This is a genomic window from Nitratireductor sp. ZSWI3, assembly GCF_024655565.1.
Taxonomy (GTDB): domain Bacteria; phylum Pseudomonadota; class Alphaproteobacteria; order Rhizobiales; family Rhizobiaceae; genus Nitratireductor.
Genome location: NZ_JANKOF010000002.1, coordinates 1 through 112,662, shown reverse-complemented (window position 1 = coordinate 112,662; position 112,662 = coordinate 1). Strand labels below are relative to the sequence as shown.

At 64.9% G+C, this 112,662-nt stretch carries 106 protein-coding genes (1 of these 106 only partly in view); 36 read left to right on the top strand and 70 right to left on the bottom strand.

Annotation, left to right across the window (positions count from 1 at the left end; translation table 11 throughout):
• Both NUU27_RS01755 and NUU27_RS01750 read left to right on the top strand, forming a co-directional pair.
• Window positions 1–1,978 carry the 3' portion of an FAD-binding oxidoreductase gene (locus NUU27_RS01755; RefSeq protein ID WP_257760324.1) on the top strand. The gene continues 77 nt to the left of window position 1, outside the view, so only the last 1,978 of its 2,055 coding nucleotides appear in the window; its start codon lies beyond the left edge, outside the window; the stop codon is at window positions 1,976–1,978.
• A gap of 37 nt (window positions 1,979–2,015) precedes the next feature.
• Window positions 2,016–2,501, top strand: a complete 486-nt coding sequence (locus tag NUU27_RS01750) for a nuclear transport factor 2 family protein (protein ID WP_257760323.1) — start codon at window positions 2,016–2,018, stop codon at window positions 2,499–2,501.
• A gap of 33 nt (window positions 2,502–2,534) precedes the next feature.
• Here the strand turns inward: NUU27_RS01750 and NUU27_RS01745 are convergent, their stop codons facing one another.
• The 6 genes from NUU27_RS01745 to NUU27_RS01720 all read right to left on the bottom strand — a co-directional run bounded on the left by NUU27_RS01745 (window position 2,535) and on the right by NUU27_RS01720 (window position 8,651).
• Window positions 2,535–4,439, bottom strand: coding sequence for a bifunctional sugar phosphate isomerase/epimerase/4-hydroxyphenylpyruvate dioxygenase family protein (locus tag NUU27_RS01745; protein ID WP_257760322.1), 1,905 nt, complete (start codon window positions 4,437–4,439; stop codon window positions 2,535–2,537).
• On the bottom strand, window positions 4,436–4,882 hold the full coding sequence (locus tag NUU27_RS01740) for a type II 3-dehydroquinate dehydratase (protein ID WP_257760321.1): 447 nt from the start codon (window positions 4,880–4,882) through the stop codon (window positions 4,436–4,438). The genes NUU27_RS01745 and NUU27_RS01740 overlap by 4 nt, the downstream gene beginning before the upstream one ends.
• A 21-nt stretch (window positions 4,883–4,903) precedes the next feature.
• On the bottom strand, window positions 4,904–6,205 hold the full coding sequence (locus NUU27_RS01735; RefSeq protein ID WP_257760320.1) for a TRAP transporter large permease: 1,302 nt from the start codon (window positions 6,203–6,205) through the stop codon (window positions 4,904–4,906).
• Window positions 6,202–6,717, bottom strand: coding sequence for a TRAP transporter small permease (locus NUU27_RS01730; RefSeq protein WP_257760319.1), 516 nt, complete (start codon window positions 6,715–6,717; stop codon window positions 6,202–6,204). Before NUU27_RS01730 ends, NUU27_RS01735 begins: the two co-directional genes overlap by 4 nt.
• A gap of 65 nt (window positions 6,718–6,782) precedes the next feature.
• Entirely contained in the window at window positions 6,783–7,769 is a 987-nt protein-coding gene (locus NUU27_RS01725) for a sialic acid TRAP transporter substrate-binding protein SiaP (protein ID WP_257760318.1), read from the bottom strand.
• 27 nt (window positions 7,770–7,796) lie between these two features.
• Window positions 7,797–8,651: a shikimate dehydrogenase gene (locus NUU27_RS01720; RefSeq protein WP_257760345.1), complete on the bottom strand. Its 855-nt coding sequence runs from the start codon at window positions 8,649–8,651 to the stop codon at window positions 7,797–7,799.
• Window positions 8,652–8,830: 179 nt separating this feature from the next.
• Between NUU27_RS01720 and NUU27_RS01715 the strand changes: the two genes are divergently transcribed.
• The 7 genes from NUU27_RS01715 to NUU27_RS01685 all read left to right on the top strand — a co-directional run bounded on the left by NUU27_RS01715 (window position 8,831) and on the right by NUU27_RS01685 (window position 18,846).
• The gene (locus NUU27_RS01715) at window positions 8,831–9,508 is read left to right on the top strand and encodes a TetR/AcrR family transcriptional regulator (protein WP_257760317.1); all 678 of its coding nucleotides are present in this window, start codon (window positions 8,831–8,833) and stop codon (window positions 9,506–9,508) included.
• A 281-nt stretch (window positions 9,509–9,789) separates the two neighbouring features.
• A complete protein-coding gene (locus NUU27_RS01710) occupies window positions 9,790–11,121 on the top strand; it encodes a TrkH family potassium uptake protein (RefSeq protein WP_257760316.1) in 1,332 nt (443 codons plus the stop codon).
• Complete coding sequence (locus NUU27_RS01705) at window positions 11,114–11,785, top strand: TrkA family potassium uptake protein (RefSeq protein ID WP_257760315.1); 672 nt, start codon at window positions 11,114–11,116, stop codon at window positions 11,783–11,785. Before NUU27_RS01710 ends, NUU27_RS01705 begins: the two co-directional genes overlap by 8 nt.
• 383 nt (window positions 11,786–12,168) lie before the next feature.
• Entirely contained in the window at window positions 12,169–15,519 is a 3,351-nt protein-coding gene (locus NUU27_RS01700) for an autotransporter domain-containing protein (RefSeq protein WP_257760314.1), read from the top strand.
• 14 nt (window positions 15,520–15,533) lie between these two features.
• Window positions 15,534–16,046 (top strand): invasion associated locus B family protein, encoded by a 513-nt coding sequence (locus NUU27_RS01695; protein ID WP_257760313.1) that lies wholly within the window; start codon window positions 15,534–15,536, stop codon window positions 16,044–16,046.
• 143 nt (window positions 16,047–16,189) lie between these two features.
• The gene (locus NUU27_RS01690; RefSeq protein WP_257760312.1) at window positions 16,190–17,917 is read left to right on the top strand and encodes a hybrid sensor histidine kinase/response regulator; all 1,728 of its coding nucleotides are present in this window, start codon (window positions 16,190–16,192) and stop codon (window positions 17,915–17,917) included.
• A gap of 162 nt (window positions 17,918–18,079) precedes the next feature.
• Window positions 18,080–18,846, top strand: a protein-coding gene (locus NUU27_RS01685) for an IS5 family transposase (RefSeq protein ID WP_257760311.1) whose coding sequence is annotated in 2 segments (ribosomal slippage) — window positions 18,080–18,404 and window positions 18,404–18,846 — 768 coding nt in all. Because the reading frame shifts where the segments join, the coding sequence is not laid out codon by codon here.
• On the opposite strand, the gene arsC is transcribed toward NUU27_RS01685, so the two are convergent.
• From arsC to NUU27_RS01650, 7 genes are all read right to left on the bottom strand, one after another.
• Window positions 18,843–19,265, bottom strand: a complete 423-nt coding sequence (gene arsC / locus NUU27_RS01680) for an arsenate reductase (glutaredoxin) (RefSeq protein WP_257760310.1) — start codon at window positions 19,263–19,265, stop codon at window positions 18,843–18,845. The two genes, NUU27_RS01685 and arsC, sit on opposite strands and share 4 nt — an antisense overlap.
• A complete protein-coding gene (gene arsB / locus NUU27_RS01675) occupies window positions 19,262–20,296 on the bottom strand; it encodes an ACR3 family arsenite efflux transporter (RefSeq protein WP_257760344.1) in 1,035 nt (344 codons plus the stop codon). Before arsB ends, arsC begins: the two co-directional genes overlap by 4 nt.
• A 67-nt stretch (window positions 20,297–20,363) precedes the next feature.
• Entirely contained in the window at window positions 20,364–20,873 is a 510-nt protein-coding gene (locus tag NUU27_RS01670; RefSeq protein ID WP_257760309.1) for an arsenate reductase ArsC, read from the bottom strand.
• 9 nt (window positions 20,874–20,882) lie between these two features.
• Window positions 20,883–21,215, bottom strand: a complete 333-nt coding sequence (locus NUU27_RS01665; RefSeq protein WP_257760308.1) for a helix-turn-helix transcriptional regulator — start codon at window positions 21,213–21,215, stop codon at window positions 20,883–20,885.
• Between the two features lie 152 nt (window positions 21,216–21,367).
• Window positions 21,368–23,638, bottom strand: a complete 2,271-nt coding sequence (locus tag NUU27_RS01660) for a xanthine dehydrogenase family protein molybdopterin-binding subunit (protein WP_257760307.1) — start codon at window positions 23,636–23,638, stop codon at window positions 21,368–21,370.
• Window positions 23,628–24,686 (bottom strand): xanthine dehydrogenase family protein subunit M, encoded by a 1,059-nt coding sequence (locus NUU27_RS01655; protein ID WP_257760306.1) that lies wholly within the window; start codon window positions 24,684–24,686, stop codon window positions 23,628–23,630. The genes NUU27_RS01660 and NUU27_RS01655 overlap by 11 nt, the downstream gene beginning before the upstream one ends.
• Window positions 24,683–25,180 (bottom strand): (2Fe-2S)-binding protein, encoded by a 498-nt coding sequence (locus tag NUU27_RS01650; RefSeq protein WP_257760305.1) that lies wholly within the window; start codon window positions 25,178–25,180, stop codon window positions 24,683–24,685. Before NUU27_RS01650 ends, NUU27_RS01655 begins: the two co-directional genes overlap by 4 nt.
• Before the next feature lie 199 nt (window positions 25,181–25,379).
• On the opposite strand from NUU27_RS01650, the gene NUU27_RS01645 reads away from it, so the two are divergent.
• On the top strand, window positions 25,380–25,958 hold the full coding sequence (locus NUU27_RS01645; RefSeq protein WP_257760304.1) for a TetR/AcrR family transcriptional regulator: 579 nt from the start codon (window positions 25,380–25,382) through the stop codon (window positions 25,956–25,958).
• Window positions 25,959–26,167: 209 nt separating this feature from the next.
• Here the strand turns inward: NUU27_RS01645 and NUU27_RS01640 are convergent, their stop codons facing one another.
• The 5 genes from NUU27_RS01640 to NUU27_RS01620 all read right to left on the bottom strand — a co-directional run bounded on the left by NUU27_RS01640 (window position 26,168) and on the right by NUU27_RS01620 (window position 32,775).
• Complete coding sequence (locus NUU27_RS01640) at window positions 26,168–26,641, bottom strand: VOC family protein (protein WP_257760303.1); 474 nt, start codon at window positions 26,639–26,641, stop codon at window positions 26,168–26,170.
• Between the two features lie 140 nt (window positions 26,642–26,781).
• Window positions 26,782–28,125: a lysine N(6)-hydroxylase/L-ornithine N(5)-oxygenase family protein gene (locus NUU27_RS01635; RefSeq protein ID WP_257760302.1), complete on the bottom strand. Its 1,344-nt coding sequence runs from the start codon at window positions 28,123–28,125 to the stop codon at window positions 26,782–26,784.
• Window positions 28,122–29,957 carry an IucA/IucC family siderophore biosynthesis protein gene (locus tag NUU27_RS01630; protein ID WP_257760301.1) on the bottom strand — a complete coding sequence of 612 codons (1,836 nt, stop codon included), beginning with the start codon at window positions 29,955–29,957 and terminating at the stop codon, window positions 28,122–28,124. The genes NUU27_RS01635 and NUU27_RS01630 overlap by 4 nt, the downstream gene beginning before the upstream one ends.
• Window positions 29,957–31,033 (bottom strand): GNAT family N-acetyltransferase, encoded by a 1,077-nt coding sequence (locus NUU27_RS01625; RefSeq protein ID WP_257760300.1) that lies wholly within the window; start codon window positions 31,031–31,033, stop codon window positions 29,957–29,959. Before NUU27_RS01625 ends, NUU27_RS01630 begins: the two co-directional genes overlap by 1 nt.
• The gene (locus NUU27_RS01620; protein WP_257760299.1) at window positions 31,030–32,775 is read right to left on the bottom strand and encodes an IucA/IucC family siderophore biosynthesis protein; all 1,746 of its coding nucleotides are present in this window, start codon (window positions 32,773–32,775) and stop codon (window positions 31,030–31,032) included. The genes NUU27_RS01625 and NUU27_RS01620 overlap by 4 nt, the downstream gene beginning before the upstream one ends.
• 144 nt (window positions 32,776–32,919) lie before the next feature.
• Here NUU27_RS01620 and NUU27_RS01615 point away from each other — a divergent pair, with 144 nt between their 5' ends.
• On the top strand, window positions 32,920–34,086 hold the full coding sequence (locus NUU27_RS01615) for an MFS transporter (protein ID WP_257760298.1): 1,167 nt from the start codon (window positions 32,920–32,922) through the stop codon (window positions 34,084–34,086).
• 11 nt (window positions 34,087–34,097) lie between these two features.
• Here NUU27_RS01615 and NUU27_RS01610 read toward each other — a convergent pair whose 3' ends face one another.
• The 4 genes from NUU27_RS01610 to NUU27_RS01595 form a co-directional block, all read right to left on the bottom strand.
• Window positions 34,098–35,378: an MFS transporter gene (locus NUU27_RS01610; RefSeq protein WP_257760297.1), complete on the bottom strand. Its 1,281-nt coding sequence runs from the start codon at window positions 35,376–35,378 to the stop codon at window positions 34,098–34,100.
• Window positions 35,375–35,755 (bottom strand): hypothetical protein, encoded by a 381-nt coding sequence (locus NUU27_RS01605; protein WP_257760296.1) that lies wholly within the window; start codon window positions 35,753–35,755, stop codon window positions 35,375–35,377. The genes NUU27_RS01610 and NUU27_RS01605 overlap by 4 nt, the downstream gene beginning before the upstream one ends.
• Before the next feature lie 9 nt (window positions 35,756–35,764).
• Complete coding sequence (locus NUU27_RS01600; RefSeq protein ID WP_257760295.1) at window positions 35,765–37,984, bottom strand: TonB-dependent receptor; 2,220 nt, start codon at window positions 37,982–37,984, stop codon at window positions 35,765–35,767.
• A 161-nt stretch (window positions 37,985–38,145) separates the two neighbouring features.
• Complete coding sequence (locus tag NUU27_RS01595) at window positions 38,146–39,078, bottom strand: LysR family transcriptional regulator (RefSeq protein ID WP_257760294.1); 933 nt, start codon at window positions 39,076–39,078, stop codon at window positions 38,146–38,148.
• Window positions 39,079–39,311: 233 nt separating this feature from the next.
• On the opposite strand from NUU27_RS01595, the gene NUU27_RS01590 reads away from it, so the two are divergent.
• From NUU27_RS01590 to NUU27_RS01580, 3 genes are all read left to right on the top strand, one after another.
• A complete protein-coding gene (locus tag NUU27_RS01590) occupies window positions 39,312–40,091 on the top strand; it encodes an alpha/beta hydrolase (protein WP_257760293.1) in 780 nt (259 codons plus the stop codon).
• A gap of 31 nt (window positions 40,092–40,122) precedes the next feature.
• Complete coding sequence (locus NUU27_RS01585; RefSeq protein ID WP_257760292.1) at window positions 40,123–41,337, top strand: efflux RND transporter periplasmic adaptor subunit; 1,215 nt, start codon at window positions 40,123–40,125, stop codon at window positions 41,335–41,337.
• 149 nt (window positions 41,338–41,486) lie between these two features.
• Complete coding sequence (locus NUU27_RS01580; RefSeq protein ID WP_257760291.1) at window positions 41,487–44,735, top strand: efflux RND transporter permease subunit; 3,249 nt, start codon at window positions 41,487–41,489, stop codon at window positions 44,733–44,735.
• Between the two features lie 54 nt (window positions 44,736–44,789).
• Here the strand turns inward: NUU27_RS01580 and NUU27_RS01575 are convergent, their stop codons facing one another.
• The 10 genes from NUU27_RS01575 to NUU27_RS01530 form a co-directional block, all read right to left on the bottom strand.
• Window positions 44,790–45,356 carry a hypothetical protein gene (locus NUU27_RS01575; RefSeq protein WP_257760290.1) on the bottom strand — a complete coding sequence of 189 codons (567 nt, stop codon included), beginning with the start codon at window positions 45,354–45,356 and terminating at the stop codon, window positions 44,790–44,792.
• A complete protein-coding gene (locus tag NUU27_RS01570) occupies window positions 45,356–45,955 on the bottom strand; it encodes a L,D-transpeptidase (protein WP_257760289.1) in 600 nt (199 codons plus the stop codon). The genes NUU27_RS01575 and NUU27_RS01570 overlap by 1 nt, the downstream gene beginning before the upstream one ends.
• A complete protein-coding gene (locus NUU27_RS01565; protein WP_257760288.1) occupies window positions 45,939–47,105 on the bottom strand; it encodes a CpaE family protein in 1,167 nt (388 codons plus the stop codon). The genes NUU27_RS01570 and NUU27_RS01565 overlap by 17 nt, the downstream gene beginning before the upstream one ends.
• A complete protein-coding gene (locus tag NUU27_RS01560) occupies window positions 47,105–47,710 on the bottom strand; it encodes a TadE/TadG family type IV pilus assembly protein (RefSeq protein WP_257760287.1) in 606 nt (201 codons plus the stop codon). Before NUU27_RS01560 ends, NUU27_RS01565 begins: the two co-directional genes overlap by 1 nt.
• The gene (locus tag NUU27_RS01555; RefSeq protein WP_257760286.1) at window positions 47,697–48,209 is read right to left on the bottom strand and encodes a TadE/TadG family type IV pilus assembly protein; all 513 of its coding nucleotides are present in this window, start codon (window positions 48,207–48,209) and stop codon (window positions 47,697–47,699) included. Before NUU27_RS01555 ends, NUU27_RS01560 begins: the two co-directional genes overlap by 14 nt.
• Before the next feature lie 5 nt (window positions 48,210–48,214).
• On the bottom strand, window positions 48,215–49,687 hold the full coding sequence (locus NUU27_RS01550) for a pilus assembly protein TadG-related protein (protein WP_257760285.1): 1,473 nt from the start codon (window positions 49,685–49,687) through the stop codon (window positions 48,215–48,217).
• A gap of 144 nt (window positions 49,688–49,831) precedes the next feature.
• Complete coding sequence (locus NUU27_RS01545) at window positions 49,832–50,125, bottom strand: hypothetical protein (RefSeq protein ID WP_257760284.1); 294 nt, start codon at window positions 50,123–50,125, stop codon at window positions 49,832–49,834.
• Window positions 50,112–51,497, bottom strand: coding sequence for a type II and III secretion system protein family protein (locus NUU27_RS01540; RefSeq protein ID WP_257760283.1), 1,386 nt, complete (start codon window positions 51,495–51,497; stop codon window positions 50,112–50,114). Before NUU27_RS01540 ends, NUU27_RS01545 begins: the two co-directional genes overlap by 14 nt.
• Before the next feature lie 136 nt (window positions 51,498–51,633).
• Window positions 51,634–52,533, bottom strand: coding sequence for a Flp pilus assembly protein CpaB (gene cpaB, locus NUU27_RS01535; protein WP_257760282.1), 900 nt, complete (start codon window positions 52,531–52,533; stop codon window positions 51,634–51,636).
• Between the two features lie 90 nt (window positions 52,534–52,623).
• Window positions 52,624–52,800, bottom strand: coding sequence for a Flp family type IVb pilin (locus NUU27_RS01530; protein WP_257760281.1), 177 nt, complete (start codon window positions 52,798–52,800; stop codon window positions 52,624–52,626).
• Window positions 52,801–52,944: 144 nt separating this feature from the next.
• Between NUU27_RS01530 and NUU27_RS25550 the strand changes: the two genes are divergently transcribed.
• From NUU27_RS25550 to NUU27_RS01505, 6 genes are all read left to right on the top strand, one after another.
• Window positions 52,945–53,073 carry an ion channel gene (locus NUU27_RS25550; RefSeq protein WP_374565280.1) on the top strand — a complete coding sequence of 43 codons (129 nt, stop codon included), beginning with the start codon at window positions 52,945–52,947 and terminating at the stop codon, window positions 53,071–53,073.
• Between the two features lie 332 nt (window positions 53,074–53,405).
• Window positions 53,406–54,800, top strand: a complete 1,395-nt coding sequence (locus tag NUU27_RS01525; protein ID WP_257760280.1) for a CpaF family protein — start codon at window positions 53,406–53,408, stop codon at window positions 54,798–54,800.
• On the top strand, window positions 54,800–55,768 hold the full coding sequence (locus tag NUU27_RS01520; RefSeq protein ID WP_257760279.1) for a type II secretion system F family protein: 969 nt from the start codon (window positions 54,800–54,802) through the stop codon (window positions 55,766–55,768). The genes NUU27_RS01525 and NUU27_RS01520 overlap by 1 nt, the downstream gene beginning before the upstream one ends.
• A 10-nt stretch (window positions 55,769–55,778) precedes the next feature.
• The gene (locus tag NUU27_RS01515; RefSeq protein ID WP_257760278.1) at window positions 55,779–56,735 is read left to right on the top strand and encodes a type II secretion system F family protein; all 957 of its coding nucleotides are present in this window, start codon (window positions 55,779–55,781) and stop codon (window positions 56,733–56,735) included.
• Between the two features lie 236 nt (window positions 56,736–56,971).
• Window positions 56,972–57,523 (top strand): tetratricopeptide repeat protein, encoded by a 552-nt coding sequence (locus tag NUU27_RS01510; RefSeq protein WP_257760277.1) that lies wholly within the window; start codon window positions 56,972–56,974, stop codon window positions 57,521–57,523.
• Between the two features lie 2 nt (window positions 57,524–57,525).
• Window positions 57,526–58,020 (top strand): prepilin peptidase, encoded by a 495-nt coding sequence (locus NUU27_RS01505; protein WP_257760276.1) that lies wholly within the window; start codon window positions 57,526–57,528, stop codon window positions 58,018–58,020.
• An 81-nt stretch (window positions 58,021–58,101) separates the two neighbouring features.
• Here the strand turns inward: NUU27_RS01505 and NUU27_RS01500 are convergent, their stop codons facing one another.
• Window positions 58,102–58,809 (bottom strand): L,D-transpeptidase, encoded by a 708-nt coding sequence (locus NUU27_RS01500; protein WP_257760275.1) that lies wholly within the window; start codon window positions 58,807–58,809, stop codon window positions 58,102–58,104.
• Between the two features lie 201 nt (window positions 58,810–59,010).
• Between NUU27_RS01500 and NUU27_RS01495 the strand changes: the two genes are divergently transcribed.
• From NUU27_RS01495 to NUU27_RS01435, 13 genes are all read left to right on the top strand, one after another.
• Complete coding sequence (locus NUU27_RS01495) at window positions 59,011–59,673, top strand: type III secretion protein (protein ID WP_257760274.1); 663 nt, start codon at window positions 59,011–59,013, stop codon at window positions 59,671–59,673.
• Window positions 59,674–59,683: 10 nt separating this feature from the next.
• Window positions 59,684–59,866, top strand: a complete 183-nt coding sequence (locus tag NUU27_RS01490; RefSeq protein ID WP_257760273.1) for a hypothetical protein — start codon at window positions 59,684–59,686, stop codon at window positions 59,864–59,866.
• 42 nt (window positions 59,867–59,908) lie between these two features.
• Window positions 59,909–60,355 carry a hypothetical protein gene (locus NUU27_RS01485; protein WP_257760272.1) on the top strand — a complete coding sequence of 149 codons (447 nt, stop codon included), beginning with the start codon at window positions 59,909–59,911 and terminating at the stop codon, window positions 60,353–60,355.
• A gap of 33 nt (window positions 60,356–60,388) precedes the next feature.
• Window positions 60,389–61,195, top strand: coding sequence for a type III secretion system inner membrane ring lipoprotein SctJ (sctJ, locus tag NUU27_RS01480; protein WP_257760271.1), 807 nt, complete (start codon window positions 60,389–60,391; stop codon window positions 61,193–61,195).
• Complete coding sequence (locus tag NUU27_RS01475; RefSeq protein WP_257760270.1) at window positions 61,192–61,812, top strand: hypothetical protein; 621 nt, start codon at window positions 61,192–61,194, stop codon at window positions 61,810–61,812. Before sctJ ends, NUU27_RS01475 begins: the two co-directional genes overlap by 4 nt.
• A gap of 6 nt (window positions 61,813–61,818) precedes the next feature.
• Window positions 61,819–62,439, top strand: a complete 621-nt coding sequence (gene sctL / locus NUU27_RS01470) for a type III secretion system stator protein SctL (RefSeq protein ID WP_257760269.1) — start codon at window positions 61,819–61,821, stop codon at window positions 62,437–62,439.
• Window positions 62,436–63,788 carry a FliI/YscN family ATPase gene (locus NUU27_RS01465; RefSeq protein WP_257760268.1) on the top strand — a complete coding sequence of 451 codons (1,353 nt, stop codon included), beginning with the start codon at window positions 62,436–62,438 and terminating at the stop codon, window positions 63,786–63,788. The genes sctL and NUU27_RS01465 overlap by 4 nt, the downstream gene beginning before the upstream one ends.
• The gene (locus tag NUU27_RS01460) at window positions 63,775–64,290 is read left to right on the top strand and encodes a hypothetical protein (RefSeq protein ID WP_257760267.1); all 516 of its coding nucleotides are present in this window, start codon (window positions 63,775–63,777) and stop codon (window positions 64,288–64,290) included. Before NUU27_RS01465 ends, NUU27_RS01460 begins: the two co-directional genes overlap by 14 nt.
• A gap of 80 nt (window positions 64,291–64,370) precedes the next feature.
• The gene (gene sctQ, locus NUU27_RS01455) at window positions 64,371–65,396 is read left to right on the top strand and encodes a type III secretion system cytoplasmic ring protein SctQ (RefSeq protein WP_257760266.1); all 1,026 of its coding nucleotides are present in this window, start codon (window positions 64,371–64,373) and stop codon (window positions 65,394–65,396) included.
• Window positions 65,389–66,042 (top strand): type III secretion system export apparatus subunit SctR, encoded by a 654-nt coding sequence (gene sctR, locus NUU27_RS01450; protein ID WP_257760265.1) that lies wholly within the window; start codon window positions 65,389–65,391, stop codon window positions 66,040–66,042. Before sctQ ends, sctR begins: the two co-directional genes overlap by 8 nt.
• 33 nt (window positions 66,043–66,075) lie before the next feature.
• A complete protein-coding gene (locus NUU27_RS01445; protein WP_257760264.1) occupies window positions 66,076–66,345 on the top strand; it encodes a flagellar biosynthetic protein FliQ in 270 nt (89 codons plus the stop codon).
• 8 nt (window positions 66,346–66,353) lie between these two features.
• Complete coding sequence (gene sctT / locus NUU27_RS01440; RefSeq protein WP_257760263.1) at window positions 66,354–67,169, top strand: type III secretion system export apparatus subunit SctT; 816 nt, start codon at window positions 66,354–66,356, stop codon at window positions 67,167–67,169.
• Window positions 67,170–67,419: 250 nt separating this feature from the next.
• On the top strand, window positions 67,420–68,256 hold the full coding sequence (locus NUU27_RS01435; protein ID WP_257760262.1) for a D-glutamate cyclase family protein: 837 nt from the start codon (window positions 67,420–67,422) through the stop codon (window positions 68,254–68,256).
• A 122-nt stretch (window positions 68,257–68,378) separates the two neighbouring features.
• Here the strand turns inward: NUU27_RS01435 and NUU27_RS01430 are convergent, their stop codons facing one another.
• Window positions 68,379–69,422: an EscU/YscU/HrcU family type III secretion system export apparatus switch protein gene (locus NUU27_RS01430; RefSeq protein ID WP_257760261.1), complete on the bottom strand. Its 1,044-nt coding sequence runs from the start codon at window positions 69,420–69,422 to the stop codon at window positions 68,379–68,381.
• A 314-nt stretch (window positions 69,423–69,736) separates the two neighbouring features.
• Here NUU27_RS01430 and NUU27_RS01425 point away from each other — a divergent pair, with 314 nt between their 5' ends.
• Complete coding sequence (locus NUU27_RS01425) at window positions 69,737–70,546, top strand: tetratricopeptide repeat protein (protein WP_257760260.1); 810 nt, start codon at window positions 69,737–69,739, stop codon at window positions 70,544–70,546.
• 44 nt (window positions 70,547–70,590) lie between these two features.
• Here NUU27_RS01425 and NUU27_RS01420 read toward each other — a convergent pair whose 3' ends face one another.
• The 7 genes from NUU27_RS01420 to NUU27_RS01390 all read right to left on the bottom strand — a co-directional run bounded on the left by NUU27_RS01420 (window position 70,591) and on the right by NUU27_RS01390 (window position 76,699).
• The gene (locus NUU27_RS01420; RefSeq protein WP_257760259.1) at window positions 70,591–71,031 is read right to left on the bottom strand and encodes a hypothetical protein; all 441 of its coding nucleotides are present in this window, start codon (window positions 71,029–71,031) and stop codon (window positions 70,591–70,593) included.
• A gap of 14 nt (window positions 71,032–71,045) precedes the next feature.
• Complete coding sequence (locus NUU27_RS01415) at window positions 71,046–72,383, bottom strand: type II and III secretion system protein family protein (RefSeq protein WP_257760258.1); 1,338 nt, start codon at window positions 72,381–72,383, stop codon at window positions 71,046–71,048.
• Window positions 72,384–72,433: 50 nt separating this feature from the next.
• Window positions 72,434–74,590 (bottom strand): type III secretion system export apparatus subunit SctV, encoded by a 2,157-nt coding sequence (gene sctV, locus NUU27_RS01410; RefSeq protein ID WP_257760257.1) that lies wholly within the window; start codon window positions 74,588–74,590, stop codon window positions 72,434–72,436.
• On the bottom strand, window positions 74,583–74,903 hold the full coding sequence (locus NUU27_RS01405) for a tetratricopeptide repeat protein (RefSeq protein WP_257760256.1): 321 nt from the start codon (window positions 74,901–74,903) through the stop codon (window positions 74,583–74,585). Before NUU27_RS01405 ends, sctV begins: the two co-directional genes overlap by 8 nt.
• A 13-nt stretch (window positions 74,904–74,916) precedes the next feature.
• On the bottom strand, window positions 74,917–75,366 hold the full coding sequence (locus tag NUU27_RS01400) for a hypothetical protein (protein WP_257760255.1): 450 nt from the start codon (window positions 75,364–75,366) through the stop codon (window positions 74,917–74,919).
• A complete protein-coding gene (locus tag NUU27_RS01395; protein WP_257760254.1) occupies window positions 75,363–76,391 on the bottom strand; it encodes an FHA domain-containing protein in 1,029 nt (342 codons plus the stop codon). The genes NUU27_RS01400 and NUU27_RS01395 overlap by 4 nt, the downstream gene beginning before the upstream one ends.
• A gap of 125 nt (window positions 76,392–76,516) precedes the next feature.
• Window positions 76,517–76,699 carry a hypothetical protein gene (locus tag NUU27_RS01390; protein WP_257760253.1) on the bottom strand — a complete coding sequence of 61 codons (183 nt, stop codon included), beginning with the start codon at window positions 76,697–76,699 and terminating at the stop codon, window positions 76,517–76,519.
• A gap of 237 nt (window positions 76,700–76,936) precedes the next feature.
• On the opposite strand from NUU27_RS01390, the gene NUU27_RS01385 reads away from it, so the two are divergent.
• Window positions 76,937–77,791 carry a MurR/RpiR family transcriptional regulator gene (locus tag NUU27_RS01385; protein ID WP_257760252.1) on the top strand — a complete coding sequence of 285 codons (855 nt, stop codon included), beginning with the start codon at window positions 76,937–76,939 and terminating at the stop codon, window positions 77,789–77,791.
• A gap of 89 nt (window positions 77,792–77,880) precedes the next feature.
• On the top strand, window positions 77,881–85,494 hold the full coding sequence (locus tag NUU27_RS01380) for a LysM peptidoglycan-binding domain-containing protein (protein WP_257760251.1): 7,614 nt from the start codon (window positions 77,881–77,883) through the stop codon (window positions 85,492–85,494).
• 18 nt (window positions 85,495–85,512) lie between these two features.
• On the opposite strand, the gene NUU27_RS01375 is transcribed toward NUU27_RS01380, so the two are convergent.
• The 29 genes from NUU27_RS01375 to flgA form a co-directional block, all read right to left on the bottom strand.
• Window positions 85,513–88,623: a LysM peptidoglycan-binding domain-containing protein gene (locus tag NUU27_RS01375; protein ID WP_257760250.1), complete on the bottom strand. Its 3,111-nt coding sequence runs from the start codon at window positions 88,621–88,623 to the stop codon at window positions 85,513–85,515.
• Between the two features lie 170 nt (window positions 88,624–88,793).
• On the bottom strand, window positions 88,794–89,327 hold the full coding sequence (locus NUU27_RS01370) for a hypothetical protein (RefSeq protein ID WP_257760249.1): 534 nt from the start codon (window positions 89,325–89,327) through the stop codon (window positions 88,794–88,796).
• Window positions 89,324–89,743: a hypothetical protein gene (locus tag NUU27_RS01365; protein ID WP_257760248.1), complete on the bottom strand. Its 420-nt coding sequence runs from the start codon at window positions 89,741–89,743 to the stop codon at window positions 89,324–89,326. Before NUU27_RS01365 ends, NUU27_RS01370 begins: the two co-directional genes overlap by 4 nt.
• Window positions 89,744–89,766: 23 nt before the next feature.
• Window positions 89,767–90,309 carry a rod-binding protein gene (locus NUU27_RS01360; RefSeq protein ID WP_257760247.1) on the bottom strand — a complete coding sequence of 181 codons (543 nt, stop codon included), beginning with the start codon at window positions 90,307–90,309 and terminating at the stop codon, window positions 89,767–89,769.
• Window positions 90,310–90,375: 66 nt separating this feature from the next.
• Window positions 90,376–90,720, bottom strand: a complete 345-nt coding sequence (locus NUU27_RS01355) for a hypothetical protein (RefSeq protein ID WP_257760246.1) — start codon at window positions 90,718–90,720, stop codon at window positions 90,376–90,378.
• Window positions 90,721–90,774: 54 nt separating this feature from the next.
• Window positions 90,775–91,518, bottom strand: coding sequence for a flagellar biosynthetic protein FliR (gene fliR / locus NUU27_RS01350; RefSeq protein ID WP_257760245.1), 744 nt, complete (start codon window positions 91,516–91,518; stop codon window positions 90,775–90,777).
• A gap of 17 nt (window positions 91,519–91,535) precedes the next feature.
• A complete protein-coding gene (gene flhA / locus NUU27_RS01345) occupies window positions 91,536–93,623 on the bottom strand; it encodes a flagellar biosynthesis protein FlhA (RefSeq protein ID WP_257760244.1) in 2,088 nt (695 codons plus the stop codon).
• An 85-nt stretch (window positions 93,624–93,708) separates the two neighbouring features.
• Window positions 93,709–93,975: a flagellar biosynthesis protein FliQ gene (gene fliQ / locus NUU27_RS01340; protein WP_257760243.1), complete on the bottom strand. Its 267-nt coding sequence runs from the start codon at window positions 93,973–93,975 to the stop codon at window positions 93,709–93,711.
• A gap of 6 nt (window positions 93,976–93,981) precedes the next feature.
• Window positions 93,982–94,377, bottom strand: a complete 396-nt coding sequence (gene flgD, locus NUU27_RS01335; protein WP_257760242.1) for a flagellar hook assembly protein FlgD — start codon at window positions 94,375–94,377, stop codon at window positions 93,982–93,984.
• A 4-nt stretch (window positions 94,378–94,381) separates the two neighbouring features.
• Window positions 94,382–94,831, bottom strand: coding sequence for a flagellar biosynthesis repressor FlbT (gene flbT, locus NUU27_RS01330; RefSeq protein ID WP_257760241.1), 450 nt, complete (start codon window positions 94,829–94,831; stop codon window positions 94,382–94,384).
• Window positions 94,828–95,175, bottom strand: coding sequence for a flagellar biosynthesis regulator FlaF (gene flaF, locus NUU27_RS01325; RefSeq protein ID WP_257760240.1), 348 nt, complete (start codon window positions 95,173–95,175; stop codon window positions 94,828–94,830). Before flaF ends, flbT begins: the two co-directional genes overlap by 4 nt.
• A gap of 44 nt (window positions 95,176–95,219) precedes the next feature.
• Window positions 95,220–96,269, bottom strand: a complete 1,050-nt coding sequence (locus NUU27_RS01320) for a flagellar hook-associated family protein (RefSeq protein ID WP_257760239.1) — start codon at window positions 96,267–96,269, stop codon at window positions 95,220–95,222.
• Window positions 96,270–96,281: 12 nt separating this feature from the next.
• The gene (flgK, locus tag NUU27_RS01315) at window positions 96,282–97,742 is read right to left on the bottom strand and encodes a flagellar hook-associated protein FlgK (protein WP_257760238.1); all 1,461 of its coding nucleotides are present in this window, start codon (window positions 97,740–97,742) and stop codon (window positions 96,282–96,284) included.
• A 36-nt stretch (window positions 97,743–97,778) separates the two neighbouring features.
• On the bottom strand, window positions 97,779–99,035 hold the full coding sequence (locus NUU27_RS01310) for a flagellar hook protein FlgE (protein WP_257760237.1): 1,257 nt from the start codon (window positions 99,033–99,035) through the stop codon (window positions 97,779–97,781).
• A gap of 115 nt (window positions 99,036–99,150) precedes the next feature.
• Window positions 99,151–99,825, bottom strand: coding sequence for a response regulator transcription factor (locus tag NUU27_RS01305; protein ID WP_257760236.1), 675 nt, complete (start codon window positions 99,823–99,825; stop codon window positions 99,151–99,153).
• 155 nt (window positions 99,826–99,980) lie between these two features.
• Complete coding sequence (locus NUU27_RS01300; RefSeq protein WP_257760235.1) at window positions 99,981–100,532, bottom strand: transglycosylase SLT domain-containing protein; 552 nt, start codon at window positions 100,530–100,532, stop codon at window positions 99,981–99,983.
• Window positions 100,504–101,748 (bottom strand): flagellar hook-length control protein FliK, encoded by a 1,245-nt coding sequence (locus NUU27_RS01295; protein WP_257760234.1) that lies wholly within the window; start codon window positions 101,746–101,748, stop codon window positions 100,504–100,506. The genes NUU27_RS01300 and NUU27_RS01295 overlap by 29 nt, the downstream gene beginning before the upstream one ends.
• Window positions 101,745–102,947, bottom strand: a complete 1,203-nt coding sequence (locus NUU27_RS01290; RefSeq protein ID WP_257760233.1) for a chemotaxis protein — start codon at window positions 102,945–102,947, stop codon at window positions 101,745–101,747. The genes NUU27_RS01295 and NUU27_RS01290 overlap by 4 nt, the downstream gene beginning before the upstream one ends.
• The gene (locus NUU27_RS01285) at window positions 102,944–104,287 is read right to left on the bottom strand and encodes a MotB family protein (RefSeq protein WP_257760232.1); all 1,344 of its coding nucleotides are present in this window, start codon (window positions 104,285–104,287) and stop codon (window positions 102,944–102,946) included. The genes NUU27_RS01290 and NUU27_RS01285 overlap by 4 nt, the downstream gene beginning before the upstream one ends.
• Window positions 104,284–104,925, bottom strand: a complete 642-nt coding sequence (locus tag NUU27_RS01280) for a hypothetical protein (RefSeq protein WP_257760231.1) — start codon at window positions 104,923–104,925, stop codon at window positions 104,284–104,286. The genes NUU27_RS01285 and NUU27_RS01280 overlap by 4 nt, the downstream gene beginning before the upstream one ends.
• Window positions 104,925–106,562: a flagellar basal-body MS-ring/collar protein FliF gene (gene fliF, locus NUU27_RS01275; RefSeq protein WP_257760230.1), complete on the bottom strand. Its 1,638-nt coding sequence runs from the start codon at window positions 106,560–106,562 to the stop codon at window positions 104,925–104,927. The genes NUU27_RS01280 and fliF overlap by 1 nt, the downstream gene beginning before the upstream one ends.
• A gap of 120 nt (window positions 106,563–106,682) precedes the next feature.
• Window positions 106,683–107,552: a flagellin gene (locus NUU27_RS01270; RefSeq protein WP_257760229.1), complete on the bottom strand. Its 870-nt coding sequence runs from the start codon at window positions 107,550–107,552 to the stop codon at window positions 106,683–106,685.
• 197 nt (window positions 107,553–107,749) lie between these two features.
• Complete coding sequence (locus tag NUU27_RS01265; RefSeq protein WP_257760228.1) at window positions 107,750–108,619, bottom strand: flagellin; 870 nt, start codon at window positions 108,617–108,619, stop codon at window positions 107,750–107,752.
• A gap of 191 nt (window positions 108,620–108,810) precedes the next feature.
• Complete coding sequence (gene fliP, locus NUU27_RS01260; RefSeq protein ID WP_257760227.1) at window positions 108,811–109,542, bottom strand: flagellar type III secretion system pore protein FliP; 732 nt, start codon at window positions 109,540–109,542, stop codon at window positions 108,811–108,813.
• Window positions 109,539–109,982, bottom strand: a complete 444-nt coding sequence (locus tag NUU27_RS01255; RefSeq protein ID WP_257760226.1) for a flagellar basal body-associated FliL family protein — start codon at window positions 109,980–109,982, stop codon at window positions 109,539–109,541. Before NUU27_RS01255 ends, fliP begins: the two co-directional genes overlap by 4 nt.
• A 72-nt stretch (window positions 109,983–110,054) precedes the next feature.
• Window positions 110,055–110,759: a flagellar basal body L-ring protein FlgH gene (gene flgH, locus NUU27_RS01250; RefSeq protein WP_257760225.1), complete on the bottom strand. Its 705-nt coding sequence runs from the start codon at window positions 110,757–110,759 to the stop codon at window positions 110,055–110,057.
• Window positions 110,756–111,271, bottom strand: a complete 516-nt coding sequence (locus NUU27_RS01245) for a MotE family protein (protein WP_257760224.1) — start codon at window positions 111,269–111,271, stop codon at window positions 110,756–110,758. Before NUU27_RS01245 ends, flgH begins: the two co-directional genes overlap by 4 nt.
• Before the next feature lie 8 nt (window positions 111,272–111,279).
• Window positions 111,280–112,383, bottom strand: a complete 1,104-nt coding sequence (locus tag NUU27_RS01240; RefSeq protein WP_257760223.1) for a flagellar basal body P-ring protein FlgI — start codon at window positions 112,381–112,383, stop codon at window positions 111,280–111,282.
• Window positions 112,380–112,662 (bottom strand): flagellar basal body P-ring formation chaperone FlgA (gene flgA, locus NUU27_RS01235; protein ID WP_257760222.1); only part of this gene is annotated, 283 nt, incomplete at its 5' end. The genes flgA and NUU27_RS01240, both read right to left, overlap by 4 nt.

Below are 112,662 nucleotides of genomic sequence, written 5' to 3'. Positions count from 1 at the left end.
CGCCGAAAGGATGGATGCGGTCGGGCGCAGGGTCGTCCGCGACCACATGCCCGACCAGCACCGCGCGTTCTTCGCCCAATTGCCGTTCATTCTCATCGGCGCGGTGGACCCTGTGGGGGACGTCTGGGCAACGCTGGCGACGGGCGATCCCGGTTTCGTGGGGTCGCCCGATGCGAAGAGTCTTCGAGTGCGTGCGGCGCGCGAGGCGGCCGACCCCGCCGACACCGGCATGGAAGACGGCGCCAGCCTCGGTCTGCTCGGCATCGAGCTTCACACCCGCCGCCGCAACCGCATGAACGGTCGCCTTGCCAGAAGCGGGCCGGAAGGCTTTACGGTGAGGGTGGAGCACAGTTTCGGCAACTGCCCGAAATACATCCAGCTCCGCGATTTCCGCTTCGTGCCGGAGGTTGCCGGTCCGCCTCCCCAGGCGGTGGAGTCGCGACGGCTCGATCGGCGGGCGCGCGAGATCATCCTGGCCGCCGACACATTCTTCGTTGCGAGCTACGTCGATCTCGAGAACGGCGAGCGACAGGTCGATGTTTCCCATCGCGGCGGCAAGCCCGGCTTCGTTCGTATCGACGAGAACGGCTGCCTGAGCATCCCGGACTTCGCCGGAAACCATCACTTCAACACGCTGGGCAACATCCTGAAAAACGGCAAGGCAGGATTGCTGTTCATCGACTTTGAAACCGGAGACCTTCTGCAGCTTGCAGGCGATGCCCAGGTGGTTCTGGAGGGCCCGCAGACCGATGCCTTTCAGGGGAGCGAGCGTCTGTGGACCTTCCGGCCGCGCCGGATCGTCTACCGCGCCGCGGCGACCAGGCTCAGATGGAGCGGGCACGAGGATGGGCTGTCGCCATTCTCCCGCATGACCGGATCGTGGGCGCAGGCGGAAGCCCGGTTGAAGACAGCCGAATTCGCGGATCAGTGGCGGCCGTTCCGCATCGATCGCGTGGTGGAGGAGAGCTGCAGCGTCCGGTCGTTCCACCTCGCGCCGGCAGACGGGCACGGCGCGCCGATGCACAAGGCCGGTCAGCATCTGCGCCTGAGGCTGCCGTCCAAAAAAGGTCATGCGGCCGGCATCCTCACCTACACGATATCGACCGCGCCGTCGGATCCTCATTTGCGCATTAGCGTGAAGCGGCAGGGGCCGGCCTCGCGGGCGGTGCACGCTCTTCGGCCAGGCGATCTGGTCGAGGTGCGTGGCCCTTCGGGGCGGTTCACGATGGATGCAACCGCGCGCCGCCCGGTGGTGTTCCTGGCGGGCGGCATCGGGGTCACGCCCCTCCTGGCAATGGCGCGGCATCTTCTCTTCGAGGGCCGGCGCATCGAACGGCTGCGTCAAGCCTGGTTCTTCTACGCGGCGCATGACAGGCAGGACCGTGCCTTCAGCGACGAACTGGCGGAGATCGCCGCCGGCGCCGAAGGCTCCTTCCGGCTGATCAGGCTCCTGAGCTCGGCTGCCGGCGTAAAAAAGGAGCGCGACTTCGAGATCGAGGGACGTCTCGACGTCGAACTGCTCAAACGCATTCTTCCGTTCGACGATTACGACTTCTATCTGTGCGGACCGGCGAGCTTCATGCACGATCTCCACCAAGGCCTGCGCGGGCTGAACGTCGCGGAGACACGGATCCACGCGGAAGCTTTCGGTTCGGCTTCGCTCCTGAAGAGACAGGATGCCGGCGTGCAGGCGCCGGCCCGTGGCAGCGTGGCGGTCCGCTTCCGGCGATCGAATGTCGAAGCCGTCTGGCAACCGGGCGCCGGTACGCTGCTCGAGCTGGCGGAGGCTGCCGGGGTGTTTCCGGACACGAGCTGCCGGGCCGGCACTTGCGGCACCTGTCTCACCGGTCTCCTGTCGGGTGAGGCGACGCATCTGGAACCGCCGGGCGCGGAAACCACCGCCGGACAGATCCTGCTCTGTCGCGCCGTGCCGGAAGCCTCGCATCCGGACGGAGCGCCGCTCGTCCTCGATGCGTGAGGAGCGAGCCACCCTAGCTATCCACAAGGAATGAGACATGTCACAGCCAGTCACCAGTGAAAGCCGGCCGCCTTTCCCGCCGTTCACACGCGAAACGGTCATTCAGAAGGTCCGCATGGCGGAGGACGCCTGGAACACCCGCGACCCCGAGCGCATCGCGCTCGCCTACACGCCCGACAGCCACTGGCGGAACCGCGCCGAGTTTCCGGCTGGTCGGGCGCAGATCGTCGCATTCCTGACCCGCAAATGGGCGCGCGAGCTCGACTACCGCCTCATCAAGGAGCTGTGGGCTTTCGCAGAAAACCGGATCGCTGTGCGCTTCGCCTATGAATGGCACGACGATGCCGGCAACTGGTTCCGCTCCTACGGCAACGAGAACTGGGAGTTCGATCCGCAGGGATTGATGCAGGTGCGCTTTGCCAGCATCAATGACCTTCCCATCAAGGAGGCGGACCGGAAGTTCCACTGGCCGCAGGGCCCGCGGCCGGCCGACCATCCAGGTCTCTGCGAACTCGGGCTTTGAGGATCGCCAGCACTTGGCAGCGCGCCGGCGGCGTCAGCTTTTCGGCATCCCGGTTGGTCTCAGCTGCCGCTTCTGCGCGGCGATGCGGAAGGGTGCGTTGGCGGCGCCGTAGCCGCGATAGTTACCGCGGCGCTCGACCACCTCGAAGAAGAAGCCCTCGCCGTAATTGGTGCTGTAAAGCTGGAAATATTCGCCGGCTTCGTCCCGGTCATACAGGATGTTGTGCGACCGCAGCCGGCGAGACAGAGCCGCATCGATGCCGAACCGCGCCTCCAGGTCGTCATAGTAGTTCGGGGAGATCTCCAGCGGGCGGAAGCCGTGCTTCCGCATCGCCGCCGCGCTCGCAAAGATGTTCCGGCTAGCGAAGGCAAGGTGCTGTACGGACGAGCCGAAGCTTTCGGCGATGAAATGACCGGCCAGCGTTCTGCGGCTCTCGGCGCCGTTGAGGGTGAGCCTTAGCGCGCCGTTTTCGCTTTCTATGACCTGGCTGCGCACCAGCCCGCCGGGGTCGACCACGTCCACCATCGGCGATTTCCGGGTGCGGAAGATCGCCGTGTAAAACAGGATCCAGGTCAGCATCTCCTCATAATTCATCGTCTGTGCGATGTGGTCGATCGCGACGAGGCCCGCGTCGGCCACCTTGCGCTTGGGGAGCGGCGCGAAGTCGATGTCCCAGACGCGCGAAAGCTCGCTGCTTCTGTCGATGAAATAGATCACGCCGCCGCCGACACCGCGGATGGCGGGAATGGCCAGCTCGCCCGGCCCGCGCTTCTGCTCGAAGAGTTCGGCCCCGAGCGCGCGGGCACGCGCCACAGTCGCCTGCGCGTCGTCGACACGGATGCCGAACGCATAGGCGTTCGTGCCATGGACGAGATAGGAGGAATGGGCGAAGCCCTCGTGCTCCGTGTTGATGACGATGTTGATGCCGGACGCGGCAGGCCCCTGTCGCCAGAGCACCACATCCTTGTTGCGATGCTTTGCCTGCGGCGCAAAGCCCATGGTCGAAAGCAGCTGGCCCAGCTCGCCGGCTTCTTCGTCATTGGCAGCGAACTCGACAAATTCCACCCCCTCCACCGGGATCCGCTCGGGCATGTCGGGCACGTCGATCGCGATCGCCTCAGGGTCGGCGTGGCGGACCTGGTCCATCAGGTTCAGAAGCGCCCGCTTGCCATCCACCGCGATCGACCTGGGCGAGCCGCCGCGGAACTGGTCGTTGAAGATTTCAAGCGAGAGCGGCCCATCGTAGCCGGTGGCTGCCACCGCACGCATGAAATCGATCACCGGCAGGTCGCCCTGGCCCGGCATGTTGCGGTAGTGCCGGCTCCAGGAGAGCAGGTCCATCTCCATGTAGGGCGCGTCCGCGAGCTGCACGATGAAGATGCGGTCGCCGGGGATGGCGCGGATCGTCTCGACGTCGAGCTTGCGCGCCAGCGTGTGGAAGGAATCGAGAATAAGGCCGATGTTGGGGTGGTCGGCTCGTCTCACGATCTCCCACGCATCGCGATGATCGTTGATGTGGCGCCCCCAGGCGAGGGCCTCGTAGCCGACCCTCAAGCCCCGCTTCGCGGCGCGCTCGCCAAGTTCGTGGAAATCGGCGGCCGCACGGTCGATGCCGCCAAGGGCCGCCGGCGATACGTTGGAGCAGACGAGCATCAGGTCGGTGCCGAGCTCGGCCATCAGGTCGAACTTGCGCTCGGCCCGGTCGAAGGCACGTGAGCGTTGCGGCTCCGGCAGGCCCTCGAAATCGCGGAAAGGTTGGAAAAGCGTGATCTCCAGGCCGTGATCGCGGATCATGCGGCCCACTTCGGCGGGCGTGCCGTCGAAAGCCAGAAAATCGTTCTCGAAAATCTCCACACCGTCGAAACCGGCGGCCGCGATCGCCGCCAGCTTCTCGCGCAGGTCGCCGCTGATCGAAACGGTGGCGATCGACGTCTTCATGTCTCACCCTCCCGGACCATGCCGATCAACGCCTTCACGGCGAGCGCGTAGCCGCTCGGTCCCAGCCCGGCCAGCACAGCGGTGGCTGCTGTGGAGACGAGCGAGCGGTGATAGATCTCCTCGCGCCGGTGGATTTTCGAGATGTGGAACTCGACAATCGGACCGGGAAACATCTTCAGCGCGTCGAGCAGCGGGATGGACCTGAAGCTCAGGCCTGCCGGATTGATGAGAATGCCCGCACCTTCGTCGATCGCCTCGTGGATCCAGTCGACAAGCTGGTGCTCGGCATTCGACTGATGGAACCGCACCGGCCTGTCGCCCGCCGCCTCGCGGCACATCGCCTCGACTTCGGCAAGCGTCGTCGTGCCGTAGATTTCCGGCTCGCGTTTGCCGAGACGGTTAAGGTTCGGCCCGTTGAGGATGAAGATCGGCTTGCTGGTCATTGTCGTCTACCTTTCCGGCGGTCAGCCGCTGTATCCGAGCAGTCTCGGCAGCCACAGCACGAGATCGGGGAAGAAGGTGATGAGGCCGAGCGCGCCCACCATGGCCCACAGGAACGGAAGCACGTCGCGCACGATCTGGCGCAAGGGCACGTCGGCGATCCGCGTCATGACGAAGAGCAGCAGGCCGTAGGGCGGGGTGATGAGGCCGAGCATGATGTTGACGACGACCATGACGCCGAAATGGACCATGTCGATCCCGAGCGCTCGCGCCGTGGGGATGAGCACCGGCACCACGACCAGAAGGATGGTCGTGCCCTCCAGCAGGCAGCCGAGCAGCAGGAGAACGATGTTGACGATGATCAGGAAGCCGGTCGGGGAAAGGTCGCGGGCGGTCAGGAATGCGCTCAGCGCCTGCGGGATGTTCTCCACCGTGACGACGTAGTTGAAGACCAGCGCACCGGCGATCAGCATGCCGATGGATGCCGATGTGCGCGCGCTCGACAGCACCGACCGGTAGAACGCTCCGAAGCTCACGCTGCGATAGAGAATACTCGACACGAGAAGGGCGTAAGCCGCGGCGATGGCCGCCGCCTCCGTCGGCGTGGTGATGCCGGAATAGATGCCGCCGAGCAGGACGACGGGCATCATCAGCGTCGGCAGCGCCCGCCAGGTGATGCCCGGCAGGGCCCGCAGCGGCGTGGGAGGCTCGACGGGAAATCCCTTTCTGCGCGCATCGAACGACACGATGACCATTTGCGACAGGGCCATCAGCAGCCCCGGCACGACGCCGGCGAGGAACAGGTATCCGATCGATGCATCGGAAACGAGCGCGTAGATGATCATGGGGATCGAAGGCGGGATGATGGGCCCGATCACCGCTGTCGCCGCCGTAAGGGCTGCGGCATAGCTCGGCGGATATTTCCGATCCTTCGTCATCAGCAGTTGCATCATCTTGCCGGTTCCGGCGGCATCCGCGATCGCCGAGCCCGACATGCCCGCGAAGATGATCGACTGAAGGATGTTGACGTATGCCAGCCCACCACGAAACCGGCCGACCACCGCGTTGCAGAAAACCATGAGGCGGTCGGTCATCGAGCCGATGTTCATCAGCTCGGCGGCAAGGATGAACAGCGGCACGGCGAGGATGATGTAGTTGAAATACATGCCGTTCAGCAGCTGCTCGGCGACGGTTCCCATGTCCAGGCCGGCAAGCATCAGATAGAGAATGGAACCGGCGATCATGGCGTGGCCGATCGGCAGGCCCAAAAAGGCGAGCGCGGTTATGGCCACGAGCGACAGGGAGAATGGGCTGGCGACATTCATACGCCGGAGCCCGCCTTCGTCGGGTCGCCCCCATCGACATCCCGGCCGGTGAGCGCCTTCCAGGACAGCCAGATGTATCGGGCGATTACCGCCAGCACGAAGACGATGTAGATGGAGAAGACCCAGTCGAAGCGCAGCTTGAGATAGGAGCTTTTCTCCACCTTCATGAAAGTGACGTAGTCGACGACCGCCGGAAAGGAATATCCGTAGAGGAACAGCAGGACCACCGCCGAGAGCAGGAACATGATGCGGCGAAGCCGCGGCTCTGCCGAGATGTAAAGCAGGTCAAACCGGATCTCCTCCTCTTCACGCACGACAAAGGCGGCGCCGAAGAGAACGAGCCAGATCCAAAGCATGGAGCTGAGCTCGTTGGTCCATCCTACAGGCAGGTTGAGCACGTACCGGAACAGGACCTGCAGCAGGAATGCGAGAAACATGGCGCCGAGCATGAGCGCCAGAAGGTTTTCTCCCCGGCGGTAGAGCCAAAGACCGACCCTTGTTGTGGATGGCATGCGGTCCATTCCTGCTGAACGTGTGGTGCCTGCCCGCCGCCGGCGTGCCGGCGGCGGCGGGACACTCAAAGGGCGTTGATCTTCTCGACCATACCTTCCGGCCAGTCCTTGGCCAGGTCGGAGGCAAGGTATTTCTGCTGCACGTGCTCGCGGAAGGCCTCCCGGTCAGGCTCGTAGATCTTGACGCCCTTCTCCTTGAAGGAGTCGGCCAGCTCGGCCTCGCGCGTCAGATGCTTTTCCGTGGAGAAGTCGATGGCCTCGTCCGCCGCCGCCTGGAAGCGGGCCTGGGCGTCCGCATCCATTTCGTCCCAAACCTTCTTCGAAACGGTCAGCAGGTCGAAGCCGACGAGGTGCGAGGTCAGCACGATCTGCGACATGACCTCGTAGAACTTCATGTTCTCGACATTCGGTAGCGGATTATCCTGCCCGTCGATCGCGCCGGTCTGCAGGCCAGTGTAGACTTCGGCGTAAGCCATCGGCGTGGGGTTGGCGCCAAGCGCCTCGCCAAGGAATTGCCACGCGTCTCCCGGGGGCATGCGCAGCTTCACTCCGGCGAGATCGGCCGGGGTGCGGATTTCCTTTTCCGGCTTGAGGCCGACCTGGCGCACGCCGAAATAGGTCGGCCCCAGGATCTTCACGCCAAGCTGATCCTCGGCCATTTTCTTCAACTCGGCGCCGGACTCGCTGTTGAAGAAGGTCTTCACATGAGCCGCGTCCCGGAACAGATAGCCGGCGGTCACGATCGACCAGGCCGGGATCTGCTTGGAGATGTCCTGCGGCGCAATGTTGCCCATCTCGAGATTGCCGCGCTGCAGCGCGACGAGCTCGGTACCTTGCTTGAACAGATTGCCGCCGTAGTAGCCTTCAAAGGTGAAGTCGTCGGCGATCGCGTCGGCGAATTTCCGCATCATCTCCGCGCGGATATCCTGTTCCGAGAACACAGCGGAGAAACGGAGCTTCGGCTTGTCCTGCGCCAGTGCCGGAAAGGCGGCGGATGCGGCGAGAACGCCAGCTCCCATGATGAACCGGCGGCGACCGATGGTGATGTTCATGCTTTCCTCCCTTTTGCGATGATTGGCTCATGCCGCTGCCTCGAAATGCTTGGCCATGGCGGCTATGTCCGTCGTTCGTCCCGTGAAAAGCTCGAAGGCGCGGGCGGCCTGCCCGATCGCCATGCCCACCCCCGGAAGAACCTTGCACCCGAGGCGACGAGCATGGCGCAGAAGCTGCGTCTCTCTCGGAAAGTAGACGATCTCGGCCACCCAGTGGTGGGATGTCAGAAGATCTTCGGGAAAGGGCATGCCGGGATATTGCGCCATTCCGACAGGTGTCGCGTTGACCAGCCCATCGGCGGCGGCGACGGCTGCCTGAACGTCCGTTTCCGCACGGACCGAGCCACCGATGGCGACATTCAGGCGCTCTGCCAGGCGTTCAGCCCGTCCGGCTTCGGAATCGACCACCGCAAGCTCCTTCACGCCCAGCTTGACGAGGGCATAGGCAACAGCGGCCCCTGCGCCACCGGCCCCGAACTGAACCACGCGGTCGAGGGGAGCGCCCGCCATGCCCCGCCGGAAGCTTTCCATAAAGCCCCAGCAATCGGTGTTGTGACCGAAACGCCGCCCGTCGTTCAGCACCACCGTGTTGACCGCGCCGACCACCTGCGCTGCGTCCGACAGTTTGTCGAGAAGCGGCAGGATCTCCTGCTTGTAGGGGAACGTGACGTTGAACCCGGAAAACCCGAAATGTTCGGCGAAGCGGACGATCTGCGAGATCGAGGGGGCCGGATCGTCCATGAGATCGGCGTCTATCAGCCGGTAGACGTAAGCTATGCCCTGGGCACGTCCCTCCGCTTCGTGCATGGCGGGCGTGCGTGAAAGCTGTATCCCGCGGCCGATGAGGCCGACCAGCACGCTGCTGCGCGGCGGTAGCGTCATTTGCGCGGGTTCAGCGGTGACCGCAGCTGACTTCAAATCCGATCCTCCCTCATGGCTGCGCCATTCCTCCTCAAGCGCGCCAAGGATCGCAAATTTGTACTATCCAGTTAATTCAGTCAAGAGCTTTGAACGAACCGGTTAATTCGTATAAGAACCATCGGAGCAAGGAGAATGCGTGCATGGGCGAGTTGAACCTGGAACCACAGAAAACCATCAGCCGTGGTGGCTGGAAGCAGGACCCCGCCGGCGTGCAGTCGAACATCCTCGCGGTCGCGACGTCGGAATTCGCCGCCAACGGCCTGTCAGGCGCGCGCATGGACGAGATCGCAGCCAAGACGCGCACTTCGAAGCGCATGATCTATTACTATTTCGGCGACAAGGACGGGCTCTACCGCCGTGTGCTGGAGGAAGCCTATGGTAAAGTGCGCGAGGGCGAGCGCGACCTCGATCTCGAGCATCTGCCACCGGTGGAGGCGCTCAGGCGTCTTGTCGAGTTCACCTTCGATCACCACAACAGCAATCCCGACTTCATCCGCCTGGTGATGATCGAGAACATCCACCACGGTGCCTATATCAGTCAGTCGGACCTGATCGGCAGCCTCAACGCTGGCGCCGTTGAGAAGCTGCAGGCGATCTGCAGGCGCGGCAAGGAGGCGGGCGTTTTCCGCGAGGACGTCGATCCGCTCGAACTCCACTGGCAGATAAGCGCGCTCAGCTTCTTCAATGTATCCAACCGCGCGACCTTCTCCCTCATATTCGGAGACCGCCTTTACAGCGCCGGGGGGCAGGAGACCTTGCGCGAGCACGTGGTGAAAATGGTCCTGCGCTTTGCCGTCAACGCAGATCAGGCGCCCTGATTCGGGAAGGCCTGCTCAACATGCGCCACTGCGCGGTGAGCCTGAGGGGGCGCTGCGGCGAAGCTGCGCGGCTTCTTCGAGAAGCCAGTCCCGGAAGGCGACGAGGCGGCGGAGGAGGGCGCGTTCGGGCCGGTAGACGACGTGAGGGTACGAGGTCGTCGGGCGCATCGTTGCCATCGGCGCGCACGCTCCCTTGATCTGGACCAAGTGCATGCCAATGCTGTACGGCAGGTACCAAGTCTGTCTGGTCTCCTCACTTCCTGGAAAGTCAGGGAAACGCATTGCGACATCCGATTCAGCATCCTGCGCGGCTGGTGCCGCTGGCTTTCCTGATCGCAATCCTCATCGGCACCGTGCTGCTGATGCTGCCGGCGTCTCGCAGCGGCCCGGACAGCGCGCCCTTCCTGACGGCGTTGTTCACCGCGACGTCTGCGGTCTGCGTCACCGGCCTCATCGTCCAGGACACACCGACCTATTGGTCGGCCTTCGGCCAGGGCGTCATTCTCGCGCTGTTCCAAGTGGGCGGGTTGGGAATCATGACGGGCGCCACGCTGCTCGGCCTTCTCGTCACCCGAAGGCTCAAGCTTTCAAGTCGCCTGGTCGCCCAGGCCGAGACCAAGAGCCTGTCGCTCGGCGACGTGACGGGAATACTCCGTCTCATCGTGATCGTGACGGTCACGGTCGAGCTGTTGACGGCGGCGGTGCTCGCCCTGCGGCTGCGCCTTGTCTACGACAATGCCTGGGGCGAGGCGGCATGGCATGGATTGTTTCAGGCGGTCTCGGCATTCAACAATGCCGGCTTTTCCACTTATTCCGACAGTCTTTCCGGCTTTGCCCTCGATCCGGCGATGCTGATCCCGATCATGGCGGCCGTGGTGATCGGAGGGCTGGGTTTTCCCGTGCTCTTCGAGCTTCGGCAAGGAATCCGGAAGCCTGCCCGCTGGTCGGTCCACACCAAGATCACGCTTCTCGGCACGGCCTTCCTGCTGGCCCTCGGCCTTGCTGCGACAGCCGCTTATGAATGGACCAACCCGGCGACCCTCGGTGCCTTCGACTGGCCGGGAAAGCTCATGAACGCCGCCAGCCATTCGGTGATGGCGAGGACCGCCGGCTTCAACAGCATCGATGTGGGGAGCATGCGCATCGAGACGCTCGCCGTGACCTATGCGCTGATGCTGATCGGCGGCGGCAGCGCGGGGACGGCCGGCGGCATCAAGGTCACCACCTTCTTTCTGCTCGGCTTCGTGGTGTGGGCCGAAATCCGCGGGCGGAACGACACGACGGCGTTCAACCGCCGCATCGGCACTCACGTCCAGCGCCAGGCATTGACCGTCGTGCTTCTGGCTGCCGGGATGGTCAGCGCCGGCGTGCTCATCCTTCTCAGCGTGACCAGCTTTCCCTTGCAGGACGTCGTCTTCGAGGTGGTCTCGGCCTTCGCCACCGTTGGCCTGTCCACAGGCATTACCGCAGACCTTCCCACCTCGGGGCAGTTGACGATCATCGTGCTGATGTTCGTCGGCCGCGTCGGCACCATCACGCTCGCCAGCGCGCTTGCCCTGCAAGAGCGCTATGTTCCCTATCGCTATCCAGAGGAGCGCCCGATCGTTGGCTAAGAACAAACCGCACAATGACAATGGCGTCGTCGTCATCGGTCTCGGCCGCTTCGGCAGCGCCGTCGCGCAATCTCTCGTCCGTCTGGGCCACGACGTTCTCGCCATCGACGAGAATGCGGAACTCGTTCAGAGCTGGGCCAGCCGTCTCACCCATGTCGTGGAGGCCGACAGCAGCAACAGCGATGCGCTGCGCCGCCTCGGCGTGCAGGATTATGCCCGCGCCGTGGTCGGCATCGGCAGCGATATCGAGGCGAGCGTGCTGACGGTGCTGGCGCTTTCCGAACTCGGGGTGCCGGATGTCTGGGCGAAGGCCGTGAACCCGCGCCACGGCCGCATCCTGGAGCGGACCGGCGCGCATCACGTCGTCTATCCGGAAGCCGCCATGGGCGAGCGCGTGGCGCATCTCGTCACCGGCAAAATGATCGATTTCATCGAATTCGACGACGGCTTCGCCATCGCCAAGACGCGGGCGCCGCGTGAGGCGGCTGGCAAGTCTCTGGAGGAATCCGGCGTCAGAACCAAATACGGCATCACCGTGGTGGGCGTGAAGCGGGCGCGGGCGGATTTCACCTACGCGACGCCCGAAACGGTGGTCGAGCATGGCGATCTTCTCATCGTCTCCGGGCCGACCGATCTCGTGGAAAAATTCGCGGCCGTGAGCTGACGGAGCGCCAGGCGCTTCAAGCAAAGATCCGGGGCAACGTCTCTTCGCAGGCGGCTCCGGCCATGCCGCGATATTCTTCAAAAGATTACCGTGAGCACAGCCGATGTTGGGGACAACAGTCGGGTCGATGAATTCTTGCCGGTACTGCAGGTTTGAAGGTTTTCAAGCCATTCGGGCAGGCCGATAGTGCATCTGTGCTAATGGCCAAAATCTCCTTCGCATGCTGAATGTGCGCCAACGAGCAATCGGGCATTCGGCTCGACGCTCGATGACGCTTTGTCGGTTTCAGCATTTGTTGTGGGAGCATTTCATTGATTCATAAAAGGAAATTTTTCGAGCTCAAGAGATGGCTCCGCAGCTCCACGGCTCTTGGCTGCACCGGATTGGGATTCGCGCTTTCGGCGATGGCTGCGGTCGGCCTTGGCGAAGCGCAAGCTCAGGTCGTCTGCGACACGCGGCTTGGAAGCAATCCAACCGTCACCGACTGCACGCTCGACCAGGGCTCGGTGACCTGGACGGATCAGCACGCCATCAATGGCGAGCTGACGGTCGGCACGGTGAACGGCGTGCCTGCCGAATTGTCGATCGTCGGCACGAAGGTCTATAGCGGTGCGGGCTTTATCGGCCTCGGCGGCAGCCGCGATATGCCCCGCACGGGCACGGTCAGGGTCTCCGGCCCGGGGGCGGAATGGCATCTCAGCGGGGATGCTCCCATCGCCTATGCCGGCGTGCTCGGCATTGGTGCCACCGGCATCGGCAATGGCAACGGCACCCTCATCGTCGAGAACGGCGGCAAGGTTTTCGCCGAGCGGGTCCGCATCAGCAATGCGGTCGGCTATGGCGGCGAATCCCGCATCGTCGTCTCGGGCGCGGGCTCCGTGCTGCAAGCCGACGAACTCCACGGCCTGAGCAGCAGTACGGCGATCGTCGATCCCATCGCCATCAGGGAAGGGGGGCTCATCTCCACCAATACCGTCTCCCTCGGCGGGCAGGGCAATTCGGTCGTGGTCAGCGGCGAGGGGTCCAGGTGGCTCAACACCGGCGCGATGACAAACCGCAACGGCTTTGCCATCGAGGCGGGAGGCAGGGTCGAAACGAAAACCCTGAAGCTCGGCGAGAACACGACCATCACCGGTGCGGGCTCCGTGCTGCATGTCGATGAGCGCGTCGATCTCGAAGGCGCTTTCAACACGGGCTACATCACGGTCTCCAACGGCGGCTTGTTGGAAACGCCGGTCCTGGCGATCTCCTCGCAAGGTGGCGTGCGTGTCGAGAGCGGCGGCACGGTGAGCGCCGACGCGGCCGGCGTTGGGCTCCTTGCCTATCTCTCGGTCGATGGCCAGGACAGCGTGTTCGATGTTTCCGGCAACTTCAACGCAAATGGACGGGTGGCGCTCAGCGACGGCGGGCATCTGGAGGTTGGCGGCCAGTTCAATCTCCGCAACGCGCTGATCATCGGCGGCGCGAAGGAGAGCGACGATGGCTGGCTGGTCATGGGAGACCCGAACGCCGCCGGCTCTCTCAATGCCGATGCGACGATCCTTCTCGATGATGCCGGCCTGTACTTCAATCACACCGATACCGGCCACGTCTTCGCCAACACGCTCTCGGGCGATGGCTTCATCGAAAGCTATTCCGGAGAGACGATCATCGATGGCGACCTGTCCGAGTTCTACACGACGCGAAGCAATAGTCGCGCCGTCGTCGTCGACGGCGCCGATGCGCGGCTTGTGCTCAAGAGCGACATGGACACGACGGATCTCGACGCGCGCGCGGACAGGGAGACCAAGACCACTTTCCAGGTCAAGAGCGGCACGCTGATCGTCGACGGCACCGTCGGCCGCATCTATGAGGTCGAAAGCTCCGGGGAAACGCTCGCCCGCTATTCGAACCGCATCGACGTCTGGGGAGCGGAATCGAATGCCGGCCGCGATCCGGCTCTTTTCGGCAAGCTCGGTGGATCGGGAACCGTCGGATCCGTCCTGCTCGAGCGGAATGCGCGCATTGCGCCGGGTGATAATTCGGCCGGCACATTGACCGTCATGGGATCGCTCGCGTTCCACGACAATTCGGTTTACGAGGTGGACGTCCTCGGCGATGGCACGAGCGATAAGATCGTCGTCAAGGACATCGGCTACGAATCCTCGCTCGATATCTTCGACAATGGCGGCAAGGTGACGATCGGCAGCGGCGTCAATGTCGAGGTCACGGCTCTCGATTCCAACACGAGCTACCAGAACGGCCAGACCTATACGATCCTGACCGCCGAGAAGGGGATTTCCGGTGAGTTCGCCGAGGCGATCTCGAAGTCGGCCTTCCTTGATGTCGATCTCGTCCACGGCACAAATGCAGTCGATCTGACGATCGCCGTGCTGGATCCGGGCGGGCCCGGCGATCCCGGTGGCCCCGGCGATCCTGGCGGACCCGGAGATCCCGGCGGACCCGGTGACCCGGGTGGTCCCGGAGACCCCGGTGGACCCGGAGACCCGGGTGGCCCCGGAGACCCTGGCGGACCCGGTGACCCGGGTGGTCCCGGAGACCCCGGTGGACCCGGTGACCCTGGCGGGCCTGGTGACCCCGGCGGACCCGGCACGGGCCTCTTCGACCGCGTTGCCGAAACCGACAACCAGCGCAATGTGGCTGTCGCGCTCAACACGCTGGAGCAGAGCGGCTCGTCGCTGCAGCTCTACAACAGGCTGCTGTTGTTGAGCGCCGAGGAAGCCCGGAATGCTTTCGAGCAGCTCTCCGGCGAGGTTCACGCCTCGGCCCAGACCGCGCTGATCCTGGGCAGCCAGCACGTTCGGGATGCCGCCAATGGCCGCATCCGGGCCGCCTTCGGCGACGTTGCCACCGCAAGCCTGCCGGTTCTTGCCTATGGCGAGGATGGGCCAAAGCTCGAAGGCGCGGCTGCACCGGGCGTGGTCGGCTGGGGGCAGGCTTTTGGCTCGTGGAGCGATATTGACGGCGACGCCAACGCGGCAGGACTGGATATCTCGACAGGCGGCTTCATAACGGGCATCGACGCCCCGCTCGGAAACTGGCGGGCAGGCCTTCTTGCCGGATACAGCCGCTCGACATTCGACGCCGATGCGCGTGCATCTTCAGGCGACAGCGACAATTACCACCTCGGCCTTTACGGCGGTTCGCAGTGGGGCGCCCTGTCGTTCCGCTCGGGGCTCACCTACACGTGGCACAAGCTCTCGACCAACCGCTCGGTGGCCTTTCCCGGCTTCAGCGAACGGCTGACCGCCGATTACGATGCCGGCACCTTCCAGGCCTATGGAGAACTCGGTTACCGGTTGGACAGCGCGGTCGCATCCTTCGAGCCCTTCGCCAATCTGGCCCATGTGAACCTGCGCACCGACGGTTTTGCGGAAAAGGGCGGGGCCGCCGCCCTCACCAGCACGGGCGAAACGCTCGACACGACCTTCACCACGCTGGGTCTGCGGGCGTCCTCCGATTTCATGCTCGGCGGAATCCAGGCGACCGCCAGCGGAACGGTGGGCTGGCGCCACGCGTTTGGTGATGTCGCGCCGTCCTCGCAATTCGCCTTCGCCGGCAGCGAGGCCTATGCGGTCACGGGGGTTCCCATCGCCGAAGACACGGTCGTGCTCCAGCTCGGCCTCGACATGAAGGTGACCGAGGCGGCCACGCTCGGCATAACCTACAATGGCGAGTTCGGGTCGGGCTCGGGCACCAACGGGCTCGACGCGAGACTGGGCATTCGCTTCTGATGATGCCCCGCAACATGTCTGTGGCAGTGGCGGCGATCTTTTTCGCCGCCACTGCCGCTTTGGCGCAAGCCGAAACCCAATCGTCCGATGCGCCATCCTCCCTGTCGGAAACCTACGACGACTGGACGGTTGCCTGCGTGGGGCAGGGCGAGAAGCGCCGCTGCGCATTCACCCAGCGGCAGATCCAGAAGGACGGGCAGCGGGTTCTGGCCATCGAGCTGACGCCTTCCGATGACGGCGGACTGAGAGGCTCGCTCGTGCTGCCTTTCGGTCTCGATCTCAAGAAGGGCGCGACCTTCAGCATCGACGATCTGCCGCCCGGAAAACCCTCTCATTTTCAAACCTGTCTGCCCGTCGGATGCATCCTCCCCCTGATCTTCACGGAGGAGACGACAAAGGCGCTGCGCGCGAGCGAAAGACTGAAGATCGGCACCTATGCCAGCGATGCTCAGAAGGAAGTGCCGTTTTCCGTTTCGCTGAAGGGTTTTGCGGCGGCGCTCGACCGCACGATCGTCCTGACGCAATAGCGAACGTTTCAGCCACGCGCGTCCATTCGGATGCGCAAAAGGCGCCGCTGTGACCTTTCGAACCTGTGCATCGGCTTGTGAAGATTATGCGTCGCGGCCGGCGCGGTCATGCCATAAAGGGGCGATCCAACAGAGGACACCCCATGAGCATAGCGGTGACCGCGGCGGGGAGAGAGACCCCCATAGTGTCTCTGATCGAACGACTGACCTTGCTGCTCACGGGCAGCACGAGCGAAGATTATGATGCCGAGCGGGGGCAGGCGGTCACACGTGTTGTCAATGGCCCGCTGACGCTGCTGTGCCTGATCGTGGCGCTGCTGCTCGGCGATCAGGACGCGACATTCACGATCCTGGTCATATCGGCCTATGCCGCAATCTACATTCCGGCGTCGTGGATCCTGCTCCTGAGGACGATCAAGCGACCGGGCTACAATTTCGGTCGCCGCGTCTTCGCGATGGTCAACGACTATCTGGCGATGACGTTCGTCCTGGCCATGGGGGGAGCCTACACGCTGCCGGTTTGGGCGCTCGTGCTTTGGGTGACGGTCGGGAACGGGCTTCGGTTCGGCTTGCGCTATCTGGTGGCGGCCACCGGTTGTGCGCTCGCCTCCCTCGTCGTGACATGGATGTTCAACGCGTACTGGCAAGCCAATCCGTTCATGGTGGTGACGCTCGCCATCACCGCGATTCTCGTGCCGGCCTACATCTTCGGCCTGCTGGCGCGGCTGCAGGCGGTGTACAACACGGCGCTGGAAGCCAATCTGGCCAAGTCCAGGTTTCTCGCCCAGGCGAGCCACGATCTGCGCCAGCCGATCCATGCGATCAGCTTGTACATCGCCTGCCTGCAAGATGCGGGCCTCGGCGCCGAAGAGCGCTCGATGGTGGAGAAGATCGACCGCTCGCTGCACAGCGTTTCGCGGCTGTTCCGTTCGTTGCTCGATATCTCCACGCTCGACAGCGGCAAGGTCCAACCCAGCGTGAAGCCCGTGGCGATCGGCAAGTTGCTCGAGGACATCGCGCAGCAGAATTCGCGGGCGGCCGAATGGGCCAAGGTGTCGCTGCGGGTCGTGCCCTGCGCGCACCATGTCCTCGCGGACGACGTGCTGCTGACGACGATGATCCAGAACATCCTGAGCAACGCCTTCAAATATGCTCCCGGCCGCAAGGTGCTGCTCGGTTGCCGCCGGCGAGGCGGCAAGCTGGCGATCACGGTTCACGACCAGGGCGAGGGCATTGCCGAGGTGCACCTGCCGCATGTCTTCGAGGAGTTCTACCAGATCCGCGAGAAGGGCGACCGCGACGTGGAGGGGGTCGGGCTGGGGCTGCCGATCGTGTTGAGGCTCGGCCGGCTCATGAATCTCACCGTGGGCATGCGATCGGTCCAGGGGCGCGGAACCACGGTGAGCATCGAAGGGCTGGAGATCGTGCCGGCGCCGGCGACCCCGGCGCCACGCAAGGACGTGCCGTTGCCGTCCGTCATGAACGGCTTGCGCGTGCTTCTGGTGGAAGACGATCAGGATGTGTTGCTGGCGACGGCGACGCTGCTCGAGAAGTGGGGCTGCACGGTGCGGGCCGAGACCGCGCCGCCGGCGACGGTGGACGGGTGCGATGTGCTGGTCACGGATTTCGACCTGGGCGGCAAGCGAACGGGCGCCGATTGCATCGCGCTGGTGCGCAAGCTGGCCCGGGAGGATGTGCCGGCAATCGTCATGACCGGTCACGACGAAACCCGGGTGCGGGCCGAGCTCGGTGATCCGTCGATCCCGATCCTGGCCAAGCCGGTGCATCCGGCCGAGATGCGGTCGGTGCTGAGCACGGTCGTTCTGGGCATGTCCGGCCGGCGCCAACCGAAGGATCAGGCGAGCCCGTAGGCGGCGGCTGTAGGTCCCGCTCAGTTTTTCAGGATCCAGAGCATTTTGCAGTGGGCTGACCACGTTTTCATGAAACGATGAACCGGTCTAGGTTCTGTACCCATAAATGGGATTCCATTTGAGACTGGCTCGTGATTCAAGCTCCTTGAGGAGGAGCTTTGGATGGCACGTTTCGATCTCACGGACCGGGAGTGGGCGCTGATAGCGCCGCTGCTTCCCAACAAGCCGCGCGGTGTTGCGCGCGCGGACGACCGGCGCGTCCTGAACGGGATTTTCTACATCCTGAGAACGGGCTCGCCCTGGCGCGACCTGCCCGAACGCTATGGCCCCTATACGACAGCCTATAATCGCTACAATCGATGGGCCAAGGCAGGCGTTTGGTTGCGGGTTTTCGAGGCTTTGGCGGCGGCCTCGCCACAATCGATGCAGTTGATCGACAGTTCCATCGTCCGCGCTCACCAGCATGCCGCCGGCGGTAAAAAGGGGGTCCGGATCACGCCATCGGCCGTTCTCGTGGAGGACTGACCAGCAAGATCCATGTCGTCGTCGACGAGAAGGGATTGCCAGTCCGCCTCGCGCTCACGGCAGGGCAGGCTTCCGACAAAGCCACCGCACCCGACCTGCTACGAGCCCTTCCGGCCGCCGCAATCGTCGTCGCCGACCGCGGTTATGACTGGCAGCACCTGATCGATCTGGTCAGCGAGCGCGGCGGAAAGGCACACATTCCGACCCAACGCGATCGCAGGGTCCAAAGGTCTGTCGATCCAAGCCTTTACCGCCAGCGCAACCTCGTCGAGCGCTTCTTCTGCAAGCTCAAACACTTTCGCAGGGTCGCCACACGCTACGACAAGCTCGCAAGAAACTTCCTCGCAGCCGTAGCTCTCGCATCAGCACGACTATGGATGCGTGCTTATGAGTCCACTACCTAGACGGACCGCCGGCCGTCCGCGTCGATGACCACTTCGCCATCGTCCTTGGTGAAGGGGCCGATATGCGGATTGGGCAGGATGTCCAGCACCGTCTCGGAAGGCCGGCACAGCTTCGTGCCCAGTGGCGTGACGACGATCGGTCGGTTGATCAGAAGCGGGTGTTCGAGCATGAAGTCGATGAGCTGGTCGTCCGACCATTTCGGATCGTCTAGCTCGAGCTCGTCATAGGGCGTGCCCTTTCGGCGCAGAAGGTCGCGGGGCGCAATGCCCATCGCGGCGATGAGCTCGAGGAGCTTTTCGCGCGACGGCGGCGTCTTCAGATACTCGATCACCTCCGGTTCCTCGCCGGACTGGCGGATCATCGCCAGCGTGTTGCGCGAGGTGCCGCAGGCCGGATTGTGGTAGATGGTTATCGTCACAGGATCCTCCCGCCGCGCTCATACCACCCCTTGCTGCGCTTTACGATCCACACCACCGAAAGCATGACCGGCACCTCTACGAGCACGCCCACCACGGTGGCGAGGGCGGCACCGGAATTCAAGCCGAACAGTGCGATCGCAGCCGCCACGGCAAGCTCGAAGAAGTTCGATGCGCCAATGAGCGCCGAAGGACCGGCCACGCAATGCTGCTCACCCGACAGGCGATTGAGAAGATAGGCGAGCCCGGAATTGAAATAGACCTGGATGAGGATCGGCACCGCGAGAAGGGCGATCACCAGAGGCTGGGCGATGATCTGCTCGCCCTGGAAGCCGAAGAGCAGCACCAATGTGGCCAACAGCGCCATCAGCGAAAGGGGTTGTACCTTGGTGAGGAACCGGTCGAGACCCGCCTGGCCGCCAGTCGCCAGCAGCCTCCTGCGCAGCATCTGCGCCACGATGACGGGCAGGACGATGTAGAGCACCACGGACAGAAACAGCGTCTGCCAGGGCACGGTGATCGCCGAAAGTCCGAGCAGCAGGCCGACGATGGGCGCGAAGGCGACGATCATGATCACGTCGTTGAGCGCTACCTGGGAGAGCGTGAAATTCGGCTCGCCGCGGGTGAGGTTCGACCAGACGAAGACCATGGCGGTGCAGGGCGCCGCCGCGAGGATGATGAGGCCGGCGATGTAGGAATCGATCTGGTCGGCCGGCAGGAGCGGGCGGAACAGCCAGCCGACGAACAGCCAGCCGAGCACGGCCATGGAGAATGGCTTGACCGCCCAGTTGATCAGCAGCGTGATGCTGATACCGCGCCAATAATTGCCGACCCGGGCCAGCGAGGCGAAGTCGACCTTGAGCAGCATCGGCACGATCATCAGCCAGATCAGCACGGCGACCGGAAAGTTGACCTGAGCCAGCTCGGCGGCGGCGATGATGCCGAACAGGCCGGGCAGCGCGTGGCCGAGCGCAATCCCGGCAACGATGCAGAGCGCCACCCAGACCGTGAGGTATTTTTCGAAAAAGCCGATGCCTGCGGGAGCGGCACTCCCGGCTTCGATGGCGTGATCGGTCATGGTTGTCCTTGCCTCGTCGGTTTCAGTCGGCCTTGGGCGCCGCGTTGCCGATCTCGTTCAAATGCCGTTGCAGCGCCAGCCGGTCGAGAGAGGCGAGCGGCAGGCTGGTGAAAATGGAGATCCGGTTGTGCAGCATCCGGTAGGCGTCGGAGAAGGCATAGTGCTTCTCCGCCTCGGTGCCTTCGGCGGCCGCTGGATCGGGGATGCCCCAATGCGCCGTCATCGGTTGGCCGGGCCAGATCGGGCAGGCTTCGGCGGCGGCGTTGTCGCAGACGGTGAAGACGAAGTCCATCTTCGGAGCGTCAGGCTTGGCGAACTCCTCCCAACTCTTCGAGCGTGCGAAGGCGGTGTCGTGGTTGAGGGTCTTGAGCAGTTGCAGCGCGTAAGGGTGAACTTTGCCCTTGGGTTGCGATCCGGCCGAATGGGCCTTGAACCTGCCGGCGCCCAGCCGGTTCAGAATTGCCTCGGCCAGGATCGACCGGGCCGAATTGCCGGTGCACAGGAAAAGAACGTTCAGCGGATTGTCGCTCATTGGAGGCCTCTAACACTCACAGGTCACAGCTTCGATCACGGGACGGCAGAGTTCCGGCGCGCCGTCGCAGCAATCCTCCATCAGATAGGCGAGAAGATCGCGAAACCCGGTCATGTCTGCAAAGTATCGGATGATGCGTCCCTCTCGCTCGGCTCGAACCAGTCCCGCATGGGTGAGGATCTTCAAATGGGTCGAGGTGGTGTTCTGCAGGGCGTCGAGGCGCGCGGCGATCTCGCCTGCGGGGATTCCTTCCGCTCCCGCCTTGACCAGAAGCCGAAAAATCTCGAGCCGGTTTTCCTGACCGAGCGCCGCCAGAGCGGCAAGGGCGATTTTCTTTTCCATATATCTGTGATTCTCGATTTATTGGTACATCTAGCACCGCAGGCCGTGCTCTGTAAAGTCACGACGCGAGAATGTGGAAAAGCGGGTGAGACGCCGTTGCGGCGGCTGAAACCGTGCCCGGCGGAGCGTGCAAGGCTCCGCCGGGTGTCATTCTACTCTGCGCTCGAGCCGGCCAGAAGGTCTTCCATGCGGATCGGGAATCGCCGGACGCGTGTGCCGGTCGCGTGCCAGACCGCATTGGCGATCGCCCCCACGGTACCGGTGATGCCGATCTCGCCGACGCCCTTCACACCGATCGCATTGACATGGGGGTCGTCCTCCGGGATCAGCAGCGCATCAAGTGCGGGAACGTCGGCGTTGACCGGCACGTGATATTCGGCAAGGTCGGCATTCAGGAAGCGGCCCGTCCGGCGATCGGTGATCGCTTCCTCGTGCAGCGCGAAGGAAATCCCCCAGATCATGCCGCCGAAATACTGGCTGCGAACGAGGCGGGGGTTGATGATCCGGCCGGCGGCGAAGGCCCCGACCAGACGCGTTGTCCGGATCTGACCGAGGTCGGGATCGATCTTCACCTCGGCGAAGACCGCGCCGTGCGAGTACATCGCATGGGTGGACGCAACCGCCGGATCGCGCGTCGATTTGGCCGTGCCGACCACTTCTGTGCGGCCGGCTCGGGCGAGGATCGCGGCATAGGTTTCGCCGCGCTGTTCGTCGTCACGGCGATGAAGCCGTCCGGCCTGCGCGACGACGCCGATGTTGCCGGCGCCGAAGAGCGGCGATTCCGGGTCGGCGGTGGCCAGTTCGGCAAGTTGTGCGATCGCGTTGCCGCCGGCGTTGTGCAGCGCCATACCGGCGCTTGCCGTGTGTGCCGAGCCGCCCGCGATGCCGCCGTCGGGAAGGGTCGATTCGCCGGAACGGAGCTCCACCTGATCGGGATCCAGACCGAGCGCTTCGGCGGCGATCTGGGCGAGCGCCGTCCAGGCCCCTTGTCCCATATCGACGCCGCCCGTCTCCACCAGAGCCGTGTCGTCGGCGCGCAGGGTGGCACGCGCCTCGGCGGGAAAATGCGGGCAGGGGAAGACGGCCGTCCCCATGCCCCAGCCGACCAGAAAGCCGTTCTCGTCGCGCATCGTGCGTGGCGCGAGCGGCCGCTCCGACCAGCCGAAGCGCTTGGCGCCCTCCACGTAGCATTCGCGCAGCGCCTTGGAAGAAAAGGGTTTTCCGGTGACGGGCTCCGTCTCGGCATAGTTGGCAAGCCTGAAATCGAGCGGATCCATCCCGCACGCCTCGGCTGCTTCATCCATGGCCACTTCGAGGGCCGCCGACCCGGAGGCTTCTCCGGGTGCGCGCATCGGCCCCGGCGTACCGATGTCGAGCCGAAGGCCTTCATGCTCGGCCAGGATGGCAGGGCTCGCGTAGAGCGGCAGGGAGGCGTTCGCCGCTGGCTCGATGAACTCGTCGAAGCTCGACGTGGCGCCTAGCGCGTGATGATGGAGGGCGGTGAGGCGCCCCTGCGCGTCGGTTCCCAGGCGCAGCTTCTGCCAGGTGCGGCCGCGATGCCCGACCGGACCGTACATCTGCGCCCGGGTCAGAGCGAGCTTGACGGGGTGGCCGAGCATGCGCGCGGCCAGTATGGCGAGGATCTGCGGTCCGTTGAGGATGGCCTTGGAGCCGAAGCCGCCACCGAGGAAGGGGGAGCGGATCACGACATTCTCGGCGGGTATGCCGAAATAGGCCGCATAGGAGGCACAGCTCAGCGCCAAAGCCTGGTTCGGCATGTCGATCGTCACGCGGTCGCCGTCCCATTGGGCGACGATCGCGTGGGGTTCCATCGCATTGTGGTATTGCGACGGCGTGACATATTCGGCCTCCGTTACCCGGGCGGCAACGGCGAGGCCGGCCTCGATATCGCCGTGAGCCGTACGCGCCGGTGCGCCCACGCCGATCGCTTGCGGATCGAAACGCGTGCCGTTGGACGGTCCGGTGCGTGCCGGCTCGGTCTCGTAACGCGGGTCGAGCAACGCCGCCCCTTCCGTCGCAGCCTCGAGGGATTGCGCGATCACCATCGCGATCGGCTGGTTGACGTAACGCACCGTGTCGTCCTGCAGCACCTCCACGCGGAAGCCGAAGGGGGGCATCTTCTCGTCCGGGTCATGCGCCAGCGGCGGGCGGTTTGCCGGCGTGAGGACCTCGACGACACCGGGGTGCGCCTTGGCCGCCTCGACGTTTAGCGACCGCACCCGCCCTCTGGCGATGCTGCTCGTGGCGACGACCGCATAGAGCGTGCCGTCGGGGTGGTTGTCCGCCGCATAGGTTGCGCGGCCGGTGACCTTCAGCAATCCGTCACGACGTGTCAGCGGCTGGCCGGCGTTCGAGCCATGCCGATGGTGGCGGGCAGTGGGGGAAGCGGTCTCATGCTGCATGGTCGGCTCCAGGAACTGTCGAAAAGGGCGAGGCCGGCAGCGCCGGCATGATCTCCGGCGTGCCGCCGCGTGCGAGGGCCAGGGCGCGCGCCACGATGCGGCGCGCCAGTTCGATCTTGAAGGCGTTGTCGCCCGAGGGGCGGGCCTCCGCGAGCGCCAGTTCGGATGCTCTGGCAAACGCCTCGGCGGTTGCGGCCGCGCCGATCAGCGAGGCCTCCGCCTCCCGCGCCCTCCAGGGTTTCGCCGCGACGCCGCCGAGCGCGATGCGGGCGCCGCGAATGGTATCGGCCTGCACGTCCAGCGCAGCCACCGCCGAGACGATGGCAAAGGCATAGGAGGTGCGCTCACGCAGTTTCAGATAGCGTGAGCGGGGCGCGAAGCGGGCGGCTTCGGCGGGAATGCGCAGCGCAACGATCAGCTCGCCCGGTGCCAATGCGGTTTCCTGTTCCGGCGTTGCGCCGGGCAGAGCGTGCAGGGCATCGACGGCGATCTCCCGGGTTCCGTGCTCGCCTTCTGTCTCCGCCACCGCGTCGAGCGCCGTCAGCGCCACGCAGAAATCGGAGGGGTGGGTGGCGATGCAGTGTTCGCTCCAGCCGAGCACGGCGTGCAGGCGGTTTTCCCCCTCGCGCGCGTCGCAGCCCGATCCCGGCGACCGGCGGTTGCAGGCGCTGGCCGGATCGTGGAAATAGGCACAGCGCGTGCGCTGCATCAGGTTGCCTCCGACGGTCGCCGCGTTGCGGAGCTGTGCCGAGGCGCCCGAAAGCAGCGCCTCGGCGACGGCCGGAAAGGTCCGCGCGAAACGGTCGTCATAGGCAAGGTCCGAATTGCGCACGAGGGCGCCGATCCGTACGCTGCCGTCGTGAAGCCAGTCGATGCGGTCGAGACCAGGCAGACGGGTGATGTCGATGATGCGCTCGGGCCTGAGCGTGCCGCCCTTCATGAGGTCGAGCAGATTCGTGCCGGCCGCGAGATAGGCCGAGCCCGGCGCGGATCCGGCCCGCACCGCCTCCGGCAGGGTGGCCGGTCGGATATAGTCGAAGGGGGTCATGCCGCGTCCCTCTTTTCGTCGTCTGAAAGGATCTTCTGTGCTTCCAGCACCGCTTCGGTGATGCCCTGGTAGGCGCCGCAGCGGCAGATGTTGCCGCTCATCAGCTCGCGGATGCGCTCGGGATCGTCGCCCGCACGGCCTTCGTTGATGAGGCCGACGGCGCTCATGATCTGGCCCGGCGTGCAATAGCCGCACTGGAAACCGTCATGCGCGATGAAGGTCGCCTGGACGGGATGCAGCGTTTCGCCGTCGGCAAGACCCTCGATGGTGGTGATCTGCGCTCCATCCATGCTGGCCGCCAGAGCCAGGCATGAGTTGATGCGCCGCCCGTCCACCAGGACGGTGCAGGCGCCGCACTGGCCCCGGTCGCAGCCTTTCTTGGTGCCGGTCAGGTGAAGCCGCTCGCGCAGCAGGTCGAGCAGCGTCACGCGCGGGTCGTCCAGCGCGACGTCGCGCGGCTGGCCATTGATCGTGAGTCTGATGGAGAGTGACATATGGTACCCCATTCAGTGATTGTGATGTATGGATCGGAACCGCCGGGGCGGTTGAGGAGAAAGGGCGCGGAGAGAAATCGACGCGAACGGTCCGTCGGCCCCGACCGGCAAAATGCGTTTGTGAGCATTTCCCGGTGACGAACTATTTATACGGAGGATGCCTCCGTTTATCAAGGGGCAAAGAGCGCTGTTGAAGAAAATGGGATCGAAAAGTGAAAAAGCCAGCCGTCGGCCGCGTGCGGATTCGATCCGCAACCGTGAGCGGCTGCTTGAGGCGGCGACCCAGATCTTCAGCGCCGGCGGCCCGCAGGCAAGCCTGGAAGCCGTTGCGCGCGAGGCCGGCGTCGGCATCGGCACGCTCTACCGGCATTTTCCGACGCGGGAGGCTCTGTTCGAGGCCGTCTATCGGCATGAGGTCGATCTTCTTGGCGATCTCGCCGAGCAGCTCGCGCAGGAGACCGACACAGTCGAGGCGCTGCGGAAATGGCTGCAGGCGAATGTCCGCCTCGTGGCGACCAAGAAGGGCATGATCGAGGCTCTGCAGCTCGTCGCGCACGGCTCGTCCGACCTCAAGGCCTATTCGTTCGAGCGCATGACAGGCGCAATCGGCCTGCTGCTCGATCGTGCCGTGGCGGCGGGCGAGATCCGCTCGGACATTTCGCCGGAAGACCTGCTGCGCACCCTGGTCGGCATTTTCTACTCGCAAGGCACGGTCGACTGGCAGCCGACCGCCCTGCGCCTCGTCGACGTCTTTGTCGACGGGTTGCGCAAGCGCTGAGGCTTGCGGGGTCCTTTTCCGGTCACCCTCAGTCCTGAGACCGGTTCACCGTTTCACGGAAACGGTGAACCGCTCCCCTTCTTATGTTCTCCGCATTTGTGCGGACGTCAGGTGATTCCACCTGACTGCAAAATGCTCCAGATCATAAACGCGATCGGATTCAAAAAGTCAGAGCGGGATGCGGGCGGAAAACCGCTTCTCCCTTTTCCTCATCCCGCTCTAGCGGCCGCCTCCAGCCCGGCTATGTCCAGCTTGACCATCTTGAGCATCGCTTCGGCGACCCTTTTCGCCTTGTCCCGGTCGGGGTCGTTCATGAGCTCGCCGAGCCGCTTTGGCGTGATCTGCCAGGACAGGCCCCAGCGGTCCTTCAGCCAGCCGCATTGCTCGATCGAGCCGCCTTCCTTCAAGGCGTCCCAGAGGCGATCTATGTCGGCCTGGGTCTCGCATTCCACCATGACCGAGAAACTGTGGTTGAATGGATCGAGCGGGCCGGCCTCGATGGCCATGTAGCGCTGGTCGCCCAGCGTGAAGGAGCCGATCCTGACGCTGCCTGCAGGGCCGCTCGGATTGTCGGCGGGCACGGCCGATACCCAGTGGACCGACGAGCCGGGGATCAAAGACGTGTAGAAGTCGATGGCAGCTTCCATGTCCTTCTCGAACCAGAGATGCTGGGTGACCTTCATCGTAACGTTCCTTCTTTCGACCTCACGCGGATTGCCGCCGCGCTTGATGTTCGCGGATTGGTGTGTGCTGCCTGAGGACGAACAAGGTCGGCGGTTCCCGACTCTCGGACGGAAAAAACCGCATGGCGGGCTTGGCGGGTTCAGGCCCGGTTCTGTACCGGCGGAGGCGGGGGTCTCCGACCTTGCGCCGACATCATGGTCGCGGGCGCCGGGTGGTCTTCACTCGTCCACCGCACGAGGGGCGGGCGCTCTTCCAGGTCGAAATGCCGGCGGCCCAGAAGTGCGTTGACGATCACCGCGCTGCGCCATGCCATCAGGCTCAATTGCGGCTCCGCGATGCCATGGGTGTAGCGACCGGCATTGAGCGCGAAGACGCGCCGGTCCGCCGGTCCGTCCCATTTCACGGAGAAATCGCGGTTCAGGCGGAAGAGGCCGTCTTCACCGAGCGCCAGCTTCGACTTCAAGGGCGCGATGAAATCCGGAAGCGCCTGGTTGTAGCCCGTTGCCAGAACGATGGTGTCGGCGCTCGCCATCTCGATGCTGCCGTCGAAGCCGTTGCGCATGACGAGGCGGGCTTCGTCGCCTTCCAGGACGAGGTCCAGCACCTCGCGATGCGGCAGAAGCCGGGCGTGCGGACCATCGCCGAGATGACGGAGCTCGTAGAGGCGGCGGTAGAGGCTGCGCAGCGTCGACATCGAGATGCCGTCGCCGGAGAGCTTCTGCCGCTCCACGGTGGCGCGCCGGCGCGGTTCCGTCAGGGCGTGGAAGCGCTCGACATAGGACGGAGTGAACTGCTCGTCGGCAAACGGGGAATCGTCGAGCGGCTGAAAGTTGGAACGCCGGCTGATCCACAGAACCTCGGTTCCCGCGGGAGCGGCGGACAGAAGGTGCAGCGCGATCTCTGCCCCGCTTTGCCCGCCGCCCACGATGGCGAAACGCCGTCCTTGCGAGCAGCCCAGCCGGCAGGCCGTCTCCGACGAATGAAACGCCCTGCTTCCGATCGCCGGCCGCGCCCAGTCCGGGACATGCGGTGTGAGCCCGACGCCGAGAGCAAGGTTGCGGGCGAGGCGCCTCTCCCCGTCATCGAATGCGAAGGTGAAGTGCCTGCCGTCGAAATCCACCTCCCGCACGTTGCAGCCGAAGTCGAGTGCGGGCAGGTTTTCCGCGACCCAGGCGAGATAGCTTGCGAATTCCCGGCGCGGCACCGCTTCGAAATCGGCATTCAGGAACTCGTAGAAGCGCTTGTGCGCGACGAGATAGGAGACGAACGACCACGGGCTGGTCGGGTTTGTTGCCGTGACGAGGTCCTTCAGGAACGAGGTTTGCAGCTCCACGCCGGGCAGCATCATGCCGGGATGCCAATCGAAACGGGGGGCGCGGTCGAAGAAGCGAATGTCGAGGCCGCTGATGGAGTCGAGCTGCGCGGCCAGGCTCAGGTTGAACGGGCCGATGCCTATTCCGGCGAGATCGTGAATGGTCGTCATCGTGTCGGAGCTCCTGACATGGCTGGGCGGGGTTCGGCCCCATGGGAGGCAAGGACCGTTTCCGCAAGGTGAAGGGGGTTGTCCAACGCGTTGCCGAGGGCCGGGGCCGGGCGCTCGTTGGCGTCGCCGTAGCCGATCGCCAGCCGCACCCGGTTGATGGCGATGCGCGGGATCTTCGGCTTGAAGAGATCGAAGAGGGCAAAACGCTGGGCAAGGTCCGGGTGATCGGCCTGGTAGCGGCGCAGGCACCCGGCAAGGGTCGCGTAGAAGACGCGTTCATCGAGGCCGTCGCCATCGGCCAGAGCCTCCGAGAGGAAGCGCAGCACGCTCGCGAAGTGGCCGGTCTGCAGATGCTGCAGGAGATGAGCCGGCGGACGGCGTTTCAGCACCTGCTGCGCCGCGTGGGGCAGCGACGTGAGCTCGGCGAAATCCTGATCGGCGAGATCGGCATCCCCCTGGAAATCCTTGATGGCAACGCCGGTCGGCGTGGAGCCTTCGAGGATCACGGTCACGTTCTGCCCGTGGGCGATGAAGCCGACGCCGTAGCGGCACATGAAGTGGTAGAGCGGCACCACCACCGCATCGAAGAGGCGCTCGAGCCAGGCGGCATGGTTGAGCCCGGAGCGGGCGATCAGGGCGCTGGCGACGGGCCGGCCGGCCGCATCGCGTTGGGCGAGCGCGCCCATCATCATGGGCCGATGCCCGTCGGGCAGGCCGAGCTCCGGGCTTTCGCGCCAGATCGCGCCGAGCATCTCGCAGAACTGATAGGGCGCATCGGGCACGCGCTCGTAATGGGGATGCGGATAGAAGGCGCCGGCCACCTCGCGGAGCACCCGGAGCCGGTGCAAAACCGGATCTTGCCTCGCCGTCTCGTCGAGCCAGCGGGAGAAGGCGGGGCCGATGCCCATGTATTTTCCGGGGACGCCGCGCCAGGCCGAGGTGTTGAGGATGGAGAGCGGCAGCTTGACGTGCAATGCTTCCGGGCGGCGCGCATTGGCAAGCGTGCGCAGCGATTGCTGGGGAATGAACGGGTCACCGAACACACCCATCGGGATCAGCCTTCCGGCGGCGACTTCGCCGGCATATTGCGCGGCGATCTGCGCTTGCCACTGCCAGGGATGGACGGGCAGGGCGAAATGGGTCGCGGAGGAGACGCCCGCCTGCGCAAGGGCCTTGCTGAAGCGGGCCTGTTCCTTCCCGTCGAGGGCGGCTTCCAGCAGCGTGTCCTCGCTCACCTGCGGATCCACAGACAGTGCGATGCTGGATCGGGCCGCGGCCAGCCAGAAGAGCCGGATCCCGCGACCGAATTCGGGAGCATGGTCTTCGAAATCGCGCAGCCCCCAGCCGAGGCGGCCCTTGTTGGCGGGCGCCTTCGGATGTCCGTCCAGCAGGCGTTGAAGCGCCGTGTCCGGCAGGGATGCCAGTTCGTCCGCCGAATAGCCGGCGCGCTCCGCCGTAATGCGGGCATCCGCCATCAGCGTGTTGTAGAGCTCCTTGGCATAGGTGCAGAACGTGGCCGGCGAGATGTCGAGCGCCTGGCGCGCATCGAGGAAGAAGCCGACCGCGTCGTCGACGCGCCTTTCGTCCGTTCCACGCGTAAGGCTCTCGGGGCGGATGGCGAGCTGGCCCCAGATGCGGCGCACCGCCTCGAAGCGATAGCAGATACCCGATTCGAGCCGAAGCTCCCATCGCGTCTGCGCCGCATCGAGCGCGACGGGCGAAAGCGCTTCCTCATAGGTGAGCTCGGAGATCGCCTTTGCGACGGCAGCGCGGTTGACCAGTGCCCATGTCGCGGCGTCGATCCGCTGCTCTTCCGGCATGGGGCCGAGCATCACAGCGGCACCTCGCGGAAAAAGCGTTCGCGTTCGCAGCAAACGAGCGCGGCGCGCTTGTGCGGGAAGTCGAACTCCTTGAGCTTTTCATAGGCCGCGTCGGCGGCGTAGCTCAGCATCTTCTGATGCGAGGCGCGGGGCTCGCCCATGATGCGCCGGGTGCGCGGATCGTCGAGGAAGAGATAGTGCGTGACCGAGCGGAACAGTGCCAGCGTCTTGGGCCGTCCGAGATGGCGCGGATTGCCGATCAGCCCGTGCCAGCCGCGGTCGAAATCCTCGTGCTCATAGTAGGGGCCGAGCCGGTCTTCCTTGGCCCAGTAGAACTCGAAATAGCCGGTGGGCTCACCGTCGAAGCTGGCGATGACGCCGAAAATATGCGGATCGGCCTCCTGCTCCGCAAGATAGGCATCAAGCTCTTCCTCGGTTTTGGCGAGCTCCCAGAAATAGGCGACGCGCCCCTGGTTCATCCAGTGGTGGAAGAGGGGGAGGTCGGAGCGCCGGTCGATTGGCCTCAACGAAACCGTCAGGCCGAGCTCTGCCAGCCATCGCTCATACATCAGGCCGTCGGGCCGGGGCGGGCGCAGCGGCGGCAGCCTGTCTTGCGGGCCGATCGCCGATCGCAGCAGGGGGTAGGTGACATGCGCTCGCTGGTGCCGCCACAGCAGCGGTAGCTGCCGGAAGGCCGAGCGCCGGACGATCGCCACCTCGCCGTCGCTCTCCGTGGCAAGGGCCGCAACCGGCGGAACCTGCTTTGCTGCCGGCAGGCCGATGCTCGTCACGCTAGGGAGCCGCAGGAACACGGCATCGACGAGCGCGGCGAGCAGATGGGCGCCATCGGCGCGCGCTGGTGAAAGCCGCACATCCGCAAGGGCGGCGCGATCGTCCCTCGCCTGGACAAGCCGTGCGGTTGCGATCGTCTCTCCGCCTCGTCCGGTCAGGGTCAGGATGCCGTCGCGCTCGAGCCGTGCGGCAAGGTGGCCGCCACTGGCCGGAAAATGCCGGGTGACGTCCCGCGCCTGCATCGGCTGAAGGGTGCCGGCGCGGGTGAAGTCGCGGTTTGCGGGCTGTGCGGTCATGGGGTAGCCTTTCGGGAGAGCGGGTTGGGGAGCTGGACGTAGCCGGCCAACGGATCGGTCACCTCGGTGTTCTCGTTGACGTTGCCGAGCGAGAGCATGAAGTTGCCCTTGGCCGCGAGGGTGGGCGAGGAAAGCAGGTAGTCGAGGCAGGTCCGATCCTCGACCCGCAAGGCAAGGCGCTCGAGGAAGGCGCGGAAGAGACCGGTCAACCGGTCTTCTTCGGCAAGGCGCGCCGCACCCAGCGCACCAACCACGGCGAAGGCGCCGTTGACGAAGAGATAGTAGCCGACGAGCCTGGCCGCTTCCTCGCGATCGAACACGTGGTCGGTCGCGGAGCCGACCTCCGGCAGATGCTTGCGCAGGCTTGGCAGGAACTCCTCGAGATAGCCGGTCCCCTGGCAATCCCTGAAATAAAGTCGCTCCGGCCAGCCGTCCTTGAGGCCAAGCACGAGGTTCTGCTGATGCGCGCCGAAGAGCAGACCGAAGCTTCCCTGGGCAATGAGGAAGGGCTCGACGGCGATCTTCAGGAAGCGCCCGAACCAATCCTCGGCCACTTTCTGCTCCGTTTCGCCGGAACGCTTTGCGATGCGGCGGACGAGGTCGGCGAGATGGCTGCCGCGCTCGTCGGGGTGCCGCTCGCACAGAGCCGCGAGCACCGCCGCCGGCGGCTGATCCGTGCCCTCGAAGGGGTTTTCACGGAAGACAACGGCGGTTTCCTGAACGATCCCCGCGCCCGGCGCGCGCAGGGCGAGCCACACGGGCTCGCCGAGGACCTCGAAGTCCGGACACCTCGCCTTCAGGGCCTTGCCGAGCGGGCCGGACAGCAGGCGGTGAATGGCAAGCCCGCGGGAGCATTCGCGCGCTTCCACGATACGGCGCGAATTGGTGAGGCGCAGGCTGAGCGAGAACTTCAGCATCCACGGCACCTGCGCCGAATAGACAGTCCTGAGCGAGCTTGTGGCACGCCAGACGGGGCCGCCGAGGCCAAGATCGACAAGGTGCGATTCCCGCATCAGCCGGTCGAAGAACGGGTCTTCCATCAGCCGCGCGGCCTGCCACGGATGCAGCGGCAGGAGCGCCTTGCCGGTCGCCGCAGCGCGCGCGACCAGTGACGTGTCGCCGCCGGTGAGCGCGGCGACGGCCTCCGTCGGTGAGATGGCGGTGGCACTCTCTCCGACGAGGAGTTGCGGCTCCACGGCCCACCAGCGCAGGTGGAAGCCGTTGCCGTATTCCGGTCCGTAGCGCCGCGAATCCTCGCCCGTGAATTCGTCGCGGCTGCGCGGCGAGGGATGCACAGCATGGCCGAAACGCAGCGCCTTCTCGGCCTCGATGAAAGTGGGATCACCCGCCGCAAAAGGACGCTCGTCACGGGATATCTCGGCGATCTTTGCGATGGCCTCGGCGCTGTCGAGCACGCGACGCAGAAAGGTCATCCGTGCGGCGGGCGAGGAACGATCGGCAAGCGTCTTCTCGCCGAGCAGCAATGTGACAAGCCCGGGCAAGGTGACCGGTCGCAGGTCGCCATGGCCGCGGTCGATCTGCATGGGAAAGGCAAAGGAATGATAGCCGGTCTTCGAAACATGGAGGATCGGCACGCGAACTTCCGCGTGGGAGGCAGGCAGCGAAAGCCGCAGCATGGCATTGTCCGTGCCGAGCGAAGCGCCCGCTTCCTCCGACAGGCTCCAGCCGCTCCACTCGCGGATCAAGGCGTTGAGGAAGCGGCTTGTCGCAGGGCTGTACATGTCTGTGCCTGAGTTTAGCATTTCTATTCCCTCTATTCCTCGATTTAAGTATAAATAAGTCTTTATGAAATAGATAATTGCATTTTGTGTCAGTTATATTTTATATATAGATAATTTTATCTGGTGTTGTGAAGGATGATGAGAATGGTGAACGCGCGACCGGTTCGATCGCTTGCGAGGCGGCTTGCTCCGGCGGTCTCGACGGTCGGGTTTGGCCAGTCCGCTTTTGCGGCGCTGGTGCCGCTGATCGCCACGCGAACCGGCCTTGGTACGGGAGAGATCGGTTTTGCCGTGGCGGCGGGTGCGCTCGCCTTCGTCTTCGGCGCACCGCTTATCGGCGGGCATGGCACAGGGTTCAGTCAAGGCTCGGTGCTGCGGGCTCTGGGATTGCTCCTGCTCGTCGGTCAGCTCGTGCTTGCCGGTCTGGTCTGGGCTCAACCGCTCGCTCCGCTTGCCGCCCTCTGGCTCCTTGCCGCCTCGCGGGTCGTTTACGGTCTGGGCGCATCGGGGGTGATGCCGACCGCCCAGGCCTGGGTCGCGCGCGAGGCCCACGATAGCGAGCGGCAGTCCTTGCTCGCCCTGCTCAGCGCCGGGCTGGGCAGCGGGCGCATCCTGGGCGCCACTGCTGCAATGACGGCGAGCCTCGCCGCTCCCCTTCCGTTCCTGCTTCTCGTGCTGAGCCCGATCACGCTCCTTCTCGCGCCCGGCGGCGGTGAGAGGCATCGGCAGACCGGCGGAAGCCGCCGCATGCGCCCGACGCGCGGCATGCTGCCCTTTCTCGCGGCCGGCTTCTGCCTCACCATGGGGTTCGGCCAGGTGCAGATGATCCTGGGTCCGTATCTTCAGGCAAGATTCGGCGTTGCGGCGGTTTCGGCGACCGCTGCAACGGGGCTGATCCTGGCCCTCGTCGCCATGGTCATGATCCTCGTGCAGGTCATGGCGGTTCCGCGCCTTCCCTTCGGCCGCAAATCGAACGTCGTCTTCGGCGCCGGCTTGCTGGCTTTCGGTGCCGGGATTGCCGCGGCAAGCGGCAACCTCGTCGCTTGTGCCGCGGGACTGGTGCTCGGCGGCATCGGCGTTGCACTCGCTTCGCCGGCTTATCTCGCCTGGCTCGTTTCCCGGCTTGAACCGGAAGAGCAGGGCGCGGGCGCCGGCTGGATGGCGAGCGCCCATGTGCTGGGGCAGGGGGCGGGGGCCCTGGCCGGCGGCTATGCCTTTGCGCTGTGGCCGCTGCTGCCCTTCATCGCCTGTGCCTGCCTGGCGAGCGCCACCGCGATCGCGATGCTGGCGATGAGGCAGTCCGCCGGTTAAGCCCGCTGCGGTCACGGCTGGCCTCCCGTCCCGGTGGGCAGGACAGCGCCCGGCAGTTCCCGCGTGCCGGCGCGCAGCACCAGAAGGGTTGCGAGCACCGCGACGCCCGAAAGCGCGGCGGAGAAAGCGAAGAGGGCACCGTAGCCGAAAGCGTCGGCCAACATGCCCGAGCTCATGGATCCGACCAGATAGACGATGAGCTGAGCGCAGGCCAGAATGGTGAAATCCGTTCCCGGCTGCTCGGACGAGGTCACGCTCATGAACAGGCTGTAGAGGGCGACGATTTCCATATAGCGGATCAGCGTCTGGAAAGCGGAGGCGCCGTAGAGCGGCCAGACCCCGACGACGGCACCCAGAGCGTGCAAGGCGAAGACCAGGAAGCAGACGGTTCTCAGGCCGCCGAGCAGTCCCAGCACGGCGCCGGCGCCCCAGCGTTTCAGCAGGAGCGCGGCGATGACGGAGCCCGCCAGCCCGGCCGTCGCCGCAGAAGCGCCCGACAGATAGCCGATCGCGTCGAGCGGGATGCCGGCGTCGACGAGATAGGACCCTTCCATGGCCTTCACCAGACCTTCGCTCGCCCTGTAGATGAGCGCGATCCAGAGGATCTGCCGCGCTTCGGGCCGGCGCAGGAACGCCATGATGGATGGCCGCGAGAGCGCCGTTCCGGCTTGCGTCGGCGCGGGGTCCGCCTCGCGCATGGCAAAGGCGGCGGCGAGCGGCAGCAGCGACAGGAGCGCGATGGTCACCAGCATGACGGTCCACCCGGCATGGCGATAGAGCACCAGGCCGAGCGTGCCGCCGACGATGACGCCGAAGGCCACCGCACCGCCCTGGATCGCGTTGCCGATCGGCCGGTCTTCGCGGTTCAGGTGTTTTGCCGCATAGCCGTCGGTGGCGATGTCCTGGGTTGAGAGCAGCAGCGAGGCGACGAAGCCGATGGCGAAAATCGCCCAGACATTGGCTGGTCCGGCGGCGATCAACGACAGGATCGATGCGATGATGCCGCATTGCGTGACGATCACCCAGCCGGCGCGATGCGCGCGGGCGAACGGCCGCACGCGGTCGACGACGGGCGCCCACAGGAACTTCAGGACCAGCGGCAGCAGGAGGATGGAGAAGAAGCCGATCGCCGTTCGCGACACATCCTGTTCACGCAGGATGGGCGGGATCGCCGCCGCGAAGAGATAGGTGGGTATGCCCTGGGCGACGTACAGGCCGGCGAGCACGCAGAAAAGCCGGTAACGGTCGGGGCCGATCGCGCGCCGGACGGCGGCGGCGGGCTCGTCTGTCATGACGTCCTCCCGGCCGGCAGATGGGTGGCAAGGAAGGTCTCGGCCTCCGCCCGGCTTCGCGTCACCAGCACGGGAAACGTCCAGAGACCGGAGAAGGTACGCTGCATCTCCGGCGTCGGGTTCTCGCGCAGGACCGCCACGGCGCGACACGTCGCGTTCATTTTCCCGCGCGTTGCCTTGAACCAGAGATTCTGGGCCCGGCGGTGCTCGTGGTCGAGGTCGAGCCTGCCGTCAAAGGCGACGAGGAGGGCGAAGGGGGCCGTTTCCCCGGCGATCTCCTCGAGCGCCTCGATGTAGCGTGCACCGTCGTTCCGTTCGGCCGGCTCTGCGACGACCAGGGAGAGGGTGGCTCCTTTGCGGCGCAGGTGAACGGCCATCACGATCCCCTAGAAGGTCTTCGTGTACGCGGCGAAGATCGTGCGCCCGAGGCCCGGCACGGGGGCGCCGCGTGTGGCGGTGGCGGTCGGGTTGATGTAGAATTCGTCGAAGACGTTGCGGACGGCGATGCTGAGTTCTCCGCCATCGGCGAATTCCTTCGACAGGGCGAGATTGACGAGCGTGCCGCCGTCGAGGTTCTCGCCTTCGACACGGTCTCGTCCGGAGAAATACTCGATCTCGCCACGTGCCTTCAGGCCGTTGCCGAAACTGGCACTGACATAGGCAAGGCCCTTCCAGGTCGACGGGATGCGGTTGTTGGGAAGATACTCGCCGTTGCCGATCGAGCCGTCGCGGTTGGCGTCGTACCTGCCTTCCTGATAGGCGAGCAGGCCGCCCACGGTGAAGATGTCGTTGACCTCGTAAGCGGCCGTCGCCTCCACGCCCCAGATGCGCTCCTTCTGCTGGCTGACACGGTTTGCCACCACATCGTAATTGACCCCGTCGTCTGAGGTGGAGAGATAGGCGCTGATGGTGCCGCGGAAGACGCCCCAGTCACCGCGCAATCCGGCCTCATAGGTGTTGACGAGCTGCGGCTCCGGAGCGATGTCGCTGTAGCTGATGGCGAAATCGGGAACACCCGAACAGCCATAGATGGCGGCGAGCGCTCCATAGGCATCGCAGATCTCGGCGAGGGAATTGACGCCGGCGCGGCGCGTGAAGGCGCCGATGTCGGTGAGGCTGTATCCTTGCGAGAAATTGCCGAACAGCTGCAGTTCGCTGGTAACGTCGAACACGGCACCGGCGTTGAAGCTGAAGGCGTTGTAATCGAACGAGCCGCCGGCGACGTTGACCGCCGGATAAAGATGGGCGAGCGAAGTTGCCGGATAGACGACGGCGGCCGGTCTCAGGAAATCGTCGACGGTGAGAAAGAACTGGTCGAAGCGCACGCCGCCCTGGACGCGAAACCGGTCGGTGACCGGCATTTCGAGCTGGGCGAAGGCGGAGAGCGTGTGCTGCGACATTGGCGCGATCGCATCGTCGCCGTTGGTCAGTTTTTGCCTGGTTTCGTCGTAACCGTAGTCGGCGCCCCAGGTCAGCGTGGCACCTTCGCGAACAAGGTCGATCGGCGTGTTGATCGTGAGATTGACGCCGGTGCGCCGTGTCTCCAGCGCCGACTGGTTGAACCAGGCCGTCGGGTTCAAGGGATCGCCGGAATAGTAGACCATCGAGTTGACGGAAGAGAGGGTGGTGAACGGCGAACGCTTGCTGATGTCGTTGTAGAACGCCTTGATCTCGAGATTGCCGAGAACGAAGTCGCTGTCGGTGTATTTGCCGGTGAGGTATTTCGAATCCTCCTCCAGCGGCTCACCGGTGTAGGCGGAAGAGAAATCGGGCCGCACCGGGTCGGCGGTGTAATCCGTGAACCAATCGGGCTTCTGCCGCGCATAGGTCCAGTCGAAACTCATCTCGAAGCGCTGCGAGCCGGTCTCGTAACCCACCGAACCGAACAGGTCGGCAGAGCCGGTCCGGTCGCCGCCGCCCTGGCCCAGCATGGCATCCGAGGCCATCTCGTTGCCATGCCCGTCATAGGTGCGCCGTGTGAGGTCTCCGGTGGCGGACAGGAAATAGTCGAAATTGTTCTGGCGTCCCTCGACGCTGAGGCTTGCCTCAGGGGCTGCGGACCGGCCGGGATTCGTCGTGGATACCGAAAGGCCGGTGCGCATCGTGACGGTCGGCTTGTCGCTCGTTCCGCGTTTGGTGATGAAGTTGATGGTGCCGCCCGTGGCGCCCGCGCCGTAAAGGCTCGATGCGCCGTTCACCACCTCGATTCGCTCAACCGTGTTGAGGTCGATCAGGGAAAGGATGCGCGATACGTCGCGCAGCGGCGTGTTGCGCGGCACGCCATCGACCATGATCAGCACGCTGCGGCCGCGAAAGGTCTCGGATGCGCCCGAGATCGTCTGGTTCGAGGGGGAATAGCCGGGAACGAGGCGTGAGATGAGATCGTTGGCGTCGGGCGACAGCTTCATCGCCTCGCGGACGTCTTCCTCTTCCAGCACCTGGACGGACTGGGCGACGCTGGCGATCGAGCGTTCGTCACGGCCGGCCGTCACCAGAAGGCGGTCGAGCAGCGTCGTCTCGCCGCTTCCCGAAGCCTGTTCCTGTGACCAGGCGGCGGTTGGAATTAAGCAGATCGGTAAGAGAAATGACCAAGCCCGGTTACGCATTGCACCCCCTCGCATCCCGTAAAACGATGTGGCTTGGCGCATACAGCCTGGCTGCGAGCGTGCTTAAGAAACATGAATAATAATGTCAAGTTTATAGTCGGGCGAGCACGCGTATTCCGTGCGTGGAACACGTACGGACACTGCGGAGACGAAGCCTCAGTTCAGGACGGCTGCAGGATCCCGGGCTCGCGATCGATGCCCGAACCCGCCAGGAGATTGGCGATCCAGTCCACGAACACGCGCAGCTTGTTGCTCAGGTGCCGGTTCGGCGGATAGACGACGAAGAGAGGCATAGGCTCCCGGCTCCATTCCGTCAGCACGGGCCGCAGGCTGCCGTCGGCAAAGGCGTCGCGGACCATGAAGAGCGGCGCCTGCACGATGCCGGCGCCCGCCTTCGCCGCCGTGATGTAGGTGACCGCCTCATTGGTCGAAACGATGTAGCGCCCGTGCACCTCGACCTCCGTCTCCTTGTTGCGGAAGTGGAAGGGCTGCTGCCGTCCGGTCTCCGCCTGGAAAAACCCCACGACGTGGTGGTCGCGTTCGAGATCCTTCGGGTGCCGCGGCTCGCCTAAGCGCTCCAGATAGAGCGGCGCGGCGCAGGTCACGAAGCTGATGGCGGAGACACGCCTGGCGATCAGCGACTGGTCGGCGATGTCGCCGGCGCGGATGGCGCAGTCGACGTTCTCGCCGAGGATGTCCACCGGCCGGTCGGAAATGCCGAGGTCGAGCTGGATGTCGGGATAGCTGTCGTGGAAAGCGCACAGCGCGGGGATCAGGACGAGGTTCGCGATGGCCCCCGACATCTCCACCCTCAGCTTTCCCTTGGGCAGGCGCTGCGAACTCGCCATGCTGCTGTCGAGCTCGTCTATCTCCGCCAGCAGGCGCACGGTCCTGTCGTAATAGAGGGCCCCGTCGGGCGTGACGAGCACGCGGCGCGTGGTCCGGTTGAGCAGTTTGGTGCGCAGATGCGCCTCAAGCCCCTGAATGAGCTTCGTAACGGTCGCCTTCGGTATGGCGAGCATATCCGAGGCGCGGGTGAAGCTGCCGGTCTCGACGACCCGGACAAAGGTGCGCATGGCGGTGAGCTGATCCACGGCGATCTCCATGGGGAATAATTATTCCTATGTAGAAATAGTGAAGTCATAAACAAGAGACTTTTTCCAGGGGAGAACGATCCCCATTTCCATGGAAATTCAGCGCGGCACGTCGGCTCCAGACAGAATGTTGTCAGGAGGGATGTGCAATGAAGCGCATCACAAGGGACAAGGCTGTCGGGCGAATGAGCGTGAGTTGGACAGAAGGCGTGATGGAGAGCGACACCTGCCAGGTGCCGGTGCGCGTCTATCGGCGCGCGGCGTTCGACAAGACGCCGCCGCTCGTGCTGCATCTGCACGGCGGCAGCTTTCTCGGCGGGTCGCCCGCCGAAGGCCACAACGTGTCGATCGAGCTTGCCGAAGCCGGCGCGGTGGTCGTGGCCGCCGATTATTCCAAAGCGACCGAGCATCCTTTCCCGAAAGCGCTCGAGCTTTCCTTCGGTCTCCTCGGGCGCCTGTGTGGCTTGCGCGCAAAACTCGCGGATCGGAATTCCGCCCTCTATGTCGCCGGCGAGGAAGCGGGCGGCAACCTTGCCGCAGGGCTGGCTCTGATGGCGCGCGATCAACATGTCGGCGGGTTGCGCGGGCAGATCCTTCTTTCTCCGATGCTCGATCCCTGCATGGCCACCGGTTCTTTCCGCGATGGCAGCGCCAGCTCCAAGGGCTGCCGCTGGGCCGAGGGGTGGAACCGCTATCTGGGCTTTGCCGCCAATGCCTGCCATCCCTATGCCGTGCCGGCCTATTGCGAGCGCCTTGCGAGCGCCGCCCCTGCGCTCGTCGTCACGGCCGAGGACGACCCGATGCGCGACGAGAGTCTGGATTACGCGCGGCGGCTGCGCCAGGCGGGCGTAAGCGTCAGCAAGCATGTGTTGCCCGGGCCGACCGGGTGGCCCGCTTCCTATTCTGGATCGAGGCAGACTCGACCCGGATGGGGGGAAGCCATCCGTGCCCTGTTCGTAAAATTTTTCAAGGAAACAGGAGCGTTCTCCCCTCAAGCGAAGCTCTCGACCTGATTCGGCCTGACTGGCCTCAAGGAGATTGATCATGACGAAAATTGCTGCGAGCCGGCTCCTGTGGGGCGCCGGACTAACACTTGTTGCTTCGATTTCGGCCGGCGTGCTGGCCATGAACACGTTTCACGTGCAGGACGCCAAAGCCGAATCCGCCGAAGCGGCGCCGCAGGCCATGCCCGTCTCGGTGGCGGTCGTGGAGCCGCGGGACGTCACGACGTGGCAGGAGTTCTCGGGACGGCTCGAGGCGGTCGACCGCGTGCAGATCCGCTCGCGCGTGGCCGGCGCAATCCAGGCCGTGCATTTCCGGGAGGGAGCTCTGGTTGAGGAGGGCGATCTTCTCGTCTCCATCGACCCGGCACCCTATGCGGCGGCGGTTGCGCAGGCGGAAGCCGTCGTCGCTGCCGCAAAAGCTCGCGTCGAACTCACCCGGCTCGAGCTCGAACGCGGCCGCAAGCTGGCGCAAAACCGCACCGTCTCGCAAAGCGATCTCGATCAGAGGCTCAGCGCCTATCACGAGGCGGAGGCGAGTCTCAGAGCGGCGGAAGCCGCGCTGCAGACGGCACAACTCGATCTCGGCTACACGCAGATCCGCGCGCCGATCTCGGGCCGCGTCGGCAAGCTCGAGATCACCGGGGGGAACCTCGTTGCGGCCGGCGCCGGCTCGCCGGTGTTGACGAGCCTCGTGTCGGTCGATCCGATCTATGCGAGCTTCAGCGTCGGCGAAGATTACGTGGCACGGGCGCTGACCGAGCTTCCGGCACGGTCTTCGGGCGCGCGCGATCTCAAGCAGATCCCGGTGGAGATCAGCGTGTCGCAGAGAGAGCCGATCCGGGGCGAGCTGCAGTTCATCGACAACGAGGTCGACACGGCAAGCGGCACCATTCGCGTTCGGGCCGTCTTCGACAATGCCGAGAGCCAGCTGATCCCCGGACAGTTCGCCCGCGTGCGTCTCGGCCAGGCGAACGCGCGTCCCGAACTGGTCATCAGCGATCGGGCCATCGGAACCGACCAGGACAAGAAGTTCGTGTTCGTGGTCGATGGCGAGAACAAGATCGCCTATCGCCAGGTGCGGCTCGGGCCGACCGCGGAGGGGCTGCGTGTCGTGGAGGACGGGCTCGATGCCGGTGAGCGCATCGTCGTGAACGGCCTGCAGAGGGTGCGCCCGGGCGTCCTGGTGGCGCCGCAGCCGGTGTCCATGGCGCCCTCCGGGCAGGCGGTCGCCGGCGCGGATGCGGCCTCGCAGTAAGCCGACGGGGCAACCCCAGTGGTCTGACCGAAACAGATGGTACCCATCTGTTGGGATCGCACCGCTAGGCACGTGATCTGATGGAATTTCGCGGGTGACCTTTTCGGTCATCCGCCGATGTCAATCCCGCTTCTGGAAGGGCGGTTGCAATGAATATTTCTCGCTTTTTTGTCGATCGTCCGGTTTTTGCCGGCGTCCTTTCGGTCCTCGTGCTGGTCGCCGGCCTTTTGGGCCTGCGCGCCTTGCCGATCTCGGAATATCCCGAGGTCGTGCCGCCTTCCATCGTCGTGCGGGCGCAATATCCGGGCGCCAATCCGAAGGTCATCGCGGAGACGGTCGCGACCCCGATCGAGGAAGCGATCAACGGCGTCGAGGACATGCTCTACATGTCGAGCCAGGGCACCACCGACGGCCTGATGACGCTGACCGTCACGTTCAAACTCGGCACCGATCCCGACCGGGCGCAGCAGCTGGTGCAAAACCGCGTTGCCCAGGCCGAGCCGAGACTTCCCGAGGAGGTGCGGCGGCTCGGCGTGACGACGGTCAAGAGCTCTCCCGATTTGACCATGGTCGTGCATCTCCTGTCGCCGAACGACCGCTATGACATCACCTACCTGCGCAATTACGCGGTGCTCAAGGTGAAGGACCAACTGGCGCGGATCGAAGGCGTCGGCCAGGTACAGGTCTTCGGGTCGGGCGACTATTCTATGCGCGTCTGGCTCGATCCGCAGAAGATCGCCGAGCGGGGCCTGTCGGCGAGCGAGGTGGTCGGCGCGATCCGCGAACAGAACATCCAGGCGGCGGCCGGCGTGGTGGGCGGCGCACCGAGCCTGCCGGGCATCGACCTGCAGCTTTCGGTCAACGCGCAGGGCCGGCTCAGAACGCCGGAGCAGTTCGGCGACATCATCGTCAAGACCGGCGAGGGCGGCGAGATCACGCGGCTGCGCGACATTGCCCGCGTCGAGCTCGGCTCGGCCGAATACGCTCTGCGCTCGCTGCTCGACAACAAGCAGGCCGTCGCCATCGGCATCTTCCAGGCACCGAACTCCAACGCCATCCAGATCTCGGACGACATCCAGCAGGTCATGGACGAATTGCAGCTCACCATGCCGGAGGGCGTGGAATACCGCATCGTCTACGACACGACGCAATTCGTCCGCGCCTCGATCGATGCGGTGGTGCACACGCTGCTGGAGGCGATCGCGCTCGTCGTGCTCGTCGTCATCGTCTTCCTGCAGACCTGGCGAGCCTCCATCATCCCGCTGGTGGCCGTCCCCGTCTCCATCGTCGGCACCTTCGCGGTCCTCTATGTCTTCGGTTTTTCGATCAACGCGCTGAGCCTGTTCGGACTGGTGCTGGCGATCGGCATCGTGGTCGACGACGCCATCGTCGTGGTGGAGAATGTGGAACGCAACATCGAGGAGGGGCTGTCGCCGCGCCAGGCCACCTACCGCGCCATGCGCGAGGTCTCCGGTCCGATCGTCGCCATCGCCCTCGTGCTGGTGGCCGTCTTCGTGCCGCTGGCGTTCATCTCCGGGCTCACGGGGCAGTTCTATCGTCAGTTCGCGTTGACGATCGCGATTTCGACCGTGATCTCCGCCTTCAACTCGCTGACGCTGTCGCCGGCGCTGGCAGCGCTCCTGCTGCGCGGGCACGATGCACCTAAGGATTGGCTCACCCGGTTGATCGACAGCCTGTTCGGCTGGTTCTTCCGCGGCTTCAATCGGGTCTTCGGCACGAGCTCGAATGCCTATAGCAGGGGCGTGCGCGGCATCCTTTCGCGCAAGACCCTCATCATGGGGCTCTATCTGGTGCTCGTCGGCGCGACGGTGTTCGTCTTCAACAAGGTTCCGGGCGGGTTCGTGCCGGCGCAGGACAAGCAGTACCTCGTCGGCTTCGCCCAGCTTCCGGACGGCGCGACGCTCGACCGGACCGAAGAGGTGATCCGGCGCATGGGCGACGTCGCCCTCGATCAGCCGGGCGTGGAGAGCGCGATCGCGTTCCCCGGCTTGTCGATCAACGGTTTCACCAACAGTTCGAATGCGGGCATCGTGTTCCTTTCGCTAAAGCCCTTCGAGGAGCGGACGACACCGGACCTTTCCGGCGGTGCCATCGCGATGCAGCTCAATCAGAAGTTTGCGGGCATCCAGGAGGCGTTCATCGCCATGTTCCCACCGCCACCGGTGCAGGGGCTCGGCACGATCGGCGGGTTCAAGCTGCAGATCGAGGACCGCAACGGTCTGGGCTATGAAGCGCTCGATGCGGCGACCAAAGCGTTTCTCGGAAAGGCGTATCAGACGCCGGAACTGGCTGGCCTCTTCTCCAGCTATCAGATCAACGTGCCGCAACTCTACGCCGATCTCGACCGCACCAAGGCGCACCAGCTCGGCGTGGCGGTGACCGACGTCTTCGAGACGCTGCAGATCTATCTCGGCTCGCTCTATGTCAACGACTTCAACCAGTTCGGCCGGACATACTCCGTTCGGGTCCAGGCTGACGCGCCGTTCCGCGGTCGTGCGGAGGACATCGGCAAATTGGAGGTGCGGTCGCAGTCGGGCGAGATGATTCCGCTCTCGGCCCTGTTGAATGTGCAGCAGAGCTCCGGGCCAGAGCGTGCCATGCGCTACAACGGCTTCCTGACGGCCGACATCAATGGCGGGCCGGCTCCGGGCTATTCGTCCGGCGAGGCGCAGGCCGCCGTCGAGCGTATCGCCGAGGAGACGCTGCCGCCCGGCATCGGCTTCGAGTGGACGGACCTTACCTACCAGCAGATCCTGGCCGGCAACTCGGGCGTGATCATCTTCCCGCTGGCGCTGCTCCTGGTGTTCCTGGTGCTGGCGGCACTCTATGAGAGCCTGGCGCTGCCGCTGGCGATCATCATGATCGTGCCGATGAGCATCCTGTCGGCCCTGACCGGCGTGTGGCTCACCCAGGGCGACAACAACATCTTCACCCAGATCGGATTGATCGTGCTCGTCGGACTGTCCGCCAAGAACGCGATCCTGATCGTCGAGTTTGCGCGCGAGCTCGAGTTTGCCGGGCTCTCCCCGAAGGATGCCGCGGTCGAGGCCGCGCGCCTCAGGCTGCGCCCCATCCTGATGACCTCCATGGCCTTCATCATGGGTGTGGTGCCGCTCGTCTACTCGACTGGCGCGGGGGCCGAGATGCGGATCGCCATGGGCATCGCCGTTTTCGCCGGCATGATCGGCGTCACCGCCTTCGGCATCTTCCTGACCCCCGTCTTCTACGTGCTTTTGCGGGCGCTCACGGGCAACCGGCCGCTGAAGCATACGGGGGAGGGCACGATCCCGGTCGTTCCCGCGAAGGAAGAGGAGGGGGCGGCCAATCAGCCGACCGTGCAACCGCTCCTGCGTGCGGAGTCAACCGACGCCGCATGAACGACCCAAAACAATGCGAGCGATCGTCCCGTCTTCATGAAAAGGCGGGACGATCTAGCGCATCTTTTTGTAGTACACCTTGCCGTCGGGGCTCTCGAGGCGCTGATATGAGGCGCTCGGCTTGGGCGGGGCGGTCCGTGCCGGGCGCGCGCCGGCCTTGGCTGCACTCGTTGCAGCCGGCAGGTTCTCGGCGACCTTCGCCGGCGCGGACGCCGGATCGGTGACCGGTTCGTCGGGCGGGCGGCTCGCGTAGCCTATCCCGTCGAGGCGACGCTCGGCAAAGGCCTGCAGGGAGCGTTCCTGGCGATCGATCCTGGTGGCGAGGTCGTAGAACTGACCCTGAAGATTGCGGTTGAGGAGATCGAACTGGCTCTGCAGGCCGTTGTTCACGCCGTCGAGCCGTGCCTGAAGGCGCTTTTCAAATGACGCGAGATCTTCCAGCCTGCCGTCGAGCGCGGTGAGCTCGCTCTTCGCCTTGTAGAGGTACACCGCCGCCATCACGTTGATCACCGTGATGGCGAATGCCGCCGCGACCAGGACCGAGGGGAAACCGCTTCTGCCGCCAGCGGCCAAGCTGCGGGTTTCGGCCGCGTCCCCGGTCAGGGAATCGATCTTCGTCATCATTGCACCACCACCCTCGTTCCGATGCCGACGCGATTGAAAAGGTCGACGGCATCCGTGTTGGTCAGGCGAAAGCAGCCCGAGGTCCCGTCAAAGCCGACGCCGTCCGGATCATTGGTGCCGTGAATGCGGTAGAGCGTGTCGCGGCTGCCTTCGTACAGATAAAGCGCCCGTGCGCCGAGCGGATTGTAGGGGCCGGCCGGAACGAACTCCGGCAGGCCCGGCTGGCGCCGGCGCATCTGTGCCGGCGGACGCCAGTCCGGCCATTCGCGCTTGGCGCCGATGCGCACCGTGCCTGTCCATCCGAACCCGTCGCGCCCGACGCTGATCATGTAGCGCAGGGCGCGGCCGTTGCCCTCTACGAGGTAGAGCGCCCGTTCGTCCTTGCGGATGACGATGGTTCCGCGCGCCTGGTTCGTCGGAAAGGAGACCTGCTGGCGGAAGCTCGGTCCCATGGCCGGCAGAGGCGGGCGTTTGTGCCCGCGGACCGCGACCGTCGTCTGCGCGCCGATCTCGCCCGCCGGCAGGATGATCAGAGCAAGGCCGATGATCAGCGCCGCCGGGAAGGCGTGCCGGCGCGCCTCAGCGTTCCCGGTCATCCAGGCACTCCTTGAAGAGTTTTGCGAAATCCTTGTTCAAGCGGGCGCGGGCGTGCACCTCCGTGGGCAGCAGGGCGCGGTTGAGGGCGTCGGTCAGAAGCTCGCGGTCATAGGGAACCGAGCGGATGCTCTTGTCCTTGAAGATCTTCTGCAGTTCGCGGTGCGAGAAGTGGTTTCCGAAAAGCTTGCGCTTGTGCTTGTTGGCGACCAGCGTGATGCCGTCGGCGCTGTTGTTGCGCAAGGCGCGGATCTTCAAATAGAGCCGCTTGGCCTGCCTGAGCGAGGCGATGTTCAGCTCGAAGACCAGGAAGATCCGGTCGCTGGCCGAAAGGACCGCGTTCGACCAGGGCGTTTCCACATGCGGCAGGTCGACCACCACATCCTCGAACCGGTAGGCGGCGAGATCGAGCAGCCGCAGCACGAAGTCGCTGCCCCTGGGCTCATAGGGAAGGGCGGGGCGCTCGAACGTGTAGAGCGTGAAGCCGGGATCGCGCGTCAGCTTGATGACGTCCATGAGCTCGACGTCGAGCCGATCCGGCTGGCCGATCACCCCGTCGAGATCGAATTCGTTGAACAGATTGAGATAAGCGCCGCAATTGGCGTTCTGGAAATCGAGATCGACGAGACAGGTGTCGGCGGCGCGCTGTTTGGATTTCCTGACGAGATGGTCGGTGGCGGCAAGCGCCATGGTGGTGGCTCCGGCGCCGCCGCCAGCTCCCACGCAGGTGATGATGCGGCAGCCATGCGACTGGTCTCCGCTGTCGTGGAAGGTCACCGCGCTGATGAGCTCCTTGGCGTCGACGGGCTTGCGCAGCCAGTCGGCTGCGTTGATGCGAACGAGATTGCGCATGCGCTCCGGAGGCAGTTCCGCCGAGACGGCGATGATCGGCACCTGCCCCCACGAGGCGCGCGCGGCCGCCAGCCGCCGGTCGTCGAGCATCACCCCGTCGGCGACATCGAGCACGATCAGCGTCGGCCGGTTGTCCTTTCCGGCCCCGTTGAGGAACTCCTCCACGCCGCCGGACTGGACGTCGTAGATTGCCAGCGCTTCGAGCCGTGCGGCGATCTCGCTGCGGAAACCGTCGTCCGACGAATAAAGGGCGACGCGTTTGCGCCGAGTCGGCTGAACCTTCTGGTGGATGGCGTTCATCAGAACGTGCTCTTCATATCTTCGCCCGTCACGGTGCTGAGCATGGAGGGCATGGCGATGTTGGTGAAGCCGAGCAGCCCGCCCAGAAAGAAGAACTGGAAGGTCATGCCCTTGAGCTTCACGGTGATGGTCGGCACGGCGCCGCCCGGCCGCGTCTGATACCCGAGGCCGCTGCCGGTGTAGCTGACCTCGACGTTGCCCGGCGTCAGGCGGGGGAAGACGTCGCACATGCCGCGCCGGACACCGGCGGCCGAGGTGCAGTCGCTGTCGTCCCCGTAAAAGATTCTGTTGAATTCCACCGGCTTGCAGTCGGTGCCGCCGGTACAGGCAAAGCCGTAGGCGAGCGAGGGATCTCCGGGAACGGGCGGGCTTGCATTGCCGGCGCTCGCCACGCCGTCGATCAGGGGATCGGAAATCGAGGCCATCCGCGCGCCCACCTGGACGGCGCTCGATGCCGCGTTCCATTGGTAATAGGCGTAGCCCAGATCGACGAACCCCAGGGTGAGCACCAGGAGCAGCACGATGCTGATGCTCATCTCGACCATCGCCGCGCCGTTTTCCTCGGTCTGCAAACGCCGGATCGGCGATCTCTCACCACCCCACATAGCGCTCCTCCTGTGAGGCGGTCAGGGTCACGGTGCCGAGACCGATATAGGCAAGCAGCGAGGCGTCCGCGGGCGGTACGGCAAAGCTCGTCGCCGCGCGCACGGTGTAGACGTAGTCGCCGTCGCTCCGATAGACCTGCACGTCGGAAACCACGGCATCGGTCTGCAGGTAGTCCTGATCGACCGTCACCACGGCGGTGGTCCAGCCGCTGACGCGTGCCGCACCGGTTCCGGAGACGTTGCCGAAGACGGCGATGTTGCGGGCGTTCGCCTCGCAATCGAGCGCCGGCTGGAACGTCTGATTGCAGCGTGCCGCATAGCGCGCCGCATCGCGCAGCCCGGCCTCGATCAGCAGCTTCTTGTAGAAAAGGTTGCCGAACTCGAAGACGCCTGCCGAGAGCGCGATCATCAACGGCGTGATCAGCGTCATCTCGACGAGGACGGAGCCGCGCTGGTCGCTGCAAAAACGTCTGGCAAGGGAGCGGGTCGGGTGCGGCATGGTCATCACCTGTAGAGCTGCACGTCTTCGCGCACGAAGTTGGTCATCGTGCCGCGGCCGTTGACGCCGTCGATGTCGACGATCTCCGCCATCACCACGTTGCCGGTCACCGCTTCGGTGAGGAAGAAGCTCGCAAAGCCGATCGCCGGCGGCGAGCCGGACTGACCCTGCAACTGGGTCTGCACGGCGGGGTCGGAGCAGTCGAGGACGGCGGCGTGGATCATCCGCCGCTTCGCATCGCCGACGGTGGCATGGCATGCGGGCGTGCCGATTTCGCCGCCGAGCGAAGCATCGCCCACCAGGTTGTGCGCGATCTCGTATTTGTAGAGCTCGTAGCGGCTCGGCGGGTTGCTGTTGGAATAGGCGTTTCCATCCTCGTCGGTGAAACCGGCCATGTCGGCCGCGCTGAACCCGTTGGCACTGAGATAGCCTTCGTAGTCCCACGAGCCGTTGCCGATCTGTCCCGAAAACGCGGTGTCGGGAGTGAGCGGGCGAAACCGGGACGGGTCGGTTGCAAGCTGCATGTCGCACGCATTGCTGCCCGGATTGCCGCCCTTCGGGGTGTACATGAAACCTTTGCGGATGTTCGGCGCCGGCGGCCAGCTCGCATTGGACTTCGAAGGGAAGGCGCCGGCGCCTTTGGCGTAGATGTCGAAGCGGGTGTTGAACGCGGCCTTCGCCTTCTCCGTCAGATTGCCCGTCTGGGTGTAGACCTGCCGCCGGCTGACGCATTCAGGGAGAGTGCCGCGCGCCAGGTCTTCGGCCAGCTTGTCCTCGCCATAGCCGTGGTCGTCCTTGGGCCGCAGGAAGCCGAAATTGCCTGGCCCCCACGACGTGCCGCCGACCACCAGCTTGATGCTCCGGCGGTAGAAATTGTCATCGGTGGCGACGGTGTGGAAATCCTGGCCCGGGAACGGGTTGCAGATGAAGAGCGGCGTCATCTCGCAGATGATGGCACCCGAATTGCCGGCAACGGCGACGGCGCCCACGTTGAAACTGTTGCTGCCGCCGAAGAAGGAGGCGGAGAAGACAGCGGAAAAGCCGACCGGACTGACGGTGACTTCGACGAACTGCGCCTCATGGGCGAAATTGACCTCGTCGGCGATCACCATGCTCGCCGGGATGGGATCGCTGTCGTTTGCCGGCAGGCTTCTCAGATAGCGTCGGGTGATGCCGGCGCTGGTCAGCGTCTGCTGCGTGCCGGCATTCGAGAAGCGGTAGGTGTTGTCGACCAGATTGGCGATCGCGCGATTGGCCCGGGTGATGGAATCGGATCGGCCGTCCAGTTCCGCCGCGGCGGCGATGGCGAAGGCGTCGGCGCCTTTCTGAAGGTCGTTCTTGAGGCCATTGGCGCGCGAGATGTCGACGACCAGCAATGCGAAGCCGATGATGACCGGCAGCATGATCGAGACGAGGATCAGCGCGACGCCGTCCTGGTCGTCCTTGAAGCGGCTGGCAAGATGGAGCATGTCTTTCATCATTCGGCCCCGTCTGTTTCGATCGCTGTCCTTCTTCGTTGCCTTCTGCCGTCCTCTGCGAGCGCTGCCGGAGAGGACGCAAGCTGTTGATCTGGTGGGGCGATTTTTCCTGGCAGATGGGCATCATCTGCCAGGATCGCACCACTAGTTGACGTTCCCGACGTTCACCGTGACGTTCGTTTGCGGCTGTGCGCCGGGCTTCTGGGAATCCTTGTACTTGCGCACCGCATCGGCTGCGCGGGTTCCATCCGTGCCGATCGCCAGGTCGTGGGACGCGGGATTGAACGGCTGGTCGGCGTGCAGCAGCCGGTTGTAGCCCTGGGCATTCCCGGCCTCGAGCGTGACGGTGTCATAGTGGTTCATGTAGTCGGCGCACCCAGACAGAAGGATGCCAAGGCAGGCCGGCAGGATGAAGCGGACAGTCCTATTTCTTGACATAGATCATCTGGTCCTTCGGAACGTCGAGCATATGGCCGTAGGGGCCGGTGACGCCTTCGCCGAGCTCGTAGGCGCGGATGACCTCCTTCGTCACCTCGAGCTGGCCGAGCAGGAAGAACTCCGGATCGTTGGCCGGCCGCTTGCGGTCGAGCGGCGTGGCGACCTGCTGGCCCGGGCCGGCCGGCCGCACGAGGCGCGGCGTGACGATGATCACGAGGTCCGTCTCGTTCTTGATGTAGCTCGAGGAGCGGAAGAGGGCGCCGAGCACCGGCACCTGGCCGAGCCAGGGAACCTGGCTCTGCAGCTTGCGGTTCGTCGACTGCAGGAGACCGGCGATGGCGAAGCTCTGGCCGTCGCGCAGTTCCACCACCGTCGAGGCCTTGCGCGTGACGAAGGCCGGGATTTCGATGTCGGCGGTGCGGATGGTGGTCGTCGGATCGACCTCGCTCACCTCGGGATTGAGGCGCAGGTTGATCTTGCTGTCGTCGAGCACGATGGGCGTGAAATTCAGCTTCACGCCGTATTCCTTGAACTCGATGGTGATTTCCCGTTCGTCACGGGCAACCGGGATCGGCACCTCGCCGCCGGCCAGGAAGCTGGCCGTCTCGCCCGACAGGGCCGTGAGATTGGGTTCGGCAAGGCGCCGCGCCAGACGCTTGTCCTCCAGCGCGCGGATGACCACGTCGACATTGACGCCGGCGTCGATGACATTGGCGATGAGCGTGGCGAAGGGTGCGTTGCCGGTCGCGAAGGTGCCGGCAACGGCGCCGATCTGCCCGAGGATGGACTGCGAGCCCGGCGTCGTTCCATTCGGATTGCCGCTGTCGGCCGCACGCCACGAAACCCCGAGCTCCCGCCCCGCGTTGCGCGCCACTTCCAGGACGCGCACCTCCAGCGTGACCTGCTGGCTGTCCTCGACGGTGACGGCGTTGATGATCGGCTCCGCCGTGTACTGGGCGGCGACTTCCAGGATGTGCGCCAGCGTCTGCCCGTCCTTGACGCGCCCGCCGAGCCGCACGCGGCCGTTCACCGAGCCGACCTGGATGCGCGCCTTCGGCGCAATCTGGCGGATCGCGATCGCCATGTCCTCGCGGTCGACGCCGACCTCGACCTCGATCACGCCCAGCGAGCGCCGCTGATCGGAGAAGAGATTGATCGAGGTGGTGCCCACCCCCTTGCCGATGATGTAGAGCGTCCGGTCGGTCATCGGCTGCGCATCGGCGATCTTGTTGTCGGCGATCACCATATCGCCGAGCACATCGTTGATCTGCACGGTCACCGATTGCGACATGGGAAGGAAGATCCGGTGAACCCTGGCGCTCGAAACGTCGATGCGCCGGTCCGCCGCACTGGCCGCCGTGGCCAATCCCATCGCCGCGACCATCACAAGCAGGGCAACTGCGCCCCCAGCCCTTGCGAAACCCTGAGTCCTTGCAAAAAACTGACCCATACCAACTCCCCCAAGTTGATTAGCCGACTCAATCTAGCACAGTCCTGAACGGCAGTGGTTAACGCCGGGGGACTTCGTAGACCTCGTGGTCCGTTCCGCGATAGACGTTGATGGAGGCGCGCCTGGGCTTTTGCGGCTTGATCACCGCCGGCACCGGGCGAACCGGCGGCTCGGCAACGGCCAGCTTCAGCGGCGGTTCGGGTTTTTCCTTCGGCGTGATGTCGGGCAGGCCGCCGGCCAGGTCGGCGAGCGTGACGCGATCGGTGTTTTCACCCTTGTTGGAGGCCACCTGGCGCAGGGCGAGCGAAAGCTGCCCGATGTCGGCGGCGAGCGTCAGCTTCTGCGCGTCCTTGGTGCTGACCTCCAGCGTCACGGATTTGACCACGGTCGGGTTGTTGCGGTTTTCGTCGGCCAACTGGTCGATGGCGAGCACCTTGATGCTCTGCAGCAGCACGTCGACGAAGGCCTGCTCGTCGCCGCCCGAATTGCGCAGCTTGCGCGTGAGGAGGATGTCGACCCGGTCGCCCGGCAGCACGAAGCCGGCTACGCCCAGCACGTCGTTGACGCGGATGGAGACCGCGCGCATGCCCTGGGTCAGCACGGCCGAGAGCGTGGCGCGCTGGCCGGGCCCGGTGATCTTGCTGTCGAGGATGGGCTCGTTGGCGCTGATCGCCGTCAGGGCCTGGCGTTCGCCCTTGTCATCCAGAAGCTCGGCCCGCGTGCGGAAGGCGCCCTGCGGCACGGCGTCGGCCGGCCACGGGATCTCGCGCAGCCGGTCGCTGCTCAGCGTTTCGCCGAAGCGAAGCGCGACGGCGGCCACGACGATGGTGTTCTGCGGCCCCGCCTCGGCCTTTGCGAACTGGCTGCGCTGGCTGCTCAGCCAGACATTGGCCAGCACCACGGCGACAACGCCGAAGACGACGGCCAGAAGAATCATGATGACTGAGTTTGCCCGCATTGCCCCGCCCTCATCTGGATATTCTTGCTTGATCTTGTCCAGGAAAGGTGTTCAGGCCCGGTCGCCGTGCGCTCCGGGCCTGAAGAATAGTCACGCGCCGAGTGCAGTCTGCAAGGCGCCCCAACGGCTGGTTATCCAGACCGCGATCGCTGCAATGGTTGCAATAACCGCCGCAGCGATAAGCCCGATCAGGATCGAATACTCGATCATGGCTGCGCCCTTTTCGCTGTCACGGAACGTCTGCGCTAAGTTTATGAGCTTTTTCATGTACTTGACTCCTGTTCGGACTCTCAACGCGACGGTTTTGTGAAGCATTGGCCCCCAATGTCCTCAACTGTCCCCGTCGGCTGCATCTTATTGCTCGGCTAAAAAACCTGTCAAAGAATTTAACGCAAACTTAACCCTGTCAGGCTGACGGAGGTAAATCTGATATCACATAACACATTGATTTATTTTTATTTTTCGTTCTTAACCATCATCACAATTGGTTACGGTAATCGTAGTCAAAATCCGCCAATTAGGGGAAATATACATAATTGATTATATTAATCGTCGCGATTTCGGCGATGGATACCCCAAAATCAGCAATGAAAATTAGAACGTATACCAAAAGTTTGGTAGTCAATACCTCTTTTGAGGTAAGCGCGATGCGGGTCCATGGTTCTGTTCGTGCTAAGTGGGATTTATCACATCTAATTGTAAAATATGAAAAAATATATCGCTGCGTGAGGCTTTTGCATCGGTGGTCGCGCAATTTTCTTTCGCCATTAACTTTGCGGTTAACAGTGTCTTGATAGTCTGACTAAAAAGTGGCTGACTATACCTGGGACGAGATAAACGCACACATCGAACAATGCTGCAGGCGGGTGGCCATGTGGGGCAGATTTTCGAGAGGCAACGGTGCGGATGCCGCGCATCCTGAACCGTCATCGATCACCGCAGTGATCGCCGAGCCGCAGCGGCAACCGGCGGTGGAGCCGCAGGCGCGTGCCGTCGCCGACCGTCATCTGTCGCTGAAGGTCGACCTGCACGGCCATTTGCTCGAGCGTTACAATCTGGCCGCGCTGGACACGGCCTCGCGCGATGAGGTGCTCGACGAGATCCGCCCGCTGGTGCGCGAGTTCGTGCGGTCGGCGAACCATCCCGTGAACGCGCGCGAACTGGACCGGCTGACGAGCGAGACGGCCGACGAGATGCTGGGGCTCGGGCCGATCGAGCCGCTGCTCAAGGACGAGACGATCTCCGACATCCTCATCAACACGCATCGCCACGTCTATGTGGAGCGCGGGGGCCAGCTCGAGGAAACGCCGATCCGCTTTCGCGACGAGGCGCATCTGTTGCGCATCGTGCACAAGATCGTCGCCGCCATCGGCCGCAGGGTGGACGAATCCCAGCCGATGGTCGATGCGCGCCTGGAGGACGGCTCGCGCGTCAACGTGGCCGTGCGGCCGGTCTCGGTCGACGGCCCGCTGGTGTCGATCCGCAAGTTTTCGCGCAATCCCTATTCGCTCGAACGGCTGATGGCCTTCGGCTCGATCCGTCCGCCGATGATCGAGTTCCTGCGCATCGCCGTCGAGACGCGGCAGTCGATCCTCATCTCGGGCGGCACCGGCAGCGGCAAGACCACGCTGCTCAACGCCCTGTCGAACCACATCTCGCCGCGGGAGCGCCTGATCACCATCGAGGACGCGGCGGAACTGCAACTGCAGCAGCCGCATGTCGGCCGGCTGGAGACGCGTCCGCCCAACGTGGAAGGCAAGGGCGAGGTGCGCCAGCGCGAACTCGTCAAGAACGCGCTGCGCATGCGGCCCGACCGCATCATCGTGGGGGAGGTGCGCGGCGAGGAAGCCTTCGACATGCTGCAGGCCATGAACACGGGCCATGAAGGCTCCATGACCACCATCCATGCCAATACGCCACGCGATGCGCTGTCGCGCCTCGAGCAGATGATCGGCATGGCGGGCATGCCGATGAGCCAGGAATCGATCCGCGGGCAGATCGCCTCGGCGCTCGACATCATCGTCCAGACGCAGCGCCTGTCGGACGGCGGTCGGCGCGTCATCTCCATTGCCGAGATCACCGGGATGGAGGGCAACGTCATCCAGCTGCAGGAGATCTATCACTTCGTGCGCAAGGACGTGACGGCCGAGGGCAAGATCGTCGGCGAGTTCCGCGCAACGGGCGTGCGGCCGCGCTTTGCCGAGGAAGCCGCCACCCAGGGCCTCTCCTTCTCCAGGGATGCCTTCAACCCGCAGGTGGTGTTGTGATGCTGACCGGGCAAACCCTCCTATACACCGTCTATGTGCTGGCCGCGGCCGCGGCCATTCTGGTGATCGAGGCGTTCTATCTTCAGTTCGCGCGCCGCCGCGCGCGAAACGGCACGATCAATCGGAGATTGCGGCGCCTTGCCGACGACACGCCGGCCGAACAGGCCCTGAAAGGTCTGTTGCGCGAGCGCGGGCTGAACGAGGCCGGCGACTTCGCTTCCGGTTTCATCGCGCTGAACCGGCTCTACACCCAGTCCGGGGTGACCGGAAGCCCGCTGGCGTTCATGTTGATGTTTGCCGCCGCCGCCATCCTGGTCGCCGTCCTGCTGCGCATCGTCGGCGTGTCATCGCCGCTGGCGGCCGCAGCGTTCGTGTTCGTCGCCGTGGTGCTGCCCTGGCTGTTCCTGAGGCGCGCACGCAAAAAACGCATCAAGAAGGTCGAGAACCAGCTTCCCGACGCCCTCGACATGATCGTGCGCTCCCTGCGGGCCGGCCATCCGACGACGGTTGCCGTCGGCCTGGTGGCGCGCGAGATGCCCGATCCGCTGGGCACCGAGTTCGGCATCGTCGCCGACGAGGTGAGTTTTGGACAGAGTCTTGAAAGGGCTGTCCGCAAGCTCGCCGAGCGCGTCGGCTTCGAGGGGCTTCACCTGCTTTCGGTGTCGCTCTCCATCCAGGCGAAGACCGGCGGCAACCTGACCGAGATTCTCGCCAACCTCTCCCGCGTGCTGCGCGAGCGTTCCAGGCTGCGGCTCAAGATTCGGGCGCTGGCGGCCGAGGGGCGCATGTCGGCGATCATAATCTCACTGTTTCCGCTGGTCATGTTCGCCATCCTGCTGGTGATCGCGCCGAGCTATTACGGCGATGTGTGGGACAATCCACTGATCAAGCCGGTGTTCGTGATCTTCGGCGTCTGGGCTCTGATCGGCGACTACATCATGTATCGCATGGTCAATTTCGACTACTGAGGGGCGCGGGATGGAACTGTCCGGCATTCTCGCAAACTCGGGTATCCTGGTCTCGACGGCGGTGTTCGTCGCGGCCATGGCGATGTTCCTGTTCGCCGCGCTGGTCCTGTCGCCGGCGATCCAGACCCGGCGCCGCGTGAGCCAGCAACTGCTCGGCGAGGGCATCCCCAGCCGTCGCTCGCTGGCCGCCCAGACGGAACTGTCGCGCATCGCCGCGCGGCGGCCCGTCGAAGCCTATTTCGAGGCGATGGAGAAGGAGCGCGGCGAGCCCGATGCTCTGGAGGCGCGCCTGTTTCGAGCCGGCTTTCACAGCCCGAGCGCGCCGGCGCTCTATGCGCTGTCGCGCATCGCCCTCGTCATCCTGGCCTTTCTCGGGGTCTACCTTTTTCTCTCGGCGTTGCTGCCGGCAGCCATTCCGAGCTTCATTCCCCTGGCCGTCGCGGCGTTCCTCGGGCTCGGCTGCATCGTGGTGCCGAGCATCGCGCTCGATCGCTTCGAGGCGCGGCAGAAGGAGAAATACCGGCGCGGCTTTCCCGATTTCATGGACATGATGGTGACCTGTGCGGATGCGGGAATGAGCCTGGAAGCCGCTGTCGACCGGGTCAGCAACGAACTTGCCGGGACGCACAAGGCGCTCGGCATCCAGCTTGCCATCATGACGCTGCAATTGCGGGCCGGAAAACCGCTGCGCGAGGGCCTGCGCGAGCTGGCCGAGCGCATCGGCATCGAGGAAGCGCGCTCGCTGGCGGTCCTGTTCCGCCAGTCGGAGGAGCTGGGCACCAGCCTCACGGAGGCGCTGCGCGTCTACAGCGACGAGATGCGGTCGCAGCGCATCCTGCGGGCGGAGGAAAGAGCCAACGTCCTGCCCGTCAAGATGGTGATCCCGCTCGGGCTCTGTGTCTTCCCGGTGGTGCTGATGATCGTGATGCTTCCCGTGATTATCCGGATGAGGGGTGTTTTCTTTTAGTGCGATGCGCAGATTCAAGGACTTGCAGCGTCCTTTGCGCGTCCGAATGGACCGACGGCGCTGTAGTGGTGCGATCCTGGCAGACGGTATCATCTGTCAGGAAAAATCACCCCGACAGATCAACAGCTTGTGGGCTGACGTGTTCAAACGGATGGGTACCATCTGCTTGGGTCAGACCACGAGTTCGTGCTAAGCTGGCTAAACGAGGATGCAGAAGCCGGGGGGCAGGGGGACAGATGAGATGCTTTCGAGTTGAGGGGCTTTGCTGGGTGCTTGTCGCTGTGGCCCTGGCGGGGTGCCAGTCGACGGCCTTGACCGACGACGGAGTGGTCCGCACGAACGAGCCGGAGACTTCCGAATTCACCTCCTTCGCAGACACGTTCAAGGGACTGAAGACGGTTTCGGCCGTCGACTATTACTCCTCGGATCAGGCGGTGGCGGCGGCGAAGAACCAGTTCCGGCAGGAGAACTACGGCAATGCCGGTGCGCTGTTCTACAAGGCGGTGCAACTGGCGCCGAACGATGGCGAGGCGTGGCTGGGGCTTGCCGCCTCCTGCGATCGCATCCGCCGCTTCGATCTTTCCGACGTGGCCTATCGACAGGCGCACCGTCTGGTCGGCTCGACGGCCGCATATTACAACAATGTCGGTTATTCCTATCTGCTGCGGGGCAACCTGCAGGAAGCGCGGCGAAATTTCCTGAAGGCCTACGAACTGGCGCCCAACGACCCGACGGTCGCGAACAACCTCCAGCTCCTCGCCTCGAGCGTCAAGACCCTGCAGCGTTGAGCATGCTGACCGCGGCCCTCGTCATCTTGCGGGTGCTCGTCGTCGCGGTTCTTTTGCGCATCGCGTGGAGCGACCTCAAATTGCAGAAGATCGCCAATCGCGACGTGCTGCTGCTCGCCGCCGGCGGGCTCGGCATTCTTTGCGTGTCGGCACTGCAGCGGGACGAATGGATGAGCCTGCTCGGACCCGTGGCGACATCGTTCGTGCTGTTCGTCGTGCTGCTCGTCTTCTGGCTGATCGGAACGCTCGGGGCGGGCGACGTGAAGCTGATGGCGGCGGTTCCGCTGGTCACGGGCAACGACCATCTTCTGCCCTTCGCGCTCTTCCTGCTGGTCTTCGTTCTGGCAACCGTTTTCCTCATCAGGAACCCGCTCCTCCTGCCGGAGAAGATGGTCGAGAAGTACATCGCGGTTCTCGATCGGAAGGGCATTGTGCCGTTCGGCGTGCCGATCTCGATGGCGCTCCTGTGCACCATCGTCCTGCAGGCGGTCCGGTAGGCCATGCGTCCTTCGGGACGCCCCGTCTTTTGCTTTTCCGTATGTACGCGCAGATGCCCGGCTCTCAGTCGGCGTCGCCGGTCACGGGCGTACGACGACCTGCGTGCCGACCGCCACCTGATTGTAGAGATGGATGACGTCTTCGTTGACCATGCGGATGCAGCCCGATGAGGTGGCTGTGCCGACGGTCCACGGCTGGTTGGTGCCGTGGATGCGGTAGAGCGTGCTGCCGATATAGAGCGCCCGCGCCCCGAGGGGGTTGTCGGGTCCGCCGGGAACGTGGGCGGGCAGGGCGCGCCCCTTGGCCTGTTCGCGTTGCCGCATCTCCGTCGGCGGCCGCCAGTCGGGCCATTCCCGCTTGTCGGTGATGCGATCGCGGCCGGACCAGCTGAACCCTTCCTTCCCGACCCCGACCGCATATTGCAGCGCCTTGCCGTCGCCGAGAACGTAGTAGAGGCGCCGATCGGAGGTGTCGATCAGAATCGTTCCTTTCGGATAGGGCTCGGTGAAGGCGACGGTTCTGCGCGGGATGGGGCTGTGCCTCGGCACGTCGCTCCCCGGTGCAGCCATCGCCGTGCCTGAGGGGCCGATCACCGCATGCTGCTCCGAATCGTAGACCCAGGTCCGTGGATCGTAGCGCCCTTCCGCCAGCGCCGGGGCGCCATTCAGCGCGATGAAGACCGAGAGCAGCAAGGCGAGGACGGCAAGCGTCCGCCAATCGCGGTGCGGGCGAGAGAGGGCGTTTGCCGCAGACCCGCCGTCGCAGGACGGTCCATTGCCTTTCACCATGGCGCGCAGTGTCCCTTCGCGATTTCGATCCCAAAATCTTGGGGCGATTCTAGGCAGCTCGTCCCCAGCCGTCTTTATCTCGCAACAATTGGAATTTAATGAAATAGAAAAATCCAATTGGACTTTATTTTTTACAGCCTGGATTGTAGGTTGCTGCTGGGTGTTGCGGATGAAGGTGCGGCTCTTGGTTGGACGGCGTGCATGAACTTTGAAATCGGCAATGCGCTGAGACGATCCTGGATGCCGGCCTGGATACCAGTTGGCGTCGTCGCGGGCTTGTCGCTGTGCGTGCTGCATGCACCCGCGCTCGCAGCGCAGCCGGAGTGGCCGTCCGGAACATACAAATACATCACGATCGATCAGCCGGTGGGCGATGCGCTGAAGGAATTCGGGCGCAACATCGGCATTCCCGTCGAGGTCAGCAAGCGGGTCGGCGGGCGGCTCGGCGCCGGGATGCCCATCGGAACCGCCCGCGAGTTCCTCGACTGGGTCTGCGATCGGTACGGGCTCGTCTGGTATTACGACGGCTCGATCCTGCACGTTGCGGCGGTCGACGAAATGCGCACCGAAATGGTCAAGCTCAGCGCCGGAGACACAAAGGACGTCCACCGGAAGCTGGATTCGCTCGGCATCGCGGATCCGCGTTATCCGGTCAGGGTCTCCGACGCGGAGAACGTGATGTCGGTCTCCGGTCCGCCGGCCTATGTTTCCGCCGTCAAGAGAAGCCTCGGAATCATGTCCGGTCCGGTCACCTCGCACATCGCCCGGGAGGTCGATGCGTCGTCCCGTGAAATCGTTCCCGTCCGGGTTTTCCGCGGCAAGCGTCTTGCCGCCGAGAACGTGCCGGCGGGCAAGAGTGAATAGGGAGAGAATCATGAAGCTCGACAATGTCACACTGTCATCGTTGACGGAGATGGACAAAGGACAGAAGGCGCAGAAGGGCGAGTTCGACGCACAGGTCGACGCCACTTTGGCACAGCTCAAGCCGGGCTCGGCCAACGCGCCGAACGCCCGGGAGCTGGAAGCAATGCAAGAGACGAGCAACGGCGAAGGCTGAGTTTCCCAAGCGGGCGTCGCCCGTCGAGGTTGAGGATCGATCATGGAAGCCACATCGATAGCCGCACCGGCAAATTCCGCCCTGCCGACCGAACTGCAGTCGGCTCAGGCGCAGCAGGCCACCGTCGAGCAGCAGCTTTTCGACTATCTGCTCGACAACAGCATGAGCAGTGCCGCCGTGCTCACCGACCCCTCTGCCCTTATCGGCTCGGCGATGGAATCGCTCGAAGGGCTGGCGACACAGGCCCAGAAGGCGTTTGACGCCGCCAATGCCTCCTCGTTCGGCCGGCCCGAAACGGCGGCGGAGGCTGGGACGTCCGCTGCCGTGAACCTCGACGCGGCAAATGCCGGCGCCACGTCGCCGGAAAGCATGGCGCAGATGCTCGACAGGGCCATTTCCGTAATGTGGGCGACCGCCAATGTCTCCATCGCAACCAACAGCCTGTCGGCAGCGACCGGATCGGCCAGCACATTGCTCAAGCAGCAATAGCAACAGCACACTCGCTTTGAGATCGGGAACTTCATGCCGCAGCTTTCAGTGAAAAAGTGGGGTGCGGCCTGCCGTCTGGCCTTCGTGTTGCTCGGGCTGCTGGTGCTCCAGGCGTGCTCGGTGGAGCTTTATTCGGGCCTCAACCAGCGGCAGGCGAACGAGATCGTCGCCGCGCTCGTTCGCCAGGGCATTCCCGCTCAGCGGCAGGCAGAAGCCGACGGCAAGATGACCGTCGTGGTGGGCAAGGGCCACTTCGCCAACGCCATGGCGGTGCTGCAGGAAAACGGCCTGCCGAGAGAGGAGTTCGCAACGCTCGGGCAGGTGTTCAAGCGCGATGGCCTGGTCTCGTCTCCAGTCGAGGAGCGAGCCACGATGATCTTCGGCCTGAGCCAGGAACTGTCGCAGACCATTTCCGACATAGACGGCGTCCTGTCCGCCCGCGTCCACCTCGTGCTGCCCGAGAACGATCCGCTGCGCCGGCAACTGGTGCCCTCGTCCGCCTCCGTGTTCATTCGCCATCGCGCCTCCGTGCCGATGAGCGACTTCATTCCACAGGTGAAGATGCTCGTGGCGAACGGCGTCGCCGGGCTTGATTACGACAATGTTTCGGTGGTTCTGGTGCCGGTGGAAACCGCTGCCGCCGGGGCAACCGGCGAGGCCGGGTTCGTCAGCTTCCTCGGTCTTTGGCTGCATCCCGACAGCGTGGCGCGCGCCATGTGGATGTTCTACGGCCTTGGCGTGATCGTCCTCCTGCTCGGCGGCCGGCTGGCCTATTTGTACTGGCGGCAGCGCGAGCGCGTCTATGCGCTCGATGCTCCCGTTCCGGCGAAGAAACCATGACCGAAGAAGCGGCGGAGATCGATCAGCAGGAGCTGTTCCTGTGGCAGCCGTCCCGCTATGCCGACCCGGCGCGCCTGATCTCCTGCTTCGGCGGGGCGGTCGATCTTGAAACCGGCAAGAGGCTTCTTGCGACCAGACGGCTGGACAAGCGTCTGTCACGGCTTCTGACGGAGCGCTTTCACCTGCCTCCGCCGGCCCTACAGGACAATCGTTCCATCGACGAAGCAGATTGGCCCGTCGCCTGTGCGCCCGCCGATCGGCTGGCGGAGATCGCCATCAGGGCCGGGGCCGTCTATTGGGCGGCCACCCTGGCCCGCACCATCTCGGGCCGGGAGGCGACGGCGCTGCGCGAGCAGCTTGGCGCCGCGCTCTGTTCGCTGGCGGTGGCCAACAAGGATCTCGCGGGTCCACAGCAGCCGCTCGATCCTTTGGAGACGGTTCGGCAACGGGTCGAAGCCGATGGCTGGGTCTGTCTTGCTGCCTGGTGCGAGGCGGCCGGACCTGTCGTGGCAAGCCGGGTTCGGCTCAAGCTCCCGCCGCAAAATCCGCTCGAAGCGCCGGCAGCCCCCGCGTTTGCGGAGATCGGGCCATTGATCGTGCGCCGTGTCGCGGGCTGAGGTCGGATGACGAAGACAGGCGATAAATCCCGCAAGCTGCCCCTGCGGCCGACCGCGCGCCTCCTGAAGGCCGAGGAAGCAAAGGCCTGGCAGGATGGCTACGCTTTCCTGGCAGCGGCCGAGGAGGAGGCCCGCCAGATGCGCGAGGCGGCGCGGCGTGCCTATGCCGCGGAATATGCGAGAGGTTTCGGCGACGGGAAGGCAAAGGGCGAGGCCGAGGCGGCACGGCTGGTCGGCGAGACCGTCGGCAAGGTCGACCGATACCTTGCCGGACTTCGCGGCGAAATCGTAACGCTGGCGCTCGACGTGGTGGAGCAGGTTCTTGGCGCGTTCGACACGGCCGATCTCGTGGCCCGGGCGGCGGAGCGGGCGATCGCCGACATCCGGAGCGCAAAATACCTGCGCGTTACCGTCCATCCCGATGCCGTCGAGACGATGCGCAACAGGCTCGACGCGCTGGTGCAGCCATCCCGCTTCGGCTTCTCCATCGAGGTGAACGGCGATGCTGAGCTTGCCGCTGATGCCTGCATCATCGCCACCGACGCGGCGGTCATCGATGCGGGGATCGACGTGCAACTGAAGGCGATCGCGGAGTCCCTGGAAACCGGGGAGGCGGCGGTCCCATGAAGCAGTCTCCTGTCGATCAGAAGCTCGAGCGCCTCGTTCCCGATCTCAGCCAGAGACTGCGGCAGGAGGTCGTGCGGCGGCGGAAAGGCCGCGTGCGGCGGGTGGTCGGCGTTGTGGTCCACGCGACGGTGGAAGAGGTGCGGCTCGGGGAAATCTGCAATCTCGTCGATCCGAAAACCGGGCGATCGATGCGGGCCGAGGTGGTCGGCCTGGACGACGAGCAGGCGATATTGCTTCCCCTCGGCGATCTGAACGGCCTGTCCAGCCTCACCGAGGTCGTGCCGACCGGCGCCGCCTTGCAGGTCGAGGTGGGCTCCGGCCTGCTGGGGCGCGTGATCAACGCTTTCGGCGAGCCGCTGGACGGCCGGCCGGCCGGCCCCTCCGGCGGCGGCCAGCGTTATCCGGTTCATGCCGATCCGCCACCGCCGTTTGCGCGTGCCCTGGTCTCCCACCCGATGCAACTCGGCGTCCGGGCTCTCGACGGCCTGCTGACCTGCGCCCGCGGACAGAGGGTGGGCATCTTCGGCGAGCCGGGTGTCGGCAAATCCCAGCTTCTGTCGGACATCGTGCGGGGAACGGATGCCGACGTCGTCGTCGTCGCCCTGGTGGGCGAACGCGGCCGGGAGGTGCGCGAGTTCGTCGAGCGCCAGCTCGATGCCGACGGCATGAAGCGGACCGTGGTCGTCGCGGCAACCTCCGACCGGCCGGCCATCGAGCGCATGAATGCCGCCTATGTCGCCACGACGATCGCGGAGTATTTCCGCGACCAGGGAAAGCATGTGCTGCTGGCGCTCGACAACATAACCCGCTTCGCGCGGGCTCAGCGGGAGATCGGCCTGGCTTCGGGCGAGCCGCCGACCCGGCGAGGATTTCCGTCCTCCCTGTTCGCGGCGCTTCCAAGGCTGCTGGAACGCTCGGGACCGGGCGAAAAGGGAACCATCACCGGCCTCTACAGTGTCCTCATGGAAGGCGATGGCACCCTGGATCCCGTCGCCGAGGAACTGCAGGCCCTTCTCGACGGGCATGTGTTCCTCTCGGCCGAACTTGCCCAGCGCAACCATTTTCCGGCGATCGATGTCCTGCGCAGCCGGAGCCGCCTGATGGACACGGTCGTTCCCCCACAGCACAAGGCCGATGCGGGCCGCATGCGGGAATTGCTGGCGCGCTACGCCGAGGTCGAATTGCTGCTGCGGGTCGGAGAATACGAGAAGGGCAATGACGCGGTCGCGGACGAGGCCGTCGCGAAGATCGATCGGATCAACGGTTTTCTGCGGCAGGAAACGGCCAGTCACGAAACGATGTCGGCGGCGCGGCAGCGGATGCGGGAGATCCTCGATGAAAAACCGTGAGGTGCTTGGCCGTCTGCGGGATCTGCGGCAATTGCGCGAGCAGCGCGCAAGGGAGGCGGTCGCCCGGCGCCGTCAGGCGACGTTGAAGGCCGCAGAAATGGTTCGCGATGCGGCCGGCGCGATCGCTCTGGAGCTGCAGCGGTCAGCAACCGATGAAGAGGAAGCGTTCGCGGCGCTGTCCGGAAACCTCGTCACCGCGAATGGCCTGCACGAGATGCAGCACCGGTTCGATGCCGCCGCCGGCCGGCTGCAGGCGCTGGAAGCCCGGCAGGCCGAGGCCCGCGATGCGGAATGCGACAGCCGCGCCGACCTTTCGAAGGCCCGCGACGTCCACCGTCTCAAGCGCCGGCGGCTCGAAAAGCTCGAAAGCGTCATCGAGCAGGAAGCCGTTCGCGAGCGTCACCGGAAGGCGGCCCGTGCGGAATTATTCGATGAGGAGCAGTCAGGCGGGGCGGGCGTTCAACGCCGCTCGCAAGGTCCGTGGGGAGCGGGGCGTTCCTGATGCCTGAAGCCCGGCTTCGCCAAAGCAGGAAGAACAAGCGGGTGACGTCCGGAAAACCGAGGGCGTCGCGGGCGAGGACGATGCGCCTGGAGGCGCCGGAACTTCGGCCGGACATCGTGCCGGTGCTGAACGCATTCTACCGCCGGCGCATGCCCCTCGACCTTACCGTCGCCGGAGAGGCGCTGACGGTTGCCGCCGGCGGCGATCCGGTCGGTTTCGCCGGGGACGCGAGCGCCGTGATCCGCTTCGAGATCGGCGGCGTGGACGGGGCTTTGGAATGCCCCGCCCGGCTGGTCGACGATGTCCTCGCATCCTTCGGGCCGGAGACTGATCCGGGCGCGCTCGTTCCCGAACATGTCGCGCTGTTGCTCGAATGTGCCCTGGCCGAAGACCTTGGTGCCCTCGAAGCGCAGCTTGATTGTGGCATCGAGATCATCTCCGTCGAGCGATCCCCGGAAAGGCGAACCGAACCCTCTCCGCTGATCCTCACGGTCGGCTGGCGCGGCGAAAGCCTCGCTTGCGGCCTGCATCTCGACGATGCCTCAGCCCTGCGCCTGGCGGGGCTCCTCGACGAGCGGCAGACGCGGCGCCCGCCGCTGCGCATGGATATTCCCGCCCCCGTGAGCATCTGGAAGGCTGTTGCGACCATGTCTCTCGGCGAATTGCAGAGCGCCGCTCCGGGGGATGTCGTCGTGCTCGATGCCACGCCGGCGGGGGACCAATCGGCGCTCATCGTGATGGCGGACCGCCTGCTCGCACGGGCCAAACTCAACGGCAATGGATGCACGGCCGTCTCCAGGCCGTTCCCCATCCGAGGTTCAAACTGGGAGTGGATCATGAACCAAGCGGCACAGCCGGACACCGAAAAACTCGAAGATTCCGGGTTTGACGCCCTGCCTGTCACCGTCGCCTTCGAACTCGGGCGCAAGGCAATGCCGCTGAGCGAGATCAGCGCGCTTGCGCCGGGGGCCGTCGTTCAGCTCGCCGGCATGTCGGCCGAGGCCGTCAGCATCCTGGCCCAGGGAAAGCGGATCGGAGAAGGGGAGATCGTGCGCATCGGCGAGGCATTGGGAGTGCGCATCGTCCGCATCTTCGACAATGCTTGAAGGGTCGCCGAACCTACTCGGCATCCTCGTTGCGGTCGGTCTCGTCGGCATCTTTCCTCTGGCCGTCGTGACGATGACCGGCTTTCTCAAAATATCGGTCGTCCTGTTCCTCATCCGCAACGCGCTCGGCGTGCAACAGACCCCGCCCAATCTCGTCCTCTATGGAATCGCGCTGGTTCTGACCGTCTATGTCACCACGCCGCTGATCAGCGAGATTTCGGGACGCCTGGAGGAGCGGCAGGTGACGTTCCAGACCACGGAGGATCTTTCCGTCGCCGCCCAGGTGGTGCGGGAGCCGCTGCGCCAGCATCTGTTGCGCTTCACGCATCCTGCCGAGCGTGAGTTCTTCCTGGAGGGAACGGCACGGCTGTGGCCGGACGGTGCGAACCAGAACCTGCAGGAAAGCGATCTTTCCATCCTGGTTCCGGCCTTCGTGGCCTCGGAGCTCACGCGCGCCTTCGAGATCGGCTTTCTGCTCTACCTGCCGTTTCTGGTGATCGACATCGTCGTCGCCAACGTGCTGATGACGCTGGGCATGATCATGGTCTCGCCGGTCCTGATCTCAATCCCGCTGAAGCTTTTCCTTTTCGTGGCCATCGACGGCTGGTCGCGGCTGATGCACGGCTTGATCCTGAGCTACGGCTGATGGTGGCCGACCTGATCGAGGGAGACATATCGCATGGCCAGTGATTTCGTGCTCGCGAAGGTGCAGGGCGCACTCATGATGGTTCTCATCGCCTCCAGCCCGGCGATCATCGCGACGCTGGCTATCGGCCTGATCGTCGGCCTGGCGCAGGCCCTGACCCAGATCCAGGACCAGAGCCTGCCGCAGACCGTCAAGCTGATCGTCGTCCTGCTCGTGGTGATGCTGCTCGGGCCGCTCCTGGCCGCGCAGATCGCCGAGCAGGCTTCGCAGGCGCTCGACGAGTTTCCCTCCGTCACCCGGTGAACCCGCTCATGCCGTTTGACGCGCTGTTCTCGTCGGTCAAGGAACTCGAAACCTACATCCTGGCCGCCGCCTTCGCGCTCGCGCGCTTTGCAGGCATGATGACGGTGATGCCGCTGTTCGCGCGCATCCGGCTGACGGGACTGCTGCGCAATGGGGTCGCGATCGCCCTGTCGATCCCGGTGATCCCGATGATCGCCGGCACGCTCGACGGTATGACGGCGACTGCGCCCCTGATGGTGGTCCTGATGCTCAAGGAATTCGTCATCGGGGCGACGCTGGGATTCGTTCTGGGCATACCCTTCTGGGCGGCCGAAGCGGCCGGCGACATCGTCGATCTGCAGCGTGGGTCGACCATGGGAGCGCTCATAGACCCGATGATGACGCACGAGACGAGCGCGACGGGGACGTTCTTCGCGCTGGTGATGATGGTCCTGTTCGTCGCGGCCGGCGGCTTCGGGCTCATGGTGAGCACGGTCTACGACAGCTACGATCTGTGGCCGATCGATCGGCTTTTTCCCATCTTCAGCCCGCAGGCGGCGGAAGTCTTCCTCATGCTGCTCAACCGGGTGCTGATGATGGCGCTCGTCCTGGTGTTCCCGCTCGTCATGGGCCTGCTTCTGTCGGACGTGCTGCTGGCCCTGCTCGCGCGGGCCTCCCCGCATCTCAACGTCTTCGCCCTGTCGCTCGTTCTCAAGACGCTGGTTTTCAGCCTCATTCTGGTTTTGTACGCATCGTTCCTGGTGTTCTACATGGGGCGCGATCTGTCGTTTTTGAGCAGGGTGCAAGAGTACATTGCTGATATAGCCTGTCTCAACTGCGGCTGAAACGAGCGGTTTCGCACGTGGAGGAGTGCGCTTGGATGATTTTCGCGCCAGGGCGCAGTCAATCGCAAAAATCGAAAATTTCGCTCATCTTTGGTCTACTGACAAAACATGACATTATCGACGTCTGGCCTGCATAGATTTCGATCTGTAAAGATATGTTATCGGAAACAGTTCTTTTGCAGGTTTGACAGCTCTGTCCGCAGCAACAATTCTGCCGCGTCGGCATTTGTCCGATTGAAGAGGGGCGATCATGGGAGTCGTGGCTCACCACAGGGGCTTGGCAGCGGGCGAAGAGCTCGGACGGCTCAGCTCGGAGCGGTTGCGGAGCCTGATCAGGCAAGGCGTGTATCGTGGCAACACGAAGGGACTTGCCCATCGCAAGCTCCAGGCCTCCATCGTCATCCTGTCGCGCCGTTTCGCGGGTGATTTCCTAAAATTCTGCACGCGGAACTCCAAGCCCTTGCCGGTGGTCGGCGTCGGCCAGGCCGGCAGCGCGATGCTGGCGGGTCTCGGTGAGATCGATGTGCGGACGGATGTCCCGCAGTTCGACATCTATCGTTTCGGTGCGCTGGTGGAGCGGCGCAGCAACGTGCTCGACCTGTGGCGCGAGGACTTCGCCGCCTTTGCGATCGGCTGCTGCTTCACGTTCGAACACGCGCTGAGCGACCGCGGGATCAAGATCCGCGGCCTGAGACGGGGGCGGACCGTTCCCATGTTCCGCACCATGATCAACACGGTTCCGGTCGGCTTGTTCGGCGGTGAGATGGTCGTCTCCATGCTGCCCATCCGCCGTTGCGACGTCGACAAGGTCCGGGCGATCACGGCGCGCTACCCGCATGCGCATGGAGCCCCCATCCATGTCGGTGACCCGGCTGTTCTCGGGATCCGTGACATCGAGCGGCCGGACTGGGGTGAACCGCTTCCCATCGCGGCGGACGAGGTGCCGGTCTTCTGGGCCAGTTGCGGCACCGCCAGGAACGCCCTGCAGCGCGCTGAACTCGAGATATTCATCACGGAGACGCCGGGCCGCATGCTGGTGACGGAAATGGACCACCAGTCGGACGTCGGCTTTTTCAAGGTGTTTTGAAACCCGCTTAAGGCATTTTGCAGTCAGGTGGAATTACCTGACGACCGCATAAATGCGGAAAAACAAAGAGATAGAACGGGACAGCGTTTCCACGAAACGATGAACCGGTCTCGGCGCCAGTTCTAGACGATACCGAGCCGGACCAGATGGCTGATGACCGGCTGGAAAAGGTTGGAATCGAGATACTCGCCGACGCGGGCGCGCTCGTACATCTGCTGGACCAGGTCCCGGTCGTCGATGACCGGACACCCGATCTGACGGGCTTCCGACACAAGGGCGGCTGCGAAGCGGCCTTGTCCCTTGGCGACGATCACGGGGACCGGCGTTTCACCGCGGACGTAGCGCAGGCCGACGAGGCGGTCGCCATCGCGAAAGGCGAGGACGGCGTTCCGCATGCCGAGCTTGGTGGGCCGGCTGGCCGCATCGCGCCGCTGCCGGCGCCTTTCCTGGCGCAGCAATGGATCGCCCTCAAGATCCTTTTGCTCGCGCTTCAGCTCCGTCTTCGTCATGCGCAGGTCCTGCCGGTAGAGCCAGCGCTGGATCGGCACGTCGATGACGCCGATGACCACGAAGGCGAGCGCGGCTGCCATACCGAGCGGCGTCAGTGCCGAGACGACCATGGGCATGATGCAGCTCTCGCCGCAGCCGGGCGCGTCGAAGAGCGGCTGAAACCAGGCAAGCAGAACGACGACGAAGAGCGCGGCCAGTCCAACCGTCTTGATCAGGCTCTTGGCGAACTCGACCATGTTGCGCATGGAGGCCAGGCGCTTGAAGCCCTTTCCGGGATTGATGTGGTCGAATTGCGGTTTGATCGGCTCGAACGAGAACACCGGCCCGCGAATGGCGATGATGCCGAAAAGGATCGTCACGGCGACGATGACGGCAACCAGCGGGGCCGTGCTCAGCAGGACCGTGAGGGCAGCCTGCCGTATGGCGGTCTCGCTCACGGCGGTGAAAGGCGTGGCGCCGCTCTGCGCTACCGTCTGGACAAGCTCGAGAAGCCGTTCGACGATCGTCGGCCAGAAGACGAACAGATAGGCAAGCGCGGCAAGGAGCGCGAAGCCCGAGACGAGATCGCGGCTCTGGGACACCTGTCCCTTCTTGCGTGCGTCCCTGAGTTTCTTGTCGGACGCCGGAAGTTTCTTTTCCTCAGTTTCCTGGGGCATTTCCCGGACCTATCGGGGCGTTTTGGTTTCCGTTGCCGAACACGTTGTATAAGATGCGCCCAGTGGTCTGACCGAAACAGATGGTACCCATCTGTTTCGACAAGTCAGCCCACAAGCTGTTGATCTGGTGGGGCGATTTTCCCAACAGATGGGTACCATCTGTTGGGATCGCACCACGTGGTCTGACCGAAACAGATGGTACCCATCTGTTTCGATAAGTCAGCCCACAAGCTGTTGATCTGGTGGGGCGATTTTCCCAACAGATGGGTACCATCTGTTGGGATCGCACCACTAGCTCGATCGAGGAGTAGGGCATGCGTTTTTGTGCGGCACTTTTGGTTGTTTCCGGTGCGTTCATTCTCTCCGGCTGCACGACGATGCAGGACGCCGGCGTTTCGAAGGCCGATGCCGCCCAGGAGAAGCCGACGCGGTCATCGCGTCTCATCAAGCTCGCCAGCGACATAGAAGCCCGGGGCGATTCCGACACCGCGCTGGCGCTCTACCAGCAGGCCGCTGCCGTTCCCGATGCCAAACCGCAGACGCTCGTCGTCGTTGCCGACGCCTATGCGCGGGCCGGCTACGATGAAGAGGCGATCAAGACCTACCGCCTGGCGCTGTCGCGCTCGCCCAGCAACGGCCCGGCGCTGGTTGGCCTCGGCTCGGCGATGATCGACACGGGCGACACGGAAGCGGGCATCCGCGCGCTGTCGGAAGGCGCGCAGAGCGTCAACACGAGCAAGGCCTACAACCGGCTGGGCGTCGCCCATATCTTCGCCGGCGACATCGAGTCCGCGCAGGCCACGTTCACACGGGCGCTCGCCCTGGCGCCGGGCGATCTCGACATCGAAATCAACATGGCGCTGGCGGCGGCCCTGGCGCAGGACAGCGCAAGAGCCGTTCCCCTGGCGCAGAAGGTGGCGGCCTCTCCCGATGCGCAACTGCATCACAAGCGCAACATCGTCATGGTCTACGGGCTTCTCGGCCAGGAGGATGTCATGCGGACGTCTCCGCCGACAGGCTTGTCGACCAAGGAGATCAACAGCCTTATGTCGCAGGCAAAGTCGATCCGCGCGAAGAAGACGGTGGATGCCCGCGCCAGGGCGCTGGGCTCCATGAGCGGCTAGTTCCTGCCGGATCCTCGCGGCAGGGGCCTCGCTTCGTTCGGCGCTCATTGCACGGGCGACGGCTCCATTCCGGTGTTGCGTGCGCCGCCGAGCGGCAGCTCTTCCCCATAAAGATATTTCCGGGCGGCCCTGGCCGTCGGCGCAGCCGATGCGGGCCCGGAGCGTCGACCCTCCACAAGGTCGCGCTCGCTCTCGACCATGCGCTGCAGGTTGTAGGCGTTGGCACAGCCGGGCGGCAGGTGCGGGCCTAGTTCGGGCACGATGGTCGCCCGCGTCGCCGCCGGGTTGGGGGCCTGGTCGGCCGGCTCGGCCAGACAGGCTTCCGGAACCAGGACGGAACCGCCGACGGTCTTGCTCGAATCGGCGAACCCGTTGGCCGCCACATAGCTGTAGCCGGGGGAATAGTCCGGCGGCGGCGCGCTGTTGCAGCCTGCCAGGGCAAGGAGAGGCATCGCCGCGGCGATGCGAAGAAAACTGGATGTCATCGCCTCAGTCTCCACTATTTGATGATCAGGCCCATTCCGGCCGACTTCTTGGACGGTCTCCTGGCGGCGGGGCGATCCATCGGCGTGGCGAGATCGTGCGTGCGGACCGGCTCGACCAGATAGGGCGTGATCAGGATGACCAGCTCGGTCTCCTCCCGCTGGTAGCGCTGCGACTGGAACAGGGCGCCGAGGATCGGCACGTCGCCGAGCACGGGAAACTTCTCCAGATTGCTGGAGAAGCGCTGCTGGAAGAGGCCCGCGATGGCGAATGTCTGGCCGCTGGCCACTTCCACCGTGGTGTCGGCCCGGCGCACGACGAAACTCGGCAGGGCGTAGCCGTTCAGGCTCACCCCTCCATCGGTTATCGAACTGACCTCGGGCTGGACGTGGATGGCGATGCGCTGGTTGTTGATCAGCGTCGGCGTGAAGCCGAGGGAAACGCCGAAGGGTTTGTACTCCACGCCGATCGTGTCTTCGCTTTGGGGAATGGGCACCGGCACCTCGCCGCCGGCAAGGAAACTCGCCGTCTGCCCGGTCATCGCGGTCAGGTTCGGTTCCGCCAGGATCTTGACGATCCCGTTGCGTTGCAGCGCATCCAGCAGAACCTCGACATTGATGCCCTTGACGTCGAGATTCAGGCCGAGCCCTCCTTCGGGTTGAAAGCCGCCGGTTCTGAAGATGCCGAAGTTGAAATCGCCCTGATTGACGAAGACCTGCCAGTCGACGCCATAGGACTGCAGTTCCGTGCGCGAGACTTCCGCGAAACGCACACGGATGTTGACCTGCTGCGAGCCGGTGATGGTGGTGTTGTTGATCGGCGGGTATTCCGGCGGCGAATAGGTGCGCGCCACGCTGTCGACGTCGAGCGCTTCATTGACGCTTCGCGTCTGCCCCAGTGCCACGATGCGGTTGCCGAAGATCGTCAGATCCGTCGTCGAGGTCGACTGGAGGATGCTTTTGGCGTCCTGGGCCGGGCCCGGATCGGCGCTCACGCGAAAGCCCATCGAGGCCTTGATCCGCTGGTCGCTGGTGATGGCGATCAGGTTGGTGAGGCCGGGCTTGAGGCCGAACACATAGACGATGTCGGGAGCGACGATCTGCAGATTGGCTATGGTGGCGTCGGCGATCAGGACGGATTCCACGGGCTCGTTGAAACGGAGAAGCCGCCCCTGGCCGACATGCAGGTCGACGGCGGCACCGTCGGTGCGGGGTGAAATCTCCTGGGCATGCGCGAGAGATTGCCAACCTATCAGAGCCAGCAGGAGAACCACCGCCGCGACGGGGCTCCAGGCCTTGCCGCTCCGCCCCTGGCGGTGTGCTGCTGTTGCAATCGTGAAACCTCGATCTTTCATGCCATCCCTCTCTTTGCGCATGCCAGCGGACTTCTTCCATCCTTGCCGGATCAGCGGGCTGCCCCTTGTTCTGTCTTGTCTTGTGCCGGCAGGGATCGCGGCGCCTGCCGCCCCCGCTCGCCTTGCCTTCCGGTGATCGTCGCCAGGGGCTGCACGTTGAATTCGGGCGCCAGCTCCTGATAGGAGATGACCGGAAGCTCTATGCCGTTGTGCACGAGAAGGCTGCGCAGGTGACGCCGCACGTCCATGGCGGCAAGAACCACCGGTCGCGCCGCCGCCGCGGTGTCGGAAAGCGCCTTCTTGATCTGCCCGGCGATCGCCTGGCACTCCGGATCCGAAAGGTTCAACGTCGCGCCGGTCGGCAGGGACTGGACGCTCGATCTCAGCGCCGCCTCCGCGGACGGCTGAAGCAGGTAGGCCGCGATGATGCGGTTGCGGTCGGCCATGCGGAAGCTGATCTGCCGCTTCAGCGAGACGCGCACCTGCTCGGCCAGCAGTGCCGTGTCCTGTTCCTTGCGTCCCCCGTTGGCGATGGCCTCGAGAATGATGCGCGGATTGCGGATCGGGATGTTTTCGGCCACCAGCCTGCGCAGCACCTCGGCGATCTTCTGCAGGGGAACGGCTTCCTGGGCCTCGCGCACCAGATCGGCGTAGTCGCCCTCGAGTTCCGTCAGGAGGTGCCGGGTTTCCTGGATGCCGACGAAATGATCTGCGTAGAGGCGAAGCGCGTCGGTGATCCATCTGGCCGCGACCTCGACCGGCGAAAGATGCGCGAGCCCCGCTTCGACAAGCTTTGCGACATGCTCGTCGTCCACCCAGCTCGCCGGATGCCGCGCATTGATCGACCTCGTCTCGTGGAACGGAACCTTGAGCAGTTCCAGATGGGCGACGTCTCCCTCGTAGAGGACGCTGCCTGCCGGAATCTCCGCGTCCAGGATGGGAGCTCCCTCCAGGTCGAGACGCAAATGCGAGGCGCCCGAGCTGTCATCCGTCTTGAGGTCGATCCGCGGCACCGTGATGCCGAGATCGTCGAGGAGCTCCGTTCGGATGCGTTCGGTTCGCTGCTGAAGCTCGGCGGGAGTGAAAGATTTGCCGAGATCGCTGCCGAAGCGTGCGACGATCGGCGTCGGCGGCAGCATCGCGGTGCTGTCGGATGCCAGCAGCGCGGTCGTATCGTTGCCCGCCTCCTCGCGGCCGAGCGTGACGGTTCGGCCGGCGTCGGTCTCATCCCGCGTGTTGCGGCGCAAGGCATAGGCGCCGGCGCCCAGCACCGCACCCAGGATCAGGAAGACGATCGTCGGGAAGCCGGGCACCAGGCTGAGGCCGAGCAGAACGACGGAGGCCAGCGCCAGCGCCCGCGCGTCGCGCAGGAGCTGGCCGGCGATCTGCCCGCCGAGGTCGGTATGGCCCTCGGTCCCCGCGACGCGGGTGATCATCGCGCCCGAGGCGACGGCGATCAGCAGTGCCGGAATTTGCGAGACGAGCCCGTCGCCGACGGTCAGCAGCGAATAGGTGGCGGCGGCCTCGCCGAGCGACATGCCGTGCTGCAGGGTACCGACGGCAAAGCCGCCTATGAGGTTGACGAGAATGATCACGATTCCGGCGATCACGTCTCCCTTCACGAACTTCATGGCGCCATCCATCGCGCCGAACAGCTGGCTCTCGCGTTCGAGCTGGCGGCGCATGTGGCGGGCTTCATCCTGATCGATGTCGCCGTTGCGCAGTTCGGCATCGATGCTCATCTGCTTGCCGGGCAGGGCATCGAGCGTGAAGCGCGCGGCCACTTCGGCGACGCGTTCGGCGCCTTTCGCGATGACGACGAACTGCGCGATCGTGATGATGAGGAAGATGACGAGACCGACCGCGATGCTGCCGCCGACGACGAAGGATCCGAAGGTCGTGACGATGTTGCCGGCATCCGCCTGCAGGAGGATCAGGCGCGTCGTGGTGATCGTGATCGCCAGACGGAACAGCGTGGCGATGAGTATGACCGAAGGCAGCGAGGAGAAATCGAGAGGATGCCGGACGTAGAAACAGGCCAGCAAGATGAGGACGCTGATCGCGATGTTCGCAGAGATCAGGACGTCGACCAACTCCGTCGGCAGCGGGATGAGCATCATCACCACGGAGACGAGCATCAGCATCGCGATGACCAGGTCGCTGCGGCGGCCCACCTTGACGAGGAATGGCAAAAGGCGGTCAAACACGGTGATCGGCCTCGTAATGCGCCAGGAAATCCCTGAAGGAATGTCGGGCCTCGGCGGCCTCGCCGGCCGCCATCAGCGCCTTGCTCTTCAGGAGGGCAAGCAGCGGTTGCTCGCCGTCGCCCAGCCGTTCGAGCCGCTCGATCGTGGCCAGTGCCTTGTCGGCCTCGCCGCTGCGGATGAGCAGATGCGCGAGCGTGCGCAGGACGCCCCGGTCTTCCGGCGCGAGCTGGATGGCGAGAAGCAGATAGGCGACGCCGCGCTTCACCTGCCCGTGGCATCCATAAAGATAACCAAGGATATGCAGGAGTTTCACGGTCTCGCCAACGTCAGTCAGTCTGGCCCCCTCCGTGCAGCAGGCGAAGCAATTCCTGGTGGCGCTGGATCTCCTCCTCGAGCAGCGTTGTCGCCAGTTCGTGAAGCTGCTCGCCGCCGTCGAGATTCGGGACGAGGTGGTCGACGCAGTCCTTCAGGATGGAAACGGAGCGGCGGATGATCGTGGGATCGGGAATGCCCGGCGCAACGAAATCCTCGAGCGCCTGATCGAGGGAGGGCGGGCCGAAACGGGAAGTGACGGGGGAGGCCCCCGAATCGAGCCGGCCGGCTTCGGCGGCGCCGTCGGCCGCCGATCCTTCGCGCGCGGTGGATTTGTCCACGCCGTTGAGCCGCGGCCGATCGATGGTTCTGCGGCGCGCGCCCTCTATGGACGGGGCTTCGCGTCCGGCACTGGTGTCCAGCCTCGATGTGTCGACCCGCAGCGCATCGAGTCGCTGTGTCATTGATATTTCAGCGCCACTGTATCGCCGGCCTTCTTGAGGACGAGTTGCGTCTCGCCGATCTCCGAGATGGTCCAGCCGCCGCTGACGAACGCCCCCTCGTGATAGCGTGTGCCGTCCGCCGCGATGATGTAGGGTTGTGCGCCATACCAGATGGCCTGCAGGCGGATTCGCGGCATCTGGGCGGCATCGCCCGTCGTGACGTCGGAGACCAGCAGGACGCGGCCGCCATAGGTCTGGTCGAACCACGACCGGACGGTTTTCCAGGCGCCGGCTTCGGTCTTGGAAACGGTGCCGGATGCGATCAGCCTGTCGTCGGATAGCGCGACGTTCACACCGGAGATACCCGCCTGCTCGAGGCGCCGGGCAAGCTGGTCAAGAGCGCCTTCGAGACCTTTCGCTGCCGGCTCGCCGGCAGCCTGCTGCCCGGCGCTGCCGGTCTTGCCAAGGCCTAGCATCGCCAGGACCCCGGCGTTCTCTTTCGGCCAGTTCGTCTCCGGCTCGGCGCGGGAAAGACTGTTCGAGGCGACAAAGCCGACAAAGATGGCGAGGAAGATGCCGCTGAAGGCCAAAAGCGGGCTGTTCGGCAGCCTCGTGGCGACGCTTTCGGGAGCGCTGCCGACGATCCGGAACCGCGCCTCGCCCAAGGTTGCGTCGAGAGGCAGCTTGCAGCGGCGGCCGTGCCCCATCGGGACGATTTCGTTTTCCCCCAGCTTCACGGGACCGCCGGTCGCCTCGATCTCGACGCGGCCGCGGCGGATGTGCAGCCGGGTGTGCAGGTCGGCAATGCCCTCGTCGCTGAGGAGGATGTCGGCTTCGGTGCCGGAGCCGATTGTATAGCTCGCGTCGTCTAGATGAAGGGTGGCGCCGCTGTGCGCGCCCTGCAGGACCTCGAAGACGGGTTGGGCCGGTGCCGGCAGGGCCTTCGCTGCCCGCCGCCATCCCAGGCGCCGTCTGCCGAAGCCATCCATTCCCGTCCGGACCATATCCGGCAGCTCTCGAACAAGCTTGGCTACCCTGGGATTCATCTCACACCACCTCCTGCGGGCATCGGGTCCGGCGCGGTCTGGTCAATGCAACGTCGTATGCATGCGTGAAGGATGCTTTGTGTGCCGCAGGTTCTTCTGCAGCACACAAAGCATAGGGCCGATCTTCAGGCCTTCTGGGCCGACTCGCCGATCTTCCGCGAAAGGCTCATGTTCATGTCGTTGGTCGACTTGGCCAGTTCTGCTTTCATGCTCAAGTTGAACATCTTTTCCTGATGCGCAATGAGCTTGTCGAGGTTCTGCTCGGGGTTCGACGTTCCCGTGGTCACCGAAGATGCGGAATCAGACATCAGTTGCTCCTTGGATAGCAAATCAAGTGGCGGACTCTGCGGAGACTGTGCATCCGCCGCCCAGTGGCAGGCATAATTTAGAGGCGTTCACAAGAAAAGTCCATTTGGAATATTTTAAAACGTTAAATTCCAACCGTCATATTTCTGTTGCGTTTGAGGTGGGCGACACGTAGTGTTTCCATGGGGAACGGGTGATCTGAATGGGGGCTGGTGTGGCGCGAGATGGAACGAGGACCTTTGAACGAACTTCTGGCCGAGCGGTTTGAGACGATGCCGCCGCGATTGCAGGCGGCAGCACGTTTCGTGCTCGACAATCCCAAGGATGTGGCGCTGTTGTCGATGCGCGAGCAGGCGCAGCTTGCCGGGGTTTCCCACAGCACGATGATGCGGCTGGCGCGCTGGATCGGCCTTGAGGGCTACGACGACATGCGCTCGCTCTATGCCAAGGCGTTGCGCGATGTGGACGCGACTGCGGAGCGGGACCGGTTCGCGCCGGATGCACCCGCCGACGAAGGATATTCCGAGGTCGGTCCGGTGACCGACACGCTTGCCGCCCAGGTGGCCAGGCTGGGTGACTACGGCAATGCGGCGCAGATCTACGCCGCTGCCGAATCGCTCGCCGGCGCCCGGCATCTGTTCAGCCTAGGCCTGCGCCGGGAACTGCCGGTCGCCCAGCATTTCTCCTCCATGCTTTCAGCGCTGACGGATCGCGTCAGCCTGTTGGACGCGGCCGGGGGAATGGGGATCGACGCCCTGCGGGGGGCCGGGAAAGGCGATGCGATGCTGGTGGTGGGCATGGCTCCCTATGCCCGTGCGACCATCGAGATTGCCCAGCACGCGGCGCGGCGCGGCGTTGCCGTCGTCGCGATCACCGACAGCAACGTTTCGCCTCTCGCCCGCCTTGCCCGGCACAGCATCGTGGTGACGCTGCATTCGCGCTCGTTCTTTCAGAGCATCACGCCAGCCCTGGCGGCCGCGGAGGCGCTTGTCGCGCTCATTGCGCCGCGGCTCGACACGCGGGTCGAGGAGGCGCTGAAGGACGAGGAAGAGCAACTCGCCGATCTCGACGTGTACTGGACGCCTTCACGGTAGCTGCAGCTTTTTCTCCAGCGCCGGGTCCCGGGCGTCGTGTGCACGCAGCACGGCAGTTGCCTGATGGATTCGTGTTTGGAGATTGAGCCATGGCCCTGCGCCCGATTCTTCTTTCGCCGCCACCTCCGAGGATCACGCCCAAGAGCGGCGTCGAGCAGGTCGCCGATCTGAGAACGGAAGCCCAGACGCTGCGCAACAACATCAGGCTTGCCAACAAGATGGGCGAGCATGATGCGGTGTCGCAGATGCAGCGGCAGCTTGCACTCGTCAACGCGCAGCTGGCCCGGCTGGAGACCGCGCAGCAGCAGGATCCGGCTTCCTCCACGTCCGCCTCGCCGACCCAGGCCCGCCCCGTGGTGCTGACATCGTCGAACACGGACGGGACGAACGGCGCGCCGGTGTTTTCGCTCGCCAACGGCAACACGTCCGGCGGGACCGACCTGTCGTTCACGCCGGTGCGGTACGATCTTCCGACGGACGCGGCCGGCGAGCCGCAAGATGATGCGGCGACGGCCCAGGCGGAAGACATTTTCGATGATATCGCGGCGGGCAAGAGCATCGATCTCATCGCGGCCGAGCGCAACATGACGCGGGACCAGGTGATCGCGCAGCTCGAAGCCGGCGGATACGAGGTCAGGACCACCGAACCCACGAGCGACAATGGCGACGTGCGGACGACGGAGGTCGAAGACGCCGACGCCGGCGAGACCGTCACGGAATATTACGATTTCCAGCACGGCGCATACTACACCACCGTCGAGGGGGACGAGGGCGAGACGTCGTCGCCGCTTCGCGACGAGCGCGGCTGGACGGTCGAGGAGACCTACGACGCCGAGACCGGGATCAACACCGCCCGCTACGAGGACGACCTCGGCTCGGGAACGGTGGTGGAGCGGACCGAGCTGCCGAACGGCGTGGTGATCGAAGAGACGACCGAGGCGGACGGCAGCACCAGCACGGTGGTGAAGACGCCCGACGGCGAGGAAACCACCCTTGCCGAAGGCCAGGACCCGACGCGCGAGGGGGTCGACGACATCGTCGACGCGGTGCAGGACGGCAAAAGCATCGAGGAGATCGCCGCGGAAGAGGGACTGACGAAGGACCAGGTGATCGCGCAGCTTGCCGCCGCCGGGCTCGACGTGAGGACCTGGGAGCCGACCAGCGACAATGGCGACGTGCGCGGGACTGAGATCGTCGATGCGGCCACCGACCAGGTGATCTCCGCCCACTACCATGATTACCATCACGACGCCGTCACCGTTCAATATGTGGACGCCGACGGCAACGAGGTCAGCAGGACCGAATATGCCGACGGCAAGGTGAGCGAGACGGTCACAGACAAGGACGGGCGCAAGACCACGACGATCACCGAGCCCGTGAACGACGGGGAACCGGTCGAGCACGAGGTCAAGGACAATGAAAGCCTGACCGAGATCGCCGAGGAATATGGCGTCACCCTTGACGACATAAGGGCGCAGAACCCGCAGTTCTTCGAGAACGGGCGCGATCCGGACATCATCCACGAGGGCGAAACGGTCGTCGTCGAGGATGGAACGAAGACCACGGTGATGGTGACCTTCAACGGCCATACGCTGACGACCGCTCCGGACGGCAGCATGACGCTGACCAACCACGAGGACGGTACGGAGATCGAGATCAAAGCGGGCAGCGTGGAGGAGGCACTGGCCAGAACGCTGCTTGCGGCGAATCCCGAGAGCAGCGATCCGGCGACCGCCAAGGAAGGCGAAATCGTCGTCGCGGCGGTCACGGGGCTGCTGGCCGGGCAGAGCTACGAGGAGTTGCTGGCGGCTGCCGGCGAACGCCAGGGGGAAACGCAGGCGGCCATCGAACAATATGGCCTCGGACCCAAGGCCGAGCCATATGTGGAGGTTGATGAGAACGGCAATCAGGTCATCAATTTCCAGGGCCAGCCTCCGGCGGGAACCGCGCCCTCGGGCGGGGCGTGGGTGCCGGTCAAGGTCGATGGCGTCTGGCACTGGGTCGATCCGGAAGTGGCCAAGGCGATCTATGCCGAAAACACCGCGCTCGGCCGTCTGACCGAGGCACAGGCGCGGTTCGACGTGCTTCAGGCGCAGCTCGACGTGTGGGCGTTGGATCCTGCCTATGAGGGCGCGATGGACAACGCCGCCGCGACCATCGACGAGGCGCTCGGCCGGCATGGCCTGCGCTGGGTGAGACCCGAGCCGGAAGGCTCGCTCGAAGACGCCAGAAACCGGTTGAGCGAGGCCAATGGCAACCTGGAGGACGCAAGCGGTGCCCTCGAAGCCTACGAGAATGCCGAAGCTCTTCTCGATCAGGCGATCGACAAGCAGGGCAGTTTGCCTCTCCTTTCCGATCCCAATACGCCCACCGCGAGTGCCATCGGCAGCGAGGCGCCGAACCGCCATGTGGAATACGCGGAAGGCCTCGCCAAGCATGCCGAGGTCACGTCCCTGTTCTACCAGGCCGACTATCAGCGCACCAACGGCGATAAGCTGTCGATGGACTACACGGTCAGCCGGCTGGAGGATCTGCTTGCACAGACCGAGGAGGGCTCCAACGCGCATACGGAACTGACGACTGCGCTCGAACAGGCCAGGGAACTTCAAGAGGCCCTCGGCGGCCAGCTCGAGATCGCCGAAGCCTATGCGAATTTCTACGACGCGCGAAGCAATCTTGCCGACCTCGAGGCGCAGGCCGAAGACATCGAGCAGCGCGTCCTTGCCGAATACAACAGCGAGCACGAATTCCTGTTCGAGGAAGGCAAGAAGCACCGAACGGTCGGCGGAGACTATCTCGGCACATATGACCATCAGGAGGTCGTGACGCGCGACGGGCAGCTCTGGGTCATCAACCATTTCAGCGACGGGAAGACCGAGCAGCAGCTCACCTATTCGCTGACGGAGGAGAACGTCAACGACGACTACCGCGATCGGCCGCTCAATCAGGAATGGCAAGCGCTCGCCTCGGGGCAGATCGACACGACGATGTGCACCAACAGCAGGCTGGAGGGACTGAAGTCGGCCGAACTCGTCGCCGGTAGGGAGCTCAACCAGACCCTGGCAGAGCAACTCGGCGTGTCGATCGAAAACCTCGACGAACAGATCGGCCAGCTTCAGGAAGAGCTGGAGAAGCTCAACAAGCCGGCGAACTACATGGCGGCGCCGGAACTGCCGGAGGGCGTCGAGCCCGTCAAGATCGATGTCGGCGGGCAGGAGGTCTATGTCTCCCCGGAAGTTGCCGAGCGCTATGACGAAATAGGCCTCGATGCGCTGGCGGAAAGCGATCAGCCGGTGCGTATCCAGATCGACACCGATGGCGACGGTACGGCCGAGTGGCATTGGGTGAGCGCAGAACTTGCCTATGCGGCCACCGCGCTGAAGGTGGCCCAGGAGCAGAAGGCAGGGGCGGAGGACACCAGGAGCAGCGCCGAGGCCGCCGCCAACTGGTATGATTTCCAGCTCAGCCAGCCGCTCAAGCTCCGCGACGACGCCGAAACGGATGAATACAACGCCCGCCTCCAGGATGCCTATCTCGAGGAGCATGAGGGGCAGATGCTGGACGAACGGGTTCAGCCGCAGGTGCAGGCGCTCTACGAACAGGGCTATAACGATCCGAGAGCGCTGAGCGGCAGCAATGTCGATCAGCAGATCGCCGGGGCGTTGAACATGAACGCTGCCAGCGAAGACGGAGCCGAGGCCCTCGAGAAGGTGAAGGACGAGATCCGGGACGTCGGCGGTGACGACGCCGACTTCCGCATCGTGCCGGTCTTCTATGTCGATGAAGCGGTCGGCATGCAGCAGACGGCGCTGTTTGCGGTTGAGGACGGTGACGGCAAGACCTGGTACATCGATGCCACCGGCAAGAAGTTCGACAGCGTCGAGGATTTCCAGGACAACAATCAGCAGTTCCAGGAAAGCGGCAAGCTGATCCTGCCGACGGACCTGCGCTTCCAGCCGGGAGAGAACGGCGAGTTCTCCCTCGACGTGGTCCAGGCGCGCAATGTTTCCACCTGGGACAAGGTGGTCGACCCGATCATCGGCATCGGCTCGGGGCTGGCCGGTCTTGCCGCCCTCATACCGACGCCCGCCAGCCCGTTTCTCGCCGGTGCGGCCTATGCCGGCGCCGCATATCTCGGCGCCAAGACCGCGTACAACCAGTACAATCACATTCAGCACGGCGGCGAGTGGAACGATTCGCAGTCCGTGATGAACGGGCTGATGATCACCACGGTTGTCCTGCCCGGCGTTTCGAGCGGGTTGCGAACGATCGGGATGACCGGTCGCACGCTGGCGACGGGGGAAAGGATCGGATTGGGAAGAGCCTTCCTGTCGAGCATCGGCGCCGTCAAGCCGAACACGCCGCTGGCCGAGTTCGCCGGCAATTACATGCGGCATCCGGGCGTCCTCAACCGCCTTGCGCGGGGCGCCGACTGGACCGCGGTCGGGACGGGCGCGCCGCTCATGGCGGCTTCGGTTCACGACCTTGCCGTCTATGGCGACCAGATGTCGGGCCTCGAGCGGGCCAATGCGCTGGTCGGCCTCGGGACGGGGCTTATCGGAACCACGCTCGGCAGCCGCGCCCTGGTCGCCACGCGGCCGGTCAAGCCGTCCTCGGACGGCAACACGATCGCGTTGATGGCGCCAGGCGGCGAGATGCTCAATGCGAGCATACTCGGCAACCCTCCGAAGAACGCCAGCAAGGTCTACGTGCCTGCCGACTGGGGGCGGACCGTGCACGGCGATGCCCCGGGAACCGCGGGCAAGACCCACATTGCGGTTCGCGATCCCGATACGGGGGAAATCGTCGTCGTTCCCTGGATCCGCGGCGCTTCGCAAGAGCATCAGCCGACCCCGGCGGGCACGCGAAACGGCCCCGATATCGAGCAGGCGCGTGCGTTGTCGGAGGACGACATCCGTTCACTGACCGACAACGACATCGCGCTGATCGGCGACGATGTCTTCTCCGTTTTCAGCTCGACGCAGATCGGTGCGTTCACCGCGACGCAGGTCAAGCAGTTCACGCGCGGGCAGATCAGGGGGATTTCCGCCGACAAGATCGGCAGTCTCGACGTCGGCGCGTTGCGGCCGGAGCAGGTTCCCTGGATGACGCGTGAGCAGGTGTCCGGGCTCACCGGAAACCAGCTTCGTGACATGAGTAATGCCGGGCTGCAGGCGCATTTCACCAAGCCGCAGCTCAGGGCGGTGTCGGCCGACAACATCCGGCATCTCGACGTCTCCGGCCTGACCTCGCGGCAAGTGCCCTGGCTGACCAACGACCAGACTGCGGCCATCACCGGCCGCCAGTTGCGGGACATGGGCAAGCAGGGCCTGCAGGCTCATTTCACCAAGGGGCAGATCGAAAGCATCCCGACCACGAACATCAGGCAGCTCGATGTCGGCGGCCTGAAGGCAAAGCAGGTGCCGTGGCTGACCGGCGATCAGATCGGCAGCCTCTCCGCGGCCCAATGGCGGGATCTTGGCACGGCCGGTCTGCAGGGGCACCTCACCAGGGGTCAGGTCCGCAGCATTCCCGAAAAGTCCATCAGGCATGTGGATGTCGGCGGCTTCAGCAAAAAGCAGGTCCGCTGGCTGACCGACGGGCAGGTGGGAAAGCTCACCTTGTCGCAGTTGAACAGCCTCGGCGAGAACGGCCTCTTCAGACGTCTCAGCCAGAGCCAGATCGCCAGTATTTCGGGCGAGAACATGAAGCGGCTCGATCTGCCGACAGTGCTGGACAAGAAGCAGATTCCCTGGCTGACGCGCGCGCAGGTGCAGCGGCTGACCGGCGAGCAGCTCGAAGCGCTCTGCACCGCCGGGCTGATGAACCAGTTCACGGAGAACCAGCTCAGCGCCATTCCCGATCGTCGGATAAAACATATCGATATGGAGGCGCTGAAGGCGGAGCAGATGCCCTGGCTCACGACCGCTCAGGTGGCGAAGCTCACGGACGGGCAGATGAAGCAGCTCAGCGACGCCCAGCTCAAGGCCCTGACGCGCGAGCAGGTGGAGGCTCTTCGTTCCGAGCAGCAGGATGCCCTGACGCCCGAGCAGCGGAAACTGATCGACCTCGACTATGCACGCAACCTCAGCACCGACGATATCGCCGGTCTTTCGGTCGCCGATTGGGAGGGGCTGGGCACGGCGCAGATGCAGATGCTCGAGGGCGACCAGTTGCGGGCCATCCCCCTGAACCGGATCAAGCATGTCCGGATCGAAGCGCTCAAGCCCGAACAGCTTGCCGAGTTCACGCCTGAGCAGGTGGCGAAGTTCACGGCGCAGCAGATGGCGTCGCTTTCCCTCGAACAACTGGCTGCGTTCACGAAACCGCAGTCGGACGTGCTGAAGCCGATCCAGACCTCGCTGCTGAAGGGGGATCAGGTTGGTGCGATCAACGGATACACGGCACCGCCGCAGCTGCGCCGTGCGTTGGCGGCCATGCGTGCCAACGGCTACGATACCCTGCTGATGACGGGAACGGCCACCGGCGTGCTCACGGCCGTATGGCCGGCCCTTCCGGAAAACGTCAGGGTCCATCTGAACGCCGGAGGCTTCTTCGTGCGTGGGGCGAGCATCATCATCAAGGACATCTTTCCCAACGCAACGGCGGCGGACACCCGTCTGGGCAGGGTGCTGCGGGCCGTCGACGTGATCACCTTCATCCCCAACATGGCAAATGGCAACCGGACCATCATCAGCGAGTTCCAGACCGGCGCCTATCTGGACATGACCGACGGGGTCACGTTCAACCTGGCGAATTGGTGGTACAGCGCCAAGAGCCTCAAGGAAGTGGCGACCGGCCGCAAGGCGTTCCCGTGGATCGACAAACCGGCCCTGTCCCTCTACCTGGGGGGCAGCCTCTATTACTCGGGCAAGGTCGGCTATGACCTGTCCATAGGGAAATACAACCGCGACCCCGAGCTGCTGAACGCTGCCGACGGCCCGTTCCCGGTCGTTTCCGATTTCCTGAGCAACATTCAAGGTGGAATGGACTCCACATCGGCCGTGCTGTTCACAGCCGGCTCCTACTATCTGCTGCGCCAGGCCTATAAGCCTGCCGCTCCCGGTTCGAAGATGCCGCGCATCGTCGACGGTGTCGCCTTCGGCGGAGGCCTGTTGCTGTTCGGCCTGTCGACCTGGGCGACGGTGCAGGCCGACAGCGCCAACGCAGGCGATGCGAAGGACGGCGTGGGGCCGGACGAAACCGCGCCCGGTGAGATCCCGCCGGAGGAAACGCCGCCCGAGCCGCCCGAACAGGAGCCCCGCCCGCAACTGGTGGTCACGGCGCCCGACGGTCTGAACCTGCGGGAGGCGCCGGCGAGCAACGCCGAACGGCAGACGACGCTGCGGCCCGGCTCGTTCGTTCAGGAGACCGGCGAGCGGGTCACCGACGAGACGGGCAACGAGTGGGTGCCGGTGTCGGGCTATGGCTGGGACGGGCAGCACTACGAGGGCTGGGTCTCGGGATCCCACCTCTCGCTGCACGAGGCGGGCGCGCAGGACGAGAGCGGCCGGTACAACCCCGAGCTCGAACGGCAAGGCTACGATTGGGTCGTCGTGCGGGACGGCCAGAGCATCGGCAGCATCGCCCGCGACCGGGCGGCGGACGTGGCCGACACGGTCGTGCTGAACATGGAGCATATCCAGGTTCCCGACCTGGTCTTTGCCGGCGACCGGGTCTATCTCCCGCAAGCCGTCGGCTGAAGCGCGTTTCCTCCTGGCTCACGCAAGGGCGGAGATGCCGAGTTCGCTCAGCACGACGTCGATCTGCGCGGCTGAGGACGGGGTCGCGTTGCCGGCCTCGATCCGGCTCGCCGTGCTCGTATAGCGGGCACGACCGGTGCCGGTGTCGTTGAGGCGCTCCGGATCGGTGTAATTCGCGTCGGAAGACGCCGTCTGTTCGAGCTGCGAGGCATCGCCGTCGAAGCTGTCCGCCGTGTGATGGAGATTGTCCCGCAGGGCCTCCAACTGCTCCTTGGGGATCGCGTTCAGCCAGTCGATGAATTGCTGCCGGTCACCTGCCTGTTCGAGATCGTAGCCCTTGAGCTCGGCGTAGCGCATCAGCAGCGGAACCGGGCTGTGGCCGTCGCCGCTCTGGTCGGTCAGGGCGTCGGCGGCCGCTTCCGACAGTCCCGAATGCTCCAGGAAGCGCATCGCCGTGTCCGTCTCGAACTTGGTGCTTTCCCTGTGGTCGCTGACGATCATCTGCGCGCCGACCGCGAGGCCGACGATGATCAGGCCGGCGGGGCCGAAAGCCGTTCCCGTGCCGAGCGCAGCCATGACGCCGCCGCCCGCGGCGACGGCCGACAGGCTTCCCATCAGCGGATCGCCCGCCCTGAAGGCATCGACCGCGTTCCACGCGTCAAAGCCGGCGCCGAGAACACCGAGAAACTTCACGGCCGGCCGGCTGCTGCTGCCGAAATGCTGCGCCGCCTGCGACTGCGGGTTGATGCGCTCCATCCCCGAAAGGATTTCCACGGACCTTTGGGCAATGCCCGACGCATCGATGACGATCTTGAGGTTGTTTTTCAGGCTCGGATCTTCCGAGGCGATCCGGGTCGAATTCATGAGGCTCGCGCCGGTGGCGGCGAGGCCGATGGTGCGCAGCAATTGTCCTGGAACGGTGGTGTTGCTGAACGACTTGACGCCACCGCTTCCCTGCAGGTCGTTGAGCTCGCTGTTGAGGCGCGCCATCTTGCGGGCGGCATCGGCGGGCGTATCCCCAACCTCCGGCAAGGACCGCTCCACGGCGTCGATCGCCTTGCTGAGATCGCTGTCCGTGATGCCCAGAAGCTGGGCCGTCCTGCTGTTGCGGAAGTTCTCCAGCGCGGTCCTTGCCTGGGCGATGCTGTTCGCATCCCCGGTGCTGAGCTCGCTGAAGGAGGGTAGGATCTGGTGGCGCAGGATCTGCGTCATCGCCTCCTCGGCCAGCTTGCGGCCGCGGTCGGTGAGACGGGCCTTGCTTCCGAGGAAATTCAGGGTGCTCGGATTGGCGAGAAGCTCCGGATCCGTCTGCATGGCCACCTGCATCGCCATGACCGCTTTCGGGTCTTCGAGTATCTCCGCGATGAGTGCGTCGGCGGCGGGCTGATCGCCGGACATCTCCGGAGGCAGGTCCGACAATTGCGTCAGCTGCTCCAGCAGCAACGCGCCGCTCTCGGCGACCTCACGTTCAAGGTTCTGTTCGGTTTCCTGCCACCCGGCGCCCTTCTCGGCCTTGTAGTCCTCGATCGCCTGGGCAAGCTGCTCGGGCGTCATCGTGCCGCCGTGGTTCTGGATGAGCCATTGCAGCTCTTGCATGTGCTGGCTGTAGGCGTCCACGTCTGCGCCGACCTGGCTGTGGAACTGGCGGACGCCCGGATCGATCTCGGCGCCGAAGAGACCCGATCCATTGCCCCATTCGGTGGCCAGCGCCATCGGATAGTCCAGACCGGAGCCGGAACTCACGGCGTTCATGATGGCGTCCCGCGAATAGAAGTCCATCGCCGCAAAGTCGCTGATGACGGCTTCGCTGCCTGGGCTCCCGGCGATGCGGTCGACGATCGTCAGCATGTCGGCCGTGCCGTTCGGTCCCAGCATCGATGAGCCGGCTTCGCTTTGGTAGACCTGGTTGCCGGCCTCGATGTCGGGCATCGCCGCCTCCAGCAGATCGACGGCGAGCCCCTGCTGTGCGCCATCCGTCAGTTGTTCGAGCCTTGCGAATGTCTGCGCGGCGGGAGCCTGCAGATCCTGCGAGGGGTCGTATCCGTCGAGCGGCTCCGTGGCCCATTCGGCGGCCTGCTCGACAAGCGATCGCGCATCCGCGGACTGGTCGAGGGCCGCCTGCACTTGCGGCGCCGCCGACGCGTAGCCTTCGTTGAGGAGGCGAAACGCCTCATCCGGGCTGCCCGCCGCATTCGCCTCGTCGACGATGCTGCGTGCCGCCGCATCGACGTCCGGACCAGAGTGGGTGGAGGGGCGCAGCTCGATGCCGGCTTGCCTCGCGGCCTGCTCGATCGCCATGGAGGCGGGACCGGCGTCGCGCCAGTCGTGATCGTAAAGCCGCTGCAATGCCGAGCCGCGCTCACTCTCGGGCAGGCCTTCCAGATACGCCTCGATGCGGCCCGCCATAGACGTCACCGCGCCGTCGAAGTCGATCGCTGCCGGGTCGTCGGCATATTCGAGTTCGTTGCCGAGGCCGTAGAGCTCGCTTGCGAAGGCGCCTTCCTCGGTGTCGTGAAGCCCGCGTTCGGCGATTGCCGCCTCGATCCTGTGCCCGACGGGGCCGGCATCCACCCAGTCCGCCTGAACGAGCCGCAATGCCGCTGCCTGCCGTTCATCGGCCGGCAGGCTGTCCAGATAGGCACCGACGTCGTCCTGGATGGCCTGGCCCTCGGCCTCGTAATCGATCACGGAAGGATCGTCGGCATATTCCAGCTCATTGCCCCGGTCGTAGAGATCGGAGAGAAACGCCGCTTCGCCTTGCGGAATGTCGCCAGGCCCCACTGGACCTGCAGCCACCAGTTCCGCCGAGGCGCGCGGCAGGAAGATGATCTCGCCGGGGTGAATGAGGTTGCCGTTGCCGTCGACGTTGCCCTGGTTGGCGGCCAGGAGCGCCTCGAGGGAAACCTGGTTCTCCGCGGCGATCTCGGTCAGGCTGTCGCCGTTCTCCACGACGGCAAGCCGCTCGTCGATGGGGTCCAGCGTACCCTCGCCGCCGGCCTCTTCCCGCTCGCGCAGAGCGGCCGCGATCTCCTCGCGGAACTGCGAAGACAGTTGCTCGGGAAGGGACGTGGCGCGTGTCCCGTCGGCGTTGTAACGCTGCGTCGCATTCGGATCGATGCGGTAGGACATCGGCGCCTCCGTCCAGTGCGGGGTGGGTCAGCGTTACGCTTTCGGTGCCGATGGTATATTTTTGCCGTGACAGAATATCACGTGAAGTTTTTGTGAAACTTTTTTGTCAAAGAGAGAATAATCTGATTTTATTGCCGAAATGAACTTTCGGATTATTTGTTACTCTGATCCTAATGCCCGCCGCCCTTGGGCTCGCTCCGCGCGGGCTCCGTCGACGGCAGCCGGCGCTGCGGCGTGTTGGCACGGATCTCCGATTTCGACAGATAGTCCGCCTGCTCGATGAAGACGTCGTGGACGAGCTTGCTGCCCACCCGCGCGTTGATCGCCTCCCTGAGGCCATCGCGGAACGCGCCGACGTCGAACCCGCCGACGTCGAACCCGCCGGCCCTGGAATAATCGATCAGAGGATTGGCGTAGAGATAGGAATAGATCTCGTCGACCAGCACGACGCTCACCGGCATGGTGAGCGCTTTCAGCTTCTTCGAATCGATCGAATAGGACAGGCGGGTGAGGAAATAGCCGTCGACATCTCCGTCCCTGACCACGGGAACGGAGATCATGTCGGTGCTGATGTGGTCCAGCCCGCCGAAGAAGGCGGGCGGAGGAGCGGCGCTGCTCCTGGCCTGTGAAAACTGGAACGAATAGAGCACCGTGCCGACGGACACGGCGCAGATCCAGATGGCGGCCAGGATGAACTTGATCATGCGGGTGAAGCCTGGCCGAACTCGCGTTCCGAATAGGTGCCGTCGGTCTGCACCCGCTCGATCGCATCCTGCAGCAGGTTGGCCACCTCGCCGACGGCGCTCATATGGGCCTTGATGGTGGCTTCGTTGGCGGCGAGCTTGTTGCGCAGCCGCACCAGTGCATCGCGATGGGCGGCTGCCAGCCCCGCCTCATCGGTGCTCTTGAGCGCCTTGCTCAACTCGTACAGATGCCGGCTCTTGCGGGTGTTCGACGCCTTGATGTCGAAACGCGGATCGCTGCGGATCGCTGCGGTCTCCGCGTCGATCGTCTCCTCGATGCGTCGCATGATGGCAAGGGCGCTGGCGCCGCCGTGATGGCCGGCATTCTGCCTGACGGCAGTGTCGTCGGGTTTCGCAATGGTCGTGAGATCATACATGGGCTGGTTCCGTCTTTGGGCGTTCAGCTCTTCTCGTCCTTGTGGACGGAGCCGACGCCGATACCCAGGGTTCTTGCCGCCTGCCGTTCGATTTCGTTGACGAGGGCGGAGGAGAGAAGGGCGCGCTTGCCGGCCTCTTGCTGCTCCGGCGTGGAGGAAATCGCGCCGATCGGCACCTTCTTGTCATTCTCCAAGGTGTGGTCGCTCAAGACCCGGCGAGCGATGCCGAGCCCGCCTTGCTCGGCGAGCGTCTCGCTGAGCTGCTGAGCCATCATCGACCGCCACATGTCGCCGGCGAGCCCTTCGCCGTAGACCGAGCTCGTTTCCTCGGGCAGCAGCGACTGCAGAAAGTTCTGCAGCACCATCGCTTCGAACCTCGTTTCGGTGTCCGGGCGTGCGGTCCCGGCGGCGCGGGCGGCTTGCGTCGCCGTCGCGTCGACGGTGGCGGAAAAGTCCTTGCCGGCGGCGGCGTGTGCCTGCAGTCGCGCTCGGGCTGCCGCGGCCTTGGCCGGATCAGCGGCGCGCGCCACGCTCAGAACAATGTCGCCGGGGGGCGATATCGCCAAGGCGTCCTCCCTGGTGTTGGTCTGTTATCGTGACGATCATTCTTTCAAAGCAAGCTTGTGGGAGGCTTAAGTCCCGGATGCCTTGCCGCGCTGGATGAGCTCGAGCCTTTCCTTGTCCGCCAGGTCACGCTCCTCCGCGCTTGCCGCCTCGCGGTAGGCCCGCGCCAACGCGCTGGTACGGGCATCGGCGGTAACGGCTTTCCTGGCTTCCGCCTGGGCGTTTTCGGCGCTGGCGCGGCTGCGCTGCAACGCATCGGCGATGCGGCGATGGTAGATCTCCGGAAAAAGCGCCGACATGGCCTCGCCCGCATCGATCCTTGCGGTGATCTCCTCGGCCTCGCTGCTGGCCGAGGCGGCCTGCGCCAGGTGTCCGGCATGCCGGGCCTGGTGGTAGTCCGTGAGGTGCTGCATGACCTTCACCAGTTTCCCCAGCCTCTGCCGCTTATCGCTCGACATCATCACCCCTCATCGACCGGCGAAAATCGGCAAGAAGCCGTCGGCAAACAGGCCGAGCAGCGAGCCTATCGCGAAATAGAGGAGGATCAGGCCGCCGGCGATGACGAAGGGCAGCGAGATGAAGTAGACGGGGATCTGCGGCGTCAGCTTGTTGACGAAGCCGATCGCCAGATTGACCAGTATGGCATAGGCGATGAACGGGCTGCCCAGGCGAATCATGACGAAGAAGGCGTCCGACAGCGTGTCCGTGACGTCGGTGAGAGCCGATTGCGGGTCGAACAGGCTTTCGACGGGCACCAGCCGGTAGGACGCCACGAGGGCGCGGATGATCTCGTGATGGAAGTCCATGACGAAGAGGAGCATCAGCGCCGAGAAGGAGATGATCGCGCCGAGCGCCGGCTGCGGCTCCTGCTCCTCGATGGCCGTGCCGCCGGCCATGCCGAAGCCGGTCAACATCGCCGTCGCCGCGCCGATGAACTGCAGCGCCAGCACATAAAAGCGTGCAACAAGGCCGATCAGGGCGCCGATGGCGAGTTCCGATGCGATCAGGACGAGCAGAGGCCCGGGCCTCGTCGAGACGTGCGGCGTTATCGCATCCCAAAGATGCGCCAGGAGCGCCAGAGATGCCGCCACCGCCACGAACAGCCTGACCTGCAGAGGCACCCGGACGCTGGAAAGGCCCGGCATGACGAGGAAGCAGCCGCCAATGCGGCAGAAGGCCAGGAAGGCGGCGAGGAGCGGGGTTTCCAGCATCCCAGGCGCGTCCGGGGTCAGGAGATCGAACCCAGCACGCTGAGCTCGACACCCTTGGCGATCTCCACGTGGCTGAGCACCGGAAGGGTCGGAAACAGCCGCTCGATGATCATGCGCACATAGGGGCGGGCTTCCGGTGCGGTGACGAGCACGAAGCGCTCGCCGGCATCGAGATGCCGACGGATCGCCTTGCCCGCATCCTGCCCGAATTCCTCGAGCTGGCGCGGATCGATGTCGAATTCGCGGATCTCGCCCTTGGCGTCGCGCTTCAGGCTCTGATGGAAAGCCAGGTCCCAGCGGCCGCCGAGGCGCAGAACCTTGAGCACGCTGCCTTCCGTCAGGTCGCCGCAGATCTGCTGCGCCATGCGGATGCGCACATGTTCGACGATCTGCTCGGTGCGCCGGATGTGCGGCGCGATTTCGGCGATCGCCTCGATGATCAGGTGCAGGTTGCGGATCGAGACGCGCTCGGCAAGCAGCAGCTTCAGGACGGCCTGCAGGCCGGGATAGGTGATGTGCGAGGAGCAGATCTCGTCGGCGAGCTTGCGGTACTCGGGATCGAGGCGCTCGATCAGCACCTTCATGTCCTTGTAGGAGAGGAGCTGCGGGAGGTTGTTGCGGATCACCTCGCTCAGATGCGTCAGCAGCACGGACATGTTGTCGGCGAAGGGAAACTGCTCGCGCTTCAAATCGTCGGCGAACATCTCCGGCACCGAATAGGCGCGCATGCCGAAGGCGGGCTCCTTCACCTCCTCGCCCGGCATGTCCGGCTGGCGGTTGGCGCCGACGAGGACCATCAACTCGCCGACGCGCATCTGGTGTTCGGCCACCACTGTGCCGTGGATCTTGATCTGGTAGCTCTTCGGCGGGATGGAATAGTCGTCGGTGAGCCGCACCTCCGGCACGACAAAGCCGTACTGGGCGGCGAATTTCTTGCGCATCTTGCCCATGCGGTAGGCGAGTTCCTGATGCGAGGCGAGCAGGCGCGTGGAAAGCTGCTTGCCGATCAGAAGCTCTATCTCGGCGGTCTTGAGCGAGGATTTGACCGAGTTCCTCTCCTCTTCCTCAAGGTTCATCTGCTGCTGCCGCACGACCTCGTTGGCCTTTTCCTGGCGCTGCCTGGCGCGCCGCGGAAGCATGTAGCCGACCGTCGCCATGATGGTGGCGAGGACAGTGAACGGGATGAAGGGCAGGCCGGGCATCACACCGAGAAGCACGAGCAGCATCGCCGCCACGAACAGCGCGCGCGGATAGGCGCTCAGCTGCCCGAACACGGCCTGGTCGGCCGAGCCGCGGGTGCCGCCCTTGGAGACCAGCAGGCCGGCGGCGAGCGAGACGATCAGCGCCGGGATTTGCGAGACGAGGCCGTCGCCGACCGACAGCTTGGTGAACACGTCCGCCGCCTCGCCGATGTTCATGTCGTGTCGGGCATAGCCGATGGCGATGCCGCCGACGATGTTGATGGCGGTGATGAGCAGGCCGGCAATGGCGTCGCCGCGCACGAATTTCGAGGCGCCGTCCATGGCACCGAAGAACGAGCTTTCCTCTTCCAGCTCGGCGCGGCGGCGCTGGGCCTCCTTGTCGTCGATGGTGCCGGCGGACAGGTCGGCGTCGATCGACATCTGCTTGCCCGGGATCGCATCGAGGGTGAAGCGCGCGCCGACCTCGGCGATGCGGGTCGAGCCCTTGGTGATGACGACGAAGTTCACCACCACGAGGATCATGAAGACGATCAGGCCGATGACGAAGTCGCCGCTCATGACGAGGCGGGAGAAGCCGCCGATGACATAGCCGGCCGCGTTAGCGCCCTGGTGACCCTCCGACAGGATGACACGGGTGGTCGCGATGTTGAGCGACAGCCGCAGCATGGTGGCGATGAGCAGGATGGTCGGGAAAGAGGAGAAGTCGAGCGGCCGCTGGATCCACAGCGCCACCATCAGGATGAGGACGGAAAGGGCGATCGAGAAGGCGAGCCCGACATCGATCAGGAATGGCGGGATCGGCAGGAAAAGGACCGCCAGGATGACGACGATGCCCACGGCAAAGCCGATGTCGCGGCCGTGCTTGCGGCTTTCGTTGCCGGTGATCGCTTCGCTTAAAGCCATGCTGCCTTCCACTCGTTGCGGCGTTGGCACGCCCGGCGGGAAAGCTAGCGTCTCAAGCTTGCGCGAGGGCGGAGGCCGGAAGGGTTCAGAACCCGTCTTCGACGCGCTGGAAGATCACGGTCGTGAAGGAGGAGATCTGCGAGGCGACGAAGGGCGCGGAGAAGGCGACGACGATCAGGATGGCGACGATCTTCGGAACGAAGGTGAGGGTGATCTCCTGGACCTGGGTCAGGGCCTGGACGAGCGCGATGCCGACGCCGACGAGCATCGCCGCGGCGACCGCCGGGCTCGAGGCGACGAGGACGGTCCAGATCGCGTATTGGACGATGTCGAGAGCGTCGGCTTCATTCATGGGAGGTCAGCGGATCACCACGCCCGGGCCGACCGGAATCTTGTCGCCGCTCTCCAGCACCGCCATCACGCCGTCGCTATAGAGCCGCACCTCGGCCACCTTGCCGGTGATCGAGCCGTCGGCGGAGGTGATCTCGCGGCCGACCAGGCTGCCGGCCTGCGCCAGCGCCGAAGCCTGCAGGATCTGGTCGAGCTTCGTGTTGATCTGCACCGATTGCTCGACCTGCGAGAAAGTGGCGAGCTGGGCAACGTAGTCCGTCGATTCCATCGGGCTCGTCGGATCCTGATTCTTCATTTCCGCCACCAGCAGGCGCAGGAACGACTGGTAGTCGACGGTCTGCGGCGCGGCTGTCGCCGCCGTCTGGTTCTGCGTCTGCGTAGCGGTCGCGGAAGGCACGTTCATCGGCTTACTCCGTGGCGGCCATGGCAGCGACGGCGGATACGGGATCCTGGCTGCCTTGCCCGGCCTGTTTCATGATCTCTTCTTCGAGCGGGTAGAGGGAGCGGATCTCCTTCAGCGCCTCATAGACCTGGCCGTTGCCGACCAGCTGGTCGATCTGCTTCAACCCGCTGCGGATGCGTTCGCTGCTGAAATTATCCAGAAGACGCGGCAGGAGCTCGCCGAAGAGCTTTCGCGCGCCCTCGGCGTTGTCCGGCGTCATCAGCATGATCTGCACGGTGAAATAGAGCTGGCGCAGCGGCGTGCGCGCATCCTCTGCCTGCAGGACGTGATTCTCCAGCAGGAACTGCACGGTGTTCAGGAATTCCAGCGTGACCTTGCGATCGGCCCTGATCACCGCACCGTTGACGTAGATCTTCTCGTTGGCCTTGAGGGAGATTTTAAGGGTGCTCATCATTGGATGCCGTCGCGGATGATCTGCGACACCTCGATCAGCCCGTCGAAGTTCTGCGAGCGTCCCTGGCGCACTTCCTCACCCTCGCGCATCAACCAAAGGCCGATCGAAATCAGGTTGGCCCGCAACTCCTTGGGCAGCTCGTTCTCCGGGTTGCCGAGATCCTGGATGAACGCCGTCCAGACGCGGATCATGAAATGGATCGCCTCCACCGCCTCCTGCGACTGCACGCCTCGTTCACGGGCGGCAATCAGCAGATCGATCGAGCGGGACAGAACCTGTTGCTCGCGGTCCTTGGCGTCGGCGAGCGAGTCGGTCTGAACTTCGCTGTAGGAGAACTGATACATGGGCTTTCCGTTCGTTTGCCTCTAGGGTCAGGACCTGGCACTGCTTAGCGTAGGTAGTTGAGGAGGCTGAGTTGCTGCAGCCGGGCCGTCAACGCATAGGACGCGTCGAGTTGGGCCATCAGGTCGTTGACCCTGGTGGCGGCCTCGTAGGGATCGATGCCCTCCGTTTTCTTGATGAAGCTCTTGAACAGATCGATCTGCGAGGAGACGCGCGCGCTGGCATCCTCGATGCGGTTTTCGGCGATGCCTGCCTCGGCCTGTGCGTTGGCGATATCGGCCACGGCTTCGCCGACCAGCGTCAGCGCCTTGGCATACACCGCTTCGCGCGCTTCATCGCTGAGCGGGCCCTGCAGGAGATCCGAAATGGTGGCGGCTGCCATGGCGAGCTTGCGCAGGCCGATTTCATTGGCGGTCACCGACGTCTCGGCCGTCTCGTTCAGGGCGATGCGGCTGGTGATCTTCTGGTCGGACGCACTCGACCAGTTCGTCTGCCAGCCGGCGCCGAGGAACTGCGGCTCGACATGGTTTGCGAGGAAATCGTCCATGTCGGCGGCGCTGATGCCGGCTGCGGCCGGGTCGGTCTGGGCGAAGCCGAATTTCGCCAGGAACGCAGCGTCGAAGGCCGCCCTGGCCGGGGAGGCCGGGTCGCTGAAATCGGCGACGGGCTTCACATCCGTATTGATGCCGGCGAACAGGTATTCGCCGTTGAGATTGGTGTTGAGCACGCCGGTCATCGTCTTGAGGACCCGTTCGGCTTCAGAGCGGGCGATGGCCACCTGGTCGACACCGGAGTTCGAGGCGGTCAGCGAGGCCAGCAAGCTCTGCCCGATGTCGCCGATCTGCGTCATGGCGTTCTGCGTCGCCTTCAGGCGGTTCGCGGCGATCGTGTTGGCGTCGATCAGGCCGGTGAGGCGGTCGATGTCACGGCTCATCGACAGGTTGCGCCCCGAATGCGCGCCGAGCGCGACGCCCGGATCGGCCACCCGGCCGGTCTGCGCCTCCTTCGTCCGCTCGGCGAGCTCGGCCTGCATGCGCATCACCTGGTAGCGCAGCGTTTGCGACATCGCGAATGAGGAGATGAAGGAGGTTTTCATGCCGGCGCTCTCCTATCGCGTGGCCTGCAGGAGCGTGGCCAGCATTTCGTCGACCACGGAGATGATGCGCGCCGAGGCTTCATAGGCATGCTCCAGATCGAGCAGCAGGGCCATTTCCTCGTCGACGTTGACGCCGGTGATGTTGGACAGGGCGGCCGCCGTCCGCGTGACGAGCGCTTCCTTGCCCTCCGAACCGCTGTCGGCCTGCTTGCGCTGGCTTTCCAGCCAACCGACCGTATCGAAGGCGAAGGCAGCGACGCTGCGCGAGGTGTCGAGGCCGGCCGCCGGATCGAAGTTCATCGGCTCCTCGAGGCGCTGGGAATAAGCGAGCAGCAGGTCCGAGAAAGACGCGGCACCGCCGGCGTTGCGCGCATAGGCGGCGCCGTTTGCACCGCCGTCGCGCAGCAGCGCGGCATTGCCGCCGGCGGCCGGGTCCATCGCGGCGTTGACGCGGATCGAAGCGGCCAGTCCGTTGACGATCGTGCCGTCCGGCGGAAGGGAGGGCCCTCCCGCCCAGGTGAAGAGGCCGGCGGCATCTGCAAGCGTTCCGCTCGGGTCGGTCTCGGCAAAGGCGGCAATCATGCCGCGAGCCACCTCGTCGAGCTGGTTCTGCAGCCGCAGCGCGACGTCGTCGCGCAGTTGCAGCGTCGCGGCGATCGAGCCGCTTGCGGTGGTGTTGCCGCCGATACCCGGCGCCAGGGGCACGCCGTCGATATAGACCGCGTTGCCGGTGGTGCCGGGGCCGTAAGCGGTGTTGGGAGTGAAGGTCACCGGCCGGGCGATGGTTTCAAACAGCGTTGCGCCGTCGCCGGTGATGATCACCATGTCGTTACCCGAACGGGTGGTGGTCGAGATCGCGACGTATTCGGAGATCTGCTTCAGCAACGCATCGCGGCGATCGAGGGCGTCGGAGACGTCGCGGCCGCTGCGCGTCCCGTTGACGACCTCGGTGTTGACGACCTCGAACTCGGCCAGCAGCCGGTTCAGACTGTCGACCGCGGTCGCGATCTGCCGGTCCGCGTCGGCGCGGAAGGTCTGGATGGCGCCGGCGCCGTCGTTCAGCGAGCGAACCACCTGGTGCGCGGCCTGGATCGCGCCTTCCGCCAGCGTCGGGTTGGACGGCGTGGAGGCATAAAGCTGCAGCGCCGTCTGCAATTTGCTGATGGCCGTCGCCGGTGCCGTGGCGTTGTCGTTGCCGTTGATCGTCAACTGAAGGCTGTTGAGCCCGTCGGAGAGCGTCTTCTGGCCCTGCCAGGAGGAAATGGCGAAGAGGTTCTGCCGGAAAAGAACCTCGTTTGCCGCCCTCTCGATCTTGGCGACGCGCGCGCCCGCCAGCGTGCTGCTGAGGACCGCGCTGCGGCGGGCATAATCCGGATTCGATGCCTCGGAGACGTTCCGCGACAGGACGGATGTCTGCCGCGACGTGTTGAACAACGCCGTCTGCGCGATACTGAGTGCGGAGGTCAGTGACATTTACTCTTTTCCATTCCCGTTGTTCAGGGACGCCGGCTATCGTTTCAGGTTGACGAGAAGCTCCATCAGGTCGGAACCGGTCTGGAAGACCTTCGAATTGGCCGTGTAGTTGCGCTGGGCCTCGATCATGTCGGTGAGCTCCTGGGCGATGTCGACGTTCGAGCTCTCGAGCGCACCGGAGACGACCTTGCCCATGCCGCCTTCGCCCGGGAAACCGAGCTGGACGCCGCCGGAATCGGCGCTCTCGGAGAACACGTTCCCGGTGATGACTTGGAGCCGGTCGGGGCTCTGAACGTCGGCGATCGGGATGCGGTAGAGCGCGCGCATGGAGCCGTCGGCATATTGCGCATAGATCGTGCCGTCGGCACCGATCTCGACGCTGTCGATCGAATAGGGGGCGCTGCCGTCGACGTTGCCGGTCACTGTGAAGCCTGTGTCGAGCTGTGTCACGCTGGACAGATCGAGGGTCAGCGCATCGCCGCCGGGCACCGTCAGGGTGATGTCGGTGGGGCTTGTGCCATCGAGCTTGCCGTTGGCGGGGTCGAAGGTCAGCGTGGTGGTGGCCAGGGCCGGGTTGGCGTAAGGGAACGAGGTGTTGGGAGCCGCATCGGCGCGATCGTAGACGGCGACTTCCCAGGTGTCGGGGCCGGTCTTCGTCATGTAGACGTCGAGCAGCTTCTTTCCGCCCAGATTGTCGTAGGCGACGAGCGAGGTCTTGTGCGAGTAGGTGGCGGTGGCCGCATTCGCCGAAGGCAGGTCGGCGGCGGCAACGGCGGTTCCGCTGGACGGCAGATTGGCGGTCAGAGTGCCGTTGCGCGACGGCGTGGCAACCAGCTCCGACTGTGCGATCACCACCGCCTCGAGCCCTGCATAGCCGTTGGCGGTCACGGCCGGAACGCCGCTGGCGTAGCTGTATCCCATCAGCTTGTAGCCCGCGGCGTTGACCAGCTCGCCCTCGGCGTTGGGCACGAACGAGCCGGCGCGGGTGAGGAAAGGTTGGCCGCTCGAATCCTGGACGACGAAGAAGCCGCCGCCCTCGATGGCAAGATCCGTGCCGGAGGTCGTGTATTGCAGCGGGCCCGATTGGGAGATGGCGTAGCGGATCGAGGTGGTCACACCGCCGGAATTATAGGAGCCGCCGGAGGACGGCAGGACAAGGGAGGAGAACTCCGCCTGTGCCCGCTTGTAACCGTTGGTGCTTGAATTGGCGATGTTGTCGGCAACGGCGGACAGCCGGTTGGATTGCGCTGCCATGCCGGACACGCCTGTCCGCATCATTCCATATAGGCCCATCGGGATGTCTCCTCGTGTCTACGCCGATCACACGCACATTACGAATTGTGACTTGCGCGAAACTGGCCAGAGGGACGGGAAAGGGCACTGCGCCCGTCGGAAGGTGGAAGGCGGGTCAGTCGCCCGCCAGCCGGTATCCCAGGTAACGTTTGGAATCGATGGGGTCGAAGCCGAGCTTTTCGCGCAGCTTCTTGCGCAGCTTGCTGATGTGGCTCTCGACCACGTTCTCCTCGACGTCCTCGTCGAAGATGCCGTAGATGGCGTTGAAGATCTGCGTCTTGGTCACCCGGCGCGTCGGATTGCTCGCCAGATATTCGAGGATGCGCCGCTCGCGGCGCGGCAGCGGCAGCGTCTCCCCGCCGATTTCCGGGTCGCGTCCGTCGAAGTAGATGCGCATCGTGCCGACCTGGGCATGGGTCATCGTGTCCTGCTGCGCCCGCCGGCGTATGGCGGTGATGCGCGCCAGGATCTCGCGGATGTGCACCGGCTTGCGGACCACGTCGTCGACACCCCATTCGAAGAGGCGAAGGGTGTCGTCGAGGGAGTTGCGTTCGCTGAGTGCGATCAGGGGAGCCGGCGAGCGCTCGCGGATGCGCTGGGCTGAGACGTCTCCTTCTTCGCATTGGCCGAGAAGGAAGGCGCTCACCGCCTTCAACTCGTCTTCGGCGACGGTCTCGACCCATTCGCCGAAATCGCGGGGTGCGAAACCCGCGCTGGCCACCCCCTCTCTGTTGAACAGTGAGTGATAGCCTTCCGTTACCAACTCACGTTCGTCGATCACGACAATCACCGGCCCGCCCTCCGAATCACTTTATGTGTCAAGTGGTAACCGGTCAGGCGAATCACGCACAACCATAATTTTTATAATTTTTAACGAATTCCAAACGAGCGGCCCCGAACACCCCGGAAACGGTGGCGCCATCGGTCGGCTGAATCAGATTTCAATCATTGATTGCAGAAACTGCGCGCCTGCGGGGTCCAGTTTCCAAACCCGGTGGCAACCATGTTGGTGATGACCCGGCAGACATAGCGCTTTTGCGCGGGGTCGTTGTTCGGACCGGCGTGATAGCGGGCGACGGCCATCGACCAGGAGCCGTGCCGCTTCTTCAGATCGACCAGGAAGCGCGCTGCGTAATCGACATTGCGGTGCGGATCGAGCATCGCGCGCAAGCTCGAAAAATGGGTGGCGTGGTAGTGATGGTTGATTTGCATGCAGCCGAGGTCGATCAGCCTGGCGCCGTCTCGCCGGGCCTGTTCGACGTGTTGCACCGCCTCGCCGATGCTGCGTGGAAAAACCGCTTTTCCCTCCACATTGAGGGCGTAGGGCTGAAGACTCCCCCTGATCCCGGTCTCCGTCAGGCCGACGGCGTAGAGAATACCTGCCGGCACATCGTATTTGGCCGCTGCGCGCAGGATCTCGCCTTCGCAGGGATTGCCCGCCGCATGCGCCGCTCCCGTCAGCGCCAGGCTAGATATAAAGGCCGTTTTCAGCCACATCGGCGTTGTCTCCCGTTGCCGCCGCGCCGCCGTCCCGCCGGCCCTGGGGATGGCCCCTGTCTGCATCGCCCGAATGGTCTCGGGCGCTGTGATCGGCGGCCGGCTGTCCGGAGCCGTCGCGCATGCCTGCTGCATTGCCATTCGCACCTGCGGCGGTCTGTTGAACGCTGACCCGGTCGATGTCGTAGCCGAGCGAGCGCAGCGCCTTGACGATGGCTTCGCTGTCCGTATTGAGGCGGTGCCGCGCTTCGGCCGTTTCGACCTGTAGATCAACCGTCAGTTGATCGGCGACCATGCGCAGCCGTGCCGTCACGGGGCCGAGCTCCGCCGGATGGATCTCGATTTTAAGGGTGTGGAGAACCCGGCCTGCCACCGATTGGGCCGGCAGCTGCGTTTGGACATGTTCCGCAACGGCAGATTTTTGCGCCGCGCCCGTTCCCTGCTCGCCGACCGGGCCCGGTGTGGGAGTGCGCTGGATCGACAGAACGCGGATGTCGGCGTGCGGCTCGCGGTCGCCGCCGTCGGGGAGGGGCGGCCCCGCCTTCACCTCCTGGCGGGCGGTGCCTGCCACATCGTCCAACCTGACGCTGCTTCCATGGTTTTCTCGTTCCGGCGGGTTGTTCGGGATTGCCGCCTGATGTGCCGGAGGCTCGTGCCGCTGCGCCGGCGGCCGGTGCAGGGCGGAGCTTGCGGCGGCGCGCTCGCTTGCCTGAGGCAGGGGATGCGCCGGCGGCCCGCTATCGCCCCGGCCGTGCTCCTGCATTGCTCGACCCGGTGCGATCGCCGATTCCGGCGGGGTGGCGGGGGCTGCCGCGCTGTCAATCGGGCTTCCGGTATCGGTCACATCCTCCGGGGGCACGGGTTCGCCCGATGCGACAGGCTCCGTAGCCGGCAAGGGCGGTGCGGCGGCTTCTTGCTCCTCATTCGTCGACGGCGTCGATGCCGCGGCCTCGTCTGCTTCGACACCGTCTTCGCCGGCATCCCGGTCGCTGCCGTCAAACGCTTGCGGCGGTGCCCAACGCATGGATGTCCAGCCGGGTTCTTCCGCCGCCGCATCGCCCCCGCGGGCCTTCGAACCATCGGCGGCAGCGTTTGCGGCGCCGCTCAGCACCTGCTTGAAGCTGTCGCCCTGCGCCGGCATCTCGCCGTGCCCGCGCGGGAGCGTTTGCTGAGCTTTGGAGCTGACCGGCAGGGAGCGATCGAGGGCCGCGTTCATTGCGATGTCTCCTTCACAAGCAAGGCGTCTATGGCTTGAAGCTTGCCGCGCATGCTGCGCAGATAAGCCTCATCGGGATCTAAGGTGGCAGGCGCCGGCGGCGCAGCTTCCCCGGAAGCGGTGTCGAGTTCGCGTGCCGGCGGCGGCGTATCGCCGGCAGAGGCTTCCGGCGGGCGGTTGAGCACGGCGCGGGCGACGGCCAGGGCCGCGTCGAGCAGTTCCCTGTCGTGCGCCGACAGCCGCTGGCGGTCGATCCCGTCCAGCGCCGCCAGCACCTCATGCACGTTGCTCGAGGTGACCGAGGCCATGTTGGCATAGAGGATGGCGCGCGGGTCCTCTCCGCCTTCGTCACGGTCGGCGTATTCCTTCGCCTTTCTGGAAGCAAAGACCAGCAGACGGTTGTAGCCTTCGATGGCGCTCTTCCTGGCGAGCCGCAGGAAGACCACCCGCGCTTGTTCCCTGCTCATCCGGGCCGTCACGTCCTCGACGACGTCGAGGTCGACCGTTTCGTTGAGCGTGACGATGGCGGTAACGAAGGAATCCGCGAACTGGCCGGCATAGGGCGAGCGCAGGAAGCGGCGGACATATTGTTCCGCAGCGCGCGTGAAGCGGTCCGCGTCCTTCAGGCTGGCGGCGATCGGGATGGAGCGCCGCAAGGCCGCTTCCTCAATCAGCGTTCCAGGGCTCAGGAGCCGCGCATCGTCGAGCAGGCCGATCGCCCGTCGCGGGTCTTCCGTCGCCAGCACCGTGGCGGCGACGAGCGCCATCGGCGGCCCCACTTCCGGGTCGAGCTCCATCGGGTCGATCCTGCGCAGGACGCTGCGCGCGCCGAGAAAGTCGCCGCGCGCATATTGCGCGACGGCGTTGCCGAGCTCGGCCTGCTCGCCCTCCAGCTTCAGTTTCGAGAACAACATGTCGAGCGTCTTCGGATTGCCGCCGCTCAGCCCGTAGATCAGCAGCGCCCGCAGATTGCGCCGGTCGGCGAAATTCTCGGGCTGCGCGGCGCGCAGGCGCTCGTCGATGATGCCAAGCAGCTTCTGCTGCATCGGCAGGGCCGCGTGGTCGCCATTGGCGATGCGATCCTGCAGGACCTGCAGCGAACGCACCATCTGAAACGGCTCGAGCGGGCCGGCATGTCCCGGGGCGCAGAACGCGGCCCCCGCCACCAGAAGGGCAGCGAAGGTCGATCGCAGTCTCATCGGGGCAGTTCCAGCAGGATTTCGATGCGCCGGTTGGCGCTGGCATAGGGATCGCCGGGAACCTTCAGCTTGCGGTCGGCGAAGCCAGCCACCTGCCTGATGCGCTGCTCGTCGAGACCACCGCGCACCAGCATGTAGTAGGCAGCCTGCGCGCGCGCCGTGGAAAGCCGCCAGTTGTCGTAGGCCTCGCTGCGGAAGGGGCGCCCGTCCGTGTGGCCGCCGATCCTCACGGTGCCGGCCCGGCCGGCCAGAACCTGACCGATCTTGTCCATGGCCAGCACCAGTTCGCGATCCGGCACGGCCGACCCGACGGGGAACATGCCGTGTTCCAGATCGTCGGTGATCGAGATGACAACCCCGTCCTCGGCCACCGCCACGTCGACGGAGCCGGCCAGCGGGCTTCCGGCGAATTGGCGGGCGAGTTCGGCCTGCATCGTTGCCGCGATGTCCCTCACCGCGGCCGGGATCTCGTCGGCGACCGCCGTCTCCCGGGCCGGCGGAGCCTCGACATCGGCGGCCGGTCCGGGGTCATGCGGCTGAGACGTCTCGGCGGCGGTGTCGGCGGGCTTTTCCCCGGGCGCCAGCGGCTCGACGTCGGGCACGGACGGGAGCGCGACCATGCGCTCGTCCGCCTGGGGGTCGGCAAGGTCGGCTCCCGCCGGCGTATGCTTGCCGTTGTTGGTGGCCTCCACCTCGGTACCGGCCGGATTGTCCCGGGCCGCGTCGGGATCGCCCTGCACGCCGATGTCCGGCGTTGCGACCTGCTGCGACCAGAAATCCGGCGCGAAGGGATCGCGGTAGGATTCGCCGCCAGAAGCGCCGGAGGAAGGGCCCGCCGTCTGCGCCCCGCCTTCTCCCTTTGTGGAGACGTTGGCTTGCGTCTCGGCATCGGCCACGATCTCGGCCAAAACGGCATAAGGGTCGGAGAACAGGCTGTCGTCGGAGACCTGCCGCATCTCCGATACGCCCACCGCATCGTCAAAATCCATCGGTCCCGAAGACCGGCTCTCTTCATTCGAGGGGGCTTTCTCGCCGTCCTTTTCCGCGCCGTTTTCCTGCGTCGCCTCTGCCGGGGCCTCGCCGATGTCTTCCAGACCCCTGGTGCTGGTGTTCCGGTCGATCAGCTTGACCGGGTTGAAATAGCTGGCGAGGGCCGAGCGCGTCTGCTCGTTGGAGGCGTTGATCAGCCACATGACCAGGAAGAAGCACATCATGGCGGTCATGAAGTCGGCGAAGGCGATCTTCCAGGCCCCGCCATGGTGGCCGTCATCCTCATCGCCGCCGCCGCGCCGGACGATGATGATCTCCGGCGGGCGGCCGTCGCCTTCCGCCATGCTCATGGGATCAGCCCGCTCAGCGTTTCCGACCATTCGGTGAGCCGCGTCTCGAACAGCCTCTCGTCGATCGACAGGCTGACGTCGAGGCCCGGCGCCTCGGAAAAGTCCACATGGCTCGCCTTGTCGCCGAGGCCCGCCTTCAGGGCCTCCCACAGAAGCGGCGCACCGCTGAGGCGGATGCGCACCGTTTCCCGATCCTCGAGTGCCGCGCGAATAACGTGCTCCAGTTCGGCGACGGAGCGCTTCTGCAGGTCCTCGGTCAAAACGAGGCTCAGCATGCGCGCCGTCGCTTCTGCGGCAAGCGCGGTCACCTGATCCTCCATCGCCGTGAAGCGCCGGTCGATGGTCCTGCCCGCTTCTTCGGCGAGCGTCTGTCGCACCGCCTCCATCTCCTGCGCATGGCGGGCTTCTAGGGCCGCCAGGGCGGCCTGGTGCTCTAGGGTCAGGCGTTCGGCGATTGCCGCCTCGGCCGCCGCGATGTCCGCTCCGGTGTCCCGGCTCGACTCTTCGCGCCATGCGGGAGGGTTGCCAGCCTCCGCCTGCCGGAGCGGGTCGTAGAGGGTTGAAGGAAGGCCGCTTCTTGCCGGCGCGGCGCTGCTGAAATCGGGCAGGGCGTCGATCAGTGCCAGGGCCGCGGGCATCAGCCTGCCTCCACTTCAGCGCGAGCCCATTTGCGCAGGATCAGGGCGGAGCGCTCCTCATTGAGGTCGACCATGCGGGCGAGGCGCTCCTGCGGCGCCGGCCTGATCTTCAGGCGCTGCGTGCCGTAGGTGTCGGCCTCCTCATAGTCGGCGTTGGCATATCCCTCGGCGGTCAGTTGCGCCTGCTCCTCGGGCGTCGGCAGCGCCCGCTGCGGATCGCCGGCAACCGGACCTTCGATCGCGGCCGGGCGCAGCAGGCTCGTGCCGAGCGGACGCAAGCCGAACCATGTCACCAGGAAGGCGACGAGGATGAAGGCGGCTGCGTTGATCATCGTTCCCGTATGCTGGCCGACCGTGGCGAAAAGACCCGGCTCCTCGACCGCTGCACCGTCGAGACCGTCGATGAACTCGACCGCCGAGACATTGATGACATCGCCACGCGTCTCGCTGAGGCCGGTCGCCGAGGCCACCACTTTCTGGATCTCCGCGATGCGCTCGGCCACCTGTTCCGGCGTCGGGTCGGACCCGAGGATCTGCACCAGGCGGGCACGGTTCACCACGACGGCGATCGACATCTTGTCGATGCTGTAGCCGTTGCTGACGGTCGCGACCCGCCTGGTGTTCAGCTCGTAGTTCGTGGTCTCCTCGCGGCGCTCGCTCTCCTCGGTCGATTTGGGACCGGCCGTTGCCGCCGTCTCGTCCTGCGGCAGGTTCTGCGCCACCGAAGTCGGCTGAACGGCGCTTTCCCGGTTGGCGCTGTCGCTGGAACGGACGACCTGGACGGACCGCTCGACCCGCGATTTCGGATCGTAGATCACCTCCTCGATCTGCCGGGCGTCGGTGTTGACGTCGGCCTTCACGCTGGCGCGGAAATTCTCCGGCCCGAGATAGGGGGTGAGGGCGCGGCGGATGTTTTCCTCGATCTGCGTTTCCACCGTGCGCTCCACGCCGATCGACCGCTGCGCCGTGTTGTTCGCGGGATCGTCGCCCGCCGCAAGCAGCGTGCCGGAGGAATCGAGCACGGTGACCTTTTCCGCGTCGAGGCCGGGGACGGCAGCGGCGACCAGGTAGCGTATCGAGGCGGCCGCACGCGCGGCATCCATGCTGGAGGCGCGAATGACGACCGAGGCGGAAGGTTGCCGCTCTTCCGTTCGAAAGGTGCCGCGCTCCTGCATCACGATGTGCACGCGCGCCGCCTTGATGCCGGCGATCGACTGGATGGTGCGGGCAATTTCGCCCTCCAGGGCACGCACGCGGGTCACCTGCTGCATGAAGGTGGTGAGCCCGAGGGAGCCGACATTGTCGAAGAGCTCGTAGCCGGCATTGGTGCTGCTCGGCAGGCCCTTCTCGGCGAGCAGCATGCGCGCCTGCACGGTCTTGCCGGCCGGCACGAGCACCGACGTGCCGTCGGAAACGACGTCGAAACCGATGCCGGCTTCGCCCAGAACCATGCCGATCTGGTTCACGTCCGAACGGTCGAGACCGACATAGAGCGTCTCGTAGGCCGGCCGGTTGAGATAGGCCGCGCCGGCGACGATGACGGTCATGACCAGTGCCAGAATGCCGCCCATGACGGCAAGGCGGCGTGCGCCGAGGCTCTTCAGGTTTTCGACGACGGTCTGAATCTGCTCAGGCAACGGCCCAATGCTCCCATTCGAATAGTCAGGGGAGCCTAGCGATCGAAGCTTGTGCGAAAATGAAATGGGGCCGCGGCGCGGCCCCATGAAAAATCCGGTGACGTTGCTGAACGCTGAGCGCTATTTGAACAGCGCGAGAATGCTCTGTGCGTTCTGATTGGCGATGGAGAGCGCCTGGATGCCGAGCTGCTGCTGCACCTGGAGGGCCTGCAGGCGCGTCGATTCCTCGTTCATGTCGGCGTCGACGAGCTGGCCGACACCGCGCTCGATGGAGTCCATCAGATTGGAGACGAAATCCTTCTGCAGGTCGAGCCGGGTCTTGGCCGCGCCCAGATTTGCGGCGGCGGTGGACATGTCGGAGAGGGCCGTCTCGATGTCGGTCAGGTAGGCGTCGATGTCGGCATCGGTGCCGTTGGTGACGATGTCGATCAGCATGATGTCGTCGGCAAGGCCGCCCGGAAGACCGCCGGCCGCGAACAGCTTGACGTTTGCAAGGTCGATCGAGATCGTGCCCACGGTAACCGTGCCCGTCGAGGAGCGGTTGTAGGAGGCGACGATTTCGACGGTGCCGGTGTCGTCCGTGGCCAGGATGTTCGTGCCGGCATAGCTGGCACCGGTGGCCGAGCTCCTGACCTGATCGAGCAGGATCTTGATTTCGGACTGGATCTTGGTCTGGTTCTCGGCGCTTGCGCCGCGTGCCGTGACGAGCTTCGACTTGATGGCGTCGACCGCTTCGAGGACGTTGTTCATCGCCGTGTATGCCGTGTCGATCTTGCCGGCGCCAAGGCCGAGCGCGTCCTGAACGGCGGACAGCGCCTTGCTGTCGGAGCGCATCGTCGTGGCGATCGACCAGTAGGCGGCGTTGTCGCTCGCCTGCGCGACGCGGTAGCCGGTCGATATGCGCGACTGCACGACGTCCATCGCCTTGTTGGTCATTTTCAGGCTCTGCAATGCAACCATCGCAGAGGCGTTCGTCATGATACTGGCCACGTGCTCACCCCTTTGTTCAGCGCCCCCCTTGAACGCCACAAGCGTGGCGAAAAGGAATGGTTAACCATGAGTAGGCAGTCATGGTTAACAAGCGTTTAACGGAAGCTTGCGGGCAAACAAAAACCGGGCCGCTCACAGGAGCGGCCCGGCCGGGTTTCAGACCATGCCGGCCCGAGGGCCGGGGTTGGATCAGACCATTAGCGGAACAGCGACAGGATGTTCTGCGAGTTGGAGTTGGCGATCGACAGCGCCTGGATGCCGAGCTGCTGCTGCACCTGCAGGGCCGACAGGCGGGCCGACTCTTCGTTCATGTCCGCATCGACCAGCTGGCCGACACCGCGCTCGATCGCGTCGGAGAGCTTCGAGACGAAGTCCTTCTGCAGATCGACGCGCGACTTCGCGGCACCGAGCTCGGCCGCCTGGTCGGCGAGCGAGGCCAGAGCCGTCTCGACGGTTCCGAGGGCCGTGTCGATGGCGGTGTCGGCAACGGCGCCGCCCGAGGCATCGAACAGGGCCGCCGCAACGACGCCGGCCGCGCTGCCGGCGGTGCCCGCCGTGTCGAGCACGAGCACATCGGCGCCGGTCAGGGTGATCTGGTCGATCGTGACGGTGGTGCCGGTGCGGTTGTAGGACGCGACGATGTTCACATCGGCATTGTCCTGGATGATGTTGGAGCCGGCATAGTTGGAGTTGCCGACGACCGACGTGATGTGACTCTGGAGCGCTTCGATCTCGCTCTGAATCTTCTGCTGGTCTTCCTGCGAGGCACCGCGCGCCGTGACAAGCTTCTGCTTGATCTTGTCGACGGTGTCGATCACCTCGTTGATGCCCGTGTAAGCCGTGTCGATCTTACCGGCGCCGAGACCCAGAGCATCCTGAACGCTGGAAAGAGCCTTGTTGTCCGACTTCATCGAGGTCGCGATGGACCAGTAGGCTGCGTTGTCGGCGGCTTCCGCCACGCGCAGGCCCGTGGAAATGCGGGACTGGGTGGTGGCCATGTTCTTGGAGATGGTGTTGAGGGTCTGCAGCGCGGTCATAGCCGACGCATTGGTCATGAGACTTGCCATGGGATAAACGCCCCTGAAAAACAAAACAAACTGGGGACATACCGGGCCAACCGGTATGGCGGGACGGCATCATGCCCATGAGCTCTCCTGGAGATCAGCCCGCCATGCGTGGATGCATTTATGGCGGCGATTTCCTACCAAAAGGATAACCCGCAGGGGCGTGGGTGACGTTTCTGAAGCTTTTTCCCGGGTCACACGAAGGAGCGCACGAGGCTCCCGACCAGCAGGTTCCAACCGTCGATCAGCACGAAGAACAGGATCTTGAAAGGCAGCGAGACGACCGTCGGCGGCAGCATCATCATGCCCATCGACATGGTGATCGTCGCAACGATGAGATCGATCACCAGGAAGGGCAGGACGACCAGGAAGCCGATCTCGAAGCCACGCCTGATCTCGGAGATCATGAATGCGGGCACAAGGACGCGCAGGTCTGCCGTCTCCGCCGTCACCTCAATGTTGCCGCGCTCCGCGGCAAGATCGGCAAACAGGGCGAAATCCTTCTCGCGCACATTGCTGATCATGAAGCTGCGGAAGGGCTGGGCGATCCGCTCAAGGGCGGTCTCTTCGCTGATCTCGTTGTTCATCAGCGGCCGCACGCCGTCGGCCCACGCCTTGTCGAAGGTCGGCGCCATCACATAGAAGGTCATGAACAGCGACAGGCTGATCAGGATGAGATTGGCGGGCGTCGTCGGCAGGCCCATGCCGGAGCGCAGGATCGAGAAGGCGATGACGAAGCGGGTGAAGCTCGTCACCATGATCAGGATGCCGGGCGCGAGCGACAGGATCGTCAGCAGCCCGAAGAGCTGGATGATGGTGCCGACGGTGGAGCCGTCGCCGCCGGTGATGGCGCCGAGATCGATGGTCTGGGCGGCGGCCACGCCCGGCAGCAGCGTGGCGGCAAGGATCAGGAGAAGACGTCTCATTCGAAAAGCAGGGTCCGCAAGAGGATCGCCTTCACCGCGCCGTCGCTGCGGATGCGGGCCCGCTCCTCGAGATCGGAGCGAAGATGCTGGAAGCCGCTGGCGGTTTCCACCTGGCGCAGGCGCACCGTGCGGATATAGGCAAACAGATCCTGATGGACCGCCGCCGCCACGACCGGATCCGGTTCGCCGTCGAACACCAGCGAGAGTTCGGCGCGCACCCAGATTTCGCTCGGCTCGGCCAGATTGGTGGTGATCGGGTCGATCTCAAGGATGTGAGGCGTGGTTCGCGCGGCGTCTTTCGGCGCCGTGTGCGCATCGGCCTCGATGGCGGATGCGGCCGGCTTGTCGCCGGCGTGCAAACCTTCCAGATAACCGCCGGCGAACCAGCTCACGCCCGCCGCCAGACCCGTCATGCCGATCAGCAGCAGGAGCTGGACCATCAGCGAAGGTCCCTTGCTCTCCCGGGATTGTTGTTCAAGCAGCGCCACGTCTCGTCAGCCCCCGGATCGCGTTCAGAAGGGAAGCACCACGTCGAGGAACTGCTGCCCGTAGGGCGGCTGCTGCACCTCGCTCAGGCGGCCGCGGCCGCCATAGGAGATGCGTGCCTCTGCGATGCGCTCGTAGGAGATCATGTTCTGCGGATCGATGTCGCTCGGCCGCACGATGCCGTCGATGGTCAGGACCCGCAGTTCGGCGTTGACGCGCACCTCCTGCGTGCCGCGGATGCGCAGGTTGCCGTTGCTCAGGACCTGCGTCACCACCGCCGCGACGAGCAGGCGAATGTTCTCCGAACGCTCCGTCGCGCCGCTGCCGGAGGTCGATGTGCCGGAGCCGATCTGCCCTTCGGCGGCGGCGGACGAGCCGGCGCCGCCGACGGAGTAGGAGCCGGACAGGCCGAGACTGCGGCTGGCGTCGCGCGAGCGCTCCGACTCGTTCTTGAAGCGTGCCTTGTCGTTGATGGAGATCTCGACGGTCAGGATGTCGCCGACATTGAGCGCCCGCGGATCGGTGAAGAGGCGGCTTTGCCGGTCGTCCCACAGCGAATAGCGGGTCAGGGCGGGCGCCGGCCGTTTGGGGTAATTGTAGGCTGCCATCATCTCGGGGTCGATGCTGGCGCCGACGGACGACATCGCCGGTTCCTTGCCGATCTCGTTCATGGTCTGCGAGCAGCCTGCGACGAGCAGGAGCGGCAGGAGCAGGGCCGGCCGGAACGTCATGAGGGGTCCTCCGGGCGTGCCGCGCTGGCGATGATGTTGGTCAGGGCTGCTGCGGACTTGCTGTTCATTTCGTTGAGGATGACGCCGGCCGTGCGCGGCTCGAGCTTCATCAGGATCGCGGCGGCAAGGTCTGCCGGCACTTCCGCCAGCCGCTCGGCGGCCGCGTCGGGCCGCATGCTGGCATAGATGGAAACGATGCCGTCTTCCGCCTTGGCGAGGAAGACGTTGCGCCGCTCGAGCCATTCCTCGTATTCGGCGCGTTTGCCTTCCAGGGCTGCGATGCGCTCGTCCACCTCGCTTTTGAGCTTCGTCAGCTCCATGGCCTGCAGGGAGTAGCGCCGGTCGCGCGCCGCATCGGCGATGTTGGTGCAGAAGCGCTGCACTTCGTCGGCCGGCATGTCGGCCGGGGCTTCGTCGGCGGCCAGCGCTTGGGTGGGCGCGACCTGCGAGACCAGGATCAGGCCGGCGAAGGAGCCGGCGGCGATCCGTCTGAGGGTGATCTTGTGTCCCATCAAGCGGCCTATTGCAGCACGAGCTCGGCCTGCAGCGCGCCGGCGGATTTGATGCCCTGGAGAATGGCGATGATGCCATCGGGCTTGACGCCGAGCCGGTTCAGGCCGGACACGAGGGTTTGCAGGTCGGGACCGTCGAGCAGTGCCACATTGGCATCGGGCTGCTCGGCCTCGATCCGGGTGAAGGGCTCGACCGCCGTCGAGCCGCGCGAGAACGGCTCCGGTTGGACGACCTGCGGCATTTCGGTGATGCGCACGGTCAGCGCCCCGTGGCTGATCGCGACACGCGAGATCCGCACGTCGTTGCCGATCACCACCGTGCCGGTGCGTTCGTCGATCACCACGCGGGCCGGGCCGTCCGACTCGACCATGAGGTTCTCGATCTCGGCGTAAAAGCGCGCGAAGGACACGTTCTTCGGCCTGTGGATGCGGATCGTGCGGGAATCCTCCTCGACGGCCAGCCTCTGCCCGAAGCGTGCGCCTGTGTAGGTGTTGATCGCATCGGCGACCCGCACGGCGGTTGAAAAATCCGCGTTGCGCAGTTGCAGGACCAGCGTCGCCGTGTCCGACAGCGATGCCTCGACCTTCCGTTCGATGATGGCGCCGTTCGGCACACGTCCGGAAGTCGGCACGCCCTGGGTAAGCTGTTCGGCCTGCCCCTGGGCATTGAAGCCCGAGACGATCACCGAGCCCTGCGCCACCGCGTAGATCTCGCCGTCGGCCGCGCGCAGCGGCGTCATGACCAGCGTGCCGCCGGCGAGCGAGGTGGCATCGCCCAGCGAGGAGACGCTGACGTCGATGCGTGCGCCCGACTGCACGAAGGCGGGAAGGTTTGCCGTGACGATGACCGCGGCAACGTTTTTGGCGCGTGCTCTGCCCCCCTCGGAAGCGATGCCGAGATTTTCCAGCATGGCGCGCATGGACTGTTCGGTGAAGGGGGCGTTGCGCAGGCTGTCGCCGCTGCCCTGCAGGCCGATGACGAGGCCGTAGCCGACCAGCTGGTTGTCGCGCGCCGCCTGCAGCGTCGCCACGTCCTTGATGCGCGAGGCCGCGCCCGCCGGAAGGACGAGCGCCAGGCCGAGGAGTGCGCTTGCGAGGAGACGGGCGATCATATGGAGCCGACCTTCACCGTGCCGTCCGCCAGCACCATGCCCATGAAGGTGCGGCCGCTGTCGGCGTTCCTGAGCCTGATCATGTCGCCGGCCGCGCCCGGCTGCAGGGGCACGGCGCGCAGCGATATGGTGAGGCCTCCCTCCGTGAAGGTGACCGTCACGGGGCTGCCGGTCTCCACCAGGTAGGGATCGCGGACATAGCTGGCGGGAATCAGCCTGCCGGGCAGCAGCGTCCGCCGCGCCACCTTGCCGTCGATCTCCTCCGGCGCGCGGGCGACC

What these genes read in the sequence shown, in the direction of transcription:
- flbT (WP_257760241.1), bottom strand. Translation starts at nt 94,831, where the DNA reads ATGATGAGCACCCTTAAAATCTCCCTCAAGGCCAACGAGAAGATCTAC.
- NUU27_RS01690 (WP_257760312.1), top strand. Translation starts at nt 16,190, where the DNA reads ATGAGCATAGCGGTGACCGCGGCGGGGAGAGAGACCCCCATAGTGTCT.
- NUU27_RS01575 (WP_257760290.1), bottom strand. Translation starts at nt 45,356, where the DNA reads ATGACGAAGATCGATTCCCTGACCGGGGACGCGGCCGAAACCCGCAGC.
- NUU27_RS01650 (WP_257760305.1), bottom strand. Translation starts at nt 25,180, where the DNA reads ATGTCACTCTCCATCAGACTCACGATCAATGGCCAGCCGCGCGACGTC.
- NUU27_RS01580 (WP_257760291.1), top strand. Translation starts at nt 41,487, where the DNA reads ATGAATATTTCTCGCTTTTTTGTCGATCGTCCGGTTTTTGCCGGCGTC.
- NUU27_RS01395 (WP_257760254.1), bottom strand. Translation starts at nt 76,391, where the DNA reads ATGAATCCCAGGGTAGCCAAGCTTGTTCGAGAGCTGCCGGATATGGTC.
- flgD (WP_257760242.1), bottom strand. Translation starts at nt 94,377, where the DNA reads ATGAACGTGCCTTCCGCGACCGCTACGCAGACGCAGAACCAGACGGCG.
- NUU27_RS01720 (WP_257760345.1), bottom strand. Translation starts at nt 8,651, where the DNA reads ATGACGCTACCGCCGCGCAGCAGCGTGCTGGTCGGCCTCATCGGCCGC.
- NUU27_RS01665 (WP_257760308.1), bottom strand. Translation starts at nt 21,215, where the DNA reads ATGGAAAAGAAAATCGCCCTTGCCGCTCTGGCGGCGCTCGGTCAGGAA.
- NUU27_RS01655 (WP_257760306.1), bottom strand. Translation starts at nt 24,686, where the DNA reads ATGACCCCCTTCGACTATATCCGACCGGCCACCCTGCCGGAGGCGGTG.
- NUU27_RS01715 (WP_257760317.1), top strand. Translation starts at nt 8,831, where the DNA reads ATGGGCGAGTTGAACCTGGAACCACAGAAAACCATCAGCCGTGGTGGC.
- NUU27_RS01285 (WP_257760232.1), bottom strand. Translation starts at nt 104,287, where the DNA reads ATGAGCATGGCGGAAGGCGACGGCCGCCCGCCGGAGATCATCATCGTC.
- NUU27_RS01460 (WP_257760267.1), top strand. Translation starts at nt 63,775, where the DNA reads ATGAAAAACCGTGAGGTGCTTGGCCGTCTGCGGGATCTGCGGCAATTG.
- NUU27_RS01525 (WP_257760280.1), top strand. Translation starts at nt 53,406, where the DNA reads ATGTGGGGCAGATTTTCGAGAGGCAACGGTGCGGATGCCGCGCATCCT.
- NUU27_RS01370 (WP_257760249.1), bottom strand. Translation starts at nt 89,327, where the DNA reads ATGATCAAGTTCATCCTGGCCGCCATCTGGATCTGCGCCGTGTCCGTC.
- NUU27_RS01245 (WP_257760224.1), bottom strand. Translation starts at nt 111,271, where the DNA reads ATGGGACACAAGATCACCCTCAGACGGATCGCCGCCGGCTCCTTCGCC.
- fliR (WP_257760245.1), bottom strand. Translation starts at nt 91,518, where the DNA reads ATGCTGGAAACCCCGCTCCTCGCCGCCTTCCTGGCCTTCTGCCGCATT.
- NUU27_RS01515 (WP_257760278.1), top strand. Translation starts at nt 55,779, where the DNA reads ATGGAACTGTCCGGCATTCTCGCAAACTCGGGTATCCTGGTCTCGACG.
- NUU27_RS01380 (WP_257760251.1), top strand. Translation starts at nt 77,881, where the DNA reads ATGGCCCTGCGCCCGATTCTTCTTTCGCCGCCACCTCCGAGGATCACG.
- fliQ (WP_257760243.1), bottom strand. Translation starts at nt 93,975, where the DNA reads ATGAATGAAGCCGACGCTCTCGACATCGTCCAATACGCGATCTGGACC.
- flgH (WP_257760225.1), bottom strand. Translation starts at nt 110,759, where the DNA reads ATGACGTTCCGGCCGGCCCTGCTCCTGCCGCTCCTGCTCGTCGCAGGC.
- NUU27_RS01585 (WP_257760292.1), top strand. Translation starts at nt 40,123, where the DNA reads ATGACGAAAATTGCTGCGAGCCGGCTCCTGTGGGGCGCCGGACTAACA.
- NUU27_RS01295 (WP_257760234.1), bottom strand. Translation starts at nt 101,748, where the DNA reads ATGAACGCGGCCCTCGATCGCTCCCTGCCGGTCAGCTCCAAAGCTCAG.
- sctT (WP_257760263.1), top strand. Translation starts at nt 66,354, where the DNA reads ATGCCGTTTGACGCGCTGTTCTCGTCGGTCAAGGAACTCGAAACCTAC.
- NUU27_RS01265 (WP_257760228.1), bottom strand. Translation starts at nt 108,619, where the DNA reads ATGGCAAGTCTCATGACCAATGCGTCGGCTATGACCGCGCTGCAGACC.
- NUU27_RS01520 (WP_257760279.1), top strand. Translation starts at nt 54,800, where the DNA reads ATGCTGACCGGGCAAACCCTCCTATACACCGTCTATGTGCTGGCCGCG.
- sctJ (WP_257760271.1), top strand. Translation starts at nt 60,389, where the DNA reads ATGCCGCAGCTTTCAGTGAAAAAGTGGGGTGCGGCCTGCCGTCTGGCC.
- cpaB (WP_257760282.1), bottom strand. Translation starts at nt 52,533, where the DNA reads ATGCGGGCAAACTCAGTCATCATGATTCTTCTGGCCGTCGTCTTCGGC.
- flhA (WP_257760244.1), bottom strand. Translation starts at nt 93,623, where the DNA reads ATGGCTTTAAGCGAAGCGATCACCGGCAACGAAAGCCGCAAGCACGGC.
- NUU27_RS01750 (WP_257760323.1), top strand. Translation starts at nt 2,016, where the DNA reads ATGTCACAGCCAGTCACCAGTGAAAGCCGGCCGCCTTTCCCGCCGTTC.
- NUU27_RS01280 (WP_257760231.1), bottom strand. Translation starts at nt 104,925, where the DNA reads ATGCCCGCGGCCCTGGCACTGATCGACGCCCTGCCCGATTTCAGCAGC.
- NUU27_RS01240 (WP_257760223.1), bottom strand. Translation starts at nt 112,383, where the DNA reads ATGATCGCCCGTCTCCTCGCAAGCGCACTCCTCGGCCTGGCGCTCGTC.
- NUU27_RS01355 (WP_257760246.1), bottom strand. Translation starts at nt 90,720, where the DNA reads ATGCAGCACCTCACGGACTACCACCAGGCCCGGCATGCCGGACACCTG.
- NUU27_RS01530 (WP_257760281.1), bottom strand. Translation starts at nt 52,800, where the DNA reads ATGAAAAAGCTCATAAACTTAGCGCAGACGTTCCGTGACAGCGAAAAG.
- NUU27_RS01495 (WP_257760274.1), top strand. Translation starts at nt 59,011, where the DNA reads ATGAACTTTGAAATCGGCAATGCGCTGAGACGATCCTGGATGCCGGCC.
- NUU27_RS01570 (WP_257760289.1), bottom strand. Translation starts at nt 45,955, where the DNA reads ATGACCGGGAACGCTGAGGCGCGCCGGCACGCCTTCCCGGCGGCGCTG.
- NUU27_RS01565 (WP_257760288.1), bottom strand. Translation starts at nt 47,105, where the DNA reads ATGAACGCCATCCACCAGAAGGTTCAGCCGACTCGGCGCAAACGCGTC.
- NUU27_RS01620 (WP_257760299.1), bottom strand. Translation starts at nt 32,775, where the DNA reads ATGTACAGCCCTGCGACAAGCCGCTTCCTCAACGCCTTGATCCGCGAG.
- NUU27_RS01510 (WP_257760277.1), top strand. Translation starts at nt 56,972, where the DNA reads ATGAGATGCTTTCGAGTTGAGGGGCTTTGCTGGGTGCTTGTCGCTGTG.
- NUU27_RS01555 (WP_257760286.1), bottom strand. Translation starts at nt 48,209, where the DNA reads ATGCCGCACCCGACCCGCTCCCTTGCCAGACGTTTTTGCAGCGACCAG.
- NUU27_RS01505 (WP_257760276.1), top strand. Translation starts at nt 57,526, where the DNA reads ATGCTGACCGCGGCCCTCGTCATCTTGCGGGTGCTCGTCGTCGCGGTT.
- NUU27_RS01375 (WP_257760250.1), bottom strand. Translation starts at nt 88,623, where the DNA reads ATGTCCTACCGCATCGATCCGAATGCGACGCAGCGTTACAACGCCGAC.
- NUU27_RS01645 (WP_257760304.1), top strand. Translation starts at nt 25,380, where the DNA reads ATGGGATCGAAAAGTGAAAAAGCCAGCCGTCGGCCGCGTGCGGATTCG.
- NUU27_RS01420 (WP_257760259.1), bottom strand. Translation starts at nt 71,031, where the DNA reads ATGACATCCAGTTTTCTTCGCATCGCCGCGGCGATGCCTCTCCTTGCC.
- NUU27_RS01695 (WP_257760313.1), top strand. Translation starts at nt 15,534, where the DNA reads ATGTCTGTGGCAGTGGCGGCGATCTTTTTCGCCGCCACTGCCGCTTTG.
- NUU27_RS01540 (WP_257760283.1), bottom strand. Translation starts at nt 51,497, where the DNA reads ATGGGATTGGCCACGGCGGCCAGTGCGGCGGACCGGCGCATCGACGTT.
- NUU27_RS01560 (WP_257760287.1), bottom strand. Translation starts at nt 47,710, where the DNA reads ATGTGGGGTGGTGAGAGATCGCCGATCCGGCGTTTGCAGACCGAGGAA.
- NUU27_RS01390 (WP_257760253.1), bottom strand. Translation starts at nt 76,699, where the DNA reads ATGTCTGATTCCGCATCTTCGGTGACCACGGGAACGTCGAACCCCGAG.
- NUU27_RS01435 (WP_257760262.1), top strand. Translation starts at nt 67,420, where the DNA reads ATGGGAGTCGTGGCTCACCACAGGGGCTTGGCAGCGGGCGAAGAGCTC.
- NUU27_RS01475 (WP_257760270.1), top strand. Translation starts at nt 61,192, where the DNA reads ATGACCGAAGAAGCGGCGGAGATCGATCAGCAGGAGCTGTTCCTGTGG.
- NUU27_RS01630 (WP_257760301.1), bottom strand. Translation starts at nt 29,957, where the DNA reads ATGCTCGGCCCCATGCCGGAAGAGCAGCGGATCGACGCCGCGACATGG.
- NUU27_RS01730 (WP_257760319.1), bottom strand. Translation starts at nt 6,717, where the DNA reads ATGCCATCCACAACAAGGGTCGGTCTTTGGCTCTACCGCCGGGGAGAA.
- NUU27_RS01615 (WP_257760298.1), top strand. Translation starts at nt 32,920, where the DNA reads ATGGTGAACGCGCGACCGGTTCGATCGCTTGCGAGGCGGCTTGCTCCG.
- NUU27_RS01400 (WP_257760255.1), bottom strand. Translation starts at nt 75,366, where the DNA reads ATGACACAGCGACTCGATGCGCTGCGGGTCGACACATCGAGGCTGGAC.
- fliP (WP_257760227.1), bottom strand. Translation starts at nt 109,542, where the DNA reads ATGAGACGTCTTCTCCTGATCCTTGCCGCCACGCTGCTGCCGGGCGTG.
- NUU27_RS01485 (WP_257760272.1), top strand. Translation starts at nt 59,909, where the DNA reads ATGGAAGCCACATCGATAGCCGCACCGGCAAATTCCGCCCTGCCGACC.
- NUU27_RS01545 (WP_257760284.1), bottom strand. Translation starts at nt 50,125, where the DNA reads ATGTCAAGAAATAGGACTGTCCGCTTCATCCTGCCGGCCTGCCTTGGC.
- NUU27_RS01290 (WP_257760233.1), bottom strand. Translation starts at nt 102,947, where the DNA reads ATGAGACTGCGATCGACCTTCGCTGCCCTTCTGGTGGCGGGGGCCGCG.
- NUU27_RS01500 (WP_257760275.1), bottom strand. Translation starts at nt 58,809, where the DNA reads ATGGTGAAAGGCAATGGACCGTCCTGCGACGGCGGGTCTGCGGCAAAC.
- NUU27_RS01465 (WP_257760268.1), top strand. Translation starts at nt 62,436, where the DNA reads ATGAAGCAGTCTCCTGTCGATCAGAAGCTCGAGCGCCTCGTTCCCGAT.
- NUU27_RS01725 (WP_257760318.1), bottom strand. Translation starts at nt 7,769, where the DNA reads ATGAACATCACCATCGGTCGCCGCCGGTTCATCATGGGAGCTGGCGTT.
- NUU27_RS01605 (WP_257760296.1), bottom strand. Translation starts at nt 35,755, where the DNA reads ATGGCCGTTCACCTGCGCCGCAAAGGAGCCACCCTCTCCCTGGTCGTC.
- NUU27_RS01415 (WP_257760258.1), bottom strand. Translation starts at nt 72,383, where the DNA reads ATGAAAGATCGAGGTTTCACGATTGCAACAGCAGCACACCGCCAGGGG.
- NUU27_RS01300 (WP_257760235.1), bottom strand. Translation starts at nt 100,532, where the DNA reads ATGTGGCTGAAAACGGCCTTTATATCTAGCCTGGCGCTGACGGGAGCG.
- NUU27_RS01735 (WP_257760320.1), bottom strand. Translation starts at nt 6,205, where the DNA reads ATGAATGTCGCCAGCCCATTCTCCCTGTCGCTCGTGGCCATAACCGCG.
- NUU27_RS01320 (WP_257760239.1), bottom strand. Translation starts at nt 96,269, where the DNA reads ATGAAAACCTCCTTCATCTCCTCATTCGCGATGTCGCAAACGCTGCGC.
- NUU27_RS01600 (WP_257760295.1), bottom strand. Translation starts at nt 37,984, where the DNA reads ATGCGTAACCGGGCTTGGTCATTTCTCTTACCGATCTGCTTAATTCCA.
- NUU27_RS01425 (WP_257760260.1), top strand. Translation starts at nt 69,737, where the DNA reads ATGCGTTTTTGTGCGGCACTTTTGGTTGTTTCCGGTGCGTTCATTCTC.
- NUU27_RS01365 (WP_257760248.1), bottom strand. Translation starts at nt 89,743, where the DNA reads ATGTATGATCTCACGACCATTGCGAAACCCGACGACACTGCCGTCAGG.
- sctL (WP_257760269.1), top strand. Translation starts at nt 61,819, where the DNA reads ATGACGAAGACAGGCGATAAATCCCGCAAGCTGCCCCTGCGGCCGACC.
- NUU27_RS01745 (WP_257760322.1), bottom strand. Translation starts at nt 4,439, where the DNA reads ATGAAGACGTCGATCGCCACCGTTTCGATCAGCGGCGACCTGCGCGAG.
- flgK (WP_257760238.1), bottom strand. Translation starts at nt 97,742, where the DNA reads ATGTCACTGACCTCCGCACTCAGTATCGCGCAGACGGCGTTGTTCAAC.
- sctQ (WP_257760266.1), top strand. Translation starts at nt 64,371, where the DNA reads ATGCGCCTGGAGGCGCCGGAACTTCGGCCGGACATCGTGCCGGTGCTG.
- NUU27_RS01430 (WP_257760261.1), bottom strand. Translation starts at nt 69,422, where the DNA reads ATGCCCCAGGAAACTGAGGAAAAGAAACTTCCGGCGTCCGACAAGAAA.
- NUU27_RS01640 (WP_257760303.1), bottom strand. Translation starts at nt 26,641, where the DNA reads ATGAAGGTCACCCAGCATCTCTGGTTCGAGAAGGACATGGAAGCTGCC.
- NUU27_RS01550 (WP_257760285.1), bottom strand. Translation starts at nt 49,687, where the DNA reads ATGAAAGACATGCTCCATCTTGCCAGCCGCTTCAAGGACGACCAGGAC.
- NUU27_RS01255 (WP_257760226.1), bottom strand. Translation starts at nt 109,982, where the DNA reads ATGGTCCAGCTCCTGCTGCTGATCGGCATGACGGGTCTGGCGGCGGGC.
- NUU27_RS01610 (WP_257760297.1), bottom strand. Translation starts at nt 35,378, where the DNA reads ATGACAGACGAGCCCGCCGCCGCCGTCCGGCGCGCGATCGGCCCCGAC.
- NUU27_RS01740 (WP_257760321.1), bottom strand. Translation starts at nt 4,882, where the DNA reads ATGACCAGCAAGCCGATCTTCATCCTCAACGGGCCGAACCTTAACCGT.
- NUU27_RS01635 (WP_257760302.1), bottom strand. Translation starts at nt 28,125, where the DNA reads ATGACGACCATTCACGATCTCGCCGGAATAGGCATCGGCCCGTTCAAC.
- NUU27_RS01670 (WP_257760309.1), bottom strand. Translation starts at nt 20,873, where the DNA reads ATGAGCGACAATCCGCTGAACGTTCTTTTCCTGTGCACCGGCAATTCG.
- NUU27_RS01490 (WP_257760273.1), top strand. Translation starts at nt 59,684, where the DNA reads ATGAAGCTCGACAATGTCACACTGTCATCGTTGACGGAGATGGACAAA.
- NUU27_RS01625 (WP_257760300.1), bottom strand. Translation starts at nt 31,033, where the DNA reads ATGACCGCACAGCCCGCAAACCGCGACTTCACCCGCGCCGGCACCCTT.
- NUU27_RS01310 (WP_257760237.1), bottom strand. Translation starts at nt 99,035, where the DNA reads ATGGGCCTATATGGAATGATGCGGACAGGCGTGTCCGGCATGGCAGCG.
- NUU27_RS01445 (WP_257760264.1), top strand. Translation starts at nt 66,076, where the DNA reads ATGGCCAGTGATTTCGTGCTCGCGAAGGTGCAGGGCGCACTCATGATG.
- NUU27_RS01660 (WP_257760307.1), bottom strand. Translation starts at nt 23,638, where the DNA reads ATGCAGCATGAGACCGCTTCCCCCACTGCCCGCCACCATCGGCATGGC.
- sctR (WP_257760265.1), top strand. Translation starts at nt 65,389, where the DNA reads ATGCTTGAAGGGTCGCCGAACCTACTCGGCATCCTCGTTGCGGTCGGT.
- flaF (WP_257760240.1), bottom strand. Translation starts at nt 95,175, where the DNA reads ATGTATCAGTTCTCCTACAGCGAAGTTCAGACCGACTCGCTCGCCGAC.